Genomic DNA, 115,343 nt, shown 5'->3' on the forward strand with positions numbered 1-115,343 from the left:
TCTCTCCAATCAATGTGTGTTGTGGTAACTACATTGTACTACAGAGAAATGACTTGGCTCATTTTTCTTTATTACACAATTATATGGACATAATCAAACCGCACACCCAGTGAGCGATGGAGGGCTTCTATCGCTCAAACCACACACTCAGTGAGCGATGGAGGGCTCTATCGCTCAAACCGCACACCCAGTGAGCGATGGGATTTTATTCATCAAAAAAAGCAGAACCCCTGACGGGGATTCTGCTCTGCATCAATATATTACTCCTGTGGTTCACTGATCACACCGCAGGCCACCGGGTCTCCGGCATCGCCTGACGGCTGGGATACATAGTCATCAGCATCCGAATGGATGATTAAAGATGTACCGCTGTCGGTCATCAGGGAAGTCTCCACTTCCTCATCCAGGATCGTCACATTTTCAGCCGGGACTTCGGTCGACACCGTGCCTTCCTCAGCCACTTCTATGTTTTCAAGATCTCCGGCATGCGGGCCGTCCTCATGGTCGAAACCGTGGGAGGCATCCGTTGGATTGAAATGGCTTCCGGCTGTCTCGAAGGTCGGTCCTTCGCACATTCCTGCATCATGTATATGCATGCCGTGTTCGCCGGGTTCCAGCCCTTCAGCTTCAAGCGCAATCGTCAGGCCATTTTCCGACTCGGACAATACCGCCGTACCGATCGGCTCTTCCTCAGTGTCGTACATCGTCACTTCGATTTCCTCCGAAGGCGCCTCTGCCGCGCCGTCGCCGTTCCCATTTTCCTCGGCACCCCCGCCGGATTCTTCATCCGCACCGCAGGCCGCCAGTACAAAAACCATCATAAACAATGGAATAAACGCCCATCGCTTCATTAAAACATCCCTCCTTACTTTTACTGGGTCTGTTCCCTGTTCAGAGTGGAATGAAACGGGTTCTCTTTAAAACATTATTCCAAATCGTAGTTGGCACCTCTCGAATACTGGTTGGATGCATCCCAGAGCAGAAATTCATCTATGCCGTTGTCTTTCAGAGCCTGGATCTGTGCTTCGACTTCATCTGCGCCATACTCCAGATAGTTCCCTGCACCGAGGTATGAGGCGGTGAAGTCCTGCAGCCAGGGCCGGCTGATCGGCGGGTCGTCCAGTTCTGCAAGCACTGCGTTTTCTTCCTGGGCGTATTGATTGATCACTTCATATGGTTCGGTATCCGGTGCATCGATGCCGAATAATCCCGGCCCCCAGTGGCTTGGATAGATCATTGAAGAAATGACATCCACTTCTTCTGAAATACGGCTGAAGTCCTGTCCGATACCTTCAGCCGCACCATGCGTTGCGGAATACCCGAATATGTCGACGGATACATCCACACCGTAAGGCTGCAGTTCATCATATGCGTATTCAACGAAGTCGGTCACTGCATCGACCCTCCGTTCACCGGCTTCCCTGTCGTCGTCATACTCCCCGAGGTCATAATCGAGGGACTCCCCGTAAAACTCGAACCCTTCCGGGAATCTGACATAGTCGAACTGGATTTCCTTGAAGCCGAGCTTCGCCGCTTCCACCGCGATATCAACGTTGTAGTCCCACACTTCCTTCAGGAAGGGATTGACGAAGTTTTCACCGCGCCCGTTCGCCCACACCGATCCGTCGGCGTTCTGGAAGGACAATTCAGGTGCCTCTGCAGCAAGCCTCGAATCCTTGAATACGACGATGCGTGCAATCGGATAAATCTGATTCTCTTCCAACTGCGCCATCAGTGTCTCGGGATCAACGTATGAATGCATGTTATCGACTGCGACTTCATTTTCAATCGGCAGCTCCATCATGATATCGCCCATGTCCTCTTTCACATCGATGACCATCGAGTTCAGTCCGGAAGTGCTCACGTAGTCGACCAGCTCGTTCATCGGCTGTTCGCTTCCGGCAATGTAGCCTGAGACGAATATGCCCCTCACACCCTCTTCCGGATAAGCTATTTCAACACCGCTGTCATAGGTGAAGTGTGACGGCATCTCTTCCGGCGCACTTAAAATCGGCGCTTCTTCGATGTCCAGCACCTCAGCATCCGCCTTCCCCGCAGTCACAGCGGAAATGACAGCAAACAGCATGACCGCCATTAATGATTTCATCTTCATTCCGAATCCTCCGTTTCCATGCTCTCGATATTTTCAGGGTCCACGATTTCATACCCCTGCGCTTCAAGCCCTTCTACGATGTCCGGTAATGCCTCGGCAGTCCATTCCCTGTCATGCATGAGCAGGTTTGCACCATTCTGCAGCAGCTCCGTATTGACCATGATGTCCGTCAATGCCTCAGGGTCCTGATAATCCGCCTCCCAGTCATAACCGTAAGTCCAGTTCATCAGTGTCATGCCCTCTTCTTCAGCGATGCTTACCGATTCGTCGGTGTTGATGCCGAACGGCGCCCTGAAGAATCTCGGACGTTCACCGGTGATTTCCTCGATCAGGTCACTCGTGCCGGTGATCTCTTCCCTCGTCTCCTCAGGTGTGATCTGATTCAGATATGGATGTGTCGTGGTGTGGTTGCCGATTTCAAAGCCCATCTCATGGATTTCTTCGAGCGCTTCCCGGCCCGCTTCGTCCTGGATGAACATGCCGTTTACGAAAAATATCGCACCGGCATTCATTTCACTCAATGTTTCCGCCATTCCGACCGCCTGTCCGTCCGGCGCATCATCGATCGTGATCAATGCGACTTCAGGATCCGCGTCATCAATCGGCACGATCTGGAATGTTTCCGGATGCACTTCATAAGAGAACTCAGGTTCTGTCTCTTCGGCTGCTTCCGTTTCGTCAGCTGTGCTTCCTTCAGAAACTTCCTCTTCCCCGGCCGCTTCGCCTTCGGACTCTTCGGCAGTCTGCTCTTCAGGCGCCTCCGCCTGCTCCGCATCCTCTTCACCGCCGGCACCCCCGCAGGCTGCAAGCAGCAGGACGAACATCAGCATGAATATATGTTTCATCATGATTCATCCTCCCTGCTCAGGAGTTCAAATGCATGATTTTTATTTTCCTCCAGATTCGTGAGGGATTCATTCAGGGAGCGGTAATGCTCATCGAGTGATTCATGCTGTTCGTTCACCGTCTCAAGGCCTTCGTTGAAATCCTCATAATCTGCTGATGACTCCCCGAGCGAATTGTAGTAACTGCGCTCCGCATCCAATACTTCTTCATACTGGGGGATGAACGATTCCATCGTCCCATTGATCGACCCGAGGTTCTCCGAGATTGATGAGACGGTCTCTTCGATCTCCGCCTCGTCTTCCTGGAAAGTGATCTCCTGCAGTTCCTGATTGACCGATTCATGGGTTGAGGTGGTTTCCCTCAGATTTTCCAGGATGGCGCTCCTTTCATCCACATTCGTGAACACTTCTGCGGAGGAGTCGGCGAAATTCGACAAATCTTCTCCTTCAAGCGATGTTTCAAAGTCCTCCTGAAGCTGATCTTCATAGTTGATGAGTGTTTGCAAGTCCTGTTGTATTGATGATTCTTCAAGTGTTTCCATCTGATCTTCCACCTCGGCGGAGGCGTTGCCGCATCCACCCATCACTAAAGCCACACCTGATAATAAAAACATTTTTTGCAATCCTTGTCTCATACATATCTCCTTAAATTTGGTTTAGAGCCATTATAACAACATTATATGGAAAAGGTATGTATAATCCCGCTTTTTTTGCAGAAATTGGGGGAAAAGGGAATACACTGTACGTTTAATCCGCTCCCCTGCGGGCTACTGTACAATAAAGATCGGAGGGTGAATGAAATGAATGAACTGTTGAATTATACCGATCACAGGACCGCACCCCTGCCGTCCGGCCCGTGGATGATGTTCCAGAAATGGGAAGAGGTGGTGACCATGCACATCCCCGTCGATCCGGAAGAATTGGCCCGCCATGTGCCCGATGAGCTTGAGCTGGATTTATATGAAGGCCAAGCATGGGTTTCAATATTCCCGTTCAATGTAAAGGACCTGAGGTTCAGGAATATACCGAGATTCCCGTATTTCCATAAATTCCTGGAATTGAATACGAGGACCTACGTGAAACATAAAGGCATACCCGGCGTTTATTTCTTCAGCCTGGATGCCGAAAAAATCATCCCGGTGCTCGGTGCCCGGACGGCGACACTCCCTTATTACAAGGCGAAGATGAAGCGGGAGAGGAAAAACGGATGGACACACTTCTACAGCAGGCGCCAGCACGACGCGGAAGCATGGTTCGACGGCAGGTATAAGGTGCTGTCCAGCGCCGCACCGTCCGAGGAAGGCACGCTCGATCACTGGCTATTTGAGCGCTACAGGCTGTATAAGACGCTCGGGGGGAAGGTGATGCATATCGGCATCCACCATCTGAAATGGAAACTTGCCGACGTTTCCATCGACTATGATCCCGACGCCGTCAACTCGCTTTTGCCAGGGGATATGACCGGCACACCCGTCATCGCCCACTATTCTCCCGGACTGGATGTTCTTTTCTGGCCGCCGTACAAGTCCGAGTGATGCAGGCTCACCCTAACTCTCTTCTCATGATGATCTGCCGGCCGACCGGCCCTTCAAAGCTCCGGCCGGTGTCTTTGAATCCGGCCTTTTCATATACATGCTGCGCCGCTTTGTTTCTTACATTGACGCCGAGGACCACTTCATCCACACTGTCATAATGTTCTTTCACAAAAGCATCGAGCTTCTCGAATGATCCGGCGGCGATGCCCCGGCCCTGCTTCCGGGAATCGACGGAGTAGCTGAACATCACGAGCGCATCCGGGTTGTCGCTGTATTCCTTTACAACACTGCCGCTCTGTAAAATGAAGACCCCGGCGACCCCGCCCTGTATCATCAGAACCATCCGGCGACGGGGATCATGCAGGCAGCTTTCGAGCACATCCAGCGGCCGGGCGGAAAAATAGACATCCTCCTCGTTCAGTACATACTGCTTTAAATCATCGTAGTAGGAATCATCATAGAACTTCAGCTTCACTTCTTCTGTCATAACCATCACCTGTCTGTCGGAATTTCATTCATTGTTCATGATACTATATCCATAATCACTTTTATAACCGGGAGGGATTCAGATGATACTGGTCAGTGCATGCCTCATCGGCGAAAATGTACGTTACGACGGCAACAACAGTCTAAATGAGAAAATCAGGCGCCTGATGGACGCGGGTGAGGCGCTGCCCGTCTGCCCGGAAGTTTTCGGCGGCCTTCCGACACCGAGGCATCCGGCGGAGATCCAGGGCGGGGACGGGCATGATGTGCTGGAGGGCAGGGCCAGGGTCGTCGATACCGCCGGTACAGACGTCACCGCACACTTTTTAAAAGGTGCACACGATACACTTGAAATTTTCAGGCAATACGAGCCCACAATGGTCGTCCTGAAGGAAAACAGCCCGTCGTGCGGCAGCGCGGCCATTTACGACGGCACCTTCAGCGGCAATAAAATCCCGGGCACCGGAGTGACGACGGCCCTTTTGGAGAAGCACGGCATCAAGGTCATATCGGAAAAAGAGTTCGAGGCATTATAAAAAGCGGCTGTCCATCAGGACAGCCGCTTAAATTATGATCATTCATCTTTTTTTGTTTCCTTGGTTGTTTCCGTATCTTCATCTTTGCCCACTTCTTCACCCTCAGGAATTTCTTTGAATTCTTCAGGCAGTGTCTTCTCGAACTCTTCGATTTTTTCTTCCAGCTCTTTCTTGGTCTCTTCTTCGTAGCCTGGTTCATAGAGCAGGTGCCTTCTTTCAAGTTCGATGATGTGATATTCGTTGCGCAGCGCCTTATACAAGGATATCGCCAGCAGCACCACTATGAAAGTGAATGGGAATGCCGCAATCAGCATCGCCATCTCAAGGGCATTCAGGCCGCCTGAGAATAACAGCACCATTGCGGTACCGGCAAGGATTGCACCCCATGTAAGCTTCACCTGGAGCGGCGGGTTCAATGAACCGCCGGTCGTCAGCATGCCGAGCACGAATGTACCACTGTCGGCGGATGTGACGAAGAATGATGCAATCAGCAGTATCGCGATTCCCATGATGATCGGTGCGGCAGGATAGTTCTCAAGGAAGGCGAAGAGTGCGACTTCATTCCCCTGGTCCACCATCAGGCTGTATAGTCCGCCGTTCAGGATACCGTCTGTTTCGATGCCTGCGACACCGAAGACCGCAAACCAGAGGGCACTGAACAGTACAGGTACACCCATCACCCCGAGGATGAATTCACGGATTGTACGTCCGCGGGATACACGCGCGATGAAGCTGCCGACGAAAGCCGCCCAGCCGATCCACCATGCCCAGTAGAACAGTGTCCAGTCATTCAGGAATCCGCGGTCACCCTCGAATGCATTCATACCGAGCGTCATGCTCGGAAGGTTCTGCACATAGTTACCGAGGTTCGTCATGAACGCCTCGATCATCTTCACGGAAGAACCGAATACGAATACGAAGAGCATGAGCGCAATCGCCATGATGACGTTACCGATGCTCAAGTAACGGATCCCTTTATTCAGACCAGTCGCAGCCGATACCACGAATCCGAGCGTGATCAGGATGACGACGATCATCTGTGTAATGATGTTGTTTTCTATGAAGTCGAAACTGTAGCTGAGTCCTGCTGAAACCTGTGTTGCACCAAGACCCAGGGACGTCGCGATACCGAATATCGTACCGAATACCGCAAGCACGTCCACACTCTTGCCCATCCAGCCGTTCGCCCTGTCACCGATCAGCGGGACAAGCGACGAACTCATGAGCAGAGGCGCCTTATGTCTGAAGTTGAAGTATGCCAGTGCCAGTCCGACGACTGCATACACGGCCCAAGGATGAAGGCCCCAGTGGAATAATGTATACTGCAGCGCTTCCTGCTGGGCGGCAACCAATTCACCTTCGACCGTCGGCGGATTATAGTAATGGGTCAGCGGTTCGGTGACGCCGAAGAACACAAGACCCACGCCCATACCTGCCGTGAACAGGAATGAAAACCATGTGAATGCTCTGTACTGCGGCTTTTCATCCTGCCTGCCGAGCCTGATCTTACCGTACGGGCTGATGATCAAGAACAATGCAAACAGTACAAAACCGGTCATCGCGAGCATATATACCCATCCGAACGTATTGGATATGAAGTCATTCACGTAACCGAGTATCGTTTCAAGGTTACCCGGGAAGAATACACCCCATAATATAAATACAAACGCTATCGCCAGAGAGATATAAAAGACTGAAGTGACCTTTGACTTACTATTCATTCATAAACCCTCCTAAAATTTTATGCCGTCCACTGATGTAGATGAAGACAGACTTTGCGGCCCGGGACAAAAAAAGGCCTTTATAGTAAAAGCTTACCCTAAAAGCCCCCCCATAATCCAGAATCCCGGGCTTTCTGTTCATCTATCAGCCGGCACTTTCCGCATCAAACCTAACCATGGTAACATGTCCATTCCCAAAATAAAACACCCCGGCCGATTTTTATTGTCACCGACAGCCTTTACATCTACACTGATATCAACAGACGATACGGAGGGATATCATGAATATAGGTTTAATCGGATCCGGTGCAATCGCCCGGTATCTGCTTGAAAAAATCAATAAGGAGAAGCATCCAGCGCTCGCCATTAAATGTATTCTGGTCAGGAACAGGGAGAAGTACCAGCATCTCGAGGCGAAATACGGCGTCACTCTCCATACGGACCGGGAGGCGTTCCTCGCGTCGGATATCGATATGGTCGTTGAAGCGGCGAATGTCGAGACGGTGCGCACCCTGCTTCCGGAAGTGATCCAAAAGAAAGACACGATGCTGATCAGTGTCGGCGCCCTGGTCGATGAGGACCTTCTTGAGGAAGCCGGCCGCCTTGCAGAGGCACATGGAAATAAGCTACATCTGCCGTCCGGCGCAATAGGCGGCCTCGACCTGATCCAGAACGCGAAGGCATTCGGCAACCTTGAACATGTGGAACTGATCACGCGCAAGCCCGCACATTCATTGACGGATGAAGTGCTTACGGAGGAAAAGACCGTCTTCCGCGGCAAAGCATATGAAGCCATTGAAAAATTCCCGAAGAACATGAACGTCTCGATCATCCTGTCACTCGCGGGACTCGGCATCCGGGAGACGGATGTCCGGCTGATCGCCGACCCCGGGATCGATAAGAACATCCATCAAATCAAACTGTCCGGCGGCTTCGGGGAAGCGGAACTCACCATCAAAAATGACCCGCTCCCTGAAAACCCGAAGACCAGTGCCCTCGCAGCACTCAGCATCATCGGGACACTTGAGCGCATCGAGGAAAACATCAAATATGGAAGTTGATTTAAATGTGGAGATCCGAGAGGATTTCCACGTTTTATTTTCCCCGGAATTGTAATCTGAATTTTCAGTTGCCGTGGCATTTCAATATTGGTACAATATACCTTCGGGATAAGGTCCGGCCGGGACTCGGGGCGTCCATGCGCCGAAGAATGTAACCGCTCCAACGTCACCCTTCTGAACTTTGGAAGCGTTTTTGATGAGGCGGATTGCAGGTGCACTGACCGGCCTTATCACGGTGTAGTCTATAAAAAAAGAAAGAGGTTATACATATGACAGGCATGGAATTTGCAAATCATCCAGTCGTCTGGATATTCGCTTCGGCGATCATCGTCGTCGTGATGTTCCAGGCATTCAAGTTTCTCTCGATGTCGAGGAAGCGGGCAAAAGAGATCGGTCTCACGGATGAAGAGATCAACCGGTCCATAAAAACAGGTGCCATCACGGCAATCGGCCCTTCAATCGGTATCATCATCGTGGCGGTCTCCCTCATTTCACTGATCGGAAACCCGCTGACCCTGATGCGTATCGGTGTCATCGGTTCTGCACCGATTGAAAGTGTCGGTGCCCAGCTCTCTGCAGAAGCTGCGGGCGTACAGCTCGGCGGCATTGATTTCACTCCGGAGATCTTCTCGCTCGTCGTCTGGGTGCTTTGTATCGGCGGCGCGGGCTGGATGATCTTCACAGTGATCGCGACACCATCGCTGAATAAGATCCAGGAAAAATTGAGCCGTAAACCGAAAGGCAAACACATCCTCGGCATCGTGGCCAGCGGGGCCATGATCGCCATATTCGGCTCACTGCTGTCGAATGAATTTTTAAACGGCGCCACCTACATATTTGCCGGTGTAGTCGCCATGATCGTCTCGTTCGTCATCAATACAACCGCAAATAAAAGGAATATCGGCTGGCTGAAAGAATGGTCACTCGGCTTTTCAATACTCGCCAGTCTGATCGCCGTATATTTTATAGTATAGGAGGTATTCAACAATGGATAGTTATGCTAAATCAACGCACTTTTGGGGACGCCTGACACTCAGTTTAGGAATATTGATTTCATTTGCGCTGCCCCTGTATATTTCATTCGTCATGGGATACCATCCCGGTTTCCCACTTATATTGAACGCATTTTTCGCCTATGCCGCAGTCGTCGGTGTCGTCTGGTTCCTTGAACCGATCATGTACTACCCGGTGCTCGGATCCGCAGGTACATACATCGCCTTCTTTACGGGGAACATTTCAAATATGTGCCTCCCTGCGGTCGCAGCATGCCAGGACGCAGTCGGTGTCGAGCCGAGTTCTGAGAAAGGCGAAGTCGTCGCCACACTCGGCATCAGTGCCGCTTCAATAGTGAACAAGCTGATACTTGTGCCCGTGATACTTGCCGGGCTCTGGATCCTGACCGTCATACCGGAAGATATCCAGCAGATCTTCCCGTATGTGCTTCCGGCCATCTTCGGGGCGGTATTCGTGCAATTCGCCGGCAGGCTGCCGTGGTACGGGGTCCTTGCCCTCGGCATCGGCTTCCTCGTCAATGCCTCCCCGGTGCCTTTATTCGCGAAAAACTTACTCTGTGTGCTGCTCGTCGTAGGCATCATGCTCCTGATCGACAGACGCAAAGAGACAGCTGCCTGATTTTTATATAATCTTGAAATAATAAAAAGGGGGACTCCATATGGAGTCCCCCTTAAGCATGCCGGAAGATTGAAGTGCGGTGTAATGTGCAGATAGAGTCTGAAATCAGGCTATCTAAACACTCAGAGGTCGTTACTGTTCAGATAGACGCAGAAATCAGGCTAACTAAACACTTGAAGGCCGTTACTGTTTAGATAGACGCAGAAATCAGGCTAACTAAACACCTGGAGGTCCTTACTGTTCAGATAGACCCGGAAATCAGGCTAACTGCACACCTGGAGGTCCTTACTGTTTAGATAGACCCGGAAATCAGGCTATCTAAACACTTGGAGACCGTTACTGTTCAGATAGACACAGAAATCGGGCTAACTGCACACCCGCAGGCCCACACTCAGTCCAGCAGATACAGATTCCTCGTCGCACGGGATGCGAGGACGTATTTGACGAGGGGAAGGTCGTCATAAAATGACGATTCCGTGATGATGACGGTATTGTACTCGAAGCCTTTCGATAAATAATAAGGCAGGACGAGATAATCCTGGTTATAGATCGTGTCGACTTCCTGCAGGTTCTTAAGCCCCGGGATGTCATTTTTCAATTCATCAAAAATCCGGTCCGCCGCTTCCCGTGATGGGGTGATGATCGCCATCTGCTCCGGCATATCCTCTCTCACCATCGATCGGATATGTGCCGCTTCATCTTCGACATCAATAAACTGCACGTCCTGTCCGTCGACGGACACCGAATCGATGCCGCCGGGCACAATCGTATTCAAATAATCGTTGATCTGGTTCGTCGACCGGTAGGACTTCTGAAGCTGCATCACGTGATGGTCGTCCGCAATCAGCTCTGCGCTCCCGACCGGATGGATCTGCTGGTTCTTATCGCCGAGACTCGTGAATGTCGCGTTCCGATAATAATCCTTCATCACTGCATACTGGATGTTGGAATAATCCTGGACTTCATCAAGGATGACGTGGCGTATCTTTTTATTGCCCGCCCCGATGATATGGATGTAGAGATACAGCATTGGTGCAAGATCCTCATACTTGAAGTCGTTGCGCTTGATATGCTCTATCGTTTCACGCCGCACGGCCTTGTCCGCAATCGACCGGACATACACTTTTTCGAGCTGGACGAACCTGAACCGGCGTATTTGCGCATGAAGGGCTGCCAGCTCTTTTGTGGCCTCGTCATTGGCCATCTTCTTCAGCTCTTCCCTTTCGCCGATATACTCGGGCGATTCGTCGAGCGCCTTGAACTTCTCCGCAGTCAGCTGCTTCAGTTCCCTCCGGTATATATCCAGCAGGTCTTCATAGATTTTATGCAGGCGGCGCGGGACTGGATGGGCACCCAGATCTTCGTAGAACACCCTCTCAATCAGCTCTTTCGGGACAAGCACTTTCCCGCCGTATTTCAGATCCCGGAAATGCATCCCGTATTCACCGAGCTCCCTGATATACTGCTTCAGGTGGCTGAAGTATTCGACGGATGTCTTGTACTTGTATGCCGATGCATCCTCATGGCCCAGCCGCTGGATGTTTTCTGCAAGCGACTCGAACCTGCGTCCGTTGAAATAAATGAATTCATTCCGCATGCGGTAAAACGTCATGTTTTTAACGTTATCCTCGCCGAGTTCCGGCAGCACGTCGGACACGTAATCGTTGAACACTTCATTCGGCGACATCAGCATGATGTTCTCCGCCTTCAGACGGTCCCTGTACGTGAACATCAGATACGCGATGCGCTGCATCGCAAGCGATGTCTTACCGCTCCCCGGCGGCCCGTAGACGAGCGTATCCTGGTTGAGCGGCTGGCGGATGATGATGTTCTGTTCACTCTGGATCGTCGCTACGATATTTTTAAGCTTCGACCTGGAAGAATCCGTGATCAGCTGCTGGAGCATCTCATCACCGATATACAGGTCGCTGTCGAACATGTTCAAAAGCTTTCCGTCCTCGATCTGGAACTGGCGCCTGAGCGTGACATCGGTTTTTATTTTTGTACCGTCGGGAATCTTGTAGGTCAATTCACCGACGCGGTTCTCATAGAATAAACTCGCGATCGGCGTACGCCAGTCGTAGATCAGGATGTTGTGCTCATTATCCTGGATGGTCGCACCGCCGATATATACCGGCTCACCGTCCACGACCAGTTTGCCGAAGTACGGCTTATGCATCAGACGCTCAGTCGTCTCCCGCATATCTTCTATATAATTGAACTTCATTTCAGTCATGCGCATTTCCGGCACCATCGAAATGAAGTCCATGACGTTGCCGTCTTCAAAATCGAATGTATTGGACACATCGTCATTCAGTGCTTTCCGCGTTTCGAGAATATCACCGGAAGTCATGTCCAGCTGTTTCGAAAGGCTCGCATTATATGCTTTCAGGAAATTCACCGTGAAGTCAAGATGCCCCGCTTCATGTTCAAATTCATTCCCCATCAGACCACTCCTCTTTTTAAATGCATTGCTTATAATACAACGATTACGGGAGAAAAAGTAGTCTTATGTTTGCATGACCCGTATGGTATACTGGAATTGTTAAATGCAGGGAGCGGCTCCGGAAGGGGTCCGCTCCTTTTGTTTTTGTCACAGACTTTGTGACAAAGCCGGTGCGGGATTTGATTGTTTACGCGGACGATTCACCTTAAAATTGAATTAACATTAATCATCAATCTGAAAGGGTGACGCATATGGCAGAAGAAACAGCCCGCAAAAGCGGCATTCAACGTAAAGCGCAGGCATTCGGATCATTCCTGAGCAGCATGATCATGCCGAATATCGCAGCATTCATCGCCTGGGGTCTGATCACGGCATTATTCATCGAAGCCGGATTTTTCCCGAACGAGAACATCGCCGGCATGGTCGATCCGATGATCATCTACCTTTTACCGCTCCTCATCGCATTCACTGGCGGACGTCTCGTCCATGATATGCGCGGGGGCGTCGTCGGTGCGACGGCGACGATGGGCATCATCGCAGCAGCAGATTCGCCGATGCTCCTCGGGGCCATGATCATGGGTCCGCTCGGCGGTTATCTAATGAAGAAAGTCGATGAGTTCCTGATTCCGAGGACAAAGCAGGGGCTTGAGATGCTGGTGAACAACTTCTCGGCCGGCATACTCGCATTCCTGCTTGCCCTGCTCGGCATGTACGGCCTCGGTCCGCTTGTACTCGGACTGACGGAACTGCTTGGACAGGGCGTCGATCTGATCATCGGCTGGGGTGTACTGCCGCTGGTCAGCATATTCATAGAACCGGCGAAAGTCCTGTTCCTGAACAACGCGATCAACCACGGTGTGCTGACACCGCTCGCAACAATCGAAGCTTCAGAGATGGGCCGATCCATCCTGTTCACGCTTGAATCCAACCCGGGACCGGGCTTCGGTGTACTGCTCGCCTACATGTTCTTCGGCAAAGGCACGGCACGCGCAACAGCACCGGGAGCGGCATTCATCCAGTTCATCGGCGGTATCCATGAGATTTACTTCCCGTACATCCTGATGAAGCCGATGCTCCTGATTGCAGTGATCCTCGGCGGCGCATCCGGCATACTGACCTACAGCCTGCTCGGATTCGGCCTGGCAGCGCCGCCGGCACCCGGCAGCATCATCGCCTACGTGCTGACGACACCGGGCGGGGAATACATCCAGATGATTGCAGGTGTGGCCATCGCGACAGCCGTCTCATTCACGGTTTCCGCATTCATACTGAGGTATACGAAGCAGCCCGAAGGTGACCTGACGCAGGCCACTGCACAGATGGAAGCTCAGAAAGGCAAAAAATCCTCCGTTGCAGGCACGCTCGCCGCCGACGGGGACTCAGAAGCGATGAAGGCACTGAAAGAAGAGAGCACCGATGTAGATTCCAGCATCAATTATGCGAACGTCGACAAAATCGTCTTTGCATGCGACGCCGGAATGGGCTCGAGTGCGATGGGTGCAGGCATGCTGAAGAACAAGTTCAAGAAAGCAGGCCTCGACATCGATGTCACGAACTCTGCCATCAACCAGCTGAAAGGTGATGAAGACATCATCATCACGCAGAAGACGCTGACCGAACGAGCCGAGAATAAAGTGCCCGATGCCCATCATATTTCGGTCGACAACTTTCTGAACAGCCCGAAATACGACGAATTGCTTGAAGAATTGAAAAAACATCAATAAACTGGATTTAAATCAACAGAATAAATGAATCCGGGAGGGCGTCATTATGATCAGTTCAAGGGAAAAGAAAATCATCACTGAACTCATATATCATAATGGCTCCTTTTTATTGATCAATGAAATTGCATCGAAGCTCGGCGTCTCCTCACGCACCGTCCACCGTGAACTCATCAATGTGAGGGAAACGCTCGATGCATTGAATATCGCGCTCGAAAGCGAATACAGACGCGGCATCCGCATCGACATCACGCCCCTGGAGCGGGATGGGCTCACGCGCTACATCACTGAGAACTCCGCAAAGGATTTGAGCGCGGAGGAGAAGCAGGTGGCACTGATCTACAACCTGATGATCCGGCCGGACGGCACGAAGAAGAGTGCCCTCGCTTTTGAGCTCGGCGCAAGTGAACACGCACTGGATGAGCTGATCAACGACTTGAACCAAGACCTCTCCCTGTACGGCCTTTCGATCACAAAGGACCGGCAGAAAGGCGTCCGTCTGAATGGCGACACTTTGAACAAGCAGAACTTCCTCACCAACATGATGGTCGATGAACTGAATTCCAACAGCATCTACTCGGTCATCGAGAACAACTTCGTGTTCAGTTCCCTCATCAACGATAAACTGCTCGGCGTCCTTGAAGTCGACCATATCTTCAAAGTCGAGCGGCTCTTGATGGATGAACTGGTGATCCTGCCCTATCAGCTCACCGAAAACGCCTATCTGAACTTGACGCTCCATATCGTCCTCGCGATCGAGCGGACAGTCAACACCCAGGCCGTGGAAATAAACCCCACAATCAAGGAAGAGCTCGCGGATACCGAGGAATACGAAGTCTCAAAAGCGCTGACGCTGAAGACCGAAGAAGCGTTCGGCATCACATTCCCGGATGAAGAAGTTTATTTCATCACGATGCATCTCCGGGGCAGCAAAAGGAAGTCCCAGGCGGAGGCGGGCTCCGGCGAGATCGAAGTGCAGTCCGCGCAGTTCATCCGTCAGGTCAGTGAAAAGATGAACTACCCTTTTCATGCATATCCGGAGCTGCAGGAAGGTCTTATCCTCCATATCGAGCCCATGCTGCACCGCCTCGAGTCCAACATCATCACTGCAAACCCGCTGCTTGAAGTGATCAAGGACCAGTACCCTGCCCTGTTCCGGGCGAGCGGTGAGGCATTCAGGACGGTCTTCGGCATTGAAAAGGTGGATGAATCGGAAATCGGGTTTTTAACCATCCATTTCGGGGGTATCCTGAAAGCGAACCCTCCCGTTCAAATCACGACGGTATGTTCATCCGGAATCGGCACGAGCCGCATCCTTTCCAATCAGCTGCGGACGCATTTCCAGAACATCAGCATCAAACGTGAGCTGTCGATTTCCGAACTGGCGGACACGCGGCTTGGCGAGGATGAGCTCGTGCTCAGCACCGTGCCGCTCGATATCGACAATTATATACTGGTGACCCCGCTGCTCGACGACTACAGCGTGAAGAAGATTGCTGAAGCCATCCAAGAGAGCGGCACCGCGGGGAATTACACAGCCCAAAAATCACGGCAACAGGAAAATGAAGATATCGACATCGACAAGATCCTGCAGGCGACGGAGCTGTTCCATTTCAAAAAGCATATTGAGCTGGATGAAAAGATGGAGGCACCCGCTGCAGCGGGAGCGGTTCTGGCAGAGCATTCAAGTATTCAGGACATTGAACAGATTATGGACATTTTAAATGAGCGGTACAGGATGACCGGTTTCGTCATCGGGGAATCGGGCTTTTCATTCCCGCATGTCAAATCCGCATCCATCACTAAACATGAAATGCTGATCGTAAAAAATCGTGAAGGGTTCATTGATAAGAACTACCGCGGGGAACAAGTCACGGTCGACCATCAGATCATCCTGCTCGTGCCGGAGTCCACAAAGATCAACGATCTGATCAGCGACATCAGCGTGCTGTTCGGTGAATATCATGAAGATATCTCTTCACTCATCGACAGCGGAAAAATCGAAGAGACGATTAAGGACCATATCAAATACAGTTACGGAAAGGACTAATGTTTTATGATCAAAAAAGAGAACATTAAATTAAATCAGAGTGCAGCTACAAAAGAGGAGGCAGTGAAGGCAGCGGGACAGATTTTAGTGGATGCAGGGGCTGTGGAACCTGCGTACATCGATTCCATGCTTGAACGTGAATCCGTCGTATCGACGTTCATGGGCAACGGCCTGGCGATCCCCCACGGTACGGAGGGCGGCAAGTCATCAGTCAAAGAAAGTGGATTGTCACTGATCCAGATTCCGGAAGGCGTCGATTTCGACGGTAACGAGGCGAAAGTCGTGCTGGGGATCGCAGGTAAGGGGAATGAACACCTCGAACTGCTCCAGAGGATTGCGATCATCTTCTCCGAAGAGGAAAATGCAGAGAAAGTGATCAATGCATCTTCAGCCGAAGAAATCATCGAGATTTTCGAGAGCGAGGAAGATTAGGATGAAAGCAGTCCATTTCGGCGCCGGCAACATCGGCCGGGGATTCATCGGAAAGGTCCTGCATGACAACGGCTACTCCGTGACGTTCGCGGATGTCAATGCGGACATCATAGAGGCACTCAATCAGGACCAGTCCTACACTGTCCATATCGCAGAGGAAAATGGTGCATCGTATACGATCGATGATGTGGCAGGCATCAACACCGCCCAAAATCCGGGGGCGCTGAAAGAGGCGATCATGGAAGCGGACATCATCACGACGGCCGTCGGGGTCAATATCCTGCCCGTCATCGCGAACGCGATCGCACCGCATCTCGAAGCGCGCACAGCAACCGGGCGGCCGCTCAATATCATCGCATGCGAGAACGCGGTGATGGCGACGGATGCTTTAAAGGAAGCAATCCTCGACACCACCGGCAGCATCAATCCGGACGTCGTCAGCTTCCCGAACTCCGCTGTCGACCGCATCGTGCCGATGCAGACCAATGACAATATACTGGATGTCAAAGTCGAACCGTTCTTCGAATGGGTGATCGAAGAAAGCGCGTGGGCCGGGACAGACAAGCTCGAAGACGTCACTTATGTACCGGACCTCATGCCCTATATCGAAAGGAAGCTTTTCACCGTCAATACCGGCCACGCCGCCATCGCCTACTACGGCCGGACGCTCGGACTTGATACGGTGTCGGAAGCGATGGAAGATGAAAAAGTGGAATCATTTTTAAGGGACGTGCTGTCCGAAACTGCAGTCTACCTGACCGAAGTGTACGACTTCAGCCGGGCGGAGCAGGATGAATATATCGAAAAGATCATCGGCCGTTTTAAAAACGTGCACCTCTCCGATGACCTGAACAGGGTCGGACGCGGCGTACTCAGGAAGCTCGGCCCGGACGACCGCATCATCAAACCGCTCACCTGGCTTCATGAGCACGGCTTGAAACATGATGCACTGGCAAGACTTGTGTCTTTTGCACTGCAGTTTGATAACACGGAAGATCCCGAGCAGATCCGGATGAACACTCTGATAAGAGAGTCAGGCATCGCCGCTTTCCTCAAAAAACACAGCCGGCTTTCCGAAAAGCTGATCAGGGAGATCATCTGATTCAGGAAATCATATTTCCATAAATAAATCCCGCACATCCAGGGATCTGATGTGCGGGATTTTCATGTCTTAATTCAGGTTCATATACTCTCTTTTCATCGTCTCGTAATTGATGGCCCCTCTTGCGATATACCGGGTCACACCGTTTGAGTCGATCATATAGGATGTGGGATAGGCCGTCAGTTCATAGCGCGCCTCGACATCCCCTTCCTCATCCAGCAGCACCGGGAAAGTGAGCCCGAGCTCTTCCACAAAATCCTCCACCCCTGTCCGGCTGCTTTCGGAATGTGTCAGATTCACCGCGAGCACCACGGCATCCTCTTCATCATGCAGCTTCTCAAAGTCCGGCATCTCCGCCCGGCACGGCGGGCACCATGTCGCCCAGAAGTTGATGATGACAGGCTCTCCCCTGTATTCTGAAAGCTTTACTGTTTCACCTTTCAATGTCTCCACTTCAAAATCCGGTGCCGCTTCGCCTCTTGCGAGGCCGGCATCTTCTGAAACCGTTGCATCTTCTTCCGAGGTACTGAAAAATTCATAGAAAGACCAGGCCAGCATACCCGCCACTACAGCGATGATGATGTATTTCTTCATCGTCCAACCTCCTTCTTTCGATAAGCATACAGTATTGAAAGTATGAACCCCGCAGCAAGCAGGATGATGAACCATGGGTACATCGTGTAATCAAAAACTGTGGCAGTGTTGCAGAACACAGATAAGATGATCAGACCCGCAGACCACAAGAAGACGGTGATGATCAGCATACGCCGCTTTTCAATCCGGCCGTAAAGCATATACAAAATGATGAAGACGATTGCGGTCATTATAAAATGGCCGAATGCGTAAGTATTATCATAAATGATGAAATATATGAATTCATACACCATCGATGATGCTAAAAACACGATGATCAAAGCCTCCAGAAAGTGCTTTAAATCAAGAGTCCCTTTATGGTTTTTATAAATGATCATTGCGCCCGTCAGCACAATGGCCGTATAGAAGGCGGCCGAACTGCTCGGATATGCAAGCACGGCAAGCGGGTCGCTTATGAAGATGTCCAGATTCATGAGGATCTTTATTGCGAATATGAAGATGACCAGGTTGATGAACTGTGAAAACAGCTCTTCCAGCATCATTTTCTTTTCATCATAAGTGCTCATCAACATGTAGACTGTGCCGCCGAAAACGGCACTGATTGCGAGGACCGCAACCGAAATGAGGGTTTCTGTAATGACCATGGCAGTTCCTTTCAGTTCGAATTCCGCTTCCCTTATATACTATACGTTGTCAGGCAACAATAAAAGCCCTCACTCGGAGGGCTTGTAGATCAAAAGTATCAGTCCTGCTTCTTTACAAACAATCTTCTGTTGCCTTGATTCTTGTACCTCGGCCGTTCTTCATTCAGTGATATGAACAGTGACCAGGTCATCAGTATGATGACGACCGAGAAAGGCAGCGCTGCGACGATGAGCATGTTCTGGATGGACTGCACACCGCCTGTGTAGATCATGATGACCGCAAATGCAGATAATATCACGCCCCAGCTCACCTTCACAAAGCCCGCCGGATGGATATTCCCTTTCGTCGACAGCATTCCAAGGACAAACGTTGCGGAATCCGCGGATGTCACGAAGAATATGACAACGATCATCACCGTGAATAAACTCATCAGGTAGCCGAACGGATACTGTTCAAGCATGGCAAAAGTGGCCGTCTCAGTCGCATATTCCGATATCTGTGCAATACCGTTCGCCTCCAGATTGATGGCTGAAGCGCCGAACACGGTAAAGAAGATGAACATCACTAGTGAAGGGACGGCGAGCACACCGATGATGAACTCCTTGATCGTCCGCCCCCTTGAAACACGGGCGATGAAGATGCCGACGAACGGCGCCCATGAGATCCACCATGCCCAGTAGAATATCGTCCAGTCGGTGATCCAGGCCATCTGACTCTCGTCATTCATCGGGAGACGGAGGCCCATTTCAAAGAAATTCGCAATATAATTCCCTACAGAGTGTGTGAACATGTTCAGGATATACAGTGTCGGGCCTATGATGAAAAGAGCCAGTAAAATGATGCCCGCAAGCGACATATTCAAGTTGCTCAGCCGTTTGATGCCCTTGTTGATCCCCGCCCAGGCCGACCAGGTGAAGAGCACCGTGGATGCCGCAATGATCGCAAACTGGATCGGGAAGTTCGATGGGATATTGAACAGATAGCCGAGCCCTTCATTGATCTGCATCGCACCGAAACCGAGCGTTGCAGCAACTCCGGTCACCGTCGCGATGACCGCAAGGACGTCAATCATCTTACCGAAGATCCCCTGCGCCCGCTCCTCGCCGATGAGCGGCGTCAGTGTGGCACTGACCAGGCCCGGGTAGCCTTTATGGAAATTGAAGTACGCAAAAGTCAGCGCGACGATTGCATAGACGGCCCAGGCATGGATGCCCCAGTGGAAAAACGAATACTGCAGAGCTTCCTCGATCGCCTGATCCGACCCCGGCTGTGACAGAGGGGCCGAGTTGAATGCATGGCTGATCGGTTCCGCCGTCGTCCAGAATACAAGGCCGATGCCCATTCCTGCACTGAATAGCATCGCAAACCAGGAAGGCAGTGAGAATTCCGGATCCTCATCCTCCTTGCCGAGCTTGATGCTGCTGTAGCGGGAGAACAGCAGATATACGCAGATGACCAGTATGATCATGATCAGGAGCAGGTAATACCAGCTGAAGTATGTAGAAATGAATGTCGTGATGTTACCTGTGACCTGTTCCGTCTGCACCGGCATGAATGCACCGAAAGCGACGAAGATAACACAGATGGCAAGTGCCACCCAAAATACGGATGAGACCGATTTAAGTTTCATAAAAAGTGCTCCTGTTAATATTTTTTACGCCATAAATAACACGTGACGCAATTTACAGTTGTTCACTATAACTCATCCCGCCACCTTTCTCAAGGTCATTTCCTGAATAAAGAACCCCTCCCGGGCAGGAGGGGTTCATCATCATTCATTCAATGCCGCATCATATGCCGCTTTCGTCTCCTCATCAAATAATATCCATTTGATCAGCTCGAAAGCTTCCGGCTGTTCTGAAATCACTTTCCGTACTTCATCCACCGCTATGGAGGCCGCCTGGTCCACCGGGAAATGATAGACGCCGGTTGAAATGGAGGGGAATGCGATTTTTTTGATACCGTTGTCCATCGCGACTTCCAAAGACCTGCGGTAACAGCGGGCGAGAAGCGCCGCCTCCTCCGAATTGCCCCCGTTCCAAATGGGCCCGACCGTATGGATGACATGATCCACCGGTAAGTTGTATCCTCTGGATATCTTCGCATCCCCCGTCTCGCAGCCGCCGAGCTTCTTCGTTTCCTCAAGCAGTTCAGGTCCGGCTGCCCTGTGGATCGCACCGTCCACACCACCGCCGCCCATCAGGCTTTTATTGGCTGCGTTGACGATCGCCTCCACATCATTAATTTTTGTGATATCTCCAAGCTCCGTCTGAAGCATATGATCACTCCTTTAGTACAAATGTACCCGGAATCAAGGATTATAATTAATAAAATTCCCGTATGCTGATTTTAAACACACGGGAACATTTTAACTCTAATTCTACTTTTTCTTTGAGGTCTTTCGGATTGCAGTCTGTAATCTATTATTTCTGCCCCTTGTCAAAGCTCTCTTTCCTGCTTTGCGTTGAAGCCCTCTTCCCGTGCCGGCTCTTATATGAGCTGCCGTGCCCGCTGCCGAACGTGATGCATTTCCTTCCTCGATAAAGTTGTCCAGATACCTTTCCAACTCTTCTGAGGAGACATGCTTTTCATCATTTTTAGCCTTATATTTTTCAGGATACTTTTCAGCATCTTTCTTGAACCATTTCGCGTCTTCATCCCAACGTTCTTCAATGGAACTATGGGTACGATTCCTTTCACCTTTTTGAAGTGGCTTTTTTATACCTCTAAGTTTGACCATAGATCACACCACCTTTAAAATTAAATATTTAATATTTCTTTCCGCAACATACAGCTTATCTATTATCTGGTACTTGGTACCTTTATTTAGTAAAAATTCTTTTTCATCTTTAAATATTGACAAGGGTGCAATATAGGCACCGTTCACAAAGGGAGGCAGTTGAACCAAGATTATGTGCTTCGTTTCATCTTGTGAAAAATCAAGTGCTATATCCTTAAGAATTGTAGTACTTTTAAAATCTGCAAAGGAGTTTATTGTTTCATTGTTTTCCAAAAATATATACTCTTCTTCACTGACCCTTCGATACGCTGTAAAACCTGTATTGAATTTAAACTTTCTCAAACCAGAGTCGATATTATTAATCATCTTTATAATGAAAGACGGTGAACTTCCATTTATACCACTACTTCTCAATATTTGGTTCACAAGTCTGTATAAATGAACATCAGTGTAATCTATAATTGCAGTTTTTTCACAACTATTAAGACGTGGCAGCCATTTGCGCAGTGCATGTCTCATAAGGTTTTTTTCTAAAGATGCGGTCATGGTGATCTCCTTTGAGTGTTATATCTTATTATATCATTTTCATAATCATGGTGCATTTTTACTCTATCAAAAATAGACCCTGTTTAAGAATTTCCATTAGCGTCTATAGGACTAATGCAAGCAATAATATAAGAGGTGATTTTCGATATGGTAAAAGTTGCAGTTGTCGTAGGCAGTCTGCGCAAGGGATCTTATTCGAAAAAACTCGCTGAAAATATGGCATCACTCCTGCCGGAGGGTTTTGAAGCTGAGTTTGTGGATATCGGCAACCTCCCGCTGTATAACGAAGATTATGACGGCAATGAACCTCAGGAATATCTTGATTTCCGCGAGCAGATCAAAAGCAGTGATGCAGTCATGTTCGTCACCCCGGAATACAACCGGTCGGTGCCGGGCGTGCTGATGAATGCCATCGATGTGGCTTCAAGACCGTACGGCCACAGCGTATGGGACGGCAAGCCTGCACTCGTCGCGAGCCAATCCATCAGCAACTTGAGCGGATTCGGTGCAAACCACCATCTGCGCCAGTCACTGGTTTTCCTGAACATGCCGGTGCTCCAGCAGCCGGAAGTTTATATCGCGAACAGTCCGGAGCTGTTTGATGAAAACGACAAGATCAAATCTGAAGATACGGTCGCATTCCTCCAGTCCGCAATAGATGCGTTCGTGGACCATGTCAAAAAATATGTATATGTATAGATGAATAAAACCCTGGGAATCTCCAGGGTTTCATTTAATATTCCCAATCAAATCTTCAAGAAATGACATATCATCGATCGGCTGTGTGCCCATCGGTTTCGGGCGCGCAGATGAGATTGCAATGACGACTCCTTCTTTCGGGTCGATATGGATGACCTGCCCATGGATGCCCACTGCCTGGAAGGCTTTATTTTCTTTCGACCTCTCCGTCCATGCCGGCCACCACATCAGGCCGTAATTGACCGTTTCCCCATTTTCCAAAGTAACCGGCTGTCCTGCCATCTCTGTCCATCCTTCAGGCAATACCTGCCTGCCGCCTGCTTTTCCGCCCTCAAGGAAAAACTGGCCGAAGCGCGCATAATCCCTCAGCACGGCGGAAAAGCCGCTGCCGCCGATTTCATTCCCATCCGGGGAATCCAGCCACCATGCCGCTTCACTTTCCATCCCGTAGGGCTCCCATATCTTCTCATGCAGGTAATCGGACATCTTCTTACCCGTAGCACCAATGACGATTTCACCGGCCACCGTCGTCTCCCCTGTGGAATAGTTGTGGACGTGCCCGGGCTCCCCCGCACTTGGAAGACCCGCCATCACTTCAAGCAGTGCACCCGATTCCTGGGAGAGCTGGGCATTTAAAAACGCCCGGCGGTCCGATTCCGGGTCGGTATACGTCTCATCCCACTTCACGCCGGAGTTCATCCCCAAAATATGACGGACGGTCGTATTTTCGTAGGCACTGCCCTTCAACGCCGGTACATATTTCACCGTCGGATCATCAATGCTTGTAATATATCCATCTTCGATTGCCGCACCGATCAATGTCGAAGTGATCGACTTTGCGACCGACATCGACATCCAGCGCGTATCCGGCCCGTTGCCGCGGAGGTAGTTTTCATAAACCAGCCGCCCTTCCTTCAGCACTACGATCCCGGTCACCGAATTCAAAGTCAGGTAGTCGTATAAATCATAATTTTGATCAACCTTATCCGTCGTCCTGTCCTTGATTTTCGATTTGAACGGCTGGAGAGAAAGCCGTGACTGCTCGAAAGGCTGCGGGGTGGTTGAAGCGGGAATTTTACGTGTCGGGAAAAGACGCTCTATATTTCGGAAAGTATTGATTGCGAGATCAGGGAACATGTCCCCATTATAGATATTTTCAATGGTTCCGATTTTCTCAGTTGCATGCCTGTAAGGACTCATATTCATCCTCCTATCATTTGATATATTTAACACTATTATAATTTACTGATATAAACACTCAAAATGAGCTGAAAATTAAGACGCTTCCATTCTTTGATGATTGGAAGCGCCTTTTATAAAATATCACTCCTCAATGCTCACTTCGTATAAGAAAAAGCTTGTGTTTGGGGAGATGATCAGATCATTCACCGATTCGTGGTATGCAACACTCACATTTGCGTGATGCATCGGAATCCAGACTGCATCATTCGTTGCATATTCATTTGTCTCGTGAAGCAGCTCCAGACGCTCTTCCTGATCAATGGTTGTGCGTGACTGTTCCACAAGTGCATCAAATTCCTCATTATTGTATCTTGCACGGTTGGTGGAACCTATATTGTCAGAGTGCAGGTTCGGATAGAATAATTCACTGCCGTCAGCAGTGCTGTTCGCCCAGCTGACAAAGGCCATTTCAAAGTTTCCGTTGGCCGCCTGCTCCAGGAAAGCGCCCCATTCCATCATTTCGATGCTGACATCGAATCCCGCTTCCATCAACTGTGCCTGGACGATTTCACTCATGAGAACGAAATGACCTTCGTTTGCCACAAGCAGAGTGATCGGTGTCTCGTCAAAATTATTTTCTTCTATGATCCTGTGGGACTCTTCCAGATCATAATCGTATCCGAAATCCTGCGCCGCTTCATCATAGCCGAACACTTCCGGGCCAATGATGCTGTTGTTCTGAATGCCGGCCCCGTTCAGCTGATCCACATATTCATCGCGGTCGATTGCATGGGAAACCGCCTTCCTGAATTCAGGGTCATTGAAAGGTTCCTTCTCCATGTTGAAGGTTAAGTAGTTTATGCCCGTGCCGGACGTCAAGTCCAGTTCAACCCCATCCATCTCTTCTATCCTCGGGATATGCTCTGAAGGAATATTCGGAAGGAAATCCACCTGTCCGGTTTCCAGCATTCCTACAGCAGAAGCGTACTCAGGAATGACGTGCATAGTGACTGTATCCAACGCAGGTGCGCCTTTGAAGTAATTTTCGTTCTTTGTGAGGACGATATTATCCCCGCTCGCCCACGATTCAAATTTGAAAGGGCCGGAACCGACAGGTTCAGTCATGATATCACCGGCTTCATCGGCTTCAGGCGATACGATTGATGCATTGACATGGGAAAGTGCGGCAAGCAATGGACCATACGGCTCTTCCGTATTGATCACGACGGTATATTCATCCGCCGCTTCAATGGATTCCACAGGCTCGAGCAGTGACGCCCGTGGTGCGGCTCTCTCTTCATCCAGCAGCTGTTCGAATGTATACTTTACAGCTTCCGCATTCAAAGGTGTCCCATCATGGAACTCCACACCTTCCAGCAGTTTAAATTCCCATGTGGTATCATCCACAGCTTCATAGGACTCCACCAGATGCGGCTCGATTTCCATCGTTTCAGGATTATGTATAAACAGCGTATCATACAGTTGTTCAAGCATATAGGCAGACACGGAATCATTAGTGTCTATCGGAGACAGACCCACTGCATCCGATGAGGTGGCAAATGAGATTTCCTGCGCTGATTCTCCTTCAGTGCCTGTCTCACCCGACGTCTGCTCCTCTACGTCCGAATCGTCGCTGCATGCTGCCAGAAACACAGAAATGATGGTGACCAGAAAAATATTCTTCAAAAATTTGTTTTTCATAAAATCTCCCCTTTGTAGCAATAAGTTTTAGAATATTTATAATTATAATTTATATTTAATATTCATACAACGTTTATTTTAGTCATGAGCAATATTCAATTATCGTTTGTCATAAAATATCTGTTTTTCAACAGTAATTTTATACTGTTCCAATGATAGAATGGACGGTATGTAAACAGGGAGTGATTATATGTCACAAGGAGAACGCATCCTACAGGAACGTTTCAATACAACCAAACGTGCGAACGCATTTTATAATAATCAGATGATCGACTTTCTGAATGAAGATATGCAGGATTTCATCAAGCAGCAGTCTTTCATATTCATGTCGACAAGTGACGCTGCCGGCAACTGCGATTCCACCTTCAAAGCCGGTGAGCCGGGGTTCGTCCATATCATTGATGAGAAGTGCCTCATGTATCCGGAGTACCGTGGAAACGGCGTGATGGCTTCCCTCGGCAACATCACTGAGAACCCGCATATCGGTCTGCTGTTCATGGACTTCACGGAACATCATATCGGCCTTCACGTGAACGGCGGCGCTGAGATCATAGAGAATGATGCGTTGCACACCGTCGTTGATGAAGATACTGTTGAAGCATTGACGCTGCAGCATGCCGGCCGTGCGGAACGCTGGGTGCTGATTTCGGTTCATGAAGCCTACATCCACTGTTCAAAACATATCCCGCATTTTGTGGATAAGAACGCCTCGAATGACTGGGGCACGGATGATGTGAAGAAAAAAGGCGGGGATTTCTTCAACGTCAAGAAAGATAAAAAATGATGGAAGGTGCCATTCTTTTAAGAAGAATGGCACCTTTTACGGTCGAATCAGTATTTTTTAATCATACTCAAAGTCGTTTTATACAACAGTTCGGTCCCTACAGCGATGTCGTCATAAGTTGAGAACTCCCGCGGATCATGACTGATGCCGTCTTTCGAACGGACGAACAGCATTGCAATCTCAGATGACTTCGCCATAGGCAATGCATCATGGAACGCCCCGCTGGTCAGTTCCGGGATTTGGTATATCCCCATAGTTTTGCTTTCTTCCCTCATGATATCCAGTATATTCTCACTGCATGCCTCCGGACTAATGTTGGAATCTTCTTTAATGTCGACTTCCAGCCGGTTTTCTTCTGCCACCGATTTTATATAGTACCTCAATTGCTTTTCATAGCGGTTTCTTCTTTCCAGGTTGATGTCCCTCAAATCTACGGTGAATGTCACCTTTTCAGGCACCACCGCCCGGGCATTCGGTTCGACGGTGAGATTACCGACCGTCCCGACCGTCGGTGCATCCGGGTCCTGTTTTACAATTTCATTCAGGCCGGCAATCACTTTGGAAGCGCCGACCAGTGCATCCTTCCTTAATGCCATGGGTACGGTGCCTGCATGGCCGCCCTGGCCCGTCAGTTCCACCGTCAGCCATAAGGGTCCGGAAATGCCGGTGACAATGCCGATCGGTTCTTCTTCCGTTTCCAGCACCGGCCCCTGTTCAATGTGCATTTCTATATAGGCTGCAATGGATCCTTCCGGATATTCGGATGATTGAAGGGCGTCCGGATCGGCGCCGAATGCATCCAATGCGTCCCTTCTTGTCACACCGTCCGCGTCGGCACGATTCAGCTCGTCTTCCTGCAGTTGCCCGCTGATCCCCCTCGAGCCGAATAAACCGATGCCGAATCTGTAACCTTCCTCATCGCAGAATGCCATCACTTCAATCGGCTGTTCCGGCTGGATGCTGTTTTCCTGCAAAGTTTCCACCACTTCCAGACCGCCGAGCACTCCGATAGGACCGTCAAATCTTCCACCGGTCGGCTGGGAATCAAGATGGGAACCGAGCATCAGTATTGGCGCTTCCGGATTTTTACCTTCCAGGCGGCCAATCAGATTCCCAAAGTTATCCGTACGGGTTTTCAGGCCAGCTTCGTCCATCCATTCCCTGACCAGTTCTATGCCTTCTTTATATTCTTCGGATAATGCGAGTCTGCAGACGCCCGTCTCCCCAAATTTTCCGATTAAAGAAAGTGATTCCATCCGCTCTTCAAGTCTTTCCTGGTTTATCGTCAATTTAGTTTTAATCACAGTATTCCCCCGCTTATTTTTAGATTGAGATTTATTGTTCATTGACCCTCTGCCTGTCATCTTTCCTCTTTTCGAAATAATAGATCAGCCCGATGGTGAGTATCACCGTCGTCAGTATCTTCAATAAAGACGGCACCGGCGAAAAGAAGACAAGCAAGCCGATAACAAGGGCCATACCGCCGTACGTCGGCGTCTTGAATGCAAATTGACCGAGCACCGCCCCGAAAATCGCGGGCAGGACAAAATCGAATGAAGACTGGATGGAGGCCGGTATCAATGTAATGACGTAAGCTCCTCCGATTACGGTTGCCAGTATAACCACTGTATTTGTGAGTGAAGCGATTGAGATCCCCAAAACCCCGGAAATTTCAGCCTTTTCAGACCCCGGCTCGGCACCGACTGCTTTCTGGGCTGCAGATGATGACGGCAGGCACAGATTCGCGATGTTACCCGATAAGAATGCAATATAAGTACCTGCCACACCGAGCACTGGAAAGTAGGTGATCGGCTCTATGAACCACAGGACACCGATGAAAGCGGCGTAGCCCACAAGACCCCCGAGTATCGGACCCCAGCCCGGATGTGCCCCGACGACAAACGATAAATACATCGGCAGTGATATTGAAGCGATGATGACCAGCAGCAGTGTGAGCCTGCCCCAAAAGTGCGATTTACTGTGGAATGCTTCCATGCCGGTCAATGCATTGACTCTCGATTTCACGCTTAATTTTCCCGTTGCCACATTATTAACATTTTCCAAAGCCATATTGATATTCCCCCTTGTTAGTAAGTAGTTCATTTAAATCGTCTACATCAAAGCTGTAAGCAGAGATCCACCGACCATCCCGCATACCATGGAGATACCGAGTGACCATTCCCGGAGCCAGCTGATATCCTTCTTGTCGGCAAGCTTCATGATGAGAACCATGATCACGAGCGATATGACGGCCGCCCCTGAATATGTGAGTCCCTTGACCATCTGTTCAGTCAGCAGATAGCCGAATGCACCCAGCATGGCGGCCAGAGAAACGACTGCCATCACTTTCGGATTCTTCTTGCGAACTTTACTTTCCGTCTTACCCAATGATTTTGTAAAGAATAAAGTGAACAGCAGCCACCCCATGCCGCCGAGACACATTGTCCATACCATTGTGGTGAAAGCCTGCATATTGAAGCCGTCTCCACCGAGTTCCACCCCAAATGCGTTGGCTCCAATCTGAGCTGCTGCAGTTTCCGTTGCTGCCGAGCCGACAATACCGATTCTCATTAACGTGATTGGTGAACCCAGAAGGGCAAGCAACGATATGATGACGATTGCGATACCGAAAGATGGCCCGATCGAGCTGATGAAACCCGTCCTTGCCGCCCTTTTCACTTCCTGTTCGTTCAACCCCGCCGCAGGTGCCGCTTCTTTGGCGATTTTATAGAACATGATTGCTTGAAAGATGACCATCCCGATTATGAATAACGCGATAATCCATAGTACGGGACTGTTTGCCAAACTCATTACTTCTTCTGTCATGATTGTTCCCCCTTGATTTTAACCTCTTTGTGAATACGCTTACAAGCTTCAGTAAAAAATTCAGTTCCCCTTGCTTGAATGAAGGTGCTTGTAGTTAAATTTCAGTATCTTTTAATAAATCCACCTTATCTTAAACTGGATATTTGGATGTTCATACAATAAACCCATCGAAAATATGCCTTAACTTATCTTTTTTAAAGTATAATATGAAATTCATTGTACAAGTGTACAAAAATCAGATAGTATTTTGTATATTCTTATAAATCAAATTTCTTTTGAAAGAATTTATGGAAGGTGATCCCAATGGACGTCAATCAATTAAGGGAGATAGAAGTTTATAAAAAAACGAAGGTTCTTGCAGGGGAAAGCGGCTTGACCAACGAAGTGAGGAATGTGACGATCACCGATGCACCCGATGCCTTCCCCTGGTACAGGAAAGGTGATTTCATAGTCACGACAGGCTATCCTTTTACAAGCAATAAGGATTGGCAGGAGGGATTATGGGACTTCCTCCATGAACTGGTGAAGCGGGACAGCGCCGGGATCGGTATCAAGATGGGGAGGTATATCCCCTACCTCCCGGATTATGTCATAGAGTTTGCGGATGAAAATCGTTTCCCGATTCTTGAGCTGCCGAGTGAACCTTCCTGGACGGATATCATAGTACCCGCCATAACGGAGATCAACAAGCAGCAGAAATATGAACTGGAGATGACACATAAAGTGTATAAGAGGTTCCAGGCTCACTTGAAGGACGGCGGCACCCTCGAGTCTCTCGCCGGATTTTTGGAAAATTTCATGACGTGGCCCGTCACGATTTACATCAGGGAATTCAACCTTCTCGTCAGTACTTCCGGCAATGATATTTCACAGGAAAAAATCGAATCCATCATTTCTGATATTCATTCCTCTCCGGAGCATACCGCCGAAACGATATATACTCGTAAAGATGATTTCACCGTCCGGTGGAATTACGATGATCAGCGCTTGATCAGCGCTGTCTTCGTCTGGGGCCTCAACACCCCGCTCAGTGCATGGAAAAAAGCTGCTTTGGAACAGACCGCCATCATCACTTCTGTGGAAACGGAACGACTGCGGACGATTGCAAACACATATCAGCATTTCCGCAACGATTTCCTTGAAAATCTGCTCAGTAATCACAATTTAAAACCCGAAGTGATTTCAAGGCGCGCGAAAGAAGTGAACTGGGAAGTGGAGGACTGTTATAAAGTTGTCATTTTGGACACTCCTGATGAAATTTCGACTGATGAAGGTGTACCCGAATCCCAACAGAAACTGAACATGCTGAATGATTTCAGCAATGAACTGCGTTGGCTGCTGCCAAAAGCATTGGCAGGACTTGACTCAGAGAACCGTCTCATCCTGCTCGTTTCTGAAGATGTGGGTGAACGGAGTCTGGTCCATAACCTGGAAATTATCGCGGAACGGCTAAAAATCAAAATCATCGTTGGGGGGATGGGCAGGACATCATCCATTGAATCTTTGAATGATAGCTACAAGGAAGCTGACCTGGCATTGAAAGTGGCTTATACAGATGAAAACAAGCATTCAGAAGGAGCCATCCAATTATCCTTGTGCAATTTCGCACGTCTGGATGTAGAAAGAATCCTTTTTTCAGAGAACCCGAGGTTCGAATCAGAGAAACTTGTAAAAGAATATCTTCAGAAAATCATTGAATATGATGAAAAGAATAATGGGGAAATTCTTTCGACCTTAAAGATATTCATCAATAATAATGCAAATTATGATGCGACAGCCAAGGCAATGTTCGTCCATAAAAACACCGTCAGATACAGGATTAATAAAGTCAAAGCTATGACAACACTCGATCCGGACAAGATGAAAGACCTGCTGTTACTCCAACTCGCCGTAACAGCACATGATCTCGGAAAAACCGGATGAGTGTCCCCATACAAAAAAAGCCAGTTCAAGGGAACTGGCTTTTTAATATGCAGGGCTTGATCAATGCTTCGCCTTGCTCAAATAATAGTATACAACAGCAACGAACAGTCCGCCGCCGATGATGTTGCCGATCGTCACGGGGATCAGGTTGTAGATGAACCCGCCGATGGTCACACTTTCCACACTGCTGTGCAGGAGTGCAATGCCGAGTATCGACATGTTCGCAATGCTGTGTTCGAATCCGGCTGCGACGAATGCGAAAATCAACACGAACACCAGTGCAAGCTTCGCCGCATCGCCTTTTGCACGTGTCGATGTCCAGATCGCAAGGCAGACGAGCCAGTTGCACAGGATTCCCTGGAACAACAGATTCATAAATCCATCATTCATCTTATCCGCTGCGGTCGCAACTGTGAATCCATCCATCTCTATCTCCGCGAGTATGCCGCTGAAGTAGATCAGGTAGGAAAATATGATCGCACCGATCAAGTTACCGACGTAACACCAGAACCAGATGACAAATGTATCTTTCCATGATGTGACTTTCGACAGGGCGCTGAAGGTCAGCGTCATCACATTACTCGTGAACAGTTCCGAGCCGCCCCATATCACGATCGCCAGCGCGACCCCGAATGTGATTCCGGTGATCAAGTTCAAATATGGTGAATCGGCAGCGTACAGCGGACCGCCCATGAAGAAAAGCACTATGACGCCGACACCGATATAGGCGCCGGCCAATATGGAAGCCATCAGATATCTCATCCGATCGTTCTTGTATATGTTCACTTTACTCATCGCCTGGTTATTCAGCGAATCAATCGTATCTCTATACATGTCAGGACCTCCCGGTTCTTATATATGCGACAGTCATTTATTCATCAAGCATTGTAACATAACCTGCCTTTCCACCGCCAAACATTGATAGCCAAAAACTTCTCGCGTATAGTAAGGTTGTAAGAAGTTACAAAATACATAAGAAAACCGGGGGTGCAACCATGAAATCATCAGATGATTCAATACAAAGCTATTTGGATTCCCCTGAAAAACAGGGGAAGTTGTACAAACGCACACTGATCATCATCGTCATTACACAAATCTTCGGCGGGGCCGGCCTTGCTGCGGGGATCACCGTCGGTGCGCTGCTGGCTGAAGATATGCTCGGTACGAATGCACTCGCCGGACTTCCTGCCGCACTCTTCACACTCGGTTCGGCCGGTGCCGCCTTCATCGTCGGCAGGCTCTCCAACCGCTTCGGCAGAAGGCTCGGCCTTTCTTCAGGTTTCATCGCCGGGGGACTCGGCTCTGCCGGTGTCGTCGTGGCCGCGGTAACAGGCAGCGTTTTCCTGCTGTTCCTGTCCCTCTTCATCTACGGTGCAGGGACTGCAACCAATCTGCAGGCGCGGTATGCAGGAACCGACCTCGCCACTAAAGAACAGCGGGGCACGGCGGTCAGCATCGCCCTGTTCTCCACCACATTCGGTGCCGTCGCCGGCCCGAACCTGGTCGATGTCATGGGCAGTTTCGCGCTGTCGGTCGGGGTGCCTGCACTTGCCGGCCCGTTCATATTGGCGGCTGCCGCCTATCTGCTTGCCGGACTGTTTTTATTCGCCTTCCTGCGTCCGGATCCTTTCATCATAGCCCGCAAGATTTCGGAGCTTAGGCAGGCATCACAGACTGGACCGGCTCCAGAGCCTTTCCAGTCAAATAAACGCCTGATCATAACCGGCGCATTCATCATGATCATGACGCAGATCGTCATGGTCGCCGTCATGACGATGACGCCCGTTCATATGGGGGATTACGGCCATACGCTCGGTGCAATCGGGTTTGTCATCGGGCTGCATATCGCAGCGATGTACCTGCCTTCACCCCTCACCGGTATCCTGGTTGATAAAGTCGGCCGTTATGCGATGGCCGTTGCTGCCGGAGTGACACTGCTCGCTGCCGGCGTGGTTGCGGCAACCGCTTCCGGGGAATCGTTCCTCATGATGAACGTGGCACTGATCCTGCTCGGCCTCGGCTGGAACTTCGGTTTGATCAGCGGCACGGCTCTGATCGTCGATTCTACCAATCCGGTCACCCGTCCGAAAACTCAAGGGACGGTCGATGTCTTCATCGCACTCGGCGGTGCCGGGGGCGGCGCCATGTCCGGAATGATTGTGGCCGGGTTCAGCTTTGAAGTGCTCTCGCTCGCAGGAGGACTGTTATCGCTCCTCGTCATACCGATGGTCATCTGGGCCATTCAGGACAATAAGGGAAAAGTTGAAAAACACACTTGAGTTAAGTGCCGATATGTCATATAATATTATTCATGTACAGATTGAGGGGCCATAGCTCAGCTGGGAGAGCGTTGCGCTGGCAGTGCAAAGGTCAGGGGTTCGAGCCCCCTTGGCTCCATTACATGAATGATTCGTTCCACCCTTTTCATTTCCAAAATGAAAAAAGGGTGGATTTTTTTATCCACCCGGAATTGCCATTAATTCAACAGATATTCACCGATCTCAAGGGGGCCTACGGCTTCCTTGTCTTTGAAGACACGCATATTGCCGCCTGAAAGTTCATCAATCAGGAGTATTTCACCGGTTTCGGCGTCACGGCCGAATTCCAGCTTGATGTCGTAAAGCTCGAGGCCTTTTCTGCTGAGTTCATCCTTGACCAGCTCACTGATCTTCACCGTCATGTCGACGATTTTTCCGTATTCGCCAGGCTCGAGTATTCCGAGCGCTTCAAGTGCCGCTTCGTTGATCAGCGGATCCTGGCGTGCATCGTCCTTCAATGTCGTTTCCACATAAGCCGGCAGCGCCGCACCCTCTTCGACATAGTTCCCGTAGCGGCGGATGAAGCTGCCCACTGCACGGTACCGGCAGATCACTTCCAGCCCTTCGCCGAACACCGTTATTTTTTTGACACGCATCTCACGTGCTTCGATATCGGCACTCACGTAATGGGTCGGGATGCCTGCTGCGTTGATTTTCTCGAAGAAGAAGCTCGTCATTTCAAGGCCCGCCCTGCCGGAACCTTCCACCGTGAGCCCCACCTGGTTTTCACCGGGATCGAACACCCCGTCCTTACCGGTCATGTCGTCTTTGAAGTAGAGGACGATCTCACCTGATTGATCCTGATACACATCTTTCGTCTTGCCCTTATAAAGCAATTCCATAAATGCCACCTCGTCTGATAAGTTATCTCCTATTATAATCATTTTCATGAAAAATGGGAAAATAATTATGCGCCCGTCCACGCATTTTTACATCTCGGTCTTATTGAAGATGAGTATGGACAGAACGATCATTAAAATGGATGAGATGACCGTCGCGATGATGGACGGCATCATGTCACCGATTTCGAGCTCCCCGTGCAGCAGTGCCATATTGCTGCCGATCAGATACTGCGGCAGGAATTCCGCAATATCCGGGTGGATGCCCGCAATCATCATGATGATCACTACGGCAAGCACCGTGATGAGCACGCCCGGGAAGCTCGATTTGAACACTGCAGAAGCCGCCATGATCAATGTGATGAGGAACACCCCGAACAGCCAGGTCAAACCGAAGGCGGCAAAGAGATTGTGGACCGCGTCACCCCAGTAGTAGATCGTGTACAAGTACGTGATCAAGGCACTGATCACAAACGCCAAAGTCCATGCCAATGCAGCAAACACGGTCTTTACGAGTATGATGTTATATTTCTTGAGTCCCTTGGTGATGAGGTTGACCAGCGTGTTCCTGCTGAATTCATGGGTCAGGATGCTGCCGAAGATGATGACGAGCACAACGAGGCCCATCTGGTTGGCATTGCTGAAAAACTGGCTGTAGGAATCGAAGGCGGATACCGGCGGCAGTTCAAATGCGATGCCGGAATCCTCCATGACGGCTTCCAGTATATCCGGCATGAGCAGCGCCGTCAGCGGGCTCACGACCCCGATGATCATGAAGACGATGATGAGGGCGAACAGCTTGAAACTCCTCACGGACTCGACGGCCTCTTTTTTGAATAAAGCCCTCACCTGACTCATGACGTCACCTCCAGATATACATCCTCAAGTGTCTTCCTCTCCCTGACGAGGTGATCCGGGTAGACATGATGATTGTTGAGCAGCCGGTAGACTTCTTCAAGCGTGCGGCCGGTGATTCGGTACATGTTGTCCCCCAGCCGCTCCAGGGCGAGGTCACCGGCGAGCCTGGCATGTTCTTCCGGATCGAGTTTCACCATGATGCCCTTGTCGCCGAATCCCTCATCCTTCAAATCGACCTCCCGCACAAGTTTCCCTTCATATAGAATACCGGCCTTATCGCAGATGCGCTCGACATCGGATAATATATGCGTTGAAAAGACGACCGTCGTTTCGCCTTTGATCTGCTGCAGTATATTCAGTATTTCTTTCCTGCCTTTCGGATCGAGCGCACTCGTCGGCTCGTCACAGATCAGGAGCTTCGGCCGGTTGATCAGCGCCTGGGCGATCCCAAGCCGCTGCTTCATGCCGCGTGAATAGGCCTTGATCCTTTTTTCCACACCCTGCAGACCGACGAGTTCAAGCAGGTGGTCGATACGCACCTTCCTATCGGCCTTTTTAATATCCGTGATTTCAGCACACAGTTTCAAGTATTCTTCTGCATTCATATAAGCATAGAACTCGGGCACATCCGGCAGAAAGCCGATATGCCTGTTCGTCGCCGTATTCCCGAAGGCCACCTTTTCACCGTTGACATAAATTTCCCCCGCATCCTGCTTCAGCAGGCCCAGCACCATCTTCATCGTCGTCGTTTTCCCGGAACCGTTGTTGCCGATGAAGCCGTAGATCGTATTCTCCTCGACCACGAGATCCAGGCCGCCGATCACTTTATTGTCCCTGAAGGATTTGTGCAGATCATCAATTTTCAGGATGCTCATATCAACGGCGCTCCAGAACGAAGTAGAGTATCGGGCCGATCAGATTGAACAGGATGATGATGAGCACCCAGACCGGTTTGTTGAGGTATTTGAACGTCTCCTGCCTCGCGGCCATCACAAGTGCTGTGATCATGAGGATCAGCTGGAGTGCTGCAAGCGGGATGAGGAATGGCAGAAGCTCATTGATTTCATTATTCATTTTTTTCGCCTCCGATATATTTTTTAAGGTTATGGACGATGTTTTTAAAGCTGATGTCGTCTTTGTATGCTGAAAAGACTGCGCTGTTTTCGACGACATCGATCAGCTGCTCTTTGGCCAGACCGATCTTGACCGGAGCATCCCTGCCCGTGTCGATGTCTGCAATCCACTCATCCACCTCGGAGAAAAATTCATCCCCGTGGATATAGTATTCCTTGAACAGATTCTTCACACATTCCTGGAATTCCCTCAAATAAAATAAGCATTTCTCTTTATCATGGTCGTGCTTCATCGCAGCAGCCAGATAGAAGTTCAAAGTGGAGTTCGGATGCAGGGACTTCATATTGAAAGTCCGGTCGAGTCCCGAGCCCCTCTCAATCACTCCGTCCAGATCATCATAGAGGCCGGAGTGCAGGAGCATAGTCAAATCAATCATCATATATATGACCCCTTCATATATTTGGATCTGCAGCGTCGATTTCGCTTTTTCAGGTTCATCCATCAAAAGATAAGACTGTGCCAGCACCGAACTGACCGGCAGCTTTGGAAGATTGAAGTCCTTCAGCAGTTCGCTTGCCTCCCCGGGCTGCTCTTTCATGATCAGGATCACGGCCTGGTAAAAGACCATCTCCTCCTTCAAGTGGAGTGACTCTGAAAACTCAAGCACCCTTCCGATGTAAGTTTCGGCAAGTTCGAGGACCGGATCTTTATTTTCAGTAAAATTGACATGGTTGATCAGCAGTTTGATCATTGCGGAGAGGAATGGATAACAGTTATAATACCTTTTTGAATAGCTCCGCACCCTGCCCAGCACAACATCGAAATCTTCACTGCTGAAAGCCTCCGCCAGTTCATTGTAGATCTGCCTGATCTGCGATTTGTTGAGGTCCGGGGAGAAACCGACCAGTTCATCGAGCGAGATATCGAACAGCACCGAGAGTTCGCCGAGGTAGCCGATGTCCGGGATCGAGTGCCCCTTCTCCCATTTCGATACCGCCGCCTTGCTGATGCTCAGGAAGTCGGCAAGTTCATTTTGAGTGAAACCGATCCTTTTTCTGTGCGACAGGATATTTTGACTGATGTTCATCTCTGACATACCGCATCCCCTTTGAGTCCATTTTATATCGGATGCCTTTGATTATATATTACTTCTTTAGTTACTTTTATGCACAAAAGTCAACTGATGGTTGATTTATTCCATGAATGATTTGAGGACAATAATACAATTGTCCTGCCTGTAATAATCTATCGGTTGGAATAAAATATCCCGGAGATGTTATAATCAAAAAGCTTACACCCCGGAAGGTAATTTTTAACTGATTCCACTGATACTGATTTCATTATTTACGATAACGGAGGATCGAACACATGGGCATTCTGCATGTACTGAAGCTGAGCCTCGCGGCACCGTCCCGGCGGGCCGTTTTCCAATTGAACCGTGTGAAGACAAAACATTTTTTCGGATACATACTTTTCCTGCTTCTGCTGATATTCCTGCCCAACGGCATCCAGCTGATCGCCGATTCCGTCAGCCGTGGAAGATTCGCACAGGAATATCTGATCATCCTGATACTGTACCCGTCTCTCGTCATCCTTTTCGGGATTCTTGCGATATCATTCCTGGCATCGCTCGGCCTGCTGTTCAGATGGCTGACCGGCAGGAAACTGGTCTACCCCCTGCTCTGGAGGATGACGGTCTATGCCCTGACGTATCCGGTCATCATATTCACGATACTGGAGTTGTTTGATATCACATTCCCCTACATGGGTCTTCTGCTGCTGATATTATTCATCGTCATCTATTTCGGGATGATCCTTGCCTATCCCAAAGCCAGGAAAAAATCTTGAACATTTGAATGCGCCTGCCCCGGCTATCCGGGACAGGCGCATTTTTTACAATTGGGAATTCAAGGATCAATGCAGGCGCTGGATACTGTATTTTTCGACCATGGCGCGTATATCTTCAACATTTTCAGGTTTTACGGCGACTGAAATGTGGCCGTCCGGACGAATCAGATATACCGAATCCTCCTCCATCCCCGTGTCTTCGAAAGATTCCTCCCAGGACATATGAAAGAATTCAAAGCCCATCTCCTCCGCAAAGGATGCCACTTCATCACCCGCCTCCCCGTATGCATGAATCTGCCAGTCAAGGGACCTTAAGGGACGGAAGTTGTTCGCTTCACCGCGGCCGGTCCACGGCAGGCGGTCGCCGCCTTTCACTTTACCGGTTGCGCCTCCACTGAGGTCACTTTCCCGGTAGTCGACATGTATTTGTGAAATCGTCCGGAACAACCGGTCCTTCATATTGCTGAAACGGAGGATCCGCGGGATGAACACGGGGATGATGAAATTCCTCAGACGCTGCTTGTTCACCATGAAGTTGAACATCCGGTCGGTCGTCTGCAGAAGTGTATGTGCGAATTTGATGCGCTCTTTTTCATACGTATGAAGTATGTCTTCTGCAGCCCGCCCTTTCAGGACCGCGCTCAACTTCCATGATAAATTCACCGCGTCCCCGATTCCGGTGTTCATCCCCTGCCCGCCGACGGGGCTGTGTATATGGCCGGCATCCCCGACGAGAAAGACCCGCCCCTTCCTGAAGGACTCCGCCACGCGGTGGTGCGAGCGGTAGGAAGAATACCAGTTGACCTGTTCGACTTTGACCGGGAGGATGCTCTCTGCATGAGCTGCCAACCCTGAAAAACCTTCAGGTGCCTCGCCGTCTTCCATATATTCATCGGGGATCAGGCCGATCAGCCTGACCTGATCCATCGTCCTGATCGGGAAACCGAGGCAGAAGTCTTCTTCATGGAAACCGACTGCCGGATTCTCTAGAAATGTCCCATTTTCCACATCCGCCACAAAGAACACAGGATCGTACGTCCCGCCGGTGAAGTCGATGTCCAGCGCTTTCCTTACAGTACTGGATGCACCGTCACAGCCGCACAGGTAGGCAAAGTTTTCGGTCACTGTACCTTCCGGTGTCTCCATTTCAACCTCAACCGTCTCCCCGTCATCTTTGAAGTTTTTCAATTCATGCTGCCATTTCACCTCATGTCCCGCCTCATTCAGTGCATCCACAAGAATCTCCTCATGGACATCCTGCGGCAGTATCAGGATGTACGGAAATTCACTGAGGTCCTGCCCGATCATCCCGAGCGGGATATCAGCCAGATGGTTTTTATTCCTGAAAAAATTGATCTTGTTGACGATCATGCCGTTGATGACGATCTTGTTGGCGATCCCCAGCTGTTCATAGAACTCGAGCGTCCTGGCATGGACGGCCATCGCGCGCGAAGTCGTTCCGGGACCATCATCCTTGTCTATGATGGTGAACGGGATGCCCTGCCTGCTCAAAGCCAGTGCGAGTACAAGCCCGCTCGGTCCGGCCCCGGATATTAAAACTTTTTCCTCCATATTAATACCTCCCTGTATCGCTCAATCATTCTTTCTCTCTGATTTCTTACTACACCCATACCCCTCATATGAAAAGTTAACAGTAATGAATTTCCAGGCAGCTGCAATTGGTGAAACATTTTGACAATTATATGTAACAACTATACAATTCAAGTATACTAAGTTTTTTATTTTCACTATATAAGCATGAAGGAGGAATTCCAATGGCTGATCAGGAAAAAAAGTTTTCAAGACGTGATTTCCTTAAGACTTCCGGTGTTGCGGCAGGCGGTATCGTCGGCGGCGCGATGTTCGGAGGTGTGGTCGGCAGCCTGTACAGCTCCCAGGAGGACACCCAGACGGCTGAACCCGGCACAGAGACTGAAAGCGAAAGTGCATCGTCCGACGGCGAACCCCTGGATGACGCACGGACTTACTTCAGCAGACGTGAAGATTTTGAAACTCTTGCAGCTGCGACGGAGAGGATATATCCGGAAGATGACAACGGCCCCGGCGCCATTGAGCTCGGTGCGCCTTATTTCATCGACAGGCAATGTAATGAATTTTGGGGCAGGAATGCCCGGGAATATATGATGGGGCCTTTCGATTACACGGCTTCGGCGACGCACGGCTATCAGGCGAAGATCACAAGGGCCGAAATGCTGCTCAACGGTGTGCGCCGCATGCGCGAGCTCAGCCTGGAAGACCATGATGATGAATTTTACAACCTCGATGAAGATACACAAATCGGCATCCTGGAGGATTTCGAATCCGGTGATGTGGATGTGCCGGGTGCTGCTCCTGGGGATTTCTTCAATCTCCTCCGCAGCATGACGATACAGGGCGTCTACGCAGATCCTGTCTACGGCGGCAACCGGGATTACGGCGGATGGCGCATGATACAGTTCCCGGGGCCCCGGATGGGCTGGACGAATGAAATCGAATCGGAAGAATTTCAGGAGATAGAACCCGAAGGTCTCCGCACTTATCAAGGAGGAGGAATGTAGATGGCTGAAGAACTGGATAAAGTCGACGTTGTCGTCGTCGGTACCGGATGGGCCGGCGGCGTGGTCAGTGCAGAACTCGCGAAGGCAGGAAAAAATGTCGTCGCCCTCGAAAAAGGCGAGGAGAAAGTCCGCAGTGACTATATCGGTGTGAAAGATGAACTGAGGTTCGACAACCGTTATGATATCATGCAGAACCTGAAAGGCGACACGGTCACTTCAAGGAATGAGATCGATGAAACCGCACTCCCGATCCGCTCACCGCAGACGATGCAGATCGGCATCGACACAGGTGGTGCAAGCGTGCACTGGGCAGGTGCGACATACCGCTACTGGCCGTATGAATTTGAAATGCGCAGCCAGACCATCGAACGTTACGGAGAGGATAAGATTCCTGAAGATATGAACCTGCAGGACTGGGGCATTACATACGAAGAGATGGAGCCCTATTATGAGCAGTGGGAATATATGGCAGGCATCGGCGGTGAGCAGGATCCACTCGCACCCGAGCGTAACCGCCCGTGGCCGAACCCGCCGATGAAGGAAACACCGTCACTCAGGCTGTTCAAGGACGCAGCGACCAACCTCGGCCTGCACCCTTACCAGCTGGCATCCGGGAACATGACGGAGAACTACGAGAACCCGGACGGTGAACAGCTCAATGCCTGCATGTACTGCTCCTACTGCACAAGGCACGGCTGTGACTTCGATGCGAAGTCGGACCCGATCGCGACCGTCATCAAAACGGCCAACCGTCAGGACAACTTTGAACTGAGGCACAAGGCGAACGTGAGACGTGTGCTGTATGACGAAGATGAAAATATGGCAACAGGCGTCCTTTACGTGGATGAAAACACAGGTCTTGAATATGAGCAGCCTGCGGATGTGGTCGTGCTTGCAGCGTTCGCATTCGCAAACAACCGCCTTCTGATGCTCTCAGGCATCGGGGAACAGTATGACCCTGAGACAAGGGAAGGTACGCTCGGACGGAACTTCAACGGGCAGTACAATCATGCGTTCCATGGCGCGACCGGCTATTTCGATAACGAAAAATTCAACCTGTACATGGGTGCAGGTGCACTCGGTGCGACATTGAGCGATTATGCCGCGGACAACTTCGACCACACGGACCTCGATTTCCTCGGCGGCGGTGCAATTGAGCTCAGGCAGTATGGCTACGCCGCCATCACCAGCAGCGGCAACGTGCCTGAAGGCACGCCGAGCTGGGGCAGGGAGTATAAGGATACATCTCTGAAGTACGCATACAGCACCCTGACCATCTGGTACACGGCCAATGCCATGTCCTACTGGCACAACTATGTCGACCTCGATCCGACCTATACCGACGAATACGGCGATCCACTGCTCCGTGTCACATACAAATTCGGCGACAACGAGCGGAACATCGGTGAATTCGGCATCGAAAGATGCACCGAGATCATGGAAGAGATGGGGGCGGACATCGTTGAGCCCGGAACTATGCCGGATGAATTCAACCACGTCTATACCGGCGGACATTACACCGGCGGTGTGGTGATGGGCGACGACCCTGAAACTTCGGTCGTCAACAGCTACCTTCAGATGTGGGATGTTGACAACCTGTTCGTCGTGGGCGGATCAGCATTCCCGCAGCATGGCGGACACCATCCGACGCCGACGATCGGTGCGCTTGCCTACCGCGCCGCTGAAGGCATATTGATGTATATGGATGAAGAGGAAGGCCAGCTGGTTCAGGCGAACAGAAAAAGTAACCTGATATGATAAAATGAGAAAATCCTTTGACTTGAGTCAAAGGATTTTTTCATTTCTATATTTATTTAAAAGCCCCGCAGGTATATGGCAGTAATCATCAGGGTGCTTATCGAGCCTGTCCTGATGCTCCTCTGCACTTCTCACATAATTTTTGAGCGGCAGGACCTCCACCGCAATCCGTTCATGGTCCTCACGCATCCTGATGAAAAATTCGGCCCGCTTCAAGTGTTCCGGATCTTCACTGTAGAGCCCCGTCCTGTACTTCTCACCGATATCCTCACCCTGCCGGTTCACGCTGTAGGGATCGATGACTTCGAACAGATGATTCATGAGTTCCTCGATTGAGATGCGCGACGGATCAAACACTGTTTTCACGCATTCCGCGTAACCGTCATATTCACCCTCAAGTGAGCTTGTACTGCCGTTTGCCCTGCCGGCTTCCGTCGACACGACTCCGGGCAGTGTCTTCACGAAAGCCTGGACGCCCCAAAGGCATCCGCCGGCGAGATATACTGTCTCCATATGTTCCACCCCTTTAATATTAATCTTTTTTGATCAGCAGCCATATATAAAAAATCAAATTGAGTAAAAATGCCGCCCAGAGATTCCAATGCTCACCGAACAACAGGATGAAGGCGCCCGCCCCGGCACCGAGCATGAATACAAGGAGCCCCGCAAGCAGTGTCACAAAGGTGGACAGGGCCGCCCTATCATTATGGAATATGGCGAGATAGAGGTTATTCATCATATTTTTCGCATTGCCTGTCATGATGCCGTTATTGATGCTCGTCGTCTGGATTTTACGGAAGACGGTCAGCTCATATCCCGCAAGCAGCCCGAGCAGAAAGCCCAGCGCGTAGGCGCCGATGACTTCCTGGAAGAGTGCGACAAACATCAGGAAAATCACCTGGAGGAAGAGGTAAGTGCGGTACTTCCGCCATCCGTGATCCTTAAAGCGCATGACGATGCCCTGAGCGAGGAATGCACCGACGGCAAACCCGACGAAAGACGCCACATGGACGACCGCTTCAAGAAAATCCCCTGAAAACAACCTTGCAGACATGACCACGATATTGCCCGTCTGGGCACTGGCGAACAGACCGTCCTGGGTGATGAAGGTGAAGGCATCAATGAACCCCATCAGAAAAATGGAAAAGACGGTGAGAACCGTCAATGTCTTATCATATTCGGTCCTTTCCTGCTTCATGATCATCCTCCTGACTGGAAAAATGAGTGGGATTATACAATCAGTATACTTCGCCATCCGAAGCTGTACAACTTCATACCTTCCTTTTTCCGTGAAAAATAAAACACCCCTCCTTCAAGGAGAGGTGCTTCATTTATGCATTCTGGTCCACGGCGGATTTTTCGATTTCCATCCGCTTCAGTTCCCGCCTTAAGATCTTCCCGCTGATGGTCGTCTTCGGAAGTTCGTCCATCACTTCAATCTCTTTCGGCGCAAGGTGTGCAGCAAGGTTGTTCCTGACGAATACACGGATCTCTTCCAGCAGTTCAGGAGATGCCGCGTATCCTTCCCGGAGGACGATGAATGCCTTCACGATCTCCCCGCGGACTTCATGCGGCTTCCCGATGACACCCGCTTCCTGGATTGCCGGGTGTTCGATGAGCTTGCTTTCCACCTCGAACGGTCCGATCCGCTCTCCCGAGGAATTGATCATATCATCATCACGGCTCTGGAAGAACACGTAGTCCTCCTCATCCTGATAAGCAAGGTCGCCGGACACGTACCATCCTTCATACTTGAAGTAGGAGTCGAATTTATCCTTGTTCCCCCATATCTCCTTCATGAGCCCCGGCCACGGTGTCTTCACGGCAAGCTGTCCGACCGTGCCGCGCGGCACGACCGCGCCGGCCTCATCCAGTATGCCGACTTCGACTCCCGGGAACGGCCGCCCCATCGAACCGGGCTTGATCTTCTCGCCCGGCAGGTTGACGACGAGATGCGCGCCCGTCTCGGTCATCCACCATGTATCATGGATCCTCACGCCGAGCTCGTCCCATGCCCAGTAGATGACTTCCGGGTTGAGCGGTTCGCCGACGCTGAGTATGTGCCGCAGGGAGGACAGGTCATAATCCTTCAGTACATCCCCCTGGGATAAAAGCATTCTGAAGGCGGTCGGTGCACTGTACCAGATGGTGACGCCGAGTTCTGCGATCAGTTTATACCAGTGCTCCGCTTTGAAGCGTCCGCCCTGGATCACGACCGTTGCACGGTTCAGCCACGGTGCGAACAATCCGTAGACGCTGCCCGTCACCCATCCCGGGTGCGAGGTGCACCAGTAGACGTCGTCGTCCTTGATGTCGAGCACCCATTTTCCGGACTCGTACTGATGTGTTACGACACGGTGCGCATGCAGCACGCCTTTCGGCTTGCCCGTCGACCCGCTCGTATAGTGGATCAGCATGCCGTCTTCGTCATCCATCCACTCCGTATAAGCCTTCCCGTCATCGATGAATGGCTCCGCTTCGATATCTTCTGCGAAAAGGACCGTCTCAAGAGTCGGAATGTCCGCCTCCGGCACCCGCTTCACCATTTCCTTATCCGTGATGAGGAGTTTTGCCCCGCAGTCGTTCATCCTGTCACGTACGGCATCTTCCATGAACGCTTCGAATAAAGGTCCCGCAATCGCACCGATTTTGATGGCAGAAAGGATCGCTATGTAGCACTCCGGCGTCTTCGGCAGGAAGATGAACACCCTGTCACCTTTTTCTATGCCGTTCTCCTTCAAAATACGTGCATAGTGATCGGTCTTCTCCTTCACCTCTTTGAAGGTGTAACTGATCCTTTCATCCCCGTTCACGTAATGGAGCGCCGTCTTTTGACCGTATCCGTCCTCCACATGCCTGTCGATCGCCTCATGGGCCATGTTCAACAGACCGGTTTCTTTAAAGCTCAGACCTTCGCCGGCATCCTCCCATTTAAAATTTTTACGCACTTCCGAATAATCCGGGAGGTTGTAATCCCCGGCCACCGGTTCAATGATTTTCAGCTGATTCAAAGTCACATTAAAAACTCCTTCCAGGGATTTTATTCCTTAATTAGATTTCACATGCATATGTCGATATCGTGCCGCGGAGGCGCTGGGCTTCCTTGTATGTGCAGCGGTTGTGGACGACCTGAAGGCCACCGTCTCTTGCGATATCCGCCGCTTCAGGCGAGATTACGCCCTCCTGCAGCCAGAACACTTCAGGCTTCACTTCGACCGCTTCTTTTGCGATGCCCACCGCCGCTTCAGGGCTTCTGAACACCTGGACTACATCGATATGTTCAGGCACGCTCTTCAGATCCGGATATGCCTTCTCTCCGAGTATTTCACTCTCCCTCGGGTTGACCGGGATGATCTTATAGCCGAGCCTCTGCATCTTCCGGGCGAGCCTGTAGCTTGGACGTGATTCTTTGCCGCTCAGGCCGACGACCGCCAGTGTCTTCTGGCGGGTCTTCTCCTCACCGTTTTCCGTCACTCTCTCAGTCGCTGCATTCAATATCCTCTTGATCACGCCTTCATCGTTGATGACGATCTCTTCCGCTTCGCCCGTATCAATTCCTGTCGCCTTCGACAGCGCCTGGCTCAGGTCATTCTGGATATCCCTCACGGATTCGATGCCGACCGACAGCCGGACGAGTTCCTCGTATACGCCCGTTTCATCGAGCTGTTCTTTCGTCATCTGCTGGTGCGTCGTCGAAGCCGGATGGATGATGAGTGATTTCGCATCACCGACGTTTGCCACATGCGACCACAGTGCCACATTGTCGATCAGCTTCTTGCCGGCCGCTTTGCCGCCTTTGATGCCGAATGTGATGATGGAGCCGTAGCCATTTTTGAAGTTCTTCTTCGCAAGGTCGTGGGAAGGATGGGTTTCAAGGCCCGGGTAGTTCACCCATTCCACCGCCGGATGTTCCGTCAGGAACTTCGCCAGCTTTTCGGCGTTTTCATTATGGCGTTCCACACGGACGTGCAGTGTTTCAAGCCCCTGGATCAAATTGAATGCATTCTGCGGGCTGAGTGTCGCACCGAAGTCACGGAGCAGCTGCACACGGATCTTTGTGCTGAAGGCAAGCGTCCCGAAGTCCACCGCGTAACGTATACCGTTGTAGCTTGCGTCCGGCTCCGTGAATTCCGGGAATTTCTCCGTGTTCCAATTGAAGCGTCCGCCGTCTACGACGACACCGCCGATTGAGGTGCCGTGCCCGCCGATCCACTTCGTTGCGGAATGGACGACGATGTCTGCACCGAGCGTGATCGGTTTGCATGTATGCGGTGTTGCGAATGTGTTGTCGATGATGAACGGCACACCCGCTTCATGTGCGATATCCGCCACAGCCTCTATATCGAGCACCTGCAGCCCCGGGTTGCCGATCGTTTCACCGAAGACGGCCTTCGTCTTGTCCGTGATCGCTGCTTTGAAATTCTCAGGATCCGTCGGATCGACGAATTTCACATTGATGCCGTAGCGCGGCAGCGTCACTGCGAACAGATTGTATGTACCGCCGTAAAGGTTCGCACCGGCGACGATTTCATCGCCTGCACTTGCCAGATTGAGGATGGACAGTGTGATGGCCGCCATTCCCGAAGATGTCGCGACTGCCGCCACCCCTTCCTCAAGGAGCGCCATGCGTTTTTCGAACACCTCGACCGTCGGGTTCCCGATGCGGGAGTAGATGTTGCCCGGCTCATCCAGCGAAAACAGGCTCTCTGCATGATCCGTATCCTGGAATACGTAGGAAGTCGTCTGGTAGATCGGCACCGCCCGTGACCCCGTCGTCGGATCCGGTGCCTGGCCTCCGTGCAGTGATAAGGTTTCTAAATCATATGTAGAATTATGTGAATTTGACATGTCCATTCCTCCAAATGTTTTATGTAATGAAAAAGCTCTCTTCTTTTGTGTATAAGAAGAGAGCCTTCACTCCTCTTATCTTCCAGGATGAAATTCCTGCAGGAATTAGCACCTTTTTAAGCAATGTTGCCTAATGGTTGCCGGGCGTCACAGGGCCAGTCCCTCTGCCTCTCTTGATAAGATGATTCATTATTTTATTAATGCATATTACATTACTATGATTATAGGGATTTGTCAAAGTATTTTTTTAAATATTTTGTTTATATAAACAATTTGGACAACCAGGAACCACAAATAATGCAGCAAAAAACAAACCCTCCGGGACAGACCCGGAGGGTTTGGAAAGTGCATTCAGATTCAGTCATCCACCTGGGCAAGATTCTCATCTTCCAGGTTTTCATCTTCAAGGCTTTCATTAAAAGTCTGTGCCACCTGCAGGAACTTGGACACTTCCCTGCTGGTCGTAAGGCCGGTCTCGATGGCGCCGTCCATATAGCCGGCCCAGCCATTCGCAAAGTCCGAGCCCGCCAGGAACACGCCGCCTTCCGGCCGTTTCACTTCCTGGCCGTACTTGGTCAGCTGCTCTTTTTTGATGACACCCCATGTGCCTTTGGCGAATTCATCCTCCACCCAGTTATGGCCGGCACTTTCAATGACTTCGAGGTCCGGGATCCAAACCCTGAGCGCCTTCTCGACTGCTTTCGGGTCGTTCATATCAAGCGTGGAATCCGAGCCGAAGCCCATGATGATCCCCTCATCCCCTGCTTCATTGATGAATTCCGTGTGGGCAAGGTTGACCGGGAATTCGGCCGTCGCCTTGAAAGTGGACGGTCCTTTCAGCCCGCGGACTTTGGCCCATACTTTGATGCCTTCACTCGCCTGCTTCTCTTCGGAAAATGCACGCTTTTCCTCCGAAAGTTCCGGTGTGAAATTGATGTCGTTCAGCACGTTCACCGGCACGGCGACGACCACCGCCTTACAGGTGAATTCCTCACCTTCCCTTGACACGACTTTATAACCTTCAGTTGTCTTCACGACGGAGTCCACCGGTGTGGAAAGCTTCAGTTCCGACTTGCTGTCGGCCATCATGCTCTCAATCAGTGATTTCGTACCCGTCTTCATGCTGTACTGCTCGAATGTTGCCTGGAACTCCTGCATATCATGCCCTGTGAGCGCAGCCCATCGGTAGGCATGGGCAAGCCCCGGCGCCTCCAGGTTGGAGGTGCTCGTATATCCGCTCCATAAAGAATTCAGCAGGCCGTTCATCTCAGGTGTGACTGCACCCTGGATTTCCCTGAGTTTATCCGCGACCGAATACTGGTCGACCTCTTTCAAGGAATCGTCATGATAAGGATTGAACGGGCGTTCGAAGTACCGGTTGGCAGCGGCATCCGCGAGGAACGCCTCCATGCCTTCCATCAGTTTCTGCGTCATGAATTCCTGCGTATCGACGATGACCTTGTCTTTCGTCGCAAGATACGCATGCTCTGCTGACGGAGACTCCTTGACCTCGATGCCGTAACGTGTGATTTCAGCCCACATATGCGGCTGGTTCCAGTGGATGTAAGTCCCGCCCATTTCAATTTCCTTACCCAGTCTTTTATCAAACCATGTCCGTCCGCCGATGCGGTCCCTCGCCTCGAGAGTCAAAGTGTCATACCCCCTGTTGCTCAACTCCCTTGAAGCGGTCACTCCTGCAAAACCGGCACCGACAACGATTACATCATAGTTATTTTTAGTCATTGAATATCTTCCCCTCAGATATTGGATTGGAGTGATTAATATAGCCCAAAATTAATTCGTTCTAAATTAACCAATGTGCGATATATGCTTCTGCATCTCAACATTTCATGTTAATTCCCAATTTTGATCTCACTCTGACTTTGTGGTGTTGTCGTTCGAATTGTGCCTGCATCATCAATGCTGGAATGTCCTCTTATGTAGAACTGTGCTTTACTGCATCATGGTCCTACCTGTGGCGAGGCGTAAGGCCCCGGATCGTCGATTCTCGCTTAGTGCGTTCCTGCAGTGCTTGAAGATGTGTGGAATACTCTATCCTGTAGAGTTGTCTTCACTTCCCCGTCTGCTGTTTTGATTGTGATTTCGTCGCCTTTTTGGACCTTGCTGTCCACCAGGACGTAGCCGATATATTTTTCCACGGAGAAACCGTACGTGTAATTGGTCACTTTACCGACCTCTTTACCGTTCGCTTCCACAACATCGTCTTTTTCAATGTTCACACCGTCTTCTTCCACCGCGAATCCGAGGAGCCATCTCTCCGGCCCATCGTTCTTATATGAGCAGGTCCTTTTCTTTCCGATGAAATCCTTATCGCAGTTCACTGTCCAGCCGAGTCCCAGTTCAACAGGGTTCGCACCGACGAATTCACTGTCTGCAATGAAGCCTTTTTCAACAGGCAGACTGCCCAGCGTGACCTCTTCAGCCGTGATTTCTTCAACCCCTTTTCCTCGCAGCTCCTCTGCGATCTTCTCCATGTTTTCCGGGTTGAAATGCAGTTCGTATCCGAGCTCACCTGTGAAGCCGACCCTTGCCGCCATCACTTCGACGCCGCCCGCAACTTTCGTGTTCTTGAACTTGAAAGTGTCAAGATCATTCAGATCGTCTTCCAGAATACCGTTCAGGATCTCTTTTGACTGAGGTCCCTGCACCGCATAGATTCCTTTTTCTGCAGTGATGTCATTGAACTCGACCTCTTTATCCCCGACATGTTTGCCGACCCAATCCTTCATCTGGTCGATCATTCCGGTCGTGATCCAGAACGTGTCCGATGAACGGCAGAACATGATGAAATCATCCAGTGTATAACCGTCCTCATCCAGCATGGATGTATATAAAGCATCCCCTTCGTTCATCTTGGCAACATCATTCACAAGGAGGTAATCCAAAAATTCCCTCGCATCCTTGCCTTTGACTTCCAACGTCTCCAGTGTGAAATCGTAGAATGCCACCTTTTCCCTTACCAATTCATGTTCTTTCCTTAAAGTCTCTGAGTTTCTCATTTCCATCCCCCTAAATAAATTGAGCTGGCTTACAATATTTATATCTTTTTCTAATATCAGTAACCCAGCTTTCTTACCATCATTGTATATGAAAGCGTTTACCTTTTCAAAATAAAAGACACAAATTTTCGAATTTTCAATTATATAAAATGTCTTTTTAATATTAAAGAGTAATAGTAAACTATTATTTGTAAAAAATTATTACAATATACTTTATCACTGGGGTGAAATCAGGTCTTTGCCTTAAAAGACAGGACCTGCACGCATTTATAGAATGACAAAAAACCTGCTGGATTCCTCCGGCAGGCCTCTTAAAATTATTGTTAATATTTACTGATCTTCTCCTGGGAAAACTATTCTGAAATGGTGACATTCCAGAAGTCCGGTCTGGTGAGCAGAACTTCATAAATGAATCGACTCCTGATAGTTTTTCAGTTTCTTGAAATGATTACTAGCTTGAATCTTTATTATTATAAGAAGTAATGGTGGTCGATCCGCCTGAAGCAGTGTTTATTATAGATATTTATTTCAAAGCCAGCTAAAAAGACACACCGCAGGAAAAAATCCTGCGGTGTGTCTGTTAAATTTTTATTATAAAATCGGTGAAATCAGATTCGCCATTACTTCCTTCAGCTTGATCCAGTTGCTTCTCGCGTCATATTTCTCCTTCGTCAGCAATGTGCTCGATTTGATGTCTTCCTCGAATGTACGTCGCTGACGCACCGCTTCTTCTTCATCGAAGATGAATGCATTGACCTCGAAATTCAGATAGAAGCTCCTCACATCGAAGTTGGTGGTCCCTATGCTGACCATCTCATCATCTATCATTATCGTCTTGGCATGCATAAAGCCCGTTTCATATATATAGACTTCCGCTCCCAGGTCGACGAGTTCGCCGGCATTGGCATAAGTCGCCCAGTAGACGAATGGATGGTCGGGGTGATCCGGTATCATCAGATGGACTTTGACGCCCCTTAAGATTGCTGACTTGATCGCTTCATATATGGATTGATCCGGGATGAAATAAGGCGTCTGTATATAAAGTGTTTCTTTGGCGCTGTTGATCATATCGAAATAGCCGTTCTTAACCTGCTGGAATTCTTCATCGGGACCGCTGGAAGCGATCTGCATGGCCACATCGCCATCGTACTCGACCGACGGGAAGAAATGCTCTTCCCATCTTAAGTTGCTGCGTTTATTGTGGGAGTTCCAGTCAAGCATGAATCTGAGCTGGAGCAGTTTGACGGCATCACCATCAATCCTCAAATGTGTGTCGCGGCGTGGCGGAAGCTTGGCTTCATGCCATTTACCCTTATGTTTATCGAAGCCCACATATTCATCACCCACATTGAAGCCGCCGATATATCCGGTGATACCGTCGATGATGACGAGCTTCCGGTGGTTCCTGTTGTTGAGGCGGGGGTTGATGAGCGGCAGGACACTCGGGAAGAAGGCCGCAACTTCACCGCCCGCTTTCCTCAGTTCTTTGAAGTGGCGGTTGCCTAGACTTCTTGAGCCGAGATCATCATAGAGGACCTTTACTGCAACGCCCTCTTTTTGCTTTTCGACAAGCGCATCATAAATTTCGCGTCCAATGACATCCATCTTGAATATGTAATACTGAAGGTGGATATGGTCTTCGGCATTCCTGATATCTTCCAGAAGATGGTCGAATTTCTCCCGGCCGTTGGTGAAGGTTTCCACACTGTTATTGTCCGTCAGGAAGGTCAGGTGGCTTTTCAGCATCATATGGATGAAGGCTTTGTGCTTTTCAGTGACTGCGTTTGGGAATTCGCCTCCCCGGTCCTGCATTTTCTCCAATTGACCATCGACGATACTTTCAAGTCTTGCCTGCTCCTCTTCATCCATCTGGAAGAGGTTCTGCCTGTAGATCGTCCGGCCGAAGAGCATGTATAATACGAATCCCACTATAGGGATGAAGAGTAGAATCAGGAGCCATGCCCACAAACTCTGCGGGCTGCGCCGCCTTTCAAGGAAGATCAGGCCGATGGCGAATATGATATTGACGACGAAAAGGGATATGAGGAGAATATCCAATAAAAGATAGCCGCTTATATGATTGGAAAGATTATCGAATGGAAGCCATGACATCCTGCACACCCCTCAATTTTCATTATGTAGATAATACATATATTCCCTTCGCATTATCAGAACAAACGTTGATATTATAAGTTCAGCCATCTGCCCGGGCTTTTTCCAAGACTGAATAAAAATTCCCTCCCCGGACCGCAGCCGGGGAGGAAAGGACTCATCTCCACAATATAAACCGGGCACTGCGCATCTATGCCCTTCCATAGACCACTTTCGTTTTAGCGATCAGGTCATGTATCGATTTCTTATCTTCACGTAAAGCGATCATGAATGCTGAAACAATCACACCGATACCGAGTGTGACACCATACAGCAGCCCGACGAGAAATTCACGTATCACCATGGTGAGAAGATTCACTTCACTGCCGTCATCACGTACAATGCGGATGCCCAGCAGCCATTTCCCGACTGTATGCCCGGCCCAGAGCACAGGGACCAGCACAAAATAAAGGTTCATCAAAAGGCTTTCCCCAGCCTGTACTGCTGCACTCTGCGTGTCGAGGGTGAACAGGATTATGAGCAGGTACACCACAGCACCCATCAACAGCCCGTCCACTATCCTGGCACCCAGCCTGATCCAAAAGCCGCCTCTTCTTTCCATCATATATCTCCTTGAATACTTCATTCTTTTTTTGCTTTAATGTCACTGTACCATATCAAAAGCTTAAGGCACACCCGCCCCTCGCATGACACCCGCTCATTCCGGTCCTCTTCACTTGAGATTGGTAATATCAATGAAGTAAAATTAAATACAGCATAAAAGCGGATCTCTGATTTCCGGTTCATAAATCAACTGTGTTTCTCATCCTTCATGAAATGCAGTTGGTTTATTTTTTATATATGAAAGATGGTGGTTGCTATTATAAGACGTTTATTTCTTGTACTCCTGCTTATAGCGGGAGCTGTTTTCACAAAACCATATTGGGAAGAACCTGTGCGGCAGGTCATGCCGGAGCAGCTTTCGAAAGCTTTCGATACCGCAGGTGACTTCACCACGGGCGTGGTTGAAGGCATCGACTTCGATGCCATGCAGCAGCGGGCTGCCTCGCTCATCTCCTCCATCACGGACCCCGAAGGTGAAACCAGTGATGAAGAAACCATGCTCCCGGAACTCTCAGCCCCGGATGAGCAGTTCTTTTCCGTCGGGAATATCGAGCTTGGTGATCCACGGGAAGCCGTCGAGGAAATGTACGGTGCACCGGAACGTGAGAGTATAAATGAATATGGCGTGGAGTGGTCCGCCTACCATGAAAATTATCAGAACTTCATGATGGTCGCATATGATGAGGAGGATACGGTACGCGGTTTATATACCAATCATGACCTGATTTCTTCCCGGTCCGACATATCGCTCGGGGTCCCGCAGGAGACAGTGAACAGTATATTGGGCGAACCCGAGGAAATGATTCAAAGCGGTTATCATATTTATCAACTCGATGAAGAAAGTGCATATGACCTGTACCTGTTGGAGGGTGTGCACACCACCATCTTCTATGATGTCCACCAGGAAGATCAGGTGACCGCTATCCAGCTGATCGATGAATCGCTGGAAGATTCGAAGGACGGACTCTTTGGGTCCGCCGGTGAATCATTGGGTGAGGGCCTGGAATACCAGTTATTCGACCTGACCAACGCCGCACGGGTGAAACATGAGCTGCCGGTTCTCGAATGGCATGAAGAAGTGAGCATCACCGCAAGGAACCACAGTGCGGATATGGCCGAGAACAATTATTTCAGCCACCAGAACCAGGAGGGGCAGTCCCCGTTCGACCGGGTGGAGGAAGACGGTATTTCATTCAGCACAGCGGGTGAAAACCTCGCCGCCGGCCAGCCCAGCAGTATCTTCGCCCATCACGGGCTGATGAATTCCGAAGGGCACCGTGAGAACATACTGCACAAAAGATTTGAAGAACTCGGCGTCGGTGTCGCCTTCAATGAGCACAACCAGCCGTTCTATACGGAGAAATTTCTGACCCGTCCGTGGTTCAATTGAAGTAAAAATGATTTGGTTCCATCGAATTCACCTGTCCCTCCTTCATCGCCTATCAATATCTTATAATTCCTTAAAAAATATTTTAAAAATTCAATGTTTTCATGGTATCATTAGTGTGAATATACCCTTTTCTTGAGAGGAGACTGCCCTGATGAAGAAAGGATTTTGGCTGGTCACACTTTTTGCTGCACTCGCGCTTATGGTTACAGGGTTGGATGACACGGCACAAGCGAACGATGTAGAAGGCGCGAAGACGGTCTGGGGAGAAGTACTCCCTGCTGATACGGATCCCGACGGTGACGGCTGGGCGAATACCGATTTTGATCCAACGTGGATGTCCCAGGCATCCCAGGATGAAATCAACCAGCTGGCTTATGACAAGGATTTAGGCAATTTGTCCCAGGTTGCATTCAATGAAGCTGTTGCGATGATATGGCAAAGAGAAGAAATGCAGATGTCAGGACATGACGACGGATATTATGACGACCATTACTACGGTTACACCGACTACGAAATGGGTTACGATGACGGCTGGTACGACGGCTATTACGCTGGTTACGACGACGGCTGGTATGACGCCGGTTACGGCCACTACTATGATGATTATTCCATCGGTTACGATGACGGATGGTACGACGGCTATTACGCTGGTTACGATGCTGGATGGTATGACGGTTATTACGGCTATGGTTACTATGGCGGCCATTATTATGATGAGCAGGATTACGGCTACTATTACGATGATTATTATTATGGTTATGAAGATGGCTGGTATGACGGCTATTACTACGGTTACAACGATGGCTGGTATGATGGTCATCACGGCTATGATTATTTTGACTATCCCTATGACCACGACCTGAATTACTATGACTACCCTTACTATTATGATTACCCGGATAATCATTATTATGACGATGACTACTATTACGACCATCACGGTGACAAAGTATGGCATGATGAGATTCATCCAATAAATGCTGATATTTCATATGACAACCTGGCTTATCTTGCGATGCATGAACCTGAAACATTGAATTCAGGCCCGTTGAATGCGCATCCTTACGAGCACTATTTCATCCATGACGGTTATGAGTACCACTTCATGTTCGACGGTATTTGCTGGATCTGGTCGTATGCACCCGTAGGGCATTAAGACATATAATGAATTGAATTAATTTCATAATCAAAATAGGACATGCTGCAGTAATCACCTGCAGCATGTCTTTTTCATTTCTGTTTCAACCAGCTTCCTCATGAATGCTCCCCGCTTTAGTCTCTCATTTACGAGTGTTACAATGAAAAAGTGAAGAATTTTTTAATATACATACAATGAAGATTGAAGGAATGATCAGATGGTTCGAGTTGTGGTAACCGGGATGGGCGCAGTCACTCCAATCGGAAACAACCTTGAAGAAATGTGGAAGAATATCCGTACATACAGACACGGCATCGGGCTTGCGACTAAAGTGAACCCGGATGATTACAGGACATCGATGGCTGCAGAAGTGAAGAACTTTGCTCCAGCATCAGTGATGGATAAGCGGGAATCCAAGAGGATGGATCTCTATGCACAATATGCGGTCGCCGCTGCAGACGAGGCATTTATAATGAGCGGCTTCAAAATAAACAGTGAGAATGCATTTGATGTGGGCGTCATCGTGGGTTCCGGCAGTGGAGGGTATATGGCCATGCAGGATAATGTCATAAGAATGCAGGAAAAAGGCCCGAATAAAGTGGAGCCCCTTTTCCATATCAAGACGCCTGTGAACATGGCAGCTGCAAACATCGCCATGCGATTCGGGCTGAAAGGTGATTCGATGTCCGTCTCTTCTGCCTGTGCAAGCGGCAGCCATTCAATCGGGGAAGCTTTCATGAAGATCAGCCAGGGCCAGTTGACTGCCTGTCTTGCCGGTGGCGCCGAGGCGACTTTGAATGACTCGACATTCAGCGGGTTCTCCGTCCTGAAGGCCATGTCGGCACAGTCCGACCCGGATAGAGCCTCCCGACCATTCGACAAGGAACGTGACGGCTTCGTTCCTGCTGAAGGTGCCGGCATATTGATGATTGAGTCACTGGAATCCGCCCAGGCCAGAGGGGCGGAAATATATGCAGAAATCACCGGCTACGGCGCAACCACAGATGCGCATCACGTCACCGCCCCGCTTCCTGACGGAAGTGCTGCAGGCACTGCCATGAAGAAGGCAATGCGCATGGGCGGCATCCCCGCTGAAGCGGTATCTTACATCAATGCACACGGCACAAGCACACCGGCAAATGACTCGAGTGAAACAGCGGCAATCAAATATGCTTTGGGAGATTCAGCTTACAGCACACCTGTTTCAAGCACAAAAAGCTACTTCGGCCACATGTTCGGGGCCGCGGGCAGCACCGAAGCGATCGTCTGCATACAGGCATTGAGGGAGGGATTCATCCCGCCGACATTGAACCTTCAAAACCCTGATCCGGAGTGCGACCTTGATTATGTGCCTTTAACGGGAAGGGAACAGCCGATTGAATATGCCTTATCCAACTCAATGGGTTTCGGCGGCCACAACAGCTCACTGCTGATCAAGCGGTGGAACGGCTGACATGCAAAACATCAGGAGGAATGATTTATGAAAGCAGCAATATTATACGACAGCTCAGCTTATCTCGCTTCACCTTTAAAAGACAGGAAAGATTTATATCAGGTCGACTTCACCGTCGTACTTCCAAATGATGAAGTGATCACCGAGTCGACCGGGGAAACGCACCTCGAGGAATTTTTCGATGAATGGATGCAGGAAGGGACGCCGCAGCCGAAGACCGCACAACCCGGCATCCAGGATTATCATGATGCCTTCGAAAGAATCATCAATGCGGGCTACGATACCGTCTTCGGTGTTTATTTAAGTTCGAGTGTCAGCGGCACATTCCAGACCGCCCATGCCGTCGGCCAGGAATATACAGATCAGCTGAACATCATCAACTTTGATGCGGTCGGGTTGTCCGTCAATATGGAGCAGCTGATAAAACAGATCACCATTATGATCGACGCCGGAAAATCGGTTGAAGAGATTAAAGAAACGGCAGCATGGCTGAATGAACAGAGCCGCTTCTTCATCGCTGTCGAAAAACATGACAACCTGATCAAAGGCGGCAGGGGCAAAGCTTTGAGTGAGCTGGAGAACAATTCTTTCAAGACCCTCCCCGTCCTTGAGTACATATCGGGCGATACGCCGGTCCTTACAGAAACTTACCGTACAAATAAACAGCGGAATAAAAATCTCGCGGAACTTGCGGCCGGATATCAGGAGCAGTACCCGAATCATAAAATCCAAATCGGTATAGGCCATACACTTTCTGAAGATAAAGCCCTTAAACTGAAAGAAGCCATCCAGGAAGTGCTGCCTGAGCATAAGATCGATATACGCCTGATCGGCACAGCATTCTGTTCACACCTGGGCAGAAATGCATTGTCGTTCGGATTGATGCCCAAGTGCGAGGTGGAATAGATGGTGAAGATTGCAGTCGACGCCATGGGTGGTGACCATGGTCCCGGGATAACGGTCTATGGCGCCTCTCTTGCGATGCAGGAGAACCCGGAACTTGAGTGCCTTTTGTTCGGAGAGCCTAAGCAGGTTGAAGAAGCACTGCCAGACTTTGCGGATCCCAATCGGATGGAAATCATTGCAGCAGACGAGGTCATTACCGATGATGATGACCCGCTGCGCGCTGTACGCAGAAAAAAGGGTTCCACGATTGTTAAGGGACTTAGAGCTGTGGCGGAAAGAGAAGCGGATGCCTTCGTCTCCGCCGGCAGCAGCGGCGCCATTTACGCCGGGGGTCTTTTTTTGATAGGAGCAGATCCGGAGATCAAACGCCCGGCAGCAGTGTCGGTCCTGCCGACGGTTTCAGAGGCTTCCCCCTACTACATGCTGATCGACTCAGGCGCAAATATCGCGGCGAAAACGGAGCACCTTGTGGAATATGCGAGGCTTGGGAGCAGAATGGCCGAGCAGCTCCTCAATATCCGGAATCCACGGGTCGGTCTGCTTAATATCGGGTCGGAGCCTTCCAAAGGCAATGCCTTCACGAAAGAAGCCTTCCAGCTGCTTGCCGCGGAAAATGAATTGAACTTCACCGGCAACGTCGAGCCATCCGTTCTTTTGAACGGTACACATGACATCATCCTCACTGACGGATTCACAGGGAACATCATGCTGAAAAGTGTGGAAGGTGCTGCAGAAATTTTGTTAAATGATCTGTTAAGGAATGTTAAAAAAGATGGACACTTGGATGAAAATGCTGAAAAGGTGCTTGCAGAAGCTGTAGAGACCAGCATTAAACGCTACACCAATGAAGACATCGGCGGCGGCTTCATCCTGGGAATCAAAGCACCCGTCGTCATCACCCACGGTGCAGCCGATGCAGTGATGTTCAAGCACAGCGTGGAGATGGCAGCCAGGCTCGCTCACAATCCTGTATTTAATGGCAGGTGATATGAAATTGATTTTTATGGAGCTGAAGGTTTTGATTAAAAAAGAGACCCAAATAGAAGTGCTGCTGCACGGAGATCCATTCGGCTTTTCCTGTGAAGTTTTAGGTGTTGAAGACATGAGGTACAATAGTTACTCTGAAGTTTTCACCGTAAGTTTTGAAGAGATATATGAATATACATCGGCACACGGCCTCCTGCAAAGTGATTCTTTTACGAAAGATTTCTCATCCGAAGGTTTCCATTATTATAAAGAGGACGGTAAATGGCATACCTTCTTTAAAGAAAGGGGTTATATCTTCGATGAGAAAAGCTTTAACGAAGACGAGTCCGGCAGGAAATATATCGTCCGGACACTCCTCAAAATGCGAGGCACCGGTCTATTTTAGATGAATATATAATCAAATGATGATTCTTTAATGATGGATGCACAACAGAAGACGCGGATATGATTTATTTGCCAAATATTAAGCCACCCGCAGATTTCACGGTCTGCGGGTGGTTTTCATTGTTTTGATATTCTATTTTGTTCATTTGATCTTTACGATAATTTTACCTTTTGCATGTCCGGATTCACTCAGTTTATGTGCTTCCTGCACACCTTCAACACTGAAGGGGAATATTTGACCGACGGCCGGCTTCACTTTTCCTTCCGAGACCAGTCCCATAATCTTTTCCAGTTGATCGACTTTGGTGGAGGAATTCAGGTACATTGCAGTCACGCCCTTCTCTTCAGCCAATTCTTTATCCGGCTTTCCTGCAATGGATACCAGTCTGCCGCCCGGCTTCAGGACATCGTAGCTTTTTTCCTGTATCTCTCCGCCGAGTGTGTCCAGCACGACGTCGAACTCCCTTTTACGTTCAGAAAAATCTTCTTCCCAATAATTGATCACCGTATCTGCACCCAGGTCTTTTACGAACTCTACATTTTTCCCGCTTGTGGTCGTTGTGACTTCTGCGCCAAAATATTTGGCAAGCTGGATCGCGAAGCTGCCGACACCGCCTGAACCTGCATGGATGAAGACCTTCTCTCCAGCTTCGATTTCCGCCTTATCCTTAAGCATCTGCCAGGCTGTCATACTTGTCAGCGGTACCGCAGCCGCTTCTTCAAAAGAAACATTATCGGGCTTGCTCACAAGAAGTTTATCTTCCATTACGATGTATTCCGCAAATCCACCCGGCTTTTTAAGTTCTGCTTTGCCGACCACTTCATCTCCGGCTTTGAATTTTTCAACAAGTTCGCCCACTTCTTTTACAGTCCCTGAAATATCCCAGCCAAAAATAATGGGGAATGATAAAGGTATCACCTTCTTGAAATCCCCGGCACGCACTTTCACATCCATCCGGTTCACAGCTACTGCATGAACCTCCACAAGCACTTCATTTCCTGCCACCCCCGGTGTCTCCAGCTCGGCTGTCTTGAACTCTTCTACACCGCCATATGCTTCTGTTATGATCGCCTTCAATTGAATTCTCCTCTCAATCGTAATCTCTTAAAATATATTTTCGCTTAATCCTTTTAATATTCCTCTTCATTTTCAAGTATACATCTCCATTAGACGCTTCACAAAGATGATGATCATATTACCGGGGCAAGGCCGATCCTCTCATATCAAAAGAAAAAGCCCGTCACGATAAACCATAATGGTTATTGCAACGGGCGGTGATCAATGTTCATCAGTTAATTTCAATGAGTCTTGAACAGTAAATAACTTTCCCCATTTTAATTATTCCCACTCGATCGTCGCCGGTGGTTTGTTCGTTATATCATACACGACTCTGTTGACGTGTTTGGATTCATTCACGATCCGCTTCGAAATCTTGTTCAGCACTTCCCAGTCGATCCTCGCGAATTCGCTGGTCATGCCGTCGACACTGGTCACGGCCCGGATGCCGATCGTATAGTCATACGTCCGGTAATCGCCCATGACGCCGACGGACCGAATGTCCGGGAGCACTGTGAAGTACTGCCAGATTTCACGCTCGAGGCCTGCTTTCCTGATTTCATCCCGCAGGATCCAGTCGCTTTCCCTTACGATTTCAAGTTTTTCCTCGGTGATTTCACCCAGTATCCTGATGCCGAGTCCCGGTCCCGGGAACGGCTGCCTCCATACGAGGTGTTCTGCAATGCCGAGTTCGATGCCGAGCAGACGCACTTCATCCTTGAATAAAGTGTTCAGCGGCTCGATGAGTTCAAACTCCATATCTTCAGGCAGTCCGCCGACGTTATGATGGGATTTGATCGTCGTCGCGGTTTCGGTGCCGGACTCGATGATATCGGTGTACAGCGTACCCTGGGCAAGGAAATCCACTTCAGTCAGCTTCGCCGCTTCATCATTGAATACATAGATGAATTCATTGCCGATGATCTTCCGCTTCTGCTCAGGGTCTGAAACACCTTTGAGCTTATTCATGAAACGGTCTTTGGCATCGATTTTAATGATGTTCATATTGAAGCCTTCACCAAACTGTTCCATCACCAGGTCGCCCTCGCCTTTACGCAGTAGGCCGTGGTCGACGAATATGCATGTCAGCTGATCACCGATCGCTTTGTGTAAAAGCACTGCAGTGACGGATGAATCCACACCGCCGCTCATCGCACAGAGGACTTTGCGGTCGCCGACCTGCTCGCGGATCTTCTCGACTTCAATGTCGATGAAGTTCTCCATCGTCCATTCGCCGGTGCAGGCGGAAATGTTACGGATGAAGTTCTCAAGGAAAGCATCGCCGTTCAGGGAATGTTTGGATTCCGGGTGGAACTGCACGCCGTACAACGGCTTCTCATCATGCCCGATCGCTGCATACTCACAGTGTTCAGTGTGTGCGATTTTACGGAAGCCTTCCGGTATCCGGGTCACTTTATCGCTGTGGCTCATGAGCATGATTTCATTTGTGTTCAGCCCTTTGAATATCTCTTCTGACGGATCCAGGGTGAGGTCCGTTGCACCGAACTCCCTGCCCGGGGAAGATACGACTTCACCGCCGAGGGTGTCGACCATCAGCTGCATGCCGTAGCAGATGCCGAGGACCGGGACGCCCAGGTTGAAGACTTCCGGGTCCACTTTGTAGGCATCGTCGTTGTAGACGCTCTTCGGACCGCCGGAGAGGATGATGCCTTTCGGGTTGAGTTCTTTGATTTCTTCGATTGAAATGCTCGGATTGTGCAGTTCACTGTATACGCCGAGGTCACGGATCCTCCGCGTGATCAGCTGGTTGAACTGGCTTCCGAAATCTATTACTAAAATAAGTTCCTGTTCTTTTGCCATATCCATTTATAAAAAACTCCTGTCTAGGTAGTGTAATTCGGTGCTTCTTTAGTGATCTGGATGTTATGCGGATGACTTTCCACTAAACTTGCACCCGTGATTCTTACAAACTGGGAGTTTTCACGTAATGCTTCAAGATCTGCACTTCCTGTATAACCCATGCCCGACTTCAGTCCGCCCATCAGCTGGTAGATTGTATCCTCGACCGGCCCCTTATACTCGGTACGGCCTTCGATGCCTTCCGGAACATACTTTTTGGACTCCTTGTCCTCCTGGAAGTAACGGTCTTTCGAACCCTGGTCCATTGCGCCCATCGAACCCATGCCGCGGTATGTCTTATAGCGGCGGCCCTGGAACATTTCAACTTCGCCCGGGGATTCGGTCGTGCCTGCAAGCAGGCTGCCGAGCATGATTGCATGTCCACCTGCAGCGAGTGCTTTCGTGATGTCACCGGACAATTTGATCCCGCCGTCCGCGATGATCGCCTTGCCCCGTTTCCTCGCTTCAGTCGCTGCATCGTAAACTGCAGTGATCTGAGGGACACCGACGCCTGTGACAACACGCGTCGTACAGATCGAGCCCGGTCCGATGCCGACTTTCACGACATCCACGCCTGCATCGAACAATGCTGCAGTGCCTTCTGAAGTGGCAACGTTGCCTGCAATCAGGGTGATGTCCTGATGTTTGTCCCTGATGTCCTTTATCGCATCCAGCACACCCTGGGAGTGGCCGTGTGCAGTGTCGATGACAAGTGCATCGGCACCCGCTTTGACGAGTTCTTCAGCACGCTTTTCAGTCTCTTTGGCGACACCGATCGCAGCTGCGACAAGCAGGCGCCCCTGCTCATCTTTTGCGGAATTGGGGAATTCGATCACTTTCTCGATATCTTTAATCGTGATCAGCCCCTGAAGTACACCATCATCATCCACAAGCGGCAGTTTTTCTATGCGGTGTTCCTGCAGGATGCGGCTTGCTTCCTCAAGCGTCGTGCCCACTTTGCCGGTCACCAGATTATCTTTCGTCATCACTTCGTCAATCGTCATCGAATAGTCTTCAATAAAGCGCAGGTCGCGGTTCGTGATGATGCCGATGAGCTTCTTCTCTTCAGGGTTGTTCACGATCGGCACACCGGAAATCCGGTATTTGCCCATCAGATGCTCAGCCGCAAAGACCTGCTCCTCCCTGGTCAGGAAGAATGGGTTTTTTATTACACCATTTTCAGAACGTTTGACTTTTTCCACTTCCTCCGCCTGTGCTTCGATCGACATGTTCTTATGAATCACGCCGAGTCCGCCCTGCCGCGCAACCGCAATAGCCATAGCCGACTCTGTGACAGTGTCCATGCCTGCACTCAGTACAGGGATGTTCAACTTGATTTGCGGTGACAGTTGTACGGATAGATCAACATCTTTCGGCAGCACTTCTGAATGCGCAGGGAGCAGCAATACATCATCAAACGTCAAACCTTCTTTTTCAAACTTTCTTTCCCACATATTATTTGCCTCCAAAATTTGATGATAACCTCCAATAAATGAATATGACGAAGAACAATTAAAGTATTCGATTAATTGTTATCTCATAGTAGGTTTTTTTAAGGAAAACCCTAGAAACTCACAATCCATATTATTGTGATTATATGAAATAAATAATTACTTATGATAACAAAAACAACGACAACATACAATATTATTGTACATGATAGTAACATAATTATCTGCTTTATGCTGCTGTGCGATCTTATGAGCTGTTCTTACCTTTCCTGTCCAGCCTCATTTTCGCTGTGTGCATCTCTTTGGTGATCGGCCTGGTCCCCAATGTTTTTCCAAGGGCAAAGTCCGGCATATTGATATATACCGCCTCAGTCCGGCCCGGCTCGATGATGTGGGTCTCATGATAAAGCCCGACTTTGTTTCCCGCTTCCCGTGCTTTCCTGTTGAATTGCTTCCATGCTTTCAGATGCTTTTCATTTTTTGCATACCCGAGCAGCTCCGCTTCAGACTTCCAGTACTGCACCGATATGATCGTCCTTCCGGTGATGAATGTCTCACCGTTCATGTAGCCGAGATGCTTGTTCGCTTCAAGCTCTTTGATCATATCCGGGAATGCCATCATGACCGGCACCCAGTCCTTGATTGCCCGCCATTTATTGATCCGCATGCCAATGATGAAAACAGTGACGCCCTCTTCCTGTATCGTCGTAAACCGACCTGTGTTAAGCGACATGACTTCACCTTCCTTATTGTATATCATCCTCTTCCAACACCAGTGTAAATTGACACAATGACTTCACTTCAATTAAAACACGAATTTAAAATTATGGATATGCATAAGTTTCATTTTCAGGAAAAGTCCTCTCCCTTTTTCACGGAGGCACCGATGCAGACACCACATTGAATAACATTTCTTGATTATGGGTATGAAAATGATAAGACACTTAAATGACCGGAGGCATCGATATGAATTATTATGAGTTTTTTCCCAACAGAGATGAATTACTTGAAGAGATCGAACTTTTGAAAGCAGAGGGCTATTACGAATCGGATTTTCATGTGCTCGCCATTGAAGAGGCGGACCCGGATGAAATGCAGTGGATCAAATATACGGATATCAATTTCCATCCATATTTTTCCCAGGGGGAAGGCTTGAAGTCGATATTCTCTGCCAACGAACCGGCAAAGAACTTCATGCAGAGGATCGAGCTGAGTGATGCGACATCGGTGGAATACCTGGAGAGGGTCCAGGACGGGGAATTTTTCCTCTATTATACGGATGAAGATAAGTATGCCAGGGAAAAAGATGCCGGACGCACACCGGATGCCGGCGCCGAGTCACCATAATGAAAACGCCCGCATCATAAATGATGCGGGCGCTGGTTGTTTCCGGACCTCTGAAGTCCTCTGTTGTCATCCTGTACTGAAAAGAGTTCGATCAGCTGCTGCTTCGTTATGTATGTCGGAATCCCGACTTTCGGTATGTCGAAGTCCTTGAATTTAAGCAGCATTTTGCGGTATGTTTCAATATCTATATCCGGGTTTTCAATAACCCGCGGCAGCTTCTTCTGTTCATGTTTCTTCAGGAATCTATAATAGCTCAAATATTTATGTTCCCCTTTGACATCACTCCTGAATCCTGCAAAATCTATAATATACTTCTTCCTTAAATACTGCTGATCGGAGTGGCTTAAAAACTCGAATGAAGTTTCGATGCAGTGATACATCCTTAAAATGATCTCAACTTCTTCACTCACTTTTTTCGAAATCCCCTCGTCCATATGATGGATCTGTTCAAATATCTCATCATATTTACCTTCGATGCCATTGATCACGATGTCGATGTAATATTCATAATTCCTGTAACTCTCACTGCCCTTATTGTACCGGTCGCGCCGTTCCATCAATAAAAGATAGACGAGCAGGCGTTCTTCCTTGCGACTGAGCGGCTTATCTTCCATCCTCATCTAAAACTCAAGGTCCTGCAAATTATAGTATGTTTTTTTAAATTCCAGCCTTGCCTTCATCAATTTTGCGGTAAACTTTTTTGAGAAAAGCTTGTTTTCTTTGTTCATGATTAGTGAACCCCCCTTTATTAATATAAATAATAAATGAGAGTTACATACATTGGAATAGGATGACTTTAATTATTCACAGCTGGATAATTTTCTAATTTTTCCCACATTTCCAAACAACTGTGCTGTTCAAAAATGATATGTGTCCGGTATTTCAAATCGGTATAATTCTCTTTTTCATTCAAGCACGCCAGAGCTTTCAGCCATAAACCATAAATCTCACAAATCATGTATGTAGAGAAGTTTCCGCTCAATATTTTAATCGCTTTCTTGCATTTCAAAATCACCTGATGATGCTGCCCTTCCTTGCTGTGGCAGACGATGAGATGATACAGGATTTTCGTCTCCAGCCTGAAGTCGGTGAGACTCAGCTCCCTGTAAATTTTATATGCACCCGTATAATATTTCACTGGCGGCTCGCCAAGGAAATCTCTGGTGGCCCCCATCGCCATATAAAGCTCGGGGAGATAACTCCTGAATTTATATTTTTCGGCTATGTAAATTGCATACCGGAGCTGCTTCTCGGATTCTGCGTAGTCCTTTTTATGGAAAGCCACCAGACCATGATGCCACTTCATATAAATTATGGATTTTTCCCCGGCTGCCTTAACTTTATTATGGTTGCTTAAAATGGTCTCCATGCCGTTGTAATCGTCGTGATGCCTCGCTTCATCCAGTTCCTTCAGGAACGTATCCCCCTTGATCGTTCCTTCATTTGTCCCCAAATCAATGAATGACCAGCCCAATCTTTCCAAAATCTGATTCACTTTCCTCATCGAAAGGCTCAAATCGTTGTTTTCCAGCCTGGAGAGGCTGGATTGTGAACATATCCCCATGCTCAACTTCTTCTGTGAAATCCCCTGCCTTATACGTTCACGCCTGATTCTGTCCCCTATTGTCGTCAATACATTTCCCCCTTATTATAATAATTCAAATATATATCGCCGCCCCGTTTTGTCAACAATTATTTTCATTACTGTTTAAGATTTTCATGAAAGGGTATCTTTTCTATAGATCAATTTAAGTATGGAATCACTTATTGAGAAAATATTATTATGCCTGGAGGGGTACTGAATGAGCAAGATTGAAAAGTTCAAAAGTGAACAGGAACTCGTTGGAAGAATCGAACAACTGCGTGCCGAAGGGGTGCGCGATGATGAAATCACGGTATTCTCACAAGACTCTTTGGAAAATACATCTTTAAATTATACTGATGTCAATTTCAAAGATGCAGAAGGTTCTGCATGGGATAAATTCGCTGCATTCTTCACATCAGAAGAACCCGAAGAGCGTGTGATGAAAGACTTGAATTTAAGTGAATCGGAGCAGCAGGAATATATCAATGCCATGCAGGCTGGAGATATACTCCTCTATGTGGAGGACGCTACAGCGCCGGCATCAGAAATGGGCACTGGCGCAGCTGCCGGTACACATGAGACGACGGAATCAGGCGTCGCTTCAACCAGCAAAGGTGACCGGGTGCCGGATCCTGGGGATGGTGACGCCGTTGCCCAGAATGAAGGTACTTTAAGTGACGGTGCAGGCCTGAAAGAGAATGAAGCTTTGAAACCTTCGCCAAACACTGCCGAAGGCAACCGGCCGGATTCTCCGAACACCACTGACAACGCCAGGCAGGGTGAAGGCACGATGCCTGGAGATGATGTTACGGGCACCGGAACTGGAGCTGCCGGCAGGACAGCAGGCAGAAGCGAGGAAGAGACACTGGAACTCCATGAAGAACGCCTGAATGTCGACAAAGAGAATGTGCAGACCGGTGAAGTTCATGTGGACAAACATGTTGAAACCGAGCGCCAGGAAGTCGATGTCCCTGTCGAGAGGGAAGAAGTGGAAATTGAACGCCGTCCGGTGGCCGGTGAAAGAAGGGAAGGCGGTTCATTCGATGACACGACGCGTGGCGATGAATCGATTGACGTCCCTGTCCACGAAGAAAAAGTGAATGTATCAAAAGACAACGTCGTCGATGAAGAAGTCGTCGTCAAGAAAAATAAAGTCACTGATACCGAGCACGTCGAAGAGGATGTGCGCCGTGAAGAAGTGGATATCCGCGAGGATGATGCGACACTCGGCCGTGACCGTGACAATGATAGAGACAAAGATAGATTCTAATCATTCATGAAGTGAGAAATCTCCCTGAAAGTTTTCAGGGAGATTTCTTTGTATCCGCTGCTGAAAGCTTCATCGTTTTATCCTCATGGTGAAAGGGTATCTTGGAAGTACATGGCATTTCCAATTATCAAATAATTTTATTCATAGGTGGAGGGATTTTGATGAGCAAAATCGAACAGTTCAAAAGTGAACAGGAACTCATTGGAAGAATCGAGCAGCTGCGTGCAGACGGTGTCAATGACGATGACATCACCGTCTTTTCAAAGGAAAAACTGGAAGGCACATCTTTAAACTACACCAACGTCAATTTTAAAAGTGCAGATGGCACAGCGTGGGACAAATTCGTTTCATTTTTCACTTCAGAAGCACCTGAGGAGCGCGCGATGGCTGATTTTGGTCTGAGCGGGGAAAATCAGCAGGAGTATCTCACCGCCCTGCAGGCCGGTGATATTTTATTATTCGTCAGTGAAGAGGCCCAGGGTGCTTCCACAGAGAACGTGGAGGAAGATGAAACAGCTGAGAAAAACAATCAAAGCGATGATAATGCAGTCGGCGGCAAGGCCCACGATGCGGAATATACTTCGGAAGAAGATGATCCGGGTCTGCCAGGCACGGACAGGAAAGAGGCCGTTTCAAGTACAGGTGCAGTCGGCGGGTCCACATTAAGTGCAGATGCAAAAGGACACGGCCATCTCGGACTCACGGGAGAAAACCAGTCTGTGGAAGAAGGGCTCGCAAGGGATATTGAACATGATACAGAACAGCGCGATATCGATCCTTCGAATGTGAACGAGCGCGGTGATGTGCGTGATGAGGAAGTGAATGTGGATGAGCGCGGCATCAGCAATCAGCCAGGTACGAATTCGGACGGCAGCACACGCCAGGATAAAGACGTGAGCGGCTACAGTCATGATTCCGATGACTCCGGCAGAACAAAAAGGCTGAAGCCGAATGAGATATATGTCGTCGGCGCCGGGGGTGATGGAGACGAGGCTGCACGTGCCGCCGGGTCAGATGCAAGGCTCACTGAAGTGGAAGCGGATCAGACGTACGGTGAAGGCTCAGGAGATAAACAAGATGAAGATTATGAAGGCACGATGCGTGCGGGAGGCGACGGAGACAATGCTGCACGTGCCACCGGGTCAGATGCACGGATCACTGAAGTGGAAGCCGATCAGACATACGGTGAGGATTCAGAAGATAAACAGGATAAAGATTTTGAAGGTACGATGCGTGCCGGCGCTTATGTGGGTGAAAATCAGGACAATGAGGAGATCATCCGTGATGAAGATATCGAAAGGGATGCCCGTGTCGTCGATGAGGAGCCGTTCGAGGAGTATGTGACCAATGAGACAGCAGAGAGGGTCGACGTTTCAACATACGGCTATGATGACACAGTGAACCGCGATGATATCGAGACGTCCAGCGACGGCGGCAACGCTTTGAAAGATGAAGATTTGAGGGATGACCGCGCAATAAGGAACAAATATAAGTCCCAGGAAGTCAGGGACAGTGAATTCACTGAGCACGACCCGGACCGCCGCAATTTCAACACTGATTGAAACAAAAAAAGAATGTAAAATCGGAGTCGATTTTACATTCTTTTTCATTTTTATTTACCTGCAGCAAGTTCCTGTGCCACACCGACGATCCAGTCTTCCTGGCCGCCGACAGCACCCATTTCTGCGATGCGCGTCAATATGTCACGCGGGTCCACACCGTACTCCTTGCCTGCACGCTCGGCGAACAGGAGGAAACTCGAGTAGACGCCTGTATAACCGAGGGTCAGGGACAGACGGTCGATCTGCACCGGGCGCTCCATCATCGGTTTCATGAGGTTCTCAGCTGCATCCATCGTCTTATACAGATCCAGATTATGGTCGATTCCCATCCGGTCGAGCACTGCCACAAGCTGCTCCGTCGCTGTATTGCCGGCGCCTGCACCCATTCCTGCCAGGCTTGAATCGATGCGGTTTGCACCTTCTTCGATCGCCACCACCGAGTTTGCCACAGCGAGGGAGAGATTATTGTGTCCGTGGAATCCGACTTCCGTCTTCTGATCCAGGTTGTTCCTCAATAATGAAACCCGTTCTTTGACACCGTCCATCGTCAATGCACCTGCAGAATCCACGGCATATACCGTGCCTGCTCCGTAAGATTCCATCTTCTTCGCTTCTTCAAGCAGGTTTTCAGGCGATGTACGGTGGGACATCATCAGGAACCCCACCGTATCCATGCCGAGCTCTGCCGCTTTTCCGATATGCTGTTCGGATACGTCCGCTTCCGTACAATGCGTCGCCACACGTGCAACGCTCGCCCCCCACTCATGCGCCCGTTCGAGGTGGTCGATCACACCGATGCCCGGCAGAAGAAGAACGGCCACTTTGGCATTCTTCGCATTCTCAACCGTCGTCCTGATGATGGTCTCTTCACTCTCTTTGGAAAAACCATACTGGATCGAGCTGCCGCCGAGACCGTCACCATGTGTCGCCTCGATGATGTCCGCACCGGAATCGTCGATCACCCGGGTCAATTCTGCAATCTGTTCTTTTGAATACTGATGGCGGATGGCATGCATGCCGTCCCTTAAAGTCACGTCATTGATCAATATTTTACGGCTCATTATACTCTCTCCTTCTGAAGCATACTTTTCGCGATGACTTCACCCGTTTTAACTGCAGCCGCAGTGATGATGTCGAGGTTGCCTGCATAGTTCGGCAGGAAGTCCCCATTGCCCTCAACTTCAACGGACACGGTCACGATATCATCCTTGACGACCGGCTGTGCCTTATAGCGGTAGCCCGGTACGTAGGACTGTACGGTTTCAACCATGTTGTCCAGTGATTTGAGGATCGCATCCTTCTGCTCTTCTGCGTTGCCCGCTGTCTTCAGATGAATGGTATTCCTCATCAGGATCGGCGGGTCGGCAGGGTTCAAAGTGATGATCGCCTTCGATTCTTTGGCGCCCCCCACTTCCCTTAAGGCATTCGCAGTCGTCACCGTGAATTCATCGATGTTCTGTCTCGTTCCCGGTCCTGCACTCCTGCTGGAAATTGATGCGACGATTTCCGCATAATCCACTTCAAGTACGTCCGAGACCGCTTTCACGATCGGGATCGTTGCCTGGCCGCCGCACGTCACCATATTGACGTTATCAAGCTCAGGAATTTCCTCTTCCTTCAAGTTGACGGAAGGCACCAGGAACGGACCGACTGCCGCCGGTGTCAGGTCGATCGCCTTCTTACCGAGTTCTTTCAAGATTTTCGAGTTGTGCAGATGCGCTTTTGCCGATGTCGCTTCGTATACGATATCTGCAAGATCCGGATTCTCAACCAGTCCGTCGATGCCGTTCGATACCGCTTTGACACCGTGCTTCTCCGCCCTTTTCAACCCTTCAGATTCAGGATCGATGCCGATCAGCGCCGTCACTTCCAAATACTCGTTATCCAGCAATTTCATCATCAAGTCACTGCCGATGTTGCCGGAGCCTATGATTGCACATTTCACTTTTTCCATTTCTTCATCCCCCATGTATATGATTATCTTCTATTTACGAAGTGTCCATTTCTTCAGATTCCGCTCTTTACCTTAATTTTCTGAAATGTTAACATTTATAATTTGAAGTGTAAGGCAACACAGCTCATTTGTCAATTCTCAAAATAAAATTTTTACTTTTTAAGAATAAAAAATTTAATGATTCAGACACTTTCCTCATATATAGCATGTTTTCATTGCTGATGAATAGTATGAATGATACTAATTTTTAAAGCGCTTTCGCAATGCCCTCCGTTTGACACTCTCCGCTTTCAATAGTTTAATATGAACTAATTTACATAAAGGGAGTGTCATCAAATGGGAATGCAGATAGTGAGATACAAAGGGAACAGTGATATAAGGTGGGGCGTGCTCTCCGGGGACCGTGTCATTCATATCGATAATGATGCTTCGACGCTTGGCGGGTTTTTAAAGGAAGGCCTTGATCAGGCCAGGGCTGCACTTGAAGATGTCCAGGGGGAAACATCTCCTTTAAATGAGGTCGAACTGTTGAGTCCTGTAACAAAGCCATCTACGTTAACGTGCCAGGGTGCGAATTATTCAAGCCACCGCGAGGAATCCGGAATGACCGCCGCCCGTCCCGAGTTCAATCTGATTTTCGGGAAAGCGGACAGTGCATTGTGCAGCCATGACTCGGACGTCATCCGCCCGGAAGGCGTGAACTTCCTGGATTACGAAATCGAACTCGGCCTCGTCATCGGAAGTGAAATCAACAGCCCCGTCGATGTGACGAATGAAAATCTCCATCAGTATGTCGCAGGCCTCGTCATCATGAATGATATTTCAGCACGTGACGTCCAGCTGCCGGAAGGCCAGTGGCTCCGCGGGAAAAGCTACCGCACTTTCGCACCCGCAGGCCCTTACCTTTATATCCTTGATGAAGATGAGTACCCGAAAATCCATGATCTGGAACTGAACTTATGGGTCAACGATGAACTCCGTCAGTCCGCCAATACAACCCAACTGCTGTTCAAACCCGAGGAGACATTGACCGAACTCTCCGGAGTGATGGATTTTTCACCCGGCGATGTCCTCCTCACCGGGACACCCGGCGGCGTCGCTATGAATTTAATGAAGGAAGATATGGAAGCAGCAACGAAAATCACAGCGCCGTTAAGTGAAAAAGTGAAGGTCTTTGCCGAGTCCCAGTCGGGTAACGACAAGTACCTGAAGGATGGGGATATCATCCGTGCCGCCATCAAAAGCCCGGATACATCCATAGACCTCGGTGAACAGAAGAATAAAATAATTTCGGCCAAATGATTTGTTCCGTCCAGCGCCCGCAAGGGTTCAATCGCTGGACGGATTTTTAATTTTCTGAACTTTTAGTACAAAATATGTCAAAATATTTGAAGTATTCGTAGGAAACGTATGTATATTTTATCTCAAAGCTGCTCTATACTTCGATATAAGCCATTAGGTGATAGCGCTTACAAATGGAAAGGAGATTTTTATTATGAGCAGCACAACCAAACAAAAAGCAGTCAGTCGTGAAGAACTGCTGAAAAGAGCTAAAGAAATCGGCGAACTCGCTGAAAAATATGCAATGCAGACAGATGAAGACCGGAGGCTCCCTGAGGAAGTCATCCAAAAACTGAAGGAATCAGACTTCCATCTGCTCCACCGTCCGAAGGCATACGGCGGACAGGACCTGGATTTTGAAACATTCGGAGACATCATCCGCACTGTCGCCTACCACAGCGTATCGGCGGCATGGGCGACATATTTCGTCATCATCCATGAAACCTGGCCTTCATTCATACCTAAAGATGCACGTGATGCAATGTTCAACAGTAACGAATTGATGGCGGACGTCTTCGCACCGGTCGGTAAAGTTGAAGATGCCGATGACGGCGAAGGCTACCTGGTCAGTGGTCAGTGGAACTTCTGCAGCGGCGTACTATGGTCCGACTGGATCGCCCTCGGTGCATTCCATAAGATGAAGGACGGCGACAAACCTGAACTGAGCCTGTTCATCGTCCGTAAAGAGGATATCGAAGTCATAGACAACTGGGATACGATGGGCCTCCGCGGCACGGGAAGCAACGCTGTGAAGCTGGATAAAAACTATGTGGCTCCGGAATACGTATTCCCTCTCGGCAGGGTCGTCGAAGGTGCAACTGCACCGGACGGCAACTATGAAGAAGATTATCTTCTGTTCAACGTACCTTACATTGCCTACTTCCTTTCCGGATTCTCACAGATTCTCGTGGGCGGCCTGAAACGACTTGTCGATGAGTTCGTTGAAAGGACACAGAACCGTGTCAGAGTATACAACAACAATTCACAGGAGAAGGACAACAGCAGTGCACAGAGAACACTCGGCGAAATCAAGATGGAGTACAACACGCTTGAGAAGATTGCCGATGACTACCTTGCAAGAATGCAGGGCTACGCTGAAAAAGGTGTCCGTGTCCTTGAAGAGGAAGAGCGTCAGGAACTGTTCGCAATGCGCGGCTATGTCGCAAAACATGCACCGCTCATCGCTACAAGACTTCTGACGGTACTCGGCGGAAACGCACTTTACAGGGAATCCGGTGCAGAAAGATTCGTCCGCGACATCATCGCCGTCTCATGCCACCCGACCCACCTGTATGAAGATGCAATGGTCGGTTACGGCAAGACGATCGTCGGCCAGGACGGGCACCCGATGTGGTAAAGCTTTTGATCTGAAAATAAAACTATATTAATATTAAGGGAGAAATGAACATGACTAAAGAAGAAATTTTAGATATTGCACATTTGGCACATATGGAAATCTACAGCCCGAAACTTGAAGAATCAGTATCATTCTTCAAAGAAATGCTCGGTATGATTGAAGTGGAACGGAAAGACAAATCCGTCTACATGCGTGCTTATGAAGATCACTACCATAACTCACTGATCATCACGGAGCACCACGAGGCAGGTCTCGGCCACCTTGGACTCCGGACGAAATCAGCAGAGGCACTCGAGAAACGTGCTGCTGCAATCGAAGAAATGGGCTACGGTATCGGATGGGTCGACGGTGATATCGGCCACGGTCCTGCATACCAGTTCCAATCGCCTGACGGCCACAAAATGGAAATCTTCTGGGAAGTTGAGTACTACGATTGCCCTGAAGAAGAAAAAACCGAGCTCTTGAACCGGGTACAGAAGCGCCCGAACCGCGGTGTGCCGGTACGACGTATCGACCACATCAATCTGCTGTCCAGTGATGCAGACAAAAATGTTGAATTCATGCAGGACGCGCTCGGTTTCAAAACACGTGAACGCATTGTAAATGAAGATGATACCCACATGGCAGCATGGCTGAGTGTCACCAACCTCGTCCATGATGTTGCAGTCATGGCAGATCCTCTGGGAGAAAAGGGCCGTCTTCACCATATCTGCTACTGGTACGGCCAGCCGCAGAACCTGGTCGATGTGTCCGAGCTGCTTGTTGAAGCAGGCCATCACATTGAAGTTGCACCGATCAAACATGGTATTTCCCAGGCATACTGCATGTATGTATACGAGCCGGGCGGCAACCGTGTTGAGCTGTTTGGCGATACAGGTTACCTCATCTTCGATCCGGACTGGAAGACAGTCGAATGGAAAGGCGAAGATGCAGCAAGAGCAATCCTGTGGCACGGCGGCAGCAACCTGCCTGAAAATTTCCTCGCCTACGGCACACCTGACAGACAGCCGGTCGAAGTGGAAGTCGAAGTTACTGAAGTCACCAACAAGTAATATAAAAGTCACTAATAACTAATACATTCGGAGGTAATGAATTTGGCAGTCAAAGAAGCAAACTTGCAGGAAATAGAAAAACAGATGACAGTTGACGGCATTGAAACAAACTACCTTGAAGCAGGCGCCGGCAATAAGGAGACCATGGTCCTGATCCATGGCTCCGGCCCCGGGGTTTCTGCATTCGCCAACTGGAGACTGGTGATACCACGCCTGAGCGAGACATTCCATGTCTTTGCACCGGACGTGATCGGTTTCGGCAAGACCGCGAAACTCGAAGAGAGCGAGTACGGACTCGATGTATGGGTGAATCACCTGATCAACTTCATCGAAGAAGTGGCGGATGGCCCTGTCCATATCGTTGGGAACTCCTTCGGCGGTGCCATGGCACTCCATATCGCCCAAAGAAGGCCTGACCTGATCAATAAACTGATCCTGATGGGCCCCGCCGGTGTAAAACATGAGCTGTCACCCGGACTTCAAAAAGTATGGGGGTATGATCCAAGCATTGAAAATATGCGCGAGCTGATTAAGTTGTTCTCTTACAACCAGGAAGCTGCAAACAATGAGGAACTGGTCAAGCTGAGATATGAGGCGAGCATGGAGCCGGAATCGAAAGAAGCTTTCCACAACATGTTCTACAACAACCAGCAGGAAAGACTGGACGAGCTGTCTCTTGAAGACGAAGAGATCAAGCAGATTGAAAAGGAAACCATCCTTTTCCACGGTCTTGAAGACCAGGTCATCCCATTCGAAGCGACAAGCTACAAGCTGATGAAATTACTGCCGAATGCAGAACTGCACCTGTTCAACCAGTGCGGTCACTGGACACAGATCGAAAAGACCGAACCATTCATCGACCATATCCTTGCCTTCACAAAAGGTGAGTAGAAATTAAAAAGCACGTCTCCCGAATTCGGGAGGCGTGCTTTTTTGCATTATGATTTCTTTTTGACCCGGGCTACATTCAGTGCCATATAGATGGAGAACAGCGCCTTCGTATCATCCATTTCAATGCCCAGCAGGTCACTGATCTTCTCCAGCCTGTACCTCAGACCGCTGATCGACATCGACATCGCCTTCGAGGTCGCATTGATGCTCATGCCGTTCTCGATGTAGCATTTCAGCGTCTCGGTCAGTTCGTCATGCTTGTCGGCTTCCAGCAGATCCCCGATCTGGCTCTCGACGAACCTGTTCAGCATCGACTGATCGGAAATCTGGAACAACAGTTTTTCCACACCGAGGTCATCGTAATAGAGGATGTTGCCCCCGCTGTCATCCGTCCTGGTGTTCAGTGCGATTTCCGTCTCCTTATAAAGGTCCGGGATGGAACGGATATTGTTCTCAACGGAACTGACACCCACATTGAATTTATAGTTTTTATATTTTTCTCTGCAGTGCTTGAGCAGTGCATTGATCATGCCGGGTTTATCCTTCATCATGATATTATCCGGCCGGTCTTCAAGTGCAACGATCAATTGGCTGAACTTATAGGATGCGAAAGTTTCGATGCCCCGCTGCTTGAAGAACATGTTGACATGTTTCAGCACCTTCTCATTTGCTTCTATTTCAAGGTTCAGCTCGTCTTCGTTGCCCATCTTCTCCATCGTGAAGACCCAGTAATCCCCTTCCGGATTGAAATCGAGATACTTTGCAACCTTGTACAGTTCATCCTCATCCATCTTTTCGTCGAGAATATCAGCAAGGAAGCTCCGCCTGATATTCTGGGCTGTCTGAATCCTGATATTCTCATGGAGCAGCACTATGGAGGCAGTGAGCGAAGTCTGGTCTATGATCATATATTCAAGCGGTGTCGGCCTGCTTCCGCCTGTATAGACGAATGAACAGTAGCCCCGGATTTTATTTTCAAAGTAGATCGGGGTCCTGAGCAGCCCTTCGCCGCCGGATAATTCGAAGAAATGCGTGACCTTCGTATCCAGTTCACGCAGATCGAAATCGATTGTTGTGCCATTGCATTTTGCTGTAATATTGTGATTTTCATCTTCGATGAATATCGGCAGACCTGTCGTGTTGTGCAGCAGTTCGGCGATGTTCTCAAGCTCCTTCTTCGACAGGATGATTTCCATCATCTGCTTATGGACATCGTGTGCCGTCGTCAAATAATCCCTTTCCCTTTTCAGCTTGGCGGTGACTTCATCAAGTTCCTCGATGACACTCGAGGACTGGTAATATGTGTTCTCATGCTCATCTGTGCCCCAGTCTTCAATGGGCTTACAGACCATTTCACAGTTATCGTCCCCCACCGCCATGCATTTCGTCTCCTTGACGAGCATCGGCCGGCCGAGTGCACTGGATAAGTAACCGCTTGCAAAACCGCAAAGCGTATGGCATACCGGCTGATCTGCAGGTCCTGAAAACTCCAGCTGCTTTTCAACTTCATACGAGTTGTACCAGGCGGCCCGGATGTAGTTTATTGCATCTTCATCATCATATTTCATCTCTTCGACGATGACATCATCCAGATGACCGTGCATCTTATGAAGCATCGGGCCGGCCATTACAAGCTCCTCTTCACTTTTCCAGTTCAATTCCCTCATCTTCTGGCCTTCAGTGACGCCTGTATGCCAGCCGTATCTTATGAATACACCTTTCGTCCGGTCTTCCCCGATGCTGAAGACCAGTTCCTGCCTTAAAGCGTGCAGCGCGGAGACTGGTATGCTCACTGTACGGTTGTGGAAGATACGGGACAACTGGTCGTCCGGCAGCTTCAAAACTTCCTCCAGATCCCTCACTTCGGCTCTTTGATCATTCACATTGTAAGTCATAAACCAAGCACCCCTTTGTAAAATATGTCGACTAGACAGAATAGATTTAATTATTAGTATATTCTGTACTAATCATACTACCTTTTTAGCATAGTTGATAGCTTATATTTACATTCAGCCGGTGGTAGCATGTAAGTATCCTATCCAGAGGGCACATATCAGAAATCACACTTAGTTGGTAGCGATTTCATTATAGGCAGTAGAAGCATATTATGCAATCAATAGCACACTCGGATAATTATTAAAAAAATTCAAGGAGGCAATTATAATGGAAGATCGTCAATTCAGAAACGCAATGGGTAAATTTGCTACAGGTGTCAACGTAATCGCAACGGAGGTGGATGGTGAAGCATACGGCATGACGGCCAATGCATTCATGTCCGTCTCACTCGATCCAAAGCTCATCGTCATTTCAATCGGAGATAAAGCAAAAATGCTCGAGCGCATCAGGGAGAGCGGCAAGTTCTCAGTCAACGTATTGTCATGCGAGCAGCAGGAACAATCCATGCGCTTTGCAGGCCAGAAGCAGTTCGAGGACAAGTTCGAATTTGGTGAACTCGCAGGTGTGCCGGTCGTTGAAGACGCGGTATGTCAGCTGTCATGCGAAGTGTACAATGAGCACACGGAAGGGGATCACGTCCTCTTCATCGGCAAGGTCAACGACCTGACATTGACCGACGGCGAACCGCTCATCTTCAACTGCGGCAAGTACAGGGAGCTCAAAGAACTGGAACTGGAAGAAGTCAGATAGACGCACTTCACTTTTAAGGGGGATGTTGGAAATGGAAATCATACACCTGAAAGATACCAATCTGCAGTATTGGCAAACACGTTCAAGGGAAAATGTTGTCGCACTCGGCTTTTTCGACGGGGTGCATAAAGGTCATCAACATGTCATTGATACAGCCAAAGCAGCCGCGGATGAGAAGAACGTATCGCTCGATGTCATGAGTTTCTTTCCTCATCCCAAGACAGTGCTGTCGAACGGCAAAATCGTCATCCAGTACCTGATGACGCTGGATGAGAAGGCGAAAGCACTGGAAGCGATGGGCGTGGACCGGTTCTATATCGTCAATTTCACCAAAGCCTTCGCCGCGCTGCCGCCGGAGGAGTATATCGAAGAATATCTCTACAAGTTCGGCACGGTGCATGCCGTGGCAGGATTCGATTTCACATACGGTTTCAAAGGCGCAGGGAAGATTGGCACGTTGTACGAAACATCCGGCCGCAGGATCACAGCGACAGAGGTCGGTAAAGTGGAGTGCCAAGGCGAGAAAGTGAGCTCGACGCTGATCCGGGAGATGATCCTCACCGGACGCATTCAGAAAGTGGAGACGCTGATGGGCAGGCCCTTCACCACCCACACCCGCATCTCGAACGGCTACTTTCAGCATCAGCCGGCGTTCATACTGCCGGAAAGCGGCTACTATGACGTGATGCTCGAATCGCGGTTCCACAAACTGAACTGTACATTATATGTAGATAATGAGAACAACCATATCGGCTTTACCGACAACACACTGTTGAAGCATTTCAACAACAGGAATATCAAGATCACATGGTTCAATAAAACTGCTGCATTTGCGTACAAGCAATATGCCACCGTGTAGAAGGAGATCAGCATAATGCCAGATATCAAGAAATTAGCAGATGAAATATATGAAGCCGAAAAGACGGGCGCACCCATCCAGCCGCTCACCGAAAGGCATCCGGAGCTCACAGCTGCGGATGCTTATGCGGTCCAGCTGAAATATGCCGAGCGCCGGATGGATGACGGCGCAGTCGTCAAAGGCAAGAAGATCGGCCTCACATCAAAAGCCATGCAGGAGATGCTCGGCGTCGACCAGCCGGATTACGGCCATATCTTCGATGATATGATCTATAAGGAAGGCGAGAAGATCGATGTCGACCAGTTCATCCAGCCGAGGATCGAATTTGAGATCGCCTTCGTGCTGAAAGAAGACATCGATGCCGCGAACATCACAGCGGATAATGCGGCGGACTACATCGATTATGCGGTGCCGGCCGCGGAACTCATCGACAGCCGGATCGCCGACTGGAAGATCAAGTTCGAGGATACCGTCTCCGACAACGGCTCCTCCGCCGGTGCACTGCTCGGCGGGAAACAGCTGAAGCTTGAAGATATCGACCTGCCGGCAGAACGGATGGAAATCTTCAAAAACGGCATGAAGATCGACGAAGGCTACGGCAGCGCGGTGCTCGGCAACCCGCTGGAAGCCGTCGTCTGGCTTGCGAAGTCCCTCGACGAGTACGATATCGGCTTGAAAAAAGGCGAAGTCGTACTCGCCGGATCACTGACCAAAGCGATGGATGTAGACGCAGGCGATGTATTTGAAGCACATTTTGAGAATCTCGGCTCGGTCAAAGTTGAATTTTAAATTGAATTTAAATGGACGGACCTCAGTTTGACTGGGGTCCGTTTTTCACTTTCATATACATTTCCCTGAATTTTTCCCTCGTGAAGATCACCGGCACCGGATAGAGCGGATTGGCTTCGGCATACGAGTATTCAATCATCTCATCTATATCATCCTCTTCTATTTCAGGCATCGTCTCCCTGATGCCGAGGGCTTTATTCAAATCCCGGATATGTTCTATGAACTTCTGCGCTTTTTCTGCATCATCTTCCCCGTCCCTGGAGATGCCTGCAGCATCCGCAAGTCCTGCAAGATCGGAATGGACCGCTGCGCCGTACTCTTCTAGGGTGTAAGGCATGATGATCGCATTCGCCTCGCCGTGCGTCACTGGATACCGCGCACCGATCTGGTGCGCCATCGCATGGATGTTGCCGACGTATCCTCTGGTGAATGTCCGTCCTGCAAGATATGCCGCGTACTGCATATTGTCGCGCGCCTTTTTATTCCTCCCGTTGCGGTAAGTGATGGGCAGATTCTCGAACAGGAGCCGGATCGCCTCCTCCGCCATGCTGCGCGTCTCTTTCGTATTGCTGCGGTTGATGTAGGCTTCGACGACATGGCTCACTGCATCCATCCCGGTGTGCGCAGTGATCTCGGGCGGGAGGCCCGTCGTGAGTGAGGCATCCAGAACGGCGATTTCAGGCACGAGTGCCGGATCCATGATGGCATACTTCGCCCTGCTCCCGCTGTCTGTGATGACCGCAGCAAGTGTCCCTTCACTCCCCGTGCCGGCAGTCGTCGGCACCGCGATCACCGGCGGCAGCTTCTTGCGGACTTTGAGCAGGCCATGATACTGTTTAAGATTCTTGTGTTCCGCCTCCACCATCACCGCAGTCCCTTTTGCGCAGTCCAGCGGCGAACCGCCGCCGAAACCGATGATGGCGTCACAATTGTTTACATTATATATCTCAGCCGCTTCGATGGCATTTTGATCGGTCGGGTTAGGTACCGTCCCATCGTAGATGAAATACTCGATCTTCTGTGACTTGAGGCCCTCAAGCAGGGTGTCCATCAGACCGAGGTTGCTGATGCCTTTGTCCGTCACGATGAGCACTTTATTGTAATTCCTAGCTTTTAGAGTTTTGGGAAGGTGTTCAAGCATCCCCTCCCCTCGCAGCAGCATCGGCGGCTTCCAGTCGAGGAGCTTCACCGCCTGTCTGAGGATCGCCTGATAGGTCCGGGCGTAGGTTTTGTAGATTTTACTTTCCATCTGATCACCTGTCGTTTTTTATAATGCTCTTTCCCTGTCAGGTGATTTTCTAACATCATGCGAAGTGTAATTTATTGGTGTAAAGGGTAAATTGTATGTAACATCTCTTTAGGAGTGATATTGATGCTGACCCGGAAGTTTCTGATGGCCGGCGGGCTCTCCGCTGTTGTCATGCTCAGTGCCTGCGGCGGTGAAGAGAATGTCGAGACGGACACCGATACCGAGCCGATCGAGCAGGAGGACAGAGGCGAAGATATTGACGAAGAAGAAGGCGAAGACGATACTTCGACGGAGTAATGTTAAGGACCGGCACAGGGAGTGCCGGTTTCTTAAGGTGCGGCGGCATAACTTGGCTGATTCGGGGGCACTTATGTCATATTCCACATCAAAATGACATAACTCATCTGATTCGGGGGCACTTATGTCATGAATCGCATCAAAATGACATAACTCATCTGATTCGGCACCACTTATGTCATGAATCACATCAAAATGACATAAGTCATCCGAGTCGGCATCACTTATGTCACCCACCCCCCCTCACCCAATACCCAAATAAAAAACACCCCGCAAGGCTCAAGGCCTGCGGGGTGTTCAACATATTATGCTTCTTCTTTTATGTAAAGTGAATTAAGGAGCATTCAGACTTGACCACAATGTTGTCATATCAGGGTTTGAAGGGCTATGTATAGAATGTGTATTCCCAGACTGTTTGCCCTTAGCTCATTAATTTGCCCTGAAATTGCCCTTTGCTTAGACTTTATAAATACAAGTCGCTATTTGTCTAATCCAAGATCTGAAATATGTGACTCCAACGTGTTAATATCAAAATCACTAGCTTCACCAATGTATTTATCTTTAGTGAAAAGGGACTTCTTCAGAATGTATGGTGGGTCATCAATTAAGATATAAGATGGTTCAGTTAATCCTGATTGTCTCCATCCTAGGAAGGCAGGCCTATACTTTCGTTGATGTTCCTTACCTTTTTTCGTTGAAATAGCAAAGAAATATACATCATCAGCATCCGAATCTAAAACAAATACCGGCCTCTCCTTGCTGCCTTTACCATCATCAAAGGTCAGGAGTTGCCGGTATATTGATCCATATGAGATTCTAGCCATTATACCATTCCCTATGGTTTGGGTTGCGTTTATCTAAAATGACTTTCCCGTCTTTAGTTGTTTCTAGTCTCACTGCTCTTTCTTTCAGTTTCTCAATATTAAAATTCGGTTTCCGAGCGACCTGATTATCGGCACTGATCATTTATAACACCCCTCCTAAAAAGATATATAAATGTTTAGTGATACTATTATATACCCTTTTTCACGTACCATACAAGGGATTGGCATCAAGTTTCAAAATCTCCGCATATATGCGTTTTAAGAACTTTTAACCCTTATATGAACAAAAGTATCAGGCAGTTACCAAATCGTCCAATGTGTGGCATCCTCAGAGGACGAATTCTGTTATATATATCGAAAAAAGGTAAGTGTTTTACACACTCACCCCAGCTTGAGATATTTCTTAATTATGAGAAATTCACTCCTTTTTAGGGCGTCCAATTTGTAAAGCTTCTTCTTCATTTCATCTTATCGAGCAATCTCCCGCCATATATCTTTGACATACTTTTCAGCCTTTGCCGTCTCCCAAACGACTTTATTACCTCTGCGGTATTCACAGGAACGCATACGATCATCTTTCAAGAAATATAAATCAAAGTATGATTCGCTGATGCACATGAACTCGCAAAGTGTCTTTTTATCTGCAAACCACTTGCCTCGTATTTAGATCAATCCCAACATGTTTTATATTGAAAGGTCGAGTAATCTCATTCTATTTGCAGACCTCACGACTGCATACTCAAGAGCCGATAACCCATCAGATTTCATATCTTTAATGTTTTCCGCTGTCTCAATTATTATAGTATAAAAGTTGGTGATCTTTCGATGTTCCGACTCTATAATTTAGGTGATATCTATTTTATTCACTTTTGAATTGTAATCTTCAAGTTCTCGTTTTACTTTTGCTAAAAGTAGGTTAACTTTTTTTAGCATAATCTTTTTTATCTCATTCGAAACACTCTTGTCTTTAAGATAGTCCCCCAATTTCGCCCACTTGACTTGCATATTTCCTAATATTCTTCCCATGTACAGTCAACAGCTGACCATATTTTTTGACATGTTATCATCTTATTTAGAGGCCTTCCAATTCTTCCGCTTGCAGCTCACCATGCATTAATAAGTGGTACAGTTGCTGCTTATTTATTAAAAGGTCGTTAACTTCGTTTTCTCTTTTGATGTACTTGCCTTTGACGTATTCTGCGTCAGATAGCTTGTTTACATTGAGTCTGCTTGTCTCGATTTCTTTATTACTCATTATTATCTACTTTCCTAATTGCTAATTTTTAATAATCTTGAAAAACCGAACTATTCTTACCTTCAATCCTTTCTTTAGGTATAATTTAGTTAATTTACTTTATGAGGTGGAAAATTATGAAACTAAAATGTCCTTTTTGTGACCATGCCGTCGCTGAAACTCCCGATACGTTCCGACAAAACTATATAAATTTTTATGATGCGATTGATACGTTATATACTATTCACGGAACAAGAGAAGAATCTGATTATGATATAAGAATTAACAAGTTACGTTGTTCTCATTGCGATAGAACTTCTTACGATGTTGGAGGAGTTCACGGCGAATATACACACATCCAATTGCCAATCCATCCACTTTCCAAGGCGAAACAGTTGCCAGAGTATATACCGGCTGTTCTTCGCGAAGATTATGAAGAGGCATACAGGATAGTTCATTTAAGTCCTAAAGCTTCTGCGACCCTTTCAAGAAGATGCCTTCAAGGGATGATTCGAGATTTCTTTGAGATTTCAAAAACATCTTTGCACGACGAGATAAAAGCCATTGAAGGATTGATATCTGAAGACCAAAATTCTGTCTTACATTCCTTACGCAAAATTGGGAACGTTGGAGCTCACTTAGAAAAAGATGTTAATCTCATCCTTGATGTCACTGTAGAGGATGCAGGAAAATTGTTACTAGTCTTGGAATATTTCTTTAAAGAATGGTATGTTTCAAAACATGAAACCCAAGAATTGTTTTCAGATATCGAAGCCATCGATAAAGATCTCCAAGAGCGAAGGAAAGGTTAAACGCTTAATATTAAATTCTTACTTGCTTCACTCATAATCAACTGAGTCTGCTGCGCTGATACTTCTTTCAAGTGAGTTGCTATCCTCTTTTGTTATAAGTTTCAGCGTCTTTGTTGATGGTTCTGATGAGAACCTCTAAAAGCCTTTCCTCTCTGGCTAAAGATTTATGAGTAGAGAGATACTCTTGATAACCTTTCTTCACAGCTTCCAACTCGTCTTCTTGTTCTTCCTCATATGCGATAACTTTGGCTTCATTGCCCAGATTTACGTTAATACCTGCGGCATAGACTCTGATGTAAGGCTTGGATAACTCTTCAATGTCTTCAATCGATCGGCTTCATTCAGTTTGAAATATCTAACGGTCCATCTGCGGGACTTCATTATATAAAAAATCGGATGAGGGATTAAAGCAGCGCTCCCTGGACATTTACGCCATTGTGATACATGCCTTCTATGCTTATACCCGTCCGGGGAATATAACTTCAAACCGGAGTTCGATGTGAAGGATTTGAAGATACCGAAAGACGTTGTGGATTATGAAGCGGCCACGACTGAAGACGATGCCAATAAGTACCTCACTCAACGGGAAATAGATGACATCTTCGCATACCCGGACTATAAGATTAAGCAGCACAAGCGGGCGGATGTGAAGCGTAACTTGAAAATGATTCAGTATGTCATTGAGTTCCAGGTGCTGAACGGCATGAGAATATCTGAACTGCTGGCCATTCAGCCGCATAATATCGACTTCGAGAACATCACACTTTTAATTGATGGTTCGATTTATTGGGATCATCAGCCGAAGGGTTCGGCTATAAGATATGACGAAGACGAAAGGCTCCCACCGCTGTATTGGATTGACTCAAAGGAGCATCAACATATTGAAGCGGCCATGCTCGAGAATAAGAAGGAAGCAAGCTGGAATGATCGTTACATGGACAAAGGCTATGTATTCACCGGCTCGACAGACAGCCCGATGCCGCAAGATCAGGTGAACGATATGCTCAAAGAAGCGGCAGACTGGACGGGCATCAGCAAGAAAAAGAAAGTAACCAGTCATATACTGCACCATAATCATATTAGTGTCCTGGCCTTCCTCGATGTGGGGATTAAGGCGCTCATGAATCGTGTGGATCGTTCTGACTACAGGACGATCCTGCAGATATATACTCATGTCACCGATAAGATGAATGAGACGATGATGGATAAACTCGAAAAAGTGAATTAGTGACACTTGAGAGTGATGTGTTTCCAGGAGTCTTTTATGATACAATTAAAGTATTGAATGTAGGAGAGGTTTTAATGGATAGAAGAATTAATGATTTAATAAAAAATAAGCACAATGTAAAAGTAAGCAAGGAAGATAAAGAACAGCGTCTTGAAAATTTTATAAGTGATTTATCTTCTTTAGTAGTAAAAATGAATGACGCACTTTATAAAATTGGTGCAGATTGCGGAATTACATTACTTCCGGAAAACAATCCTACCAATCAATTTTTGATAACAGAAAATAAAACAGGTACTGTAATATATTCCTTAAAAATTGACAAAGATGCTCAAATTTTAAATGTTGGTTTTGAAAAAGAAAGGTTTCTAAAAGCTTATTATATCTCTCTGAATGAAGGGATAATTATAGAGAGTGTTGATAATGGGTCCCCTATTAATTTGGAGGACATATTAATGCTTGATTTGAAAAGAATCATTGAAATAAATAGCTTTTAAGGATTTAGACACCTCTCGATAGGTGTTTTTTTCTAGAAATTCCCACACTTTGCCCCGAAATTGCCCTGAAACCGACATTTGGACAAAAGAAAAAGCCCTCAAACCATTGGTTTGATAGGCTTTATGAACATATATACTATTATGCTTCTTCTTTAACGTATGGTAACAATGCCATGTGACGTGCGCGTTTGATCGCTACAGTCAATGGACGCTGATACTTCGCGGAAGTACCTGTTACACGTCTAGGAAGAATTTTGCCACGTTCTGAAATGAACTTTTTAAGCATTTCTACTTCTTTATAGTCGATGTGCGTAATTCCGTTTGCTGTGAAATAACAAACCTTTTTACGACGACGACCGCCTCTTCTTGGACCTGCCATGAGAAAAGCCTCCTTTAATTATAGATTGTCTGGTGAGCCTCGTGTGTGTGGTCGGCTCCTGACCTTACGAATCCATAATTTCGTTCATCACGTGTGATTATGTCCTGTGTGTATGTGCACGATTAATAATACAATATTGAAGGGTCATTGTCAATATACACAATTATGATTCATTCGCTTTCACACGGATGAACATCAGCATGAAGAAGGACAGTATGACGATGACGATCACCCATGCCCAGGCGAGTCTCATGTTGCCGGACTGGAGTGCGACGTATATCGCGGTGGGCAGCGTCTGGGTGCGCCCGGGTATATTGCCCGCGATGATGATGGTCGCCCCGAATTCCCCGAGTGCCCGGGCAAAACTCAGCAGCGCCCCGGTGATCAAGGCCGTCCTCGCAAGCGGCAGCGTGATCCTGAAGAACACCTGCCACCTGTTCGCCCCGTCGACCCGCGCGGCGTTCTCTATATCTTCATTAACATTGAGGAATCCGCCCTTCGCCGCCTGGTACATCAAAGGGAATGCGACCACCGTGCTCGCAGCGACTGCCGCATACCAAGTGAATATGATTGTGTCCCCGTAGAGCCATGCGATTGCCTCCCCGACCACGCTGCTGTTGCCGAAGAATACAAGGAGCAAGAACCCCACGACCGTCGGCGGCAGCACAAGCGGCATCATCAAAAACGTCTCGATGACGATCTTCCCTCTGAAATCATTCCTCGCCATGAAGCGCGCGATGATGATGCCGAATATCAGCACGATGACCAGGGCAATGAATGCGACCCTTAGGGAAAGCAGTACAGGCGTCAAAAATTCCTGGGCCGTGATGTTACTGGATAATAAAACCATATTCATTGAAAACCTCACCGGCTTCTTCACTCTGCATGAACTCGAAGAAGGCAAGCTGTGCCGCCTCATCATCCGTATCGTTCATCATGCCGAGCGGGTATACGATCGGCGAATGGGCATCTTCCGGTGCCGCATCCACCACATCAGCGCCGTCACTCATTATGGTATCTGTATGATACACCATGCCTGCATCGGCATTCCCGGTCTCGACATAATTCAGCACCTGCCTCACATCTTCCGCATAGATCAGCTTCGATTCGATTTCTTCCATTATATCCATGTTTTCAAATGCTTCCACGCTGTACTCACCTGCAGGCACGGATTCGGGGTTGCCGATCGCGATCTGATCCGCGTTTTCCAGATCATCAAAAGATGTCACCGAATCACTGCCGGTCGGCACGATCAGAACGAGCTCATTTGTGAGCAGATCCACCGAGTCTTCCTCATCAATATACCCTTCTTCCATGACCTCCTGGAAATGATCCACATTGGCCGAGAAGAATAGATCTACCGGTGCCCCCTGAATGATCTGCTGCATCAGGGCACCTGAGCCGCCGAAATTATAATCGACAGTGACCTCCGGGTATTCTTCGTTGAAAAGTGTGGTGATCTCCCCGAGCGCATCCACCAGGCTCGCTGCAGCGGAGACCGTGATCGTACCTTCAACATCAGTTGCCGTGTCTTCAGGCGCTTCTTCAGGTGATTCAAGCGTCGTATCCGTCGAATCTTCATCATCTGTGATATTTTCATCCACTTCCCCGTTCCCGCATGCCGCAACAACGAATACGGCGAGGAACAGCATCAAAAACTTCAATCCATCCATAAGCTTCATTTACCGGAGCCTCCTTTCACTGCGTTTATTTTATTTAAGTATATTGGTTTAATTTATCAAAGTAAATCATGGAGAGAAGCTCCATTTGACAATACCCGCAATTTATATCGCTTTACCCGCACCAGCCCCTCCCCTACAATTGAATGAAGAACAAATTTAGGGGGATTATGATGACGGATGGCAATGCAGTGGAAAGAGAAGCGGGCGCACAGTTCAATCTGAGCGTGATGAGCGACGACTTTGCTGAAGTGATTTCAGGCGCTCTGGATGCAGTGGATACGAAGAAAGTGTGGATGAAGACGGATGATGTGGCGACGGCGGCAACCGGCAGCATCGCGGATGTATTCGATGTGGTCAAGGCCATCTACCTGAATGCGGCAAAGACCGGCCTGCATGTGGAGATGAGCGGAAACATCGTCCTCGGCGGCTGCAACACGGGAGAGGATGAGAATGATAAAAATAAAGTCCGTCTGAATGATGAGGCATCCGGACGGATTTCCCAGAAGGCAGGCTGCAGATTTTCGATCTATCCCCTCGGCGAGACGGGTTACATTGAAAAGATCACAAAAGCGGCGGAAAAGCTTGTAGACCACAATGTTCAAGTCAGTGCAGCCCCGTTTGCGACACGGCTCGACGGGGAAGTGAATGATATTTTTGCAGCGATGGAGGGCATTTTCACCGAGCTCCAGGAAACGAGCGAACATGTCGTCATGCCGTTCACCATCTCCTGCAACAGCCCGTCAGGCAGGTAAAAAACAGAAGCGGCCTGCCTGACGGGGCCCTTCTCCCTTTATTCGGCTGAAGGTTGTGCTAAAATGTTTAATAAAAATTCAGAATAATGAGTGATTATATTTTTATCACATGGGAATAACATTTATAATGGAGATATATTTGATTTTGGAAAGGGGTATTCATTTGGCACAACTTGCAGGACTTGGGAAGTCAGGTATTTACGTTCATCCAATAGCACTCGGGACAAACTTCGTAGGCGGTCATAACTTGTATAAGGACGTGGATGAAGAAGCGGGAAAGCAGACCGTGCGTGATGCGCTCGATAACGGCGTGACGATGCTAGACACCGCACAGTCGTACGGGCCCCACCGTTCGGAGGAGCTCGTCGGTGAAGTATTGAAGGAATATCAGAGGAATAAAGTCGTCGTGGCGACAAAGGCTGAGCGCCGTGATGATGGGGACGGCGGGAAGGTCATAGACAACAGCCCGGAATTTTTGAAGCGGAAAGTGGATGAGTCGCTTCAGCGTATGCAGCTCGATTATATCGACCTGTTTTACATTCACCATCCCGATCCGGAGGAGAAGACGCCGTTTGATGAAGCGGTCGGTGCATTGAAGGAAGCGAAGGATGCGGGTAAGATCCGCGCCATCGGCGTCTCCAATTTTTCACTCGAACAGCTGAAGAAGGCGAATAAAAACGGCTACGTCGATGTCGTGCAGAACGAGTATAATTTACTTAACCGGGAAGCCGAGAACGGCATGTTCAAATACTGCGAGGAGAACAACATCACCTTCATACCGTTCTACCCGCTGGCCGCCGGGATCCTTGCCGGGAAATATGATGAAAACTCAAAATTCGATGACCTCCGTTCGAAGCTGCCCTTCTATCAGGAGGATCAGTTCAGGGAAAACCTGAAGAAGGTGGAACAGCTGAAAGAGATCGCGGCGAAATACGAGGAAGAAGTGGCCCAGATTGTCCTGGCATTCTATTTCACCCGTCCGTCGGTCGGTGCCATCATCCCGGGTGCCAAAAAAGGCGCCCAGATCAAAGAGAACATGAGGGCGGCCGACCTTGAGCTCAAAGAGGAAGATATCCAAAAAATCGATGAGATCTTCAAGTGATTTAAAGAGGGAACGGGACCGGATACGGTTCCGTTCCCTTTTGCGTCCTTCTTCAATATTTCTGCCATCAACATTGAAATTATCTAAACTCTCCCAATCTTTACAATGTTCGACCGTTATATTATCATTCTCGTATACAGTATACAAAAGGTGGTCGAACATTTTGGACAATATAAATCAAAGAGTGACAGCGCTGGAGATACCCGGCACGCGCCAGTTCTCGAACAGGGTTTCCGCATTCAGGGACGGCGTCAATTTCACCATCGGGGAACCGGATATCCCGACGCCCCACACCGTGAAACAGGCAGCCATCAAAGCGATCGAGAACAACCGGACCGGTTATTCACATAACGCAGGTCTGCTGGAACTCAGGGAAAGCATATCGAATTTCTTCAAGGATGTTTACGGCATCAAGTATGATCCCGAAGATGAAATCGTCGTGACGACGGGGGCGAGTGAAGGGCTCAGGTCGGTCTTTGAAACCATTTTAAATGAAGGCGACGAAGTCATCATCCCTGCACCATGCTACTCCGCTTATGAACCACTCGTCGACCTGCTCGGTGCAAGCGTGAAATATATGGATACATCGGATACTGATTTCGTACCGGATCCGGAAAAGCTCAGAAGCATGATGACGGATAAGACGAAAGCCGTCCTGCTCAATTTCCCGTCCAACCCGACGGGCAAAGTGTTATCCGAAGAAGAGATGGCGCCGCTGGTCAAGGAGCTCGCAGCCCATGATATTTTCGTCATCGCGGACGAAATCTACAGCGAAATCACTTATGATGCGAAACATACTTCATTTTCTGAGTACCCTGAACTGCGCGAAAAACTGTTCCTCGTCCACGGACTCTCAAAATCACATTCGATGACGGGCTGGCGGCTCGGTTATGTCCTCGGCCCCGCCGCTTTGATGTCGTACGTTTTGAAAGTGCATCTGTACGATACAATCTGCGCTTCGCTGCCGAGCCAGTATGCCGCGATCGAGGCACTGGACAACAGCCGGCACAGTCCGCATGAAATGGCTGCCGTCTACCGTGAAAGGCGTGATCTGATCATTGAAAGGCTGACTGCCCTCGGCTTTGAGACGAAAGTACCGCAGGGTGCGTTCTATGTCTTCCCTTCTATTGAAAAATTCAACATGTCCTCATTTGAATTTGCGGATCAGCTGCTTGAGAAGGAGCATGTCGCGGTCGTTCCCGGCAGTGGCTTTACGGAATTCGGTGAAGGCTTTATCAGGATTTCATATGCCACTTCGATTGAAAACATCAATGAAGGACTGAAGAGGATTGAACGGTTCATAAGTGAACTTTAATATGTCTGGAGGCGAAGTCATGAAAACGGTACAGACGAAGATCTCCCTGGCTGAACAGGCATTCAATATCTTAAAGGAAGAAATTGCAACAGGAAGGCTTCAGGTCGGTGATCCGCTTCCTGAAGAGAAGATATCGGCACAGCTCGGCATCAGCCGGACACCATTCCGGGATGCCCTGCACAAATTGGAAAATGAAGGCCTGGTCATTGCAGGCGCAGGCAAGCCCGCGACGGTCGCCGGCTTTTCAAGGGAGGATTCCCTCGCCCATATAGATATGCGGCGCGTGCTGGAAACCGAGAATCTGGAGAGGATCATCGATAAACTGGATGACAGGATGATGATGAAGCTCAAGGATAACCTGAAGCGGCAGCAGGAGGCGGTGGATCAGGGAAATCACCAGCATTATCTGGAACTCGACAGGGCCTTCCATATACTGCTCACTGAAGTGAACCCGAATCATTTATTCCACCAAATGATACAGAAACTCTGTACAGGTGTATCAAGGGCATTTTTAACGCTGTCCAATACGATCGGTACAAGCCTGGAAAGTTCTTTTGCCGAGCATCAGGAGATTCTGGACGCCCTGGAAGCCCGGGATCTGAATTCAGCGAAAGAAGCGATGACCCGGCACCTGGACAACGTTGAAGCGCGTTTCCTTAAATTTTATGACAACAGGAGGGATCCCGATGATGACAACTTCACATGAACAATGGCAGACACCTGAACAATTATATGCACTGCTCAGCCAATTGGTCAGTTTCGACAGCAGAAGCGGCACCGAGGGGGAGGTCGGATTTCCCCATTTCATAAAGGAGAAACTGTCCTCCCTTGACTATTTCAAACAGAATGAGCATCACCTGCGGCTCGTTGATGCAGGCTCAGACCGGAACGCCCTCGTCGCCCATTACAAGCCCGGCGATGTCAGGGACACGATTGTACTGATCAGCCATTTTGATGTCGTGCATACCAAGGAATTCGGTGACCTTGAAGATTCCGCTTTCAACATCGAGGCGCTGACCAAAGCCATGAAGGAGAGAAAGGACAGCTTCAATGCCCAGGTTCAGAAGGATATCGAATCGGATGAGTATATATTCGGCCGCGGTGTGATGGATATGAAGATGGGCCTTGCTTTACATATGAGTCTGCTGGAGCTTGCGATCATGGAAGAATGGCCGCTGAACCTGATCCTCGTCACCACTCCAGATGAGGAAGTGAACTCGGACGGGACGCGGGCGGCCGTGAAGTTCTTATCCGGCCTGAAAGATTATGAAGGACTCGACCTGAAGCTTATATTGAACGGCGAAGCGTCGTTCAGCCGGTATACGGGGGATGACAATTATTATATTTACTCGGGCAGCATCGGGAAAATCATGCCGTCCGCCTTATTTTACGGGGTGGGCACACATGCAGGCGAACCGCTGCACGGCATCACGAGCCATTTCATGAGTGCATATTTGACGAAAGAGATGGAATTCAATCCCGCTTTTCATGAGGAAAAATACGGCGAGGCCACACCCCCGCCCGTCTGTCTGCAGCAGAACGACCTGAAAAAAGACTATTCCACCCAGACTTCCCATCATTCCTATGCGCTGTACAACGTCTTCACCATGGAGCGCAGCCCGAGCGAAGTGATGGATATTTACCGGGGTGTTGCAGAGCAGGCAATGGATCAGTGCTACACGGATTACACCGCCCGCTGCAGAGCGCTCGATGCCGAGCCGCTCCCGCGCATCAATACCGTGACCTTCCATGAACTTGCAGAGCATGTCATTGCCAAGTTCGGGCAGGAGCAGTATGACCTGATCATGGAGAGCATATTCAATGACGACACGCTGAACGTCCGCGAAAAAGCAATCAAAGTCGCAGACCGGCTGATGGATTATTCGAAGGAGCTCGTACCGGCGACAGTGCTGTTCCTCGCCCCTTCCTACTATCCTGCCGTCAATGCTTCGGAAGATCCGGTCCTGAAGGGGAAGATAAAAGATATGCAGGCCCGATTCGCCTCCATGCACGGTGTGGAAGCGAAATGGATCCATTATTTCAACGGCATATCGGATTTGAGTTATGTCAATTACACCGGTAGTGACGCCGGATGGATCTCATTCAAAGAGAACCTCCCTGTCTGGGGCGAGCCTTACATGATTCCATTCAAGGCGATGCAGAATCTGCAGGCGCCCGTCCTGAATGTGGGACCCTACGGCAAGGATGCCCATAAAATGACGGAACGGCTGCATAAGGACAGTGCATTCATCCACACCCCGGATGTTTTGAGGGAATTGATCAGGAGTTATATACATTGAGCACCGACAGAAAAGGAGGTTTTTATATGAGGAATTTAAGTTTCATCATGTTGATCACTGTATTGGTATTATCTGCATGCGGCAGACCCAATATAGATGAAGAGACCGGCCAGACGACGATCCGCATCGCGCATCTGGTCAATCCGACCCAGTCTTCCCATATCCTGCTGGAAGCATTTCAGGAGCAGGTCGAAGAGGAATCCGGCGGGGAGCTCCGGGTCGAAATCTACCCTTCGGGCTCTTTATTCCCTTCCGACAGGGAAGCGATAGAAGCGGTCCAGCTCGGAAATGTCGAGATGACGGTCCCTGCACTTGCCAGCCTTTCCGGGTTCCATCAGGACTTCATGATCCTGGACCTGCCGTACCTGTTCGAAGATGAAGAGCAGGCCTACTCCGTCCTGGACGGTCCGTTCGGACAGAGTCTGCTCGACAGCCTGGAAGAGATCAATATCAAAGGTCTCGTCTACGGTGAAAACGGCTTCCGGCACATCACCAACAACGTGCGCCCGGTCTACACACCGGAAGACATCGAAGGCCAGAAGTTGAGGACGCTCGAGAGCCCGGTACATACAGACTTCTTCAACGCCTTCGGTGCGAACGCCTCACCGTTCGCTTTCGGTGAGATGTACTCCTCGCTCCAGCAGGGCTCCTACGACGCCATGGAGGCGCCGATCGCTTTGATGTATACGAGCAGACTTTTCGAAGTGCAGGAATACATGTCATTCACTTCACATGTTTATATGCCGATCGCTTTATTGATGAACGACGATTTCTTCCAATCACTTGAAGCAGAACACCAGGAAATCCTTATGGATGCCGCTGAAATGTTCAGGGAGGAACAGCGGATCCTCGAACAGGACCAGAGCGTCGAATACCTTGAGGAAATGATAGAAGCAGGCCTCCAGGTCAACGATTTGACAGATGAAGAAAAACAGGCATTCAGGGACAGGGTGGAACCTGTATATGAAAAATACCGGGAAATCCTCGGTCCAGAACTGTTTGAAGAACTGGAAGCAGCAATTGAGGAAGCAGAATGAATCTGTCATTAAATGAGGGGGTCCGAATATGAAAAAAATATTTCACAGGTTTGAAGAAGGTTTTCTGATCGCCACGCTGGTGCTCATGGTCGCACTGATTTTCGGCCAGGTCGTCGGACGCTATGTCTTCCAGAGCGCACCCAGCTGGACGGAGGAATTCGCAAGATACATCCATATATTCCAGGTTTGGATCGGGGCCGGCTATGCGGTCAAGATACGTGAGCACATCCGTGTCACCGCATTCGTCGGGATGTTCAACGGCACCCCGCGGAAAGTGATGGATATCGCCGCGACGATCGTCTGGTTTTTATTCGTCGTCCTCGTCGCCGTTCTCGGCACACAGCTCGTGATGGCATCATTCCAATACGGTCAGGTGTCGCCGGCTGCACAGATACCCATCTGGATCGTTTATCTCGCAGTGCCGCTCGGGGCCGTCAGCATGGCTGTCCGCCTGATCCAGCAGTTCACTGATATTTTGAAGAGGGATTACTCCAACATCAAAGAAGAGGAAAAGGAGGCGCCTCTATGAATATAATGCTCATATTATTCGCAGTTTTGATCATATGTTTCCTGATCGGTGTCCCGATCGCCATTTCACTGGGCGTCTCGGCACTTGTTGCGATATGGTTCGGCACGGATCTGCCGATCAATCTGATCGCACAGAAAGCGTTCACGTCCCTCGACTCCTTCTCGCTGCTCGCGATCCCATTCTTCATTCTTGCAGGGGTGCTGATGGGGAGGGGCGGAATATCGAGGCGCCTGCTTGACCTTGCGACGGCGCTCGTCGGATGGGTCACGGGCGGACTGTCGCTGGTCACGATCGTCGCCTGCATGTTCTTTGCGGCGATTGCTGGTTCCGGCCCGGCCACCGTTGCCGCCATCGGAAGCTTCATGATCCCGGCGATGATCGCCAATAAATACCATATCGGCTTCTCTGCCGCGGTTCCTGCGGCAGCCGGCTCCATCGGTGTCATCCTGCCGCCTTCGATCCCTTTCGTCGTCTACGGCGCGGTCGGAAGCGTCTCTGTCGGTGCCATGTTTTTGGCCGGCATACTGCCGGGGCTCCTGATTGGTGTCGCATTGCTGATCACAGCCTACCTGATTTCAAAGAAGCGCGGCTACAAGCCTCAGGAAGGTACGGAGAAATTCATTTTCAAAGATGTGCTGAAGGCGACGTGGGAAGCCAAATGGGCGCTCCTCGTGCCCGTCATCATCCTCGGCGGTATATACGGCGGCATATTCTCGCCCACCGAGGCTGCGGTGACCGCGGTGGTCTACGCGGTCATCGTCGGTGTATTCATCTATAAGGAGCTCGACTGGAAAGCGTTGTATGATGCTTTCATGGAAACGATCATCATCAATGTGACGACGATGATCATCATCAGTTTCTCGGTGTCATTCGCATTCTTCATGACGCTTGAGCAGATACCGAATATGATCGCAGAAAACCTGATGGCACTGACATCCAATCCGATCTTCATATTGGTTCTCATCATCATCCTGCTGCTGATCGTCGGTATGTTCATCGATACGATTTCTGCACTGATCATACTGACGCCGATACTGCTGCCTGTCGTCACATCCGTCGGCGTCGACCCGGTCCACTTCGGTGTGATCCTTGTAGTCGCACTTGCGATCGGTTTCGTCACACCGCCGCTCGGCGTCAATCTGTTCGTCGCCTCTAGCGTCGGCAAAGTTAAATTCGAGCAGGTCGCCGTCGGGGTGCTGCCTTTTGTGGCCGTGATGATCCTGTGCCTGCTCATACTCGCATTCGTGCCGGCAATCTCAATGTTCCTGCCGAATCTTGCGGAGTAATCACAATGGTAAATAAAGGACTGAACAATAAAGCAGGAGTGATGATATCAATCATCACTCCTGCTTTTTATATACTCTGATCATTGCTTCCATCCGCTTACCCGGCTTCCTTCACTGCAAAATAATTATCCTCATCATCCGAGAAATTAAAGACACGCCCGTCCGGGGTTTTGACGATGTCACCGCATCTGATGCCTTTATTGCTCAAATCGGCATACAGTGCATCCAGATCCTGCACACGGAACATCAATGAAGGGGTCTCCAGATTCACCTCGGGGCTCGCTTCCCTTATGAATTCCTTGTCAAAGATCGTGATGCTCGTCTCGGAATCGAGGCTCGGTGCGACTTCGACCGATTTATAGTCATCGTAGATGATATCTTCAGACTTGATGACAAAACCCAGGTCCTTCGTCCAAAAAGCGATGGACTGCTCCTGATTATCCACATACAACATGACACTGTCCAAACCGTCTATCATATATACTCCCCCTCCTTAATACTGCCTTACATTTCAATTATAAGTATCAGTTTACTATTACACAAATTTAAACAATAAAAAGCAGCGCCCCGCCTGCGTGGCGAGGCACTGCTTTTATTCATTTCTTCTGGACGGAGTGGATGACGAGATCTTCGCCGTAACGGCGCCGGCTTATTTTTCTCGCATCGGCCGAACTCCGCGCCGAAATCTCATAAGTCTTTTTCCCATCATCTTTTTCCAGCGTCACGATAAAACACTTCGTGCCACATCTCATATTCATTCACCCTTTCACTCTTTTTTAGAACGGGCCGTAGTCGATGAAGAACGCAATGACGAGGAATATCGCCGCTGCTCCGTACCATAACAGAAGCAATGGCCAGATGAACTTGATCCAGTCCGTATACTTGATCTGCGCAATCGCAAGTGCCGCCATGAAGTACCCGGATGTCGGATAGAAGATGTTCGAGAATCCGTCACCGAACAGGAAGGCAAGCACGGCGGTCTGTCTGGTCATTTCAGCGAGATCCACCAGCCCGACCATGATCGGCATGGTTGCTGCCGCCTGTCCGCTTCCTGAAGGAATCAGGAAGTTCAGGAGACCCTGGACGATCATCATGGCGACCGGAACGAGCCATTCCGGCAGGAACGTGATGACCAGGCTCAGGCCGTGGACGACCGTATCCATAATGGAACCGTCCTCAAGCACTACAGAAACCGCACGCGCGATCCCGACGATCAGCGCGCCGAGCAGGATATTCCGGATCCCTTCGTTCATCGCTTCGGCAATCCTTGAAGGGCCGAGTCCGCCGATCAAACCGACGATGAGGCCTGTCAGGATGTAGAATCCTGCAAGCTCGATAAAGTACCACTGGTACTGGAAGATGCCGAACAGCATAAAGCCGAGTGCCGCAATGAACACCCATGTCGCGACCACGGTACGTGTACCCGCTTCCTGGATGTCATCTTCCTTTTCAGTGAACTGAGAATCATCGACATCATCCGTGATCAGAGAATTCGAAGGATCTTTCTGTACACGTTTGATGTAGAAGGTGACGAACAGTATACCGATGATCGTCATCAGGGTCAATATAATTGCACGGTAACCGATTCCTGAGAACAGCGGCAGCTCCGCAATCGTCTGCGCCGTGCCGAGGTTCGCCGGCGCCGTCAGCGCCACCGAGAAACCGACAACGGTCGCGATCAGCACGGTTGCAGCCGCAGCCATCCTGTCGAAACCGAGCCTTATAAATAAAGGCAGCAGCGCAGGCAGGAATATCAGGGATGATTCTATATTACCCGTCAATGCCACGAAAAGTGCCAGGGGTACAATGATCACCGGAATGATCAGCAATCCCTTGTCCCCGAAACGCTTGATCAGGAAGTTGATGATCAAATCGATGACGCCCGCTTTCTCAATGACCCGGAACATCGCACCGATGGCCATGATACCGAAGATGATGATGACCGTCTGCTCCACACCACGCGGGATGGCGGTCATAAATTCAAAGATGCCCACCGGACTCTGTTGTATGAATTCAAATGTATTCGGGATGATGACGGACCGTCCGTCCACTTCCTCACGGTCGAACTGACCTGCTGGAACTATGTATGATGCGATTGCGCCGAGAGTGATTAAAATGAAGAGTATGACGTAAATATGCGGCATCTCAAATCTCGGCTTATTCTTGTTTCCAATTGTGCTTTTTGCCAATTCCAAAACCCCCTGTCAATATTTTTAAAATTTAAATAACTCATATAAAAGCTATTATTACATAATTTTCTAGTGAAATGGAGGTTGCTCCCCCTTTTGGTTTAAAAATTCACATTTTTTATAATAAAATGAAATTAAATTAATATGTATATGACGGAGAGATGTATTTTAAGGAAATGAATTTAATTTCCGCCGTAAAGGGTAACAATTAAATAAAGATAAGGATGAAGATAGGGAGGATTCTTAATGGAGCAGATCATCAGCTTTCATCATGAGATAGAAACAGCACTTCAGATACAGGACGGACAGGCTTTCAGGAGTATATTCCTGAACCTCCATCCGATGGACCAGGCCGCCATATATCTGGATCTGGATGCCCGCGACCACCGCAGGATCCAGGAATTCCTGTCGCCGAAGGAATTTTCCGCCGTCTTTCAGGCGCTGGACCTGGAACATCAGGAAGTGGCTGTTGAAGATATGGATGACGAATATATCGCGCACATGTTCGATGCCATGTACGCCGATAACGTCGCCGACTTCCTTGAAGAACAGACACCCGGCTACCGCGAGAGGATCATATCCCTCATGTCCCCGTCGGGCAGTGAGGAAGTGAAGGAACTCCTCAACTATACGGAAGACAGCGCCGGGACGATCATGACCAAGGAATATGTCACCGCAGAGGAACATGAAACCATCAGCGCGGTCATGAAGCATCTCAGGGCGGAAGCGTCACACGCCGAGACCATCTATTATGTATATATCATTGATGAAGCCCACCATTTAAAAGGCGTCGCTTCATTGAGGGATATGCTCATGGCTGGTGAAGATGATGAAATCCGGTCACTCATGCGGACCAACGTCATTTCTGTAAAAGTTGATGACGATCAGGAAGATGTGGCCAAAGTGATACAGAAGTATAACTTGAGCGCCTTGCCCGTCGTTACGGAATATGGCCTGCTTTCAGGCATCGTCACGGTGGATGACATCCTCGACGTCGTACATATTGAAATCGAGGAAGATTTCGGGGAACTCGGAACGACGCGTGGCGCTATGGATCATAAGCTCACCATCCTCCAGTCCGCCAAAAAGCGCGGTCCGTGGATCATCGTCCTGATGCTCCTCGGGATGATCACGGCAAACATCATCGGGGCATTCGAGGAGACGCTGGAAGCCGTCGTGCTGCTGTCGGCGTTTATTCCGCTGATCATGGATTCCGCAGGGAACACCGGCACGCAGGCCCTCACCGTCGCCGTCCGGAATCTCGCACTCGGCAACATCGGACCCGGCACGATACTCAGGACACTGTGGCGGGAACTCGGCACCGGATTCCTGATCGGCCTTGCATGCTCGGTCGCGCTGATGATCCTCATCCCGATATTCTATCCGGACGGCGGAATGATCTTCGCCGTCATCGTCGGACTAACACTGGTGGTGACGCTGAGCGTCTCCGCCGTCGTCGGCGCCGTCATCCCCCTCATCATCAAAAAACTGAACATCGACCCGGCGGTCGCATCCGGCCCATTCATCACCACGATCAACGACATCATGGGGCTGCTCATTTATTTCACGATCGCCACGACGATGCTCTCATATATTTGAAACTCCGCCCGGCAGGAGGGGTTTTATTGGGTTGGGCGGGAGTTTGCGGCATAACTTGGATGGCGGGGTGTGAGTTATGCCGCAAATGTCTTCGAAACGGCATAACTCGGCTGTCAGAGTATCACTTATGTCACAAATGCCTTCCAAACGGCATAACTTGTCCGTCGAGGCACCACTTATGTCACAAATGCCTTCCAAACGGCATAACTTGGCTGTCGGGGCACCACTTATGTCACAAATGCCTTCCAAACGACATAACTTGTTTATCCCGACATCACTTATGTCGTAAGCATCCGCCAACAAAAAAGAGGCCGCGCACTCACGCAGCCCCCGATCTTTATTCCATTATTTACCCCAGACTTCCTCTGTGATCTCTTTGACGAGTTCAAGTTTTGCCCATTGTTCCTGCTCAGTCAGGTTGTTGCCTTCCTCAGTAGATGCGAACCCGCACTGCGGGCTGAGGCACAGTCTGTCTTTATCGATATATTTCGCCGCTTCTTCGATGCGGGATTTGATTTCTTCCTTATCTTCAAGCTCCGGAACTTTTGAAGAGATCAGGCCGAGTACGACCACTTTATCGCCGCTCACTTTTGACAGTGATTCGAATCCGCCGGCACGCTCCGTATCGAATTCAAGGTAGTAGCCTTCGACATTCTCTTCGCCGAATAAAATATCCGCAACTTTGTCATACGCACCGGAGGATGCCCATGTTGAACGGTAGTTCCCGCGGCATACGTGCGTAGTGATCACGAGGTCTTCAGGTGCACCCTCAATCGCCTTATTGTTCACACCGACATATTTCCGGCTCAGGCCTTCAACGGTGAAGTCGCCCGCCATTTTTTCCCAGTATTCCTCATCGACGATCATGCCCCATGTGCAGTCGTCGAGCTGCAGGTTGCGGCAACCCGCTTCATACAATTCTTTAATAAAGGTCTGGTAGGCTTTAGCGATGTCCTCGAGCAGTTCTTCTTCATTCGGATAGATTTTCTCGGTTGCTTCTTTATTATCCGGACGAAGCAGCTCCGCCAGGAACTGGGCCGGTGCCGGGATCGTCTGCCTTGCGATGACTTCATCATCCGCAAACTGATTGACGAATTTAAAGTGTCCGATGAACGGATGCCCCGACCCGCCGAGCTTGCCCGTCAGGCGTGCGGATTCTGCGCGCGTTTCGACTTCAGCGAACTGGTAGCCTTCATCGACTTCCACTTTCTCCATGCCTTCAAGACCCCACATGAAATCGAGATGCCACCATGATCTGCGGAATTCACCATCTGTGATCGCCTTCAGGCCGATCTCCTTCTGCTTTTCGATCAGCTCTTCGATTGCTTCATCTTCAACCGATTTCAGTTCCTCTGCAGAAATCGTGTTTTTGGCGAATGCATCACGTGCTTCCTTCAATCTCAACGGGCGCAAAAAGCTTCCCACGTTATCAAATCTGTAAGGTGCAGTTTTTCGTTCATTTATATTTTTAACAGTCATATCCGGCCACTCCTCTATTGTTTTGTTCGTATATCAAGGTTAACATACCTTTCTGAGATAGCATAAGAGTTTAAATTCATGTCCCGCTATAGCTTTAAGCTATATCCTGCGGTATAATTTTATTCATTAAACTTGAAAGCGGGGATACCCATGACGATACAGCAGTTGAAATATCTGATAGAAGTGGTGAATACGGGCTCGATCAACGAAGCGGCGAAAAACCTCTTCATCTCGCAGCCGACATTGTCCAAGGCGATTAAGACGCTCGAGGCGGAGATGGGGATCGTCATATTCACAAGGACGTCGAAAGGCATCGTCCTCTCATCCGACGGTGCCGAATTCATGAGCTACGCCAGACAGGTCGTCGAACAAGTGAACCTGATGGAGCACCGATACCTTGATTCGCCATATCAGGAACGCCTGTTGTCCGTGTCCACCCAGCACTACTCCTTTTCTGTCGATGCGATGGTCAGGATGATCGACCGGTACGGCGGTGATAAATACCAGTTCACGCTGCGGGAGACGAAGACTTTTGAAATCATCGACGATGTGAAAAACCTGACGAGCGAAGTCGGCGTGCTGTATATGAACAGCTTCAATGAGCAGGTCCTCTCACAGCTGATTAAGGAGAACCACCTCGGCTTCGAACCGCTGTTCTCAGCGAACCCCCATGTCTTCATCAGCCGGGATAACCCCCTCGCAAAAAAGGAACTCGTCACCATTGAAGACCTTGAGCCCTATCCAAGGCTGTCATTCGAACAGGGGAAGAACAACTCCTTCTATTTCTCGGAGGAGATTTTAGGGACGCTCGATGTCCCGAAGAACATCCTCGTCAGTGACCGCGCGACTTTATTCAACTGCCTGATCGGCCTGAACGGCTATACGATCTCGACGGGGATTTTAAGCGAAGAGCTGAACGGCACGGATATCATCCCGGTGAGGCTTGATATCGACGATCAGATCACCGTCGGCACTTTGACCAATAAAAAAGCACAGCTCAGCCGGATGGCGAAGCTGTACCTGGAAGAGCTCGAAAATTGCATCGAGTCCTATGAGATTTTATAGGAAGAGTTTCATGCCCTCATGCGTCACCTTGAAGCCGAGCTTTTCGTAGAACGCATGCGCACCGCCGCGCCGCTTGTCTGTCGTGAGCTGGACGATGCCGCAGCCGTCCTTTTTGGCCAGCCGGATCGCCTCTTCAAATAAAGCCCGTCCCACACCTTTGCCCCGGTGGGACTTATGCACCCGGACCCCTTCAATCTGGGCACGCTTCTGTCCCCCGCGCGCAAGCGTCGGGATGAAAGTGAGCTGCAGGCAGCCGGTGATCGCGCCATTTTCAGTGGCAAGCAGGATCTGATTGCCCGCCTGCGCCTCGATGTCCCTGAACGACTGGATATATTTCTCCTCTATGAGGTCGGACACCGTCTCCCGTGTTTTACCTAATTCGTCATCTGCAAGCATCGAGATGATTTCCTGCAGGTCCTCTTCCCCCGCCATCCTGAAATCCATTGCCTCACCCCTTTTACTGGAGTATAGCAAGATTTTAGGGTGATTTCATTTTGATGGTGGCATGGAACCCCTCCCGTGACACGAAACATCGATTTTTGGGACTCTTATGTCACAAAAAGCCTCTCCGTGACACGAAACACCGATTTTCACTGCCCTCGTGTCACAAAACGTCCCTCCGTGACATGAAACATCGATTTTCACTGCCCTCGTGTCACAAAACGCCTCCCCGTGACACGAAACACTGATTTTCACTGCTCTCGTGTCACAAAACGTCTCTCCGTGACACGAAACTCCGATTTTCACTGCTCTCGTGTCACAAAATGCCTTCTCGTGACATGAAACATCAATTTTCACAGCTCCCGTGTCACATCCCAGTTCCTCATCTCTAAAACCATAAATAAAAAGAGACAAAACCGGAGTTTTGTCCCTGAATATCATTTATCAATTTCCTTGTTCGCATTCATCCCGCCGTTATAGTCTCTGTTGATTCCTTTTTCACTGCCAAGCATGAAGAAAATGAATCCGATTAAATACCAGCCTATGACAATCAACCACTCCATCGGCCAAACCAAAGATGAAGGAGAAAATGGCAGATAAATTAAGATGAATAATACACTTAATATGATGGCGATCAACCCGACAACTTTCCAGTTTTTAATACTGAACGGACGGTTCAATTCTGGCTCGGTCTTCCTTAATTTCAGGAATGATATCGACACGATCAGGTAACCGAGGACGATGCCGATACCGCCTGCATTGACGAACCAATTGAGCGACGCATGTCCAAGCAGCGGGGCGACCGCGCCAAGTATCCCTAAAAACAAGATGGCATTCACAGGTGTATTATATCTGGGATGGATCTTGCTGAACCATTCCGGGATCATCCTACGTATCGACATGGCATACAAAATGCGGCTGCCGCCTATTATGAATGCGTTCCAGCTTGTTATTATACCGGCAACACCGGCGATGACGATGATATTGGCCATGAACTGGCTGTTATACATCATTCTCATCGCATCTGCTGTCGCCAAGTCCGAATCGGCAATCTGGGCCTCTGTCAACCCCATCGATACACCGAAAGCGATCAGCACATAAAATATCACCGTGACGATTATTGAGCCGATCAGTATCCTCCCGATCAAACGGGGCGGTGATTTCACTTCGGCCGCTATTTGAGGGATGACATCAAACCCGACGAATAAGAAAGGTATCATTATCAGGACCGTCATGATGCCGCCGACACCATCACCGAATACAGGGTCCAAATTCCCACTGTCCCCAAGCGTGAAGCCGCTCACCATCAGCAGAATTCCCGCTGCGACCACGCCGAGGGTCAATACATTCTGTACCACTTTGGCCGGTGTGACCCCAAAGTAGTTCAATGATGTCAAAATGATTGAACCTATTGAACCGATGATCACCCATGTGAAGAAGACATCGTCTCCACCGACCGTCCATAAATGCCCCATATGTTCAAAAGGCAGAATGTAGTCGATGACTGTAGGCAGGGCAACCGCCTCGAATGTAATTACAGAAACGTAGCCGAATAAAACACTCCATGCCGCAAAATAGCCGATGATTTTTGGCTTGAATGCTCTCAGTACGAACACCATTCCACCGCCGGTCCTCGGTATGGATGAAGCAAGTTCTGCATAAGTCAAACCGATGAATATAATCAAAATACCGCCTATCGCAAAAGCGATGGCTGTGCCCCCAAAGCCGGCATGGGAAACCCAGTCGCCGGATAAGACGACCCAGCCCCAGCCGAGCATGGCACCTGTAGCCATGAAAAGCAGGTCAATCATAGAAAAAGATTTGGAAAATTTATTTTCGTTCACGTCATGTCCTCCATCATGTCCAGTACCCAAGTTGAAAATATGAACATATTATTAAATCAAATTTCCTATCGATAAATATTTCGTGTCAAGATACGCTTCAATGCCTTCTGGCCCGCCTTCCTTGCCGAGGCCGCTCTCTTTCAGGCCGCCGAATGGTGCATGGGCGGCGGATGGTGCACCGTCGTTCCAGCCGATGACGCCGAACTCTAGCTGCTCGGACAAATAAAGTCCCATCCTGTAATCGTTCGTGAAGTAATATGCTGCAAGTCCGAACGGCAGGCTGTTCGCAAGTGCCACCGCTTCGTCCACTTCCGCGAAGGCTTGAATCGGGATCAGCGGGCCGAACGTCTCCTCGTTCATGATCTCCATCTTCTGTGTTGCATTCTTGATCACCGTCGGTTTAAAGAAGTAAGTGCCCTTCTCATCATCCGCATCACCCTCGCCGCCGCATAGTATATCCGCACCAAGCTGCCGTGCATTTTCAGCCTGGCCGCTCACCTTTTCATACGCCTGTTTGTTGATGAGCGGGCCGACCTGGATGCCTTCCTCAAGCCCGTTGCCGACTTTAAGCCCTGAAACTTTTTCACTCAGCTTCTTCGAAAATTCATCCACGATCGATTCATGGACGAACAGCCGGTTCGCACAGATGCACGTCTGACCGGCGTTCCTGAACTTGGAGGCGATGGTCTGATCGACCGCGATATCGATGTCCGCATCCCCGCAGACGATGATCGGCGCATGCCCGCCGAGCTCCATCGACACATGCTTCACCGTATCCGCGCTGTTTTTGATCAGCGATTTACCGACTGGCGTCGAGCCCGTGAAAGTGATCTTCCTGACGAGGGGGCTGTCGGTAAACATTGACCCGATCTCCCTGCCGGAGCCGTTCACCGCTTTGAAGACATTCTCAGGTACACCCGCTTCGTACGCAAGCTCCACCAGCTTCATCGTCGTGAGCGGCGTTTCCGCCGCTGGTTTTATTATAAAGGAACATCCCGCCGCAAGTGCAGGTGCCACTTTCCGTGTCAGCATCGCCGCAGGGAAATTCCACGGCGTGATGCCTGCGACCAGACCGACCGGCTGCTTTTTGATGATGATGTTTTTATTCGGTGAATTGGCAGGGACCGTCCGGCCGTAGATGCGCTTCGCCTCTTCTGCGTACCATTCGATGTAGGCATTCGCATAGGTGACTTCGCCGAGCGCCTCGTGGAGCGGCTTGCCGCTCTCCTTCGTGATGATCTCTGCCAGTTCATCCTTGTGTTCATTGATGAGGCGGAACCATTCCTTGATGATGCTCGATCGATGATGGGCATCCGTACTGCGCCACTCCTTGAAGCCTTCGTGGCATGCCTCGATCGCCGCCTGGACTTCCTCCTTCGTATTGACAGGCAGAGTGTCGACGACTTCACCCGTTGCCGGGTTCTTTATTTCGAAAGTCTGCGTCACTGCACTTCACCTGCCTCTTCGAGTGCTGCATCCAGTATATCGAGTCCTTTATTGAGCTCATCGTCCGTGATGACGAGCGGCATGAGGAAACGGATGACGTTACCATAAATGCCGGCGGAAAGCAGTATCAATCCGTTATCGTTCGCATACTTTGCGATTTTGCCTGTGCGCGCCTTATCAGGCGACTGGTCGTCATTCACGATCTCGACCGCCACCATCGCACCGAGGCGTCTGACTTCACCGATGAATCCATATCTATCCTGGTACACTTTAAATATATCTTCAAGCTTCTGCCCGATCCGCTCGGCCTTATTGCATAAATCCTCTTCCTCCACGACATCGATGACGGCGAGCGCCGCCGCGCAGGCGACCGGGTTGCCTGCGAATGTGCCGCCGAGTTCACCCGGCTCCGCCGCATCCAGTATTTCCGCCCGGCCGACGACACCGCTGAGCGGCAGTCCGGCTGCGAGTGATTTCGACACCAGCATCAAATCAGGTTCTATATCGAAGTGCTCGGAAGCGAACCATTTCCCCGTGCGGCCGAAGCCTGTCTGGATTTCATCCGCAACGAAGATGATGCCGTGTTCTTTGCAGAATTCTGTAACCGCCTGGACAAAGCGCTTCGGCGGGATGATGAATCCGCCCTCGCCCTGCACCGGCTCCATGACGACGCACGCGACATTTTCAGGCGCGACCGTCTCGATGAAGAAATCATGGAATTCCTTGATCGTCTGATCGATGTACTCCTCCTCTGAGAGTGACGGATGCCTGCGGTAAGTGTACGGGAACGGCGCCTGATAAATATCCGAAGCAAACGGACCGAAGCCGTTCTTGTAAGGTTTCACCTTGCTCGTCATGCTCATCGTAAGATTTGTGCGCCCGTGATAGCCGCGTTTGAATGAGACGACCGCGTTCCTGCCCGTATATTTCCGGGACATCTTGACCGCATTCTCCACCGCTTCCGCACCGGAGTTCAACAGGATCACCTTCTTGTCGAAGTCCCCCGGCGTGATGCCGCACAGTTTCTCGGCAAGTTCGATATAGCCGTCATACATGATGCAGTTGAAGCCCGGATGCAGATACCGGTCGATCTGATTTTTGACCGCCTCCGTCACCTTCGGATGCGTATGGCCGACGTTCTGCACACCGATGGCACCGGCGAAATCGATGAAAGTCTTCCCTTCATGATCGGTCACTGTCGCCCCATGTGCCTGGTCCGCGATGGCCAGATTGCCGTTGCTCACACTCCTTGATACATATTTCTCCCTTTTCTTCTGTAATTCCTCGCTTCTTGTCATAATTTGAAACCCCTTTCACTTCATTGATTATAGCCATTATTTCAAAAATTGGTATAATTGAAAGTACCAATTCCGTAAAAGTTTAGGCACCAGATCAAAAGGGGAGACAGGCCATGCTTGAAGTCAGATTATCCGAAAGCCATTCAAAGTATAAATACCGCCAGATATATGAAAGCTTAAAAGATATGATCATCTCCGGAAAGATACCTAAAGACTACAGGCTGCCTTCAAAAAGGGAGCTTGCGAAAGATTTGGATGTAAGCGTGAATTCGGTGGCCACGGCATACGATCAGCTGATTGCGGAGGGGTATGTATATGCCGTCGAAAAGAAGGGGTATTATACGGAAGCGATCAATAAATACAATCCGGAGACGACGTTCCCGGAATCACTGCCGGAATCGCTGAAGGAGGACAAGGTCCAGAAACGGTATCAGTATTCCCTCTCCCATATGACCGTGAACAGCACGCGCTTCCCATATAAGAAGTGGATGAGCTTCCAGAGGGAAGTGATCAAAAACCACCAGTTCGACATCTCCCGGCTCAACCATCCGCAGGGACCGCTTGAAGTGCGGGAATCGATCAAGAACCTGATTTCCGTCACCCGCGGCATCAACTGCTTCCCGGAACAGATCGTCATCGGCACCGGCACCCAGCCGCTGATCAGCCAGCTCATCGACCTGTTCGGACCCGATGTCAAAGTCGGCATTGAGAACCCGGGCTACTCCAGGGTCCGGGATATGCTGAACGACAAAGGCATCCATGTGGTCAACATCCCCCTCGATACGGAGGGCGTCGACATACAGAAGATGGAGACAGAAGACCCGGCCATCCAGTTCCTGACACCGTCCCATCAGTTCCCGCTCGGCATGATCATGCCGATATCGAAAAGGGTCGACCTGCTGAACTGGGCCTCTGAAAAAGACGGGCGCTACCTCATCGAAGATGATTACGACAGTGAATTCAAATACGGCACCGATAACATCCCTTCACTGCAGAGCCTCGATAAAAACCGCAAAGTGATCTACATGGGGACATTCTCGAAAACCCTCCTGCCGAGCTTCAGGATCAGCTATATGATCCTGCCGCCGGAGCTGCTCGAAAAATATAAGGCGCGGTACAAATACTGGCTTCAGGGCAATGACAGCCTGCAGCTCTACACGTTGAAATATTTCATCGAATCGGGTGAATACAGCCGGTACGTCAAAAAGATGAACAGCCACTATGAGAACAACAGGACCATACTGATCGATGCGCTCCGGAAACGCTTCGGGGAAACGATCGATATCGTGGATGTCCCGGCGGGGCTCCACTTCATCGCAAAATTCAAAACACCCCGCTCCTATGACGATATAAAGGACCGTGCAGAGGCCGCCTCCCTCGAGCTGTATGATATCAGGCGCTTTTCAACCGGGTATGTCGCAGATGACGACGAATGGAAAGATTATGTACTCGGGTTCGCAAACCTCGATACGGAGGAAGCCGATGAAATCGCGGCATGCCTCCACACCGTGATTTTTGAATGAAGAAGGCCCTGCGGAGTTTATTCCCCAGAGCCTTTTAAAATGATGTCTAAATTTTACTGCGCAGCCACTTTACAGCGTCCGCCTTGTTTTCATCACCGATCGTATGGGCCGTATCATACGTCGTGTATATGACGTTGGCGCCCTTTTCCTTGAAATATTCTTCATTTCTGCCGCCGACATGGGGCGGGAATATTTCATCATCCCTGCCGTCCGACAGGAAGACATCGAGATGGCCGACATCCTTCACGCCGTACCGCTCCTCCAGGAAATCCGGCACATAGCCGTTCATGGAGACGATGCCGCTGATCTTATCACCGAGCAGCAGAGCGAGCGTGTTGGACAGTATCGCACCCTGGCTGAAGCCTCCGAGGTAGACATGATCCTTATCCACCGGGTATTCCTCAATCAGCTCTTCGACGAATGCCGGCAGCTTCTCCATGCAGTCATCGAATGATTCCATGTCGGGCTTGCCGAACCCTTCCAGATAATAAAAAGCATAACCGTTGTTGTAATCCATATGACCGCGTACACCGACGACGATGAATTCATCCGTCAATTCCTCGAATGTGTTCCATGTAAAGCTCTCATTATGGCCAATGCCGTGGAACGCGACGAGCATCGGGTATTTTTTGCTTTCATCATAGTTCTCCGGGGTCCTGACTTCGTAGTAAAAAGTATCCTGCACAGTGATGCCTCCTATAGTCGTTATAATGCACATTATATTGATTTCGGGCATGGAATACAAAATTATTCCGCACTGATCATCCAGTCCACACCGTATTTATCCTTGAATCCGCCGAACAGCTTCGACCATTCGACCGGTCCGAGGGGCATGTCCACTTCGGCTGCAGCCCCGGATGCCTTCTCGAAAAATGCCTTCACCGTCTCCACCGCTTCCTCGTCATCGCCGTCGAAGATGAAAGCCACCTGCGTCCCTTCGTTGCTGATCTCCTTGCCGCCCCATGTGCTGCTGATGAAGAACGGCTCACCGAGTATCCTGATTTCTGCATTCATGATGAACTTCTCCGCTTCCTCTCTGCTCATCTTCATTTCCTCGAGTGACCCTTCGAACATCTCATGGTCCGCTTTCGTCACCCCCACCACTTCCGCATCAAAATATTCCACGTAATAATCGATCGCCTCAAGTGCATCCTTGAAATTGAAGTATGGCACTGCCTTGAACATGATATCCCTCCTGTGAAAACGTTTTTTAACGGTTCTATTATACAACGATTTCACCTTCAAGGGAATTATTACACCAATCCATCTACATCAGCTGACCATCCATATGGTCCACAATCACCCGTCCGAGCAGCGGGTCGAAATCGAGGGAAGGCGTGACTTCATAAGACGTATGCAGATTGAGTGATTCGATAACGCTTTTCACCTTATCCGTCATAACCCCGTCATATAGAAATAAAGGCACGATGATCATGTGATCATACCTTCCGGCGATTTCCGTGAGCACTTCTTCGAGGCCCGGGTCTCCGTACAGCGTCATCGGGTGTGCAGGATACCCTGCGTCCAGTGTTTCCGTAAACGCGGCAAGTGTAGCACCCGCTTCCGGATAGTCCGGATTGCCGTGAGCAACCACCGCGATGCCCGTAGCACCCTTCTTCTCAGCTTCACTGATGCGCTGCCTGACGATCTCCTGGATTAAAGGATGATTGCTGAGCGCCGGACGGATATCGATTTTCAGGCGCGGGTATGATGATCTGAAATACGATGCGATCTCAGGTATATCCTTTTTCAGATGGGATGCCGGCAGCATAAGGAGAGGCGTGATGATGATATGCTCCGTTCCTTCATCAATCAGCCGTCCGATTACGGTATAGGCATCCTCGGTCTCACTCTCCAGAAATGCGATTGAAAATTCCGCTTCATGCGGTGCCATCACATCCTCAATATGCGACACCAGTCTCTTATTCAGGCCGCCCCGCCGTGTACCGTGAGCGAGCAGCAGATGTTTCAGCATGGGCCATCCCCCTTTCAATGAAATTATACACTATACCCATGTTCTGCACCTTTGATTAAACCCGCACGCTGTGAAATAATTATAAGGATATATATTTTAAACATGAATGTCCGGGAGGAATACGACCTTGGAAACATTAAAGGATCTCGACTATAAGCAACGTGTACAATTGATAGAAAAAACGGCCGAACAATTCAAGGAAACCTCACAACAGCATGATGAGCAACTGACTTTCCCTTTTGAGAATTTCGACAAACTGAAGGCGGTCGGCTACCCTGCACTGTCCATCCCGAAGGAATACGGCGGCGGAGGCATCAGCCTCACCGAACTGATGAAGCATCAGGAAACGATCGCAAAATACGACGGTGCGACGGCACTGTCCATCGGCTGGCATATGGGCATCATCATGGACATCGGAGAAAAGAGGACATGGAACGAAGAAAAATATAAAAAGGTCGTACGTGATGTCATCGAAAACGGCGCCCTGATCAACAACCTCGCGACAGAACCCGCAACGGGCAGCCCGACACGCGGCGGCAGGCCTGAAACGACCGCCCGGAAGCAGGGCGGGCAGTGGATTTTGAACGGCAGGAAGACATTTTCCACACTCTCCCCTGTCCTGAAATATGCCATCATCGTCGCATCAATCGAAGAGACCGATGAGGTCGGTGAATTCCTCGTCGATATGGGACTACCGGGTGTCACCATCGAGGAGACATGGAATTCCATCGCCATGCGGGCGAGCGGCAGCCATGATGTCGTCCTTGAAGACGTTGCGGTGGAAGAAGAACATCTCGTTGCCTTCCGGACACCGGGCAAAAAGGATCCGTCGGGGTGGCTCCTGCACATACCCGCCTGTTACCTCGGCATTGCACGGGCCGCACAGGATGCGGCGTTGAAGTTTGCCAAAAGCTACTCCCCCAACAGCATCAAAGGCACGATTTCGGAACTGCCGAACGTGCAGGAGAAGCTCGGCAAAATCGAACTCCTCGCAATGGAAGCAGAGGCGTTTCTTTATTCCGCAACAAAAGAATGGGATCAGGCGGACGCAGAGGCACAGAAATCCATGGGACCGAAGCTCGGTGCCGTCAAGACATCCATCGTCAACAAAGCTGTGGAGATTGTCGATCTCTCCATGCGCGTCGTCGGCGCAAAGAGCCTCAATGCGGACAATGAGCTGCAGCGCCATTACAGGAACGTGCGGGCCGGGCTCCATAACCCGCCTATGGATGATATAGTGATTGTGAACCTGGCGAAACATTCGCTCGAAAGGACAGATGATCAATGATGAAGAAAGTCATAATGGATGTGGATACGGGCATCGATGATGCCCTTGCGATACTGTATGCCATTGAAAGTGAGGCACTTGATATCCTCGGCATCACGACCGTGAACGGCAACGTGCCGCTCGATTACGTGACGAAGAACACACTTAAAGTACTGCACCTTGCAGGGGAAAACATCCCGGTACACCCGGGCGCTGTCGAACCCTATTTGAGGGAAGCCATCCATGAGTTCAAAGTGCATGGCAATGACGGCATCGGCAACGCGCTCGATGATATGACCGTGACGAAGGAATTGGAAGACATCTTCGCTGCCGACTTCATCATTGAAAGTGCATATAAGCACAATAAAGACCTCACCCTCATCATGGTCGGGCCGCTGACGAACCTCGCACTCGCACTGAAGAAGGATCCCGCCATCAAGGACATGATCGGGGAAGTCGTCATCATGGGCGGTGTGGTGTCGAATGTCGGACACGGCAATATGCTGCCGACGTCGGAGTTCAATATATTCGCAGACGCCGAAGCAGCGAAAGTCGTCTTCCATAAGGGACTCGACATCACCCTGGTCAGCCTCGACGTCACCCATCAGGTCATGATGACCGATGAACATGTGGAGAAACTTAAAGACACGAAGTACTATGACTTCGTCAAAGATGCGACGGATGAGTACATGGATTATGGGCTGAAGCTTTACGGCAGACGCCAGTGCGCACTGCACGATCCACTCACCGTCGGTTACGTGCTCGACCCCGCACTCCTCAAGACGGAAAAGTACTATGTGGACGTCGAGACCTCAAGCCCCCTCAGCTACGGCCAGACCATATGCGACTTCAGGAGACTGCTCGGCAAGGAACCGAATGTGAACATCTGCACCGGAGTGGACAGCGAACGGTTTCTGAAGGATTTTATAGAGACATTGAGTTCATAAGTGATTTTAATAACTAAAGTTTAATTGTCACAATGTAAATGGCAGTATTAAAATGTAGGAAAGGGCAATTTAAAATTGTTGGTTTACTTACATTTTTTTGTATGCTTTTCTTATGACATCGAAGGAGGATATTCATGAGAAAAGACGTACGTGAAGGAGTCAGGAAATTTATGAACGATGGTATCAAACCCAACTTTGCCGCATTGGCCCGGCAGTATGGCTGTGATTATCGAACAGTGAAAGCTGCCTATGAATCGGAGGCCCAACCCCCAAAGGAGAAAGTCAGAGTGAAAAGAGAAAGTAAGCTGGATGAATTTAAACCGATCATCCGTGACAAACTGGAAATCCAATGCAGCGCGTATAGTATATTTAAATTCATTGAAAAAAAGGGATATGACGGGAGTTACAGTCTGGTGAAGCAGTACTGTCGAAAAGAGAGGAAAACCCGTCAGAAGCAGGCAACCATGCGTGTGACCCACACACCCGGTTTAGCCGGGCAGGTGGACTGGAAAGAAGACATGACTTTAATCAGCCGGCACGGCGAGATCTTCCGTTTCAACATATTTTTATATGTCCTGTCTTTTTCCCGTAAGAAATACATCACGTTGACCTTTGACCGTCACCAGGACACCTTGTTTGAATGTCTGGATGATGCCTTCCATCACACCGGCGGCGTACCCGGGGAAATCTGGTTTGATAATATGCGGACTGTGGTGGATCAAGCCAGCACCCAATATAATAAAGTCGTATTCAACCAGCGGTTTTATACATTCAGTAAGGACGCCGCCTTCCAGCCGATCGCCTGCCGGCCATACCGACCCCAGACCAAGGGAATCGTTGAGGCACTGGCACGGACGATGGACCGGTTGCGGGTCTATAACCATGAGTTCGATGACAGTGTGGATTTGATCCATATCGTCCATGATTTGTGTCACGAGCTCAATACGGAAGTCTCCCAGGCGACCGACGCCATCCCCGACGAACTTTGGCTGGATAAAGAAAAAGAGCACTTACATCCACTCCCTGAAGACCTGTTGAAGCCGTACTTTGAAGACCAATTGACGAGAGTGGTCTCCAAAGAGGCGATGGTTCAGTTCCGTAAATGTAAGTACTCTGTAGATCCCCAGTATATTGGAAAGACGGTTGAGATTGAACTGTCGGATACTGAGGACAACATACACATTTATTATAACGGAGAAATGGTGCGTTCACACCCGTTAACCACCCAAAGATTCAATTATAATCAGGCAGATATGTTCAACATATTGAAGTCGGATCTGCTGGCTGGTCGGCCGGACGATGATATCCATGCGTA

General features: G+C 49.4%; 110 protein-coding genes, 1 tRNA gene and 2 riboswitches (1 of these 113 running past the window's edge). Of the genes, 51 read left to right on the forward strand and 60 right to left on the reverse strand.

Going from position 1 to position 115,343, the window contains the following annotated elements:
• Positions 1-260: 260 nt before the first annotated feature.
• From CRN96_RS09620 to CRN96_RS09635, 4 genes are all read right to left on the reverse strand, one after another.
• The gene (locus CRN96_RS09620) at positions 261-818 is read right to left on the reverse strand and encodes a superoxide dismutase family protein (RefSeq protein ID WP_245844621.1); all 558 of its coding nucleotides are present in this window, start codon (positions 816-818) and stop codon (positions 261-263) included.
• A gap of 107 nt (positions 819-925) precedes the next feature.
• Complete coding sequence (locus CRN96_RS09625) at positions 926-2,107, reverse strand: putative glycoside hydrolase (protein ID WP_097042006.1); 1,182 nt, start codon at positions 2,105-2,107, stop codon at positions 926-928.
• A gap of 2 nt (positions 2,108-2,109) precedes the next feature.
• On the reverse strand, positions 2,110-2,961 hold the full coding sequence (locus CRN96_RS09630; RefSeq protein WP_245844625.1) for a polysaccharide deacetylase family protein: 852 nt from the start codon (positions 2,959-2,961) through the stop codon (positions 2,110-2,112).
• Positions 2,958-3,572, reverse strand: coding sequence for a YkyA family protein (locus CRN96_RS09635; RefSeq protein WP_179647168.1), 615 nt, complete (start codon positions 3,570-3,572; stop codon positions 2,958-2,960). The genes CRN96_RS09630 and CRN96_RS09635 overlap by 4 nt, the downstream gene beginning before the upstream one ends.
• Positions 3,573-3,758: 186 nt before the next feature.
• Between CRN96_RS09635 and CRN96_RS09640 the strand changes: the two genes are divergently transcribed.
• Entirely contained in the window at positions 3,759-4,493 is a 735-nt protein-coding gene (locus CRN96_RS09640) for a YqjF family protein (RefSeq protein ID WP_179647169.1), read from the forward strand.
• A gap of 7 nt (positions 4,494-4,500) precedes the next feature.
• Here the strand turns inward: CRN96_RS09640 and CRN96_RS09645 are convergent, their stop codons facing one another.
• Positions 4,501-4,980, reverse strand: a complete 480-nt coding sequence (locus CRN96_RS09645; RefSeq protein ID WP_218839929.1) for a GNAT family N-acetyltransferase — start codon at positions 4,978-4,980, stop codon at positions 4,501-4,503.
• A gap of 82 nt (positions 4,981-5,062) precedes the next feature.
• Here CRN96_RS09645 and CRN96_RS09650 point away from each other — a divergent pair, with 82 nt between their 5' ends.
• Positions 5,063-5,515, forward strand: a complete 453-nt coding sequence (locus tag CRN96_RS09650) for a 2-thiouracil desulfurase family protein (RefSeq protein WP_097041600.1) — start codon at positions 5,063-5,065, stop codon at positions 5,513-5,515.
• A gap of 38 nt (positions 5,516-5,553) precedes the next feature.
• Here CRN96_RS09650 and CRN96_RS09655 read toward each other — a convergent pair whose 3' ends face one another.
• The gene (locus CRN96_RS09655; protein ID WP_097041602.1) at positions 5,554-7,236 is read right to left on the reverse strand and encodes a BCCT family transporter; all 1,683 of its coding nucleotides are present in this window, start codon (positions 7,234-7,236) and stop codon (positions 5,554-5,556) included.
• A 281-nt stretch (positions 7,237-7,517) separates the two neighbouring features.
• Here CRN96_RS09655 and nadX point away from each other — a divergent pair, with 281 nt between their 5' ends.
• The 3 genes from nadX (at position 7,518) to CRN96_RS09670 (ending at position 9,929) form a co-directional block, all read left to right on the forward strand.
• Positions 7,518-8,297 (forward strand): aspartate dehydrogenase, encoded by a 780-nt coding sequence (gene nadX / locus CRN96_RS09660; protein ID WP_097041604.1) that lies wholly within the window; start codon positions 7,518-7,520, stop codon positions 8,295-8,297.
• Between the two features lie 269 nt (positions 8,298-8,566).
• Positions 8,567-9,271, forward strand: a complete 705-nt coding sequence (locus CRN96_RS09665) for a DUF5058 family protein (protein WP_097041606.1) — start codon at positions 8,567-8,569, stop codon at positions 9,269-9,271.
• A 13-nt stretch (positions 9,272-9,284) separates the two neighbouring features.
• Positions 9,285-9,929 carry a small-conductance mechanosensitive channel gene (locus CRN96_RS09670; RefSeq protein WP_097041608.1) on the forward strand — a complete coding sequence of 215 codons (645 nt, stop codon included), beginning with the start codon at positions 9,285-9,287 and terminating at the stop codon, positions 9,927-9,929.
• Between the two features lie 391 nt (positions 9,930-10,320).
• Here CRN96_RS09670 and CRN96_RS09675 read toward each other — a convergent pair whose 3' ends face one another.
• A complete protein-coding gene (locus CRN96_RS09675; protein ID WP_097041610.1) occupies positions 10,321-12,375 on the reverse strand; it encodes a HelD family protein in 2,055 nt (684 codons plus the stop codon).
• Positions 12,376-12,626: 251 nt separating this feature from the next.
• Here CRN96_RS09675 and CRN96_RS09680 point away from each other — a divergent pair, with 251 nt between their 5' ends.
• Genes CRN96_RS09680 through CRN96_RS09695 form a run of 4 tightly spaced genes read left to right on the forward strand, consistent with a single transcriptional unit; the run spans position 12,627 to position 17,680 of the window.
• On the forward strand, positions 12,627-14,099 hold the full coding sequence (locus CRN96_RS09680; RefSeq protein WP_097041612.1) for a PTS mannitol transporter subunit IIBC: 1,473 nt from the start codon (positions 12,627-12,629) through the stop codon (positions 14,097-14,099).
• 46 nt (positions 14,100-14,145) lie between these two features.
• Entirely contained in the window at positions 14,146-16,146 is a 2,001-nt protein-coding gene (locus CRN96_RS09685) for a BglG family transcription antiterminator (RefSeq protein WP_097041614.1), read from the forward strand.
• Positions 16,147-16,152: 6 nt separating this feature from the next.
• Positions 16,153-16,578 (forward strand): PTS mannitol transporter subunit IIA, encoded by a 426-nt coding sequence (locus CRN96_RS09690; RefSeq protein ID WP_097041616.1) that lies wholly within the window; start codon positions 16,153-16,155, stop codon positions 16,576-16,578.
• Position 16,579: 1 nt separating this feature from the next.
• Positions 16,580-17,680, forward strand: coding sequence for a mannitol-1-phosphate 5-dehydrogenase (locus CRN96_RS09695; RefSeq protein ID WP_097041618.1), 1,101 nt, complete (start codon positions 16,580-16,582; stop codon positions 17,678-17,680).
• Positions 17,681-17,749: 69 nt separating this feature from the next.
• On the opposite strand, the gene CRN96_RS09700 is transcribed toward CRN96_RS09695, so the two are convergent.
• The 6 genes from CRN96_RS09700 to CRN96_RS09725 all read right to left on the reverse strand — a co-directional run bounded on the left by CRN96_RS09700 (position 17,750) and on the right by CRN96_RS09725 (position 22,178).
• A complete protein-coding gene (locus CRN96_RS09700; protein ID WP_097041620.1) occupies positions 17,750-18,274 on the reverse strand; it encodes a TlpA family protein disulfide reductase in 525 nt (174 codons plus the stop codon).
• The gene (locus CRN96_RS09705; RefSeq protein WP_097041622.1) at positions 18,271-18,918 is read right to left on the reverse strand and encodes a hypothetical protein; all 648 of its coding nucleotides are present in this window, start codon (positions 18,916-18,918) and stop codon (positions 18,271-18,273) included. Before CRN96_RS09705 ends, CRN96_RS09700 begins: the two co-directional genes overlap by 4 nt.
• Positions 18,919-19,016: 98 nt before the next feature.
• A complete protein-coding gene (locus CRN96_RS09710) occupies positions 19,017-20,549 on the reverse strand; it encodes a BCCT family transporter (RefSeq protein ID WP_097041624.1) in 1,533 nt (510 codons plus the stop codon).
• Positions 20,550-20,690: 141 nt separating this feature from the next.
• On the reverse strand, positions 20,691-21,197 hold the full coding sequence (locus CRN96_RS09715; RefSeq protein ID WP_097041626.1) for an O-acetyl-ADP-ribose deacetylase: 507 nt from the start codon (positions 21,195-21,197) through the stop codon (positions 20,691-20,693).
• Positions 21,198-21,299: 102 nt separating this feature from the next.
• On the reverse strand, positions 21,300-21,659 hold the full coding sequence (locus CRN96_RS09720; protein WP_097041628.1) for a hypothetical protein: 360 nt from the start codon (positions 21,657-21,659) through the stop codon (positions 21,300-21,302).
• Between the two features lie 3 nt (positions 21,660-21,662).
• Positions 21,663-22,178 (reverse strand): ADP-ribosyltransferase, encoded by a 516-nt coding sequence (locus CRN96_RS09725; RefSeq protein WP_179647170.1) that lies wholly within the window; start codon positions 22,176-22,178, stop codon positions 21,663-21,665.
• 174 nt (positions 22,179-22,352) lie between these two features.
• On the opposite strand from CRN96_RS09725, the gene CRN96_RS09730 reads away from it, so the two are divergent.
• Complete coding sequence (locus CRN96_RS09730; RefSeq protein WP_097041632.1) at positions 22,353-22,904, forward strand: NADPH-dependent FMN reductase; 552 nt, start codon at positions 22,353-22,355, stop codon at positions 22,902-22,904.
• Between the two features lie 30 nt (positions 22,905-22,934).
• Here the strand turns inward: CRN96_RS09730 and CRN96_RS09735 are convergent, their stop codons facing one another.
• Together CRN96_RS09735 and CRN96_RS09740 are read right to left on the reverse strand one after the other, a co-directional pair.
• Complete coding sequence (locus CRN96_RS09735) at positions 22,935-24,104, reverse strand: serine hydrolase domain-containing protein (RefSeq protein ID WP_097041634.1); 1,170 nt, start codon at positions 24,102-24,104, stop codon at positions 22,935-22,937.
• A gap of 123 nt (positions 24,105-24,227) precedes the next feature.
• Positions 24,228-25,787: an ABC transporter substrate-binding protein gene (locus CRN96_RS09740; protein ID WP_097041636.1), complete on the reverse strand. Its 1,560-nt coding sequence runs from the start codon at positions 25,785-25,787 to the stop codon at positions 24,228-24,230.
• Positions 25,788-25,977: 190 nt separating this feature from the next.
• Between CRN96_RS09740 and CRN96_RS09745 the strand changes: the two genes are divergently transcribed.
• Positions 25,978-26,571, forward strand: a complete 594-nt coding sequence (locus tag CRN96_RS09745) for a pyridoxamine 5'-phosphate oxidase family protein (protein ID WP_097041638.1) — start codon at positions 25,978-25,980, stop codon at positions 26,569-26,571.
• A gap of 47 nt (positions 26,572-26,618) precedes the next feature.
• Here CRN96_RS09745 and CRN96_RS09750 read toward each other — a convergent pair whose 3' ends face one another.
• From CRN96_RS09750 to CRN96_RS09760, 3 genes are read right to left on the reverse strand one after another with little or no spacing between them, the layout of a single operon-like run.
• On the reverse strand, positions 26,619-27,875 hold the full coding sequence (locus CRN96_RS09750; RefSeq protein WP_281254130.1) for a M20 family metallo-hydrolase: 1,257 nt from the start codon (positions 27,873-27,875) through the stop codon (positions 26,619-26,621).
• A 31-nt stretch (positions 27,876-27,906) separates the two neighbouring features.
• Positions 27,907-28,641, reverse strand: coding sequence for a small-conductance mechanosensitive channel (locus tag CRN96_RS09755; RefSeq protein WP_097041642.1), 735 nt, complete (start codon positions 28,639-28,641; stop codon positions 27,907-27,909).
• A 42-nt stretch (positions 28,642-28,683) separates the two neighbouring features.
• Positions 28,684-29,397, reverse strand: a complete 714-nt coding sequence (locus tag CRN96_RS09760) for a DUF5058 family protein (protein ID WP_245844627.1) — start codon at positions 29,395-29,397, stop codon at positions 28,684-28,686.
• A gap of 303 nt (positions 29,398-29,700) precedes the next feature.
• Between CRN96_RS09760 and CRN96_RS09765 the strand changes: the two genes are divergently transcribed.
• Positions 29,701-31,320: a PucR family transcriptional regulator gene (locus CRN96_RS09765; protein WP_097041644.1), complete on the forward strand. Its 1,620-nt coding sequence runs from the start codon at positions 29,701-29,703 to the stop codon at positions 31,318-31,320.
• A gap of 60 nt (positions 31,321-31,380) precedes the next feature.
• Here CRN96_RS09765 and CRN96_RS09770 read toward each other — a convergent pair whose 3' ends face one another.
• Entirely contained in the window at positions 31,381-32,154 is a 774-nt protein-coding gene (locus CRN96_RS09770) for a formate/nitrite transporter family protein (protein WP_097041646.1), read from the reverse strand.
• A 161-nt stretch (positions 32,155-32,315) separates the two neighbouring features.
• Between CRN96_RS09770 and CRN96_RS09775 the strand changes: the two genes are divergently transcribed.
• Complete coding sequence (locus tag CRN96_RS09775) at positions 32,316-33,599, forward strand: MFS transporter (protein ID WP_097041648.1); 1,284 nt, start codon at positions 32,316-32,318, stop codon at positions 33,597-33,599.
• Between the two features lie 45 nt (positions 33,600-33,644).
• A tRNA-Ala gene (locus CRN96_RS09780) sits at positions 33,645-33,717 on the forward strand.
• Between the two features lie 79 nt (positions 33,718-33,796).
• On the opposite strand, the gene CRN96_RS09785 is transcribed toward CRN96_RS09780, so the two are convergent.
• The 5 genes from CRN96_RS09785 to CRN96_RS09805 form a co-directional block, all read right to left on the reverse strand.
• On the reverse strand, positions 33,797-34,480 hold the full coding sequence (locus CRN96_RS09785) for a phosphoribosylaminoimidazolesuccinocarboxamide synthase (protein ID WP_097041650.1): 684 nt from the start codon (positions 34,478-34,480) through the stop codon (positions 33,797-33,799).
• A gap of 87 nt (positions 34,481-34,567) precedes the next feature.
• Positions 34,568-35,335: an ABC transporter permease gene (locus tag CRN96_RS09790; RefSeq protein WP_097041652.1), complete on the reverse strand. Its 768-nt coding sequence runs from the start codon at positions 35,333-35,335 to the stop codon at positions 34,568-34,570.
• Positions 35,332-36,210, reverse strand: a complete 879-nt coding sequence (locus CRN96_RS09795; protein WP_097041654.1) for an ABC transporter ATP-binding protein — start codon at positions 36,208-36,210, stop codon at positions 35,332-35,334. Before CRN96_RS09795 ends, CRN96_RS09790 begins: the two co-directional genes overlap by 4 nt.
• A 1-nt stretch (position 36,211) precedes the next feature.
• Positions 36,212-36,409 carry a PLDc N-terminal domain-containing protein gene (locus CRN96_RS09800; protein WP_097041655.1) on the reverse strand — a complete coding sequence of 66 codons (198 nt, stop codon included), beginning with the start codon at positions 36,407-36,409 and terminating at the stop codon, positions 36,212-36,214.
• Positions 36,402-37,505: a helix-turn-helix domain-containing protein gene (locus CRN96_RS09805; RefSeq protein WP_097041658.1), complete on the reverse strand. Its 1,104-nt coding sequence runs from the start codon at positions 37,503-37,505 to the stop codon at positions 36,402-36,404. The genes CRN96_RS09800 and CRN96_RS09805 overlap by 8 nt, the downstream gene beginning before the upstream one ends.
• 272 nt (positions 37,506-37,777) lie before the next feature.
• Between CRN96_RS09805 and CRN96_RS09810 the strand changes: the two genes are divergently transcribed.
• Positions 37,778-38,257 (forward strand): DUF1189 family protein, encoded by a 480-nt coding sequence (locus CRN96_RS09810; RefSeq protein ID WP_097041660.1) that lies wholly within the window; start codon positions 37,778-37,780, stop codon positions 38,255-38,257.
• 66 nt (positions 38,258-38,323) lie between these two features.
• On the opposite strand, the gene CRN96_RS09815 is transcribed toward CRN96_RS09810, so the two are convergent.
• Positions 38,324-39,829 (reverse strand): FAD-dependent monooxygenase, encoded by a 1,506-nt coding sequence (locus tag CRN96_RS09815; protein ID WP_097041662.1) that lies wholly within the window; start codon positions 39,827-39,829, stop codon positions 38,324-38,326.
• Between the two features lie 203 nt (positions 39,830-40,032).
• Between CRN96_RS09815 and CRN96_RS09820 the strand changes: the two genes are divergently transcribed.
• Together CRN96_RS09820 and CRN96_RS09825 are read left to right on the forward strand one after the other, a co-directional pair.
• Positions 40,033-40,815, forward strand: a complete 783-nt coding sequence (locus CRN96_RS09820) for a gluconate 2-dehydrogenase subunit 3 family protein (protein ID WP_097041664.1) — start codon at positions 40,033-40,035, stop codon at positions 40,813-40,815.
• A complete protein-coding gene (locus tag CRN96_RS09825) occupies positions 40,816-42,573 on the forward strand; it encodes a GMC family oxidoreductase (RefSeq protein WP_097041666.1) in 1,758 nt (585 codons plus the stop codon).
• Between the two features lie 27 nt (positions 42,574-42,600).
• On the opposite strand, the gene CRN96_RS09830 is transcribed toward CRN96_RS09825, so the two are convergent.
• The 8 genes from CRN96_RS09830 to CRN96_RS09865 form a co-directional block, all read right to left on the reverse strand.
• Positions 42,601-43,086 (reverse strand): peptide-methionine (S)-S-oxide reductase, encoded by a 486-nt coding sequence (locus CRN96_RS09830; RefSeq protein ID WP_097041668.1) that lies wholly within the window; start codon positions 43,084-43,086, stop codon positions 42,601-42,603.
• A gap of 19 nt (positions 43,087-43,105) precedes the next feature.
• Positions 43,106-43,771 carry a YoaK family protein gene (locus CRN96_RS09835; protein WP_179647171.1) on the reverse strand — a complete coding sequence of 222 codons (666 nt, stop codon included), beginning with the start codon at positions 43,769-43,771 and terminating at the stop codon, positions 43,106-43,108.
• Between the two features lie 133 nt (positions 43,772-43,904).
• Positions 43,905-45,590, reverse strand: coding sequence for an acetate--CoA ligase (gene acsA, locus CRN96_RS09840; RefSeq protein WP_097041671.1), 1,686 nt, complete (start codon positions 45,588-45,590; stop codon positions 43,905-43,907).
• 34 nt (positions 45,591-45,624) lie between these two features.
• Positions 45,625-47,421, reverse strand: a complete 1,797-nt coding sequence (locus CRN96_RS09845; RefSeq protein ID WP_097041672.1) for a PLP-dependent aspartate aminotransferase family protein — start codon at positions 47,419-47,421, stop codon at positions 45,625-45,627.
• A 72-nt stretch (positions 47,422-47,493) separates the two neighbouring features.
• Positions 47,494-47,604, reverse strand: a riboswitch (SAM riboswitch).
• Positions 47,605-47,778: 174 nt separating this feature from the next.
• Positions 47,779-49,164 carry a flavin monoamine oxidase family protein gene (locus CRN96_RS09850; protein ID WP_097041674.1) on the reverse strand — a complete coding sequence of 462 codons (1,386 nt, stop codon included), beginning with the start codon at positions 49,162-49,164 and terminating at the stop codon, positions 47,779-47,781.
• 269 nt (positions 49,165-49,433) lie between these two features.
• Entirely contained in the window at positions 49,434-50,441 is a 1,008-nt protein-coding gene (locus CRN96_RS09855) for an aminomethyl transferase family protein (RefSeq protein ID WP_179647172.1), read from the reverse strand.
• 591 nt (positions 50,442-51,032) lie between these two features.
• Positions 51,033-52,553, reverse strand: a complete 1,521-nt coding sequence (gene cls, locus CRN96_RS09860) for a cardiolipin synthase (protein WP_097041678.1) — start codon at positions 52,551-52,553, stop codon at positions 51,033-51,035.
• 190 nt (positions 52,554-52,743) lie between these two features.
• A complete protein-coding gene (locus tag CRN96_RS09865) occupies positions 52,744-53,154 on the reverse strand; it encodes an RDD family protein (RefSeq protein ID WP_245844629.1) in 411 nt (136 codons plus the stop codon).
• 333 nt (positions 53,155-53,487) lie between these two features.
• Here CRN96_RS09865 and CRN96_RS09870 point away from each other — a divergent pair, with 333 nt between their 5' ends.
• From CRN96_RS09870 to CRN96_RS09895, 6 genes are all read left to right on the forward strand, one after another.
• Positions 53,488-54,546: a CAP domain-containing protein gene (locus tag CRN96_RS09870; RefSeq protein WP_245844631.1), complete on the forward strand. Its 1,059-nt coding sequence runs from the start codon at positions 53,488-53,490 to the stop codon at positions 54,544-54,546.
• A 151-nt stretch (positions 54,547-54,697) separates the two neighbouring features.
• The gene (locus CRN96_RS09875; protein WP_097041684.1) at positions 54,698-55,702 is read left to right on the forward strand and encodes a hypothetical protein; all 1,005 of its coding nucleotides are present in this window, start codon (positions 54,698-54,700) and stop codon (positions 55,700-55,702) included.
• Between the two features lie 199 nt (positions 55,703-55,901).
• On the forward strand, positions 55,902-57,137 hold the full coding sequence (gene fabF / locus CRN96_RS09880) for a beta-ketoacyl-ACP synthase II (protein WP_097041686.1): 1,236 nt from the start codon (positions 55,902-55,904) through the stop codon (positions 57,135-57,137).
• Between the two features lie 27 nt (positions 57,138-57,164).
• Positions 57,165-58,043, forward strand: a complete 879-nt coding sequence (locus tag CRN96_RS09885) for a DegV family protein (RefSeq protein ID WP_097041688.1) — start codon at positions 57,165-57,167, stop codon at positions 58,041-58,043.
• Positions 58,044-59,030 carry a phosphate acyltransferase PlsX gene (gene plsX, locus CRN96_RS09890; RefSeq protein WP_097041690.1) on the forward strand — a complete coding sequence of 329 codons (987 nt, stop codon included), beginning with the start codon at positions 58,044-58,046 and terminating at the stop codon, positions 59,028-59,030.
• Position 59,031: 1 nt separating this feature from the next.
• Positions 59,032-59,415: a hypothetical protein gene (locus CRN96_RS09895; RefSeq protein WP_143544311.1), complete on the forward strand. Its 384-nt coding sequence runs from the start codon at positions 59,032-59,034 to the stop codon at positions 59,413-59,415.
• Positions 59,416-59,556: 141 nt separating this feature from the next.
• Here the strand turns inward: CRN96_RS09895 and CRN96_RS09900 are convergent, their stop codons facing one another.
• The 4 genes from CRN96_RS09900 to CRN96_RS09915 all read right to left on the reverse strand — a co-directional run bounded on the left by CRN96_RS09900 (position 59,557) and on the right by CRN96_RS09915 (position 64,515).
• The gene (locus CRN96_RS09900; RefSeq protein ID WP_097041695.1) at positions 59,557-60,492 is read right to left on the reverse strand and encodes an NADP-dependent oxidoreductase; all 936 of its coding nucleotides are present in this window, start codon (positions 60,490-60,492) and stop codon (positions 59,557-59,559) included.
• Between the two features lie 261 nt (positions 60,493-60,753).
• Positions 60,754-62,298 (reverse strand): glutamine-hydrolyzing GMP synthase, encoded by a 1,545-nt coding sequence (guaA, locus tag CRN96_RS09905; protein ID WP_097041697.1) that lies wholly within the window; start codon positions 62,296-62,298, stop codon positions 60,754-60,756.
• 17 nt (positions 62,299-62,315) lie between these two features.
• Positions 62,316-63,785: an IMP dehydrogenase gene (gene guaB, locus CRN96_RS09910; protein ID WP_097041699.1), complete on the reverse strand. Its 1,470-nt coding sequence runs from the start codon at positions 63,783-63,785 to the stop codon at positions 62,316-62,318.
• Between the two features lie 66 nt (positions 63,786-63,851).
• Positions 63,852-63,952, reverse strand: a riboswitch (purine riboswitch).
• Between the two features lie 77 nt (positions 63,953-64,029).
• A complete protein-coding gene (locus CRN96_RS09915; protein ID WP_097042013.1) occupies positions 64,030-64,515 on the reverse strand; it encodes a DUF4188 domain-containing protein in 486 nt (161 codons plus the stop codon).
• Positions 64,516-64,748: 233 nt separating this feature from the next.
• On the opposite strand from CRN96_RS09915, the gene CRN96_RS09920 reads away from it, so the two are divergent.
• Positions 64,749-65,129, forward strand: a complete 381-nt coding sequence (locus CRN96_RS09920; protein WP_179647173.1) for a general stress protein — start codon at positions 64,749-64,751, stop codon at positions 65,127-65,129.
• Between the two features lie 14 nt (positions 65,130-65,143).
• On the opposite strand, the gene CRN96_RS09925 is transcribed toward CRN96_RS09920, so the two are convergent.
• Positions 65,144-65,749, reverse strand: coding sequence for a YfbU family protein (locus tag CRN96_RS09925; protein ID WP_097041703.1), 606 nt, complete (start codon positions 65,747-65,749; stop codon positions 65,144-65,146).
• A gap of 176 nt (positions 65,750-65,925) precedes the next feature.
• A complete protein-coding gene (locus tag CRN96_RS09930) occupies positions 65,926-66,762 on the reverse strand; it encodes a helix-turn-helix domain-containing protein (RefSeq protein ID WP_097041705.1) in 837 nt (278 codons plus the stop codon).
• A gap of 169 nt (positions 66,763-66,931) precedes the next feature.
• On the opposite strand from CRN96_RS09930, the gene CRN96_RS09935 reads away from it, so the two are divergent.
• Both CRN96_RS09935 and CRN96_RS09940 read left to right on the forward strand, forming a co-directional pair.
• Positions 66,932-67,984 carry a DUF2382 domain-containing protein gene (locus CRN96_RS09935; protein WP_097041707.1) on the forward strand — a complete coding sequence of 351 codons (1,053 nt, stop codon included), beginning with the start codon at positions 66,932-66,934 and terminating at the stop codon, positions 67,982-67,984.
• 161 nt (positions 67,985-68,145) lie between these two features.
• Positions 68,146-69,546, forward strand: a complete 1,401-nt coding sequence (locus tag CRN96_RS09940) for a general stress protein (RefSeq protein ID WP_097041709.1) — start codon at positions 68,146-68,148, stop codon at positions 69,544-69,546.
• A 50-nt stretch (positions 69,547-69,596) separates the two neighbouring features.
• On the opposite strand, the gene dmpG is transcribed toward CRN96_RS09940, so the two are convergent.
• Complete coding sequence (dmpG, locus tag CRN96_RS09945) at positions 69,597-70,607, reverse strand: 4-hydroxy-2-oxovalerate aldolase (RefSeq protein ID WP_097041711.1); 1,011 nt, start codon at positions 70,605-70,607, stop codon at positions 69,597-69,599.
• Positions 70,607-71,500 (reverse strand): acetaldehyde dehydrogenase (acetylating), encoded by an 894-nt coding sequence (locus CRN96_RS09950; protein ID WP_097041713.1) that lies wholly within the window; start codon positions 71,498-71,500, stop codon positions 70,607-70,609. The genes dmpG and CRN96_RS09950 overlap by 1 nt, the downstream gene beginning before the upstream one ends.
• Positions 71,501-71,836: 336 nt before the next feature.
• Between CRN96_RS09950 and CRN96_RS09955 the strand changes: the two genes are divergently transcribed.
• From CRN96_RS09955 to CRN96_RS09970, 4 genes are all read left to right on the forward strand, one after another.
• Positions 71,837-72,802: a fumarylacetoacetate hydrolase family protein gene (locus CRN96_RS09955; RefSeq protein WP_097041715.1), complete on the forward strand. Its 966-nt coding sequence runs from the start codon at positions 71,837-71,839 to the stop codon at positions 72,800-72,802.
• A 193-nt stretch (positions 72,803-72,995) separates the two neighbouring features.
• Positions 72,996-74,198, forward strand: a complete 1,203-nt coding sequence (locus CRN96_RS09960; protein ID WP_097041717.1) for an acyl-CoA dehydrogenase family protein — start codon at positions 72,996-72,998, stop codon at positions 74,196-74,198.
• Positions 74,199-74,248: 50 nt separating this feature from the next.
• Complete coding sequence (locus CRN96_RS09965; RefSeq protein WP_097041719.1) at positions 74,249-75,250, forward strand: catechol 2,3-dioxygenase; 1,002 nt, start codon at positions 74,249-74,251, stop codon at positions 75,248-75,250.
• Between the two features lie 84 nt (positions 75,251-75,334).
• On the forward strand, positions 75,335-76,141 hold the full coding sequence (locus tag CRN96_RS09970) for an alpha/beta fold hydrolase (RefSeq protein WP_097042016.1): 807 nt from the start codon (positions 75,335-75,337) through the stop codon (positions 76,139-76,141).
• Between the two features lie 47 nt (positions 76,142-76,188).
• Here the strand turns inward: CRN96_RS09970 and CRN96_RS09975 are convergent, their stop codons facing one another.
• Positions 76,189-78,036: a XylR N-terminal domain-containing protein gene (locus CRN96_RS09975; RefSeq protein ID WP_097041721.1), complete on the reverse strand. Its 1,848-nt coding sequence runs from the start codon at positions 78,034-78,036 to the stop codon at positions 76,189-76,191.
• 268 nt (positions 78,037-78,304) lie between these two features.
• Between CRN96_RS09975 and CRN96_RS09980 the strand changes: the two genes are divergently transcribed.
• The 3 genes from CRN96_RS09980 to CRN96_RS09990 are packed head-to-tail and all read left to right on the forward strand — an operon-like array spanning position 78,305 to position 80,435.
• Complete coding sequence (locus tag CRN96_RS09980; protein WP_097041724.1) at positions 78,305-78,787, forward strand: flavin reductase family protein; 483 nt, start codon at positions 78,305-78,307, stop codon at positions 78,785-78,787.
• Positions 78,788-78,818: 31 nt separating this feature from the next.
• Positions 78,819-79,646 carry an FAD synthetase family protein gene (locus CRN96_RS09985; RefSeq protein ID WP_179647175.1) on the forward strand — a complete coding sequence of 276 codons (828 nt, stop codon included), beginning with the start codon at positions 78,819-78,821 and terminating at the stop codon, positions 79,644-79,646.
• 15 nt (positions 79,647-79,661) lie between these two features.
• Positions 79,662-80,435 (forward strand): 2-keto-4-pentenoate hydratase, encoded by a 774-nt coding sequence (locus tag CRN96_RS09990; RefSeq protein ID WP_097041728.1) that lies wholly within the window; start codon positions 79,662-79,664, stop codon positions 80,433-80,435.
• A 22-nt stretch (positions 80,436-80,457) separates the two neighbouring features.
• On the opposite strand, the gene CRN96_RS09995 is transcribed toward CRN96_RS09990, so the two are convergent.
• The gene (locus CRN96_RS09995; RefSeq protein WP_218839930.1) at positions 80,458-81,684 is read right to left on the reverse strand and encodes an iron-containing alcohol dehydrogenase; all 1,227 of its coding nucleotides are present in this window, start codon (positions 81,682-81,684) and stop codon (positions 80,458-80,460) included.
• Positions 81,685-81,807: 123 nt separating this feature from the next.
• Between CRN96_RS09995 and CRN96_RS13280 the strand changes: the two genes are divergently transcribed.
• On the forward strand, positions 81,808-81,981 hold the full coding sequence (locus CRN96_RS13280; protein WP_179647176.1) for a hypothetical protein: 174 nt from the start codon (positions 81,808-81,810) through the stop codon (positions 81,979-81,981).
• Positions 81,982-82,460: 479 nt separating this feature from the next.
• Here the strand turns inward: CRN96_RS13280 and CRN96_RS10000 are convergent, their stop codons facing one another.
• The 3 genes from CRN96_RS10000 to CRN96_RS10005 form a co-directional block, all read right to left on the reverse strand.
• Positions 82,461-82,805 (reverse strand): hypothetical protein, encoded by a 345-nt coding sequence (locus CRN96_RS10000; RefSeq protein WP_097041730.1) that lies wholly within the window; start codon positions 82,803-82,805, stop codon positions 82,461-82,463.
• The gene (locus tag CRN96_RS13285) at positions 82,798-82,947 is read right to left on the reverse strand and encodes a hypothetical protein (protein ID WP_179647177.1); all 150 of its coding nucleotides are present in this window, start codon (positions 82,945-82,947) and stop codon (positions 82,798-82,800) included. The genes CRN96_RS10000 and CRN96_RS13285 overlap by 8 nt, the downstream gene beginning before the upstream one ends.
• Positions 82,948-83,877: 930 nt before the next feature.
• On the reverse strand, positions 83,878-84,060 hold the full coding sequence (locus CRN96_RS10005; protein WP_097041732.1) for a hypothetical protein: 183 nt from the start codon (positions 84,058-84,060) through the stop codon (positions 83,878-83,880).
• 116 nt (positions 84,061-84,176) lie between these two features.
• Between CRN96_RS10005 and CRN96_RS10010 the strand changes: the two genes are divergently transcribed.
• From CRN96_RS10010 to CRN96_RS10020, 3 genes are all read left to right on the forward strand, one after another.
• Complete coding sequence (locus CRN96_RS10010; protein WP_218839931.1) at positions 84,177-84,851, forward strand: DUF4145 domain-containing protein; 675 nt, start codon at positions 84,177-84,179, stop codon at positions 84,849-84,851.
• A 499-nt stretch (positions 84,852-85,350) separates the two neighbouring features.
• Positions 85,351-86,079, forward strand: a complete 729-nt coding sequence (locus CRN96_RS10015; protein WP_179647178.1) for a tyrosine-type recombinase/integrase — start codon at positions 85,351-85,353, stop codon at positions 86,077-86,079.
• A 74-nt stretch (positions 86,080-86,153) separates the two neighbouring features.
• Positions 86,154-86,573 (forward strand): hypothetical protein, encoded by a 420-nt coding sequence (locus CRN96_RS10020; RefSeq protein ID WP_097041736.1) that lies wholly within the window; start codon positions 86,154-86,156, stop codon positions 86,571-86,573.
• A gap of 139 nt (positions 86,574-86,712) precedes the next feature.
• On the opposite strand, the gene rpsR is transcribed toward CRN96_RS10020, so the two are convergent.
• The 3 genes from rpsR to modA all read right to left on the reverse strand — a co-directional run bounded on the left by rpsR (position 86,713) and on the right by modA (position 88,634).
• A complete protein-coding gene (rpsR, locus tag CRN96_RS10025; RefSeq protein WP_097041737.1) occupies positions 86,713-86,952 on the reverse strand; it encodes a 30S ribosomal protein S18 in 240 nt (79 codons plus the stop codon).
• Positions 86,953-87,115: 163 nt separating this feature from the next.
• Positions 87,116-87,802 (reverse strand): molybdate ABC transporter permease subunit, encoded by a 687-nt coding sequence (gene modB, locus CRN96_RS10030; protein ID WP_097042022.1) that lies wholly within the window; start codon positions 87,800-87,802, stop codon positions 87,116-87,118.
• Positions 87,783-88,634, reverse strand: a complete 852-nt coding sequence (gene modA, locus CRN96_RS10035) for a molybdate ABC transporter substrate-binding protein (RefSeq protein ID WP_245844633.1) — start codon at positions 88,632-88,634, stop codon at positions 87,783-87,785. The genes modB and modA overlap by 20 nt, the downstream gene beginning before the upstream one ends.
• 170 nt (positions 88,635-88,804) lie before the next feature.
• On the opposite strand from modA, the gene CRN96_RS10040 reads away from it, so the two are divergent.
• The 8 genes from CRN96_RS10040 (at position 88,805) to CRN96_RS10075 (ending at position 96,955) form a co-directional block, all read left to right on the forward strand.
• On the forward strand, positions 88,805-89,386 hold the full coding sequence (locus CRN96_RS10040) for a YkoF family thiamine/hydroxymethylpyrimidine-binding protein (RefSeq protein WP_097041740.1): 582 nt from the start codon (positions 88,805-88,807) through the stop codon (positions 89,384-89,386).
• Between the two features lie 163 nt (positions 89,387-89,549).
• On the forward strand, positions 89,550-90,488 hold the full coding sequence (locus CRN96_RS10045; RefSeq protein ID WP_245844635.1) for an aldo/keto reductase: 939 nt from the start codon (positions 89,550-89,552) through the stop codon (positions 90,486-90,488).
• A 163-nt stretch (positions 90,489-90,651) separates the two neighbouring features.
• Positions 90,652-91,803, forward strand: a complete 1,152-nt coding sequence (locus CRN96_RS10050) for an aminotransferase class I/II-fold pyridoxal phosphate-dependent enzyme (protein ID WP_342745145.1) — start codon at positions 90,652-90,654, stop codon at positions 91,801-91,803.
• A gap of 19 nt (positions 91,804-91,822) precedes the next feature.
• Positions 91,823-92,509, forward strand: coding sequence for a GntR family transcriptional regulator (locus CRN96_RS10055; protein ID WP_179647179.1), 687 nt, complete (start codon positions 91,823-91,825; stop codon positions 92,507-92,509).
• On the forward strand, positions 92,490-94,103 hold the full coding sequence (locus CRN96_RS10060; protein WP_342745146.1) for a M20/M25/M40 family metallo-hydrolase: 1,614 nt from the start codon (positions 92,490-92,492) through the stop codon (positions 94,101-94,103). The genes CRN96_RS10055 and CRN96_RS10060 overlap by 20 nt, the downstream gene beginning before the upstream one ends.
• Positions 94,104-94,129: 26 nt before the next feature.
• The gene (locus tag CRN96_RS10065; protein ID WP_097041747.1) at positions 94,130-95,140 is read left to right on the forward strand and encodes a DctP family TRAP transporter solute-binding subunit; all 1,011 of its coding nucleotides are present in this window, start codon (positions 94,130-94,132) and stop codon (positions 95,138-95,140) included.
• A 28-nt stretch (positions 95,141-95,168) separates the two neighbouring features.
• On the forward strand, positions 95,169-95,669 hold the full coding sequence (locus CRN96_RS10070; protein WP_097041749.1) for a TRAP transporter small permease: 501 nt from the start codon (positions 95,169-95,171) through the stop codon (positions 95,667-95,669).
• Positions 95,666-96,955, forward strand: coding sequence for a TRAP transporter large permease (locus tag CRN96_RS10075; protein WP_097041752.1), 1,290 nt, complete (start codon positions 95,666-95,668; stop codon positions 96,953-96,955). The genes CRN96_RS10070 and CRN96_RS10075 overlap by 4 nt, the downstream gene beginning before the upstream one ends.
• Positions 96,956-97,052: 97 nt before the next feature.
• On the opposite strand, the gene CRN96_RS10080 is transcribed toward CRN96_RS10075, so the two are convergent.
• The 3 genes from CRN96_RS10080 to CRN96_RS10085 form a co-directional block, all read right to left on the reverse strand.
• On the reverse strand, positions 97,053-97,433 hold the full coding sequence (locus CRN96_RS10080; RefSeq protein WP_097041754.1) for a VOC family protein: 381 nt from the start codon (positions 97,431-97,433) through the stop codon (positions 97,053-97,055).
• Between the two features lie 118 nt (positions 97,434-97,551).
• Positions 97,552-97,680 carry a hypothetical protein gene (locus CRN96_RS13470; protein ID WP_281254131.1) on the reverse strand — a complete coding sequence of 43 codons (129 nt, stop codon included), beginning with the start codon at positions 97,678-97,680 and terminating at the stop codon, positions 97,552-97,554.
• A gap of 51 nt (positions 97,681-97,731) precedes the next feature.
• Positions 97,732-99,144 carry a YfcC family protein gene (locus CRN96_RS10085; RefSeq protein ID WP_097041756.1) on the reverse strand — a complete coding sequence of 471 codons (1,413 nt, stop codon included), beginning with the start codon at positions 99,142-99,144 and terminating at the stop codon, positions 97,732-97,734.
• 246 nt (positions 99,145-99,390) lie between these two features.
• On the opposite strand from CRN96_RS10085, the gene mgtE reads away from it, so the two are divergent.
• A complete protein-coding gene (gene mgtE / locus CRN96_RS10090) occupies positions 99,391-100,743 on the forward strand; it encodes a magnesium transporter (protein ID WP_097041758.1) in 1,353 nt (450 codons plus the stop codon).
• 345 nt (positions 100,744-101,088) lie between these two features.
• On the opposite strand, the gene CRN96_RS10095 is transcribed toward mgtE, so the two are convergent.
• The gene (locus tag CRN96_RS10095; RefSeq protein ID WP_097041759.1) at positions 101,089-102,222 is read right to left on the reverse strand and encodes a 5-methyltetrahydropteroyltriglutamate--homocysteine S-methyltransferase; all 1,134 of its coding nucleotides are present in this window, start codon (positions 102,220-102,222) and stop codon (positions 101,089-101,091) included.
• A gap of 150 nt (positions 102,223-102,372) precedes the next feature.
• Between CRN96_RS10095 and CRN96_RS10100 the strand changes: the two genes are divergently transcribed.
• Positions 102,373-103,287 carry a LysR family transcriptional regulator gene (locus CRN96_RS10100; RefSeq protein WP_097041761.1) on the forward strand — a complete coding sequence of 305 codons (915 nt, stop codon included), beginning with the start codon at positions 102,373-102,375 and terminating at the stop codon, positions 103,285-103,287.
• On the opposite strand, the gene CRN96_RS10105 is transcribed toward CRN96_RS10100, so the two are convergent.
• The 4 genes from CRN96_RS10105 to gabT all read right to left on the reverse strand — a co-directional run bounded on the left by CRN96_RS10105 (position 103,282) and on the right by gabT (position 108,316).
• A complete protein-coding gene (locus CRN96_RS10105) occupies positions 103,282-103,731 on the reverse strand; it encodes a GNAT family N-acetyltransferase (protein WP_097041763.1) in 450 nt (149 codons plus the stop codon). The genes CRN96_RS10100 and CRN96_RS10105 overlap by 6 nt on opposite strands.
• 434 nt (positions 103,732-104,165) lie before the next feature.
• Positions 104,166-105,572, reverse strand: coding sequence for an APC family permease (locus CRN96_RS10115; protein ID WP_245844637.1), 1,407 nt, complete (start codon positions 105,570-105,572; stop codon positions 104,166-104,168).
• Positions 105,573-105,623: 51 nt separating this feature from the next.
• The gene (locus CRN96_RS10120) at positions 105,624-107,018 is read right to left on the reverse strand and encodes an NAD-dependent succinate-semialdehyde dehydrogenase (RefSeq protein WP_097041767.1); all 1,395 of its coding nucleotides are present in this window, start codon (positions 107,016-107,018) and stop codon (positions 105,624-105,626) included.
• The gene (gabT, locus tag CRN96_RS10125) at positions 107,015-108,316 is read right to left on the reverse strand and encodes a 4-aminobutyrate--2-oxoglutarate transaminase (protein ID WP_097041769.1); all 1,302 of its coding nucleotides are present in this window, start codon (positions 108,314-108,316) and stop codon (positions 107,015-107,017) included. Before gabT ends, CRN96_RS10120 begins: the two co-directional genes overlap by 4 nt.
• Positions 108,317-108,429: 113 nt before the next feature.
• On the opposite strand from gabT, the gene gabR reads away from it, so the two are divergent.
• Positions 108,430-109,839, forward strand: a complete 1,410-nt coding sequence (gene gabR / locus CRN96_RS10130) for a MocR-like transcriptional regulator GabR (RefSeq protein WP_097041771.1) — start codon at positions 108,430-108,432, stop codon at positions 109,837-109,839.
• Positions 109,840-109,885: 46 nt separating this feature from the next.
• Here gabR and CRN96_RS10135 read toward each other — a convergent pair whose 3' ends face one another.
• The 3 genes from CRN96_RS10135 to CRN96_RS10145 form a co-directional block, all read right to left on the reverse strand.
• Complete coding sequence (locus tag CRN96_RS10135) at positions 109,886-110,524, reverse strand: alpha/beta hydrolase (RefSeq protein WP_179647180.1); 639 nt, start codon at positions 110,522-110,524, stop codon at positions 109,886-109,888.
• Positions 110,525-110,586: 62 nt separating this feature from the next.
• Entirely contained in the window at positions 110,587-111,024 is a 438-nt protein-coding gene (locus CRN96_RS10140) for a VOC family protein (protein WP_097041774.1), read from the reverse strand.
• A gap of 82 nt (positions 111,025-111,106) precedes the next feature.
• Positions 111,107-111,814: a sirohydrochlorin chelatase gene (locus CRN96_RS10145; RefSeq protein WP_097041776.1), complete on the reverse strand. Its 708-nt coding sequence runs from the start codon at positions 111,812-111,814 to the stop codon at positions 111,107-111,109.
• Positions 111,815-111,941: 127 nt separating this feature from the next.
• Here CRN96_RS10145 and CRN96_RS10150 point away from each other — a divergent pair, with 127 nt between their 5' ends.
• From CRN96_RS10150 to istA, 3 genes are all read left to right on the forward strand, one after another.
• Positions 111,942-113,102: an acyl-CoA dehydrogenase family protein gene (locus CRN96_RS10150; RefSeq protein WP_245844639.1), complete on the forward strand. Its 1,161-nt coding sequence runs from the start codon at positions 111,942-111,944 to the stop codon at positions 113,100-113,102.
• Positions 113,102-114,028 carry a nucleoside hydrolase gene (locus CRN96_RS10155; protein WP_097042029.1) on the forward strand — a complete coding sequence of 309 codons (927 nt, stop codon included), beginning with the start codon at positions 113,102-113,104 and terminating at the stop codon, positions 114,026-114,028. Before CRN96_RS10150 ends, CRN96_RS10155 begins: the two co-directional genes overlap by 1 nt.
• A gap of 134 nt (positions 114,029-114,162) precedes the next feature.
• A protein-coding gene (istA, locus tag CRN96_RS10160) for an IS21 family transposase (RefSeq protein ID WP_097041781.1) crosses the window boundary here: on the forward strand, positions 114,163-115,343 show its 5' portion. Its footprint extends 55 nt past the window's final position; 1,181 of the gene's 1,236 nt are visible here — the first part of the coding sequence; the start codon lies at positions 114,163-114,165; its stop codon lies beyond the right edge, outside the window.

Origin of the sequence: Salinicoccus kekensis (genome assembly GCF_900220995.1) — a bacterium.
GTDB classification, from domain to species: domain Bacteria; phylum Bacillota; class Bacilli; order Staphylococcales; family Salinicoccaceae; genus Lacicoccus; species Lacicoccus kekensis.

Coding starts and splice junctions, on each gene's coding strand:
- CRN96_RS09705 (WP_097041622.1), bottom strand. CDS start 18,918: ATGGTCATTACAGAAACCCTCATTTCGGTTGCGGTCCTCGCAATCAGT.
- CRN96_RS09875 (WP_097041684.1), top strand. CDS start 54,698: ATGAAGAAAGGATTTTGGCTGGTCACACTTTTTGCTGCACTCGCGCTT.
- CRN96_RS09725 (WP_179647170.1), bottom strand. CDS start 22,178: ATGAGACATGCACTGCGCAAATGGCTGCCACGTCTTAATAGTTGTGAA.
- CRN96_RS09670 (WP_097041608.1), top strand. CDS start 9,285: ATGGATAGTTATGCTAAATCAACGCACTTTTGGGGACGCCTGACACTC.
- CRN96_RS09935 (WP_097041707.1), top strand. CDS start 66,932: ATGAGCAAGATTGAAAAGTTCAAAAGTGAACAGGAACTCGTTGGAAGA.
- CRN96_RS10055 (WP_179647179.1), top strand. CDS start 91,823: ATGAAAACGGTACAGACGAAGATCTCCCTGGCTGAACAGGCATTCAAT.
- CRN96_RS09800 (WP_097041655.1), bottom strand. CDS start 36,409: ATGAATAATGAAATCAATGAGCTTCTGCCATTCCTCATCCCGCTTGCA.
- CRN96_RS09895 (WP_143544311.1), top strand. CDS start 59,032: ATGAAATTGATTTTTATGGAGCTGAAGGTTTTGATTAAAAAAGAGACC.
- CRN96_RS09850 (WP_097041674.1), bottom strand. CDS start 49,164: ATGACTAAAAATAACTATGATGTAATCGTTGTCGGTGCCGGTTTTGCA.
- CRN96_RS09775 (WP_097041648.1), top strand. CDS start 32,316: ATGAAATCATCAGATGATTCAATACAAAGCTATTTGGATTCCCCTGAA.
- CRN96_RS09785 (WP_097041650.1), bottom strand. CDS start 34,480: ATGGAATTGCTTTATAAGGGCAAGACGAAAGATGTGTATCAGGATCAA.
- CRN96_RS10040 (WP_097041740.1), top strand. CDS start 88,805: ATGACGGATGGCAATGCAGTGGAAAGAGAAGCGGGCGCACAGTTCAAT.
- CRN96_RS09695 (WP_097041618.1), top strand. CDS start 16,580: ATGAAAGCAGTCCATTTCGGCGCCGGCAACATCGGCCGGGGATTCATC.
- modB (WP_097042022.1), bottom strand. CDS start 87,802: ATGGTTTTATTATCCAGTAACATCACGGCCCAGGAATTTTTGACGCCT.
- CRN96_RS09620 (WP_245844621.1), bottom strand. CDS start 818: ATGGTTTTTGTACTGGCGGCCTGCGGTGCGGATGAAGAATCCGGCGGG.
- CRN96_RS09770 (WP_097041646.1), bottom strand. CDS start 32,154: ATGTATAGAGATACGATTGATTCGCTGAATAACCAGGCGATGAGTAAA.
- CRN96_RS09985 (WP_179647175.1), top strand. CDS start 78,819: ATGGAAATCATACACCTGAAAGATACCAATCTGCAGTATTGGCAAACA.
- CRN96_RS09625 (WP_097042006.1), bottom strand. CDS start 2,107: ATGAAATCATTAATGGCGGTCATGCTGTTTGCTGTCATTTCCGCTGTG.
- CRN96_RS10155 (WP_097042029.1), top strand. CDS start 113,102: ATGAAGAAAGTCATAATGGATGTGGATACGGGCATCGATGATGCCCTT.
- CRN96_RS10065 (WP_097041747.1), top strand. CDS start 94,130: ATGAGGAATTTAAGTTTCATCATGTTGATCACTGTATTGGTATTATCT.
- guaA (WP_097041697.1), bottom strand. CDS start 62,298: ATGGATATGGCAAAAGAACAGGAACTTATTTTAGTAATAGATTTCGGA.
- dmpG (WP_097041711.1), bottom strand. CDS start 70,607: ATGAGCCGTAAAATATTGATCAATGACGTGACTTTAAGGGACGGCATG.
- CRN96_RS09765 (WP_097041644.1), top strand. CDS start 29,701: ATGGACGTCAATCAATTAAGGGAGATAGAAGTTTATAAAAAAACGAAG.
- CRN96_RS13285 (WP_179647177.1), bottom strand. CDS start 82,947: ATGATCAGTGCCGATAATCAGGTCGCTCGGAAACCGAATTTTAATATT.
- CRN96_RS10080 (WP_097041754.1), bottom strand. CDS start 97,433: ATGATAGACGGTTTGGACAGTGTCATGTTGTATGTGGATAATCAGGAG.
- CRN96_RS09975 (WP_097041721.1), bottom strand. CDS start 78,036: ATGACTTACAATGTGAATGATCAAAGAGCCGAAGTGAGGGATCTGGAG.
- CRN96_RS09810 (WP_097041660.1), top strand. CDS start 37,778: ATGGGCATTCTGCATGTACTGAAGCTGAGCCTCGCGGCACCGTCCCGG.
- CRN96_RS13280 (WP_179647176.1), top strand. CDS start 81,808: ATGCTGACCCGGAAGTTTCTGATGGCCGGCGGGCTCTCCGCTGTTGTC.
- CRN96_RS09715 (WP_097041626.1), bottom strand. CDS start 21,197: ATGCTTCAGACGGAGCTTGGAGATATCACAAAAATTAATGATGTGGAG.
- CRN96_RS09675 (WP_097041610.1), bottom strand. CDS start 12,375: ATGGGGAATGAATTTGAACATGAAGCGGGGCATCTTGACTTCACGGTG.
- CRN96_RS10020 (WP_097041736.1), top strand. CDS start 86,154: ATGGATAGAAGAATTAATGATTTAATAAAAAATAAGCACAATGTAAAA.
- CRN96_RS09965 (WP_097041719.1), top strand. CDS start 74,249: ATGACTAAAGAAGAAATTTTAGATATTGCACATTTGGCACATATGGAA.
- CRN96_RS09845 (WP_097041672.1), bottom strand. CDS start 47,421: ATGTCAAATTCACATAATTCTACATATGATTTAGAAACCTTATCACTG.
- CRN96_RS09830 (WP_097041668.1), bottom strand. CDS start 43,086: ATGGAGACAGTATATCTCGCCGGCGGATGCCTTTGGGGCGTCCAGGCT.
- CRN96_RS09735 (WP_097041634.1), bottom strand. CDS start 24,104: ATGAGTCCTTACAGGCATGCAACTGAGAAAATCGGAACCATTGAAAAT.
- CRN96_RS09685 (WP_097041614.1), top strand. CDS start 14,146: ATGATCAGTTCAAGGGAAAAGAAAATCATCACTGAACTCATATATCAT.
- CRN96_RS09805 (WP_097041658.1), bottom strand. CDS start 37,505: ATGTCAGAGATGAACATCAGTCAAAATATCCTGTCGCACAGAAAAAGG.
- CRN96_RS10060 (WP_342745146.1), top strand. CDS start 92,490: ATGATGACAACTTCACATGAACAATGGCAGACACCTGAACAATTATAT.
- CRN96_RS09745 (WP_097041638.1), top strand. CDS start 25,978: ATGTCACAAGGAGAACGCATCCTACAGGAACGTTTCAATACAACCAAA.
- fabF (WP_097041686.1), top strand. CDS start 55,902: ATGGTTCGAGTTGTGGTAACCGGGATGGGCGCAGTCACTCCAATCGGA.
- CRN96_RS09710 (WP_097041624.1), bottom strand. CDS start 20,549: ATGAAACTTAAATCGGTCTCATCCGTATTTTGGGTGGCACTTGCCATC.
- CRN96_RS09650 (WP_097041600.1), top strand. CDS start 5,063: ATGATACTGGTCAGTGCATGCCTCATCGGCGAAAATGTACGTTACGAC.
- cls (WP_097041678.1), bottom strand. CDS start 52,553: ATGTCATGGCTTCCATTCGATAATCTTTCCAATCATATAAGCGGCTAT.
- CRN96_RS10095 (WP_097041759.1), bottom strand. CDS start 102,222: ATGACTGTTAAAAATATAAATGAACGAAAAACTGCACCTTACAGATTT.
- CRN96_RS09990 (WP_097041728.1), top strand. CDS start 79,662: ATGCCAGATATCAAGAAATTAGCAGATGAAATATATGAAGCCGAAAAG.
- CRN96_RS09970 (WP_097042016.1), top strand. CDS start 75,335: ATGACAGTTGACGGCATTGAAACAAACTACCTTGAAGCAGGCGCCGGC.
- plsX (WP_097041690.1), top strand. CDS start 58,044: ATGGTGAAGATTGCAGTCGACGCCATGGGTGGTGACCATGGTCCCGGG.
- CRN96_RS09825 (WP_097041666.1), top strand. CDS start 40,816: ATGGCTGAAGAACTGGATAAAGTCGACGTTGTCGTCGTCGGTACCGGA.
- CRN96_RS09950 (WP_097041713.1), bottom strand. CDS start 71,500: ATGGAAAAAGTGAAATGTGCAATCATAGGCTCCGGCAACATCGGCAGT.
- CRN96_RS09790 (WP_097041652.1), bottom strand. CDS start 35,335: ATGAGTCAGGTGAGGGCTTTATTCAAAAAAGAGGCCGTCGAGTCCGTG.
- CRN96_RS09720 (WP_097041628.1), bottom strand. CDS start 21,659: ATGGTCAAACTTAGAGGTATAAAAAAGCCACTTCAAAAAGGTGAAAGG.
- CRN96_RS09700 (WP_097041620.1), bottom strand. CDS start 18,274: ATGAAGAAATACATCATCATCGCTGTAGTGGCGGGTATGCTGGCCTGG.
- CRN96_RS09635 (WP_179647168.1), bottom strand. CDS start 3,572: ATGTTTTTATTATCAGGTGTGGCTTTAGTGATGGGTGGATGCGGCAAC.
- CRN96_RS09690 (WP_097041616.1), top strand. CDS start 16,153: ATGATCAAAAAAGAGAACATTAAATTAAATCAGAGTGCAGCTACAAAA.
- CRN96_RS10100 (WP_097041761.1), top strand. CDS start 102,373: ATGACGATACAGCAGTTGAAATATCTGATAGAAGTGGTGAATACGGGC.
- CRN96_RS09730 (WP_097041632.1), top strand. CDS start 22,353: ATGGTAAAAGTTGCAGTTGTCGTAGGCAGTCTGCGCAAGGGATCTTAT.
- CRN96_RS09995 (WP_218839930.1), bottom strand. CDS start 81,684: ATGGAAAGTAAAATCTACAAAACCTACGCCCGGACCTATCAGGCGATC.
- CRN96_RS10005 (WP_097041732.1), bottom strand. CDS start 84,060: ATGAGTAATAAAGAAATCGAGACAAGCAGACTCAATGTAAACAAGCTA.
- CRN96_RS09655 (WP_097041602.1), bottom strand. CDS start 7,236: ATGAATAGTAAGTCAAAGGTCACTTCAGTCTTTTATATCTCTCTGGCG.
- CRN96_RS09680 (WP_097041612.1), top strand. CDS start 12,627: ATGGCAGAAGAAACAGCCCGCAAAAGCGGCATTCAACGTAAAGCGCAG.
- CRN96_RS09920 (WP_179647173.1), top strand. CDS start 64,749: ATGAATTATTATGAGTTTTTTCCCAACAGAGATGAATTACTTGAAGAG.
- CRN96_RS09855 (WP_179647172.1), bottom strand. CDS start 50,441: ATGAGAAACTCAGAGACTTTAAGGAAAGAACATGAATTGGTAAGGGAA.
- CRN96_RS10145 (WP_097041776.1), bottom strand. CDS start 111,814: ATGCTGAAACATCTGCTGCTCGCTCACGGTACACGGCGGGGCGGCCTG.
- CRN96_RS09740 (WP_097041636.1), bottom strand. CDS start 25,787: ATGAAAAACAAATTTTTGAAGAATATTTTTCTGGTCACCATCATTTCT.
- CRN96_RS10000 (WP_097041730.1), bottom strand. CDS start 82,805: ATGGCTAGAATCTCATATGGATCAATATACCGGCAACTCCTGACCTTT.
- CRN96_RS09960 (WP_097041717.1), top strand. CDS start 72,996: ATGAGCAGCACAACCAAACAAAAAGCAGTCAGTCGTGAAGAACTGCTG.
- CRN96_RS09630 (WP_245844625.1), bottom strand. CDS start 2,961: ATGATGAAACATATATTCATGCTGATGTTCGTCCTGCTGCTTGCAGCC.
- CRN96_RS09795 (WP_097041654.1), bottom strand. CDS start 36,210: ATGAGCATCCTGAAAATTGATGATCTGCACAAATCCTTCAGGGACAAT.
- gabT (WP_097041769.1), bottom strand. CDS start 108,316: ATGACAAGAAGCGAGGAATTACAGAAGAAAAGGGAGAAATATGTATCA.
- CRN96_RS10140 (WP_097041774.1), bottom strand. CDS start 111,024: ATGTTCAAGGCAGTGCCATACTTCAATTTCAAGGATGCACTTGAGGCG.
- CRN96_RS09815 (WP_097041662.1), bottom strand. CDS start 39,829: ATGGAGGAAAAAGTTTTAATATCCGGGGCCGGACCGAGCGGGCTTGTA.
- CRN96_RS09865 (WP_245844629.1), bottom strand. CDS start 53,154: ATGGAAAGAAGAGGCGGCTTTTGGATCAGGCTGGGTGCCAGGATAGTG.
- nadX (WP_097041604.1), top strand. CDS start 7,518: ATGAATATAGGTTTAATCGGATCCGGTGCAATCGCCCGGTATCTGCTT.
- CRN96_RS09925 (WP_097041703.1), bottom strand. CDS start 65,749: ATGAGGATGGAAGATAAGCCGCTCAGTCGCAAGGAAGAACGCCTGCTC.
- CRN96_RS09640 (WP_179647169.1), top strand. CDS start 3,759: ATGAATGAACTGTTGAATTATACCGATCACAGGACCGCACCCCTGCCG.
- CRN96_RS09940 (WP_097041709.1), top strand. CDS start 68,146: ATGAGCAAAATCGAACAGTTCAAAAGTGAACAGGAACTCATTGGAAGA.
- CRN96_RS10070 (WP_097041749.1), top strand. CDS start 95,169: ATGAAAAAAATATTTCACAGGTTTGAAGAAGGTTTTCTGATCGCCACG.
- gabR (WP_097041771.1), top strand. CDS start 108,430: ATGCTTGAAGTCAGATTATCCGAAAGCCATTCAAAGTATAAATACCGC.
- CRN96_RS10075 (WP_097041752.1), top strand. CDS start 95,666: ATGAATATAATGCTCATATTATTCGCAGTTTTGATCATATGTTTCCTG.
- CRN96_RS09645 (WP_218839929.1), bottom strand. CDS start 4,980: ATGACAGAAGAAGTGAAGCTGAAGTTCTATGATGATTCCTACTACGAT.
- CRN96_RS09755 (WP_097041642.1), bottom strand. CDS start 28,641: ATGGCTTTGGAAAATGTTAATAATGTGGCAACGGGAAAATTAAGCGTG.
- guaB (WP_097041699.1), bottom strand. CDS start 63,785: ATGTGGGAAAGAAAGTTTGAAAAAGAAGGTTTGACGTTTGATGATGTA.
- CRN96_RS09820 (WP_097041664.1), top strand. CDS start 40,033: ATGGCTGATCAGGAAAAAAAGTTTTCAAGACGTGATTTCCTTAAGACT.
- CRN96_RS09955 (WP_097041715.1), top strand. CDS start 71,837: ATGGGAATGCAGATAGTGAGATACAAAGGGAACAGTGATATAAGGTGG.
- CRN96_RS09915 (WP_097042013.1), bottom strand. CDS start 64,515: ATGTCGCTTAACACAGGTCGGTTTACGACGATACAGGAAGAGGGCGTC.
- mgtE (WP_097041758.1), top strand. CDS start 99,391: ATGGAGCAGATCATCAGCTTTCATCATGAGATAGAAACAGCACTTCAG.
- CRN96_RS09665 (WP_097041606.1), top strand. CDS start 8,567: ATGACAGGCATGGAATTTGCAAATCATCCAGTCGTCTGGATATTCGCT.
- CRN96_RS10010 (WP_218839931.1), top strand. CDS start 84,177: ATGAAACTAAAATGTCCTTTTTGTGACCATGCCGTCGCTGAAACTCCC.
- CRN96_RS09760 (WP_245844627.1), bottom strand. CDS start 29,397: ATGACAGAAGAAGTAATGAGTTTGGCAAACAGTCCCGTACTATGGATT.
- modA (WP_245844633.1), bottom strand. CDS start 88,634: ATGAAGCTTATGGATGGATTGAAGTTTTTGATGCTGTTCCTCGCCGTA.
- CRN96_RS10105 (WP_097041763.1), bottom strand. CDS start 103,731: ATGGATTTCAGGATGGCGGGGGAAGAGGACCTGCAGGAAATCATCTCG.
- rpsR (WP_097041737.1), bottom strand. CDS start 86,952: ATGGCAGGTCCAAGAAGAGGCGGTCGTCGTCGTAAAAAGGTTTGTTAT.
- CRN96_RS09835 (WP_179647171.1), bottom strand. CDS start 43,771: ATGAAGCAGGAAAGGACCGAATATGATAAGACATTGACGGTTCTCACC.
- CRN96_RS09885 (WP_097041688.1), top strand. CDS start 57,165: ATGAAAGCAGCAATATTATACGACAGCTCAGCTTATCTCGCTTCACCT.
- CRN96_RS09980 (WP_097041724.1), top strand. CDS start 78,305: ATGGAAGATCGTCAATTCAGAAACGCAATGGGTAAATTTGCTACAGGT.